Source organism: Actinomadura madurae, from assembly GCF_900115095.1.
Taxonomy (GTDB): Bacteria; Actinomycetota; Actinomycetes; order Streptosporangiales; family Streptosporangiaceae; genus Spirillospora; species Spirillospora madurae.
Window position 1 is genome coordinate 276,549 of sequence record NZ_FOVH01000009.1, and the last position, 115,343, is coordinate 391,891.

At 73.3% G+C, this 115,343-nt stretch carries 105 protein-coding genes (2 of these 105 cut by a window edge); 38 read left to right on the plus strand and 67 right to left on the minus strand.

The features are described from left to right. From BM339_RS25405 to BM339_RS25420, 4 genes are all read right to left on the minus strand, one after another. Positions 1-286, minus strand: partial view of a carbohydrate ABC transporter permease gene (locus BM339_RS25405; RefSeq protein WP_024935921.1) — the 5' end (the start) only. 1,103 nt of this gene lie to the left of the window's left edge; the window shows 286 of its 1,389 coding nt (coding positions 1-286); its start codon is at positions 284-286; its stop codon lies off the left edge, out of view. A gap of 24 nt (positions 287-310) precedes the next feature. Then, complete coding sequence (locus BM339_RS25410) at positions 311-1,627, minus strand: ABC transporter substrate-binding protein (RefSeq protein WP_024935920.1); 1,317 nt, start codon at positions 1,625-1,627, stop codon at positions 311-313. Beyond that, positions 1,624-2,853 (minus strand): ABC transporter ATP-binding protein, encoded by a 1,230-nt coding sequence (locus tag BM339_RS25415; protein WP_021599193.1) that lies wholly within the window; start codon positions 2,851-2,853, stop codon positions 1,624-1,626. The genes BM339_RS25410 and BM339_RS25415 overlap by 4 nt, the downstream gene beginning before the upstream one ends. A gap of 242 nt (positions 2,854-3,095) precedes the next feature. After that, positions 3,096-4,205, minus strand: a complete 1,110-nt coding sequence (locus tag BM339_RS25420; protein WP_244938566.1) for a M24 family metallopeptidase — start codon at positions 4,203-4,205, stop codon at positions 3,096-3,098. Between the two features lie 117 nt (positions 4,206-4,322). Here BM339_RS25420 and BM339_RS25425 point away from each other — a divergent pair, with 117 nt between their 5' ends. The 3 genes from BM339_RS25425 (at position 4,323) to BM339_RS25435 (ending at position 7,696) form a co-directional block, all read left to right on the plus strand. Continuing rightward, positions 4,323-5,243, plus strand: a complete 921-nt coding sequence (locus tag BM339_RS25425) for a 5'-3' exonuclease (protein ID WP_081842771.1) — start codon at positions 4,323-4,325, stop codon at positions 5,241-5,243. A 208-nt stretch (positions 5,244-5,451) separates the two neighbouring features. After that, on the plus strand, positions 5,452-6,177 hold the full coding sequence (locus tag BM339_RS25430; protein WP_256255449.1) for a Crp/Fnr family transcriptional regulator: 726 nt from the start codon (positions 5,452-5,454) through the stop codon (positions 6,175-6,177). Between the two features lie 100 nt (positions 6,178-6,277). After that, complete coding sequence (locus BM339_RS25435) at positions 6,278-7,696, plus strand: RNB domain-containing ribonuclease (protein ID WP_024935918.1); 1,419 nt, start codon at positions 6,278-6,280, stop codon at positions 7,694-7,696. Between the two features lie 12 nt (positions 7,697-7,708). Here BM339_RS25435 and BM339_RS25440 read toward each other — a convergent pair whose 3' ends face one another. The 7 genes from BM339_RS25440 to nirB form a co-directional block, all read right to left on the minus strand. Next, complete coding sequence (locus BM339_RS25440; RefSeq protein ID WP_075022437.1) at positions 7,709-7,894, minus strand: hypothetical protein; 186 nt, start codon at positions 7,892-7,894, stop codon at positions 7,709-7,711. A 131-nt stretch (positions 7,895-8,025) separates the two neighbouring features. Beyond that, positions 8,026-8,682: a biliverdin-producing heme oxygenase gene (locus BM339_RS25445; protein WP_021598774.1), complete on the minus strand. Its 657-nt coding sequence runs from the start codon at positions 8,680-8,682 to the stop codon at positions 8,026-8,028. 14 nt (positions 8,683-8,696) lie between these two features. Next, a complete protein-coding gene (locus BM339_RS25450; protein WP_075022438.1) occupies positions 8,697-9,014 on the minus strand; it encodes a DUF2470 domain-containing protein in 318 nt (105 codons plus the stop codon). A 28-nt stretch (positions 9,015-9,042) separates the two neighbouring features. Beyond that, positions 9,043-9,900: an amidohydrolase family protein gene (locus BM339_RS25455; RefSeq protein WP_021598771.1), complete on the minus strand. Its 858-nt coding sequence runs from the start codon at positions 9,898-9,900 to the stop codon at positions 9,043-9,045. A 13-nt stretch (positions 9,901-9,913) separates the two neighbouring features. Further along, positions 9,914-10,435: a gamma carbonic anhydrase family protein gene (locus BM339_RS25460; RefSeq protein ID WP_021598770.1), complete on the minus strand. Its 522-nt coding sequence runs from the start codon at positions 10,433-10,435 to the stop codon at positions 9,914-9,916. A 24-nt stretch (positions 10,436-10,459) separates the two neighbouring features. Beyond that, complete coding sequence (locus BM339_RS25465) at positions 10,460-11,980, minus strand: FAD-dependent oxidoreductase (RefSeq protein WP_021598769.1); 1,521 nt, start codon at positions 11,978-11,980, stop codon at positions 10,460-10,462. Further along, the gene (gene nirB, locus BM339_RS25470; RefSeq protein WP_075022439.1) at positions 11,977-14,478 is read right to left on the minus strand and encodes a nitrite reductase large subunit NirB; all 2,502 of its coding nucleotides are present in this window, start codon (positions 14,476-14,478) and stop codon (positions 11,977-11,979) included. The genes BM339_RS25465 and nirB overlap by 4 nt, the downstream gene beginning before the upstream one ends. Positions 14,479-14,687: 209 nt before the next feature. Here nirB and pgfA point away from each other — a divergent pair, with 209 nt between their 5' ends. Continuing rightward, complete coding sequence (pgfA, locus tag BM339_RS25475) at positions 14,688-15,674, plus strand: cell envelope lipid trafficking protein PgfA (RefSeq protein WP_024935916.1); 987 nt, start codon at positions 14,688-14,690, stop codon at positions 15,672-15,674. A gap of 42 nt (positions 15,675-15,716) precedes the next feature. Further along, positions 15,717-16,580, plus strand: coding sequence for an NAD-dependent protein deacetylase (locus tag BM339_RS25480; protein WP_244938565.1), 864 nt, complete (start codon positions 15,717-15,719; stop codon positions 16,578-16,580). On the opposite strand, the gene BM339_RS25485 is transcribed toward BM339_RS25480, so the two are convergent. From BM339_RS25485 to BM339_RS25530, 10 genes are all read right to left on the minus strand, one after another. After that, positions 16,577-17,284: a DUF4142 domain-containing protein gene (locus tag BM339_RS25485; protein WP_075022440.1), complete on the minus strand. Its 708-nt coding sequence runs from the start codon at positions 17,282-17,284 to the stop codon at positions 16,577-16,579. The two genes, BM339_RS25480 and BM339_RS25485, sit on opposite strands and share 4 nt — an antisense overlap. An 85-nt stretch (positions 17,285-17,369) precedes the next feature. Then, on the minus strand, positions 17,370-17,849 hold the full coding sequence (locus BM339_RS25490) for a MarR family winged helix-turn-helix transcriptional regulator (protein ID WP_021599273.1): 480 nt from the start codon (positions 17,847-17,849) through the stop codon (positions 17,370-17,372). A gap of 69 nt (positions 17,850-17,918) precedes the next feature. Continuing rightward, a complete protein-coding gene (locus tag BM339_RS48890; protein WP_021599272.1) occupies positions 17,919-18,998 on the minus strand; it encodes an enolase C-terminal domain-like protein in 1,080 nt (359 codons plus the stop codon). Continuing rightward, a complete protein-coding gene (locus tag BM339_RS25500; protein WP_083597887.1) occupies positions 18,995-22,051 on the minus strand; it encodes an FAD-binding and (Fe-S)-binding domain-containing protein in 3,057 nt (1,018 codons plus the stop codon). The genes BM339_RS48890 and BM339_RS25500 overlap by 4 nt, the downstream gene beginning before the upstream one ends. A 66-nt stretch (positions 22,052-22,117) precedes the next feature. Then, positions 22,118-24,487: an ABC transporter permease gene (locus BM339_RS25505; RefSeq protein ID WP_143118588.1), complete on the minus strand. Its 2,370-nt coding sequence runs from the start codon at positions 24,485-24,487 to the stop codon at positions 22,118-22,120. Then, the gene (locus tag BM339_RS25510) at positions 24,484-25,251 is read right to left on the minus strand and encodes an ABC transporter ATP-binding protein (RefSeq protein ID WP_021599575.1); all 768 of its coding nucleotides are present in this window, start codon (positions 25,249-25,251) and stop codon (positions 24,484-24,486) included. Before BM339_RS25510 ends, BM339_RS25505 begins: the two co-directional genes overlap by 4 nt. Then, complete coding sequence (locus BM339_RS25515; protein ID WP_075022442.1) at positions 25,232-25,933, minus strand: TetR/AcrR family transcriptional regulator; 702 nt, start codon at positions 25,931-25,933, stop codon at positions 25,232-25,234. The genes BM339_RS25510 and BM339_RS25515 overlap by 20 nt, the downstream gene beginning before the upstream one ends. Positions 25,934-26,117: 184 nt before the next feature. Beyond that, positions 26,118-26,951: an ABC transporter permease gene (locus tag BM339_RS25520; RefSeq protein ID WP_075022443.1), complete on the minus strand. Its 834-nt coding sequence runs from the start codon at positions 26,949-26,951 to the stop codon at positions 26,118-26,120. Then, positions 26,948-27,952 (minus strand): ABC transporter ATP-binding protein, encoded by a 1,005-nt coding sequence (locus BM339_RS25525; RefSeq protein ID WP_075022444.1) that lies wholly within the window; start codon positions 27,950-27,952, stop codon positions 26,948-26,950. The genes BM339_RS25520 and BM339_RS25525 overlap by 4 nt, the downstream gene beginning before the upstream one ends. Positions 27,953-28,130: 178 nt before the next feature. After that, positions 28,131-28,493, minus strand: a complete 363-nt coding sequence (locus tag BM339_RS25530) for a hypothetical protein (RefSeq protein WP_021599579.1) — start codon at positions 28,491-28,493, stop codon at positions 28,131-28,133. 216 nt (positions 28,494-28,709) lie between these two features. Here BM339_RS25530 and BM339_RS25535 point away from each other — a divergent pair, with 216 nt between their 5' ends. Continuing rightward, a complete protein-coding gene (locus tag BM339_RS25535) occupies positions 28,710-29,609 on the plus strand; it encodes an oxygenase MpaB family protein (protein WP_024935912.1) in 900 nt (299 codons plus the stop codon). Between the two features lie 51 nt (positions 29,610-29,660). Here BM339_RS25535 and BM339_RS25540 read toward each other — a convergent pair whose 3' ends face one another. The 6 genes from BM339_RS25540 to BM339_RS25565 all read right to left on the minus strand — a co-directional run bounded on the left by BM339_RS25540 (position 29,661) and on the right by BM339_RS25565 (position 36,262). Next, a complete protein-coding gene (locus BM339_RS25540; RefSeq protein ID WP_075022445.1) occupies positions 29,661-32,429 on the minus strand; it encodes a DEAD/DEAH box helicase in 2,769 nt (922 codons plus the stop codon). Between the two features lie 95 nt (positions 32,430-32,524). After that, complete coding sequence (gene tatC, locus BM339_RS25545; RefSeq protein ID WP_021593632.1) at positions 32,525-33,385, minus strand: twin-arginine translocase subunit TatC; 861 nt, start codon at positions 33,383-33,385, stop codon at positions 32,525-32,527. 54 nt (positions 33,386-33,439) lie between these two features. Beyond that, a complete protein-coding gene (gene tatA / locus BM339_RS25550; protein WP_075022446.1) occupies positions 33,440-33,802 on the minus strand; it encodes a Sec-independent protein translocase subunit TatA in 363 nt (120 codons plus the stop codon). 44 nt (positions 33,803-33,846) lie between these two features. Beyond that, positions 33,847-34,050 (minus strand): hypothetical protein, encoded by a 204-nt coding sequence (locus tag BM339_RS25555; RefSeq protein ID WP_021593630.1) that lies wholly within the window; start codon positions 34,048-34,050, stop codon positions 33,847-33,849. Between the two features lie 182 nt (positions 34,051-34,232). Further along, complete coding sequence (locus BM339_RS25560; protein WP_021593629.1) at positions 34,233-35,237, minus strand: helix-turn-helix transcriptional regulator; 1,005 nt, start codon at positions 35,235-35,237, stop codon at positions 34,233-34,235. Continuing rightward, positions 35,234-36,262, minus strand: a complete 1,029-nt coding sequence (locus BM339_RS25565) for a helix-turn-helix transcriptional regulator (RefSeq protein ID WP_075022447.1) — start codon at positions 36,260-36,262, stop codon at positions 35,234-35,236. The genes BM339_RS25560 and BM339_RS25565 overlap by 4 nt, the downstream gene beginning before the upstream one ends. Before the next feature lie 92 nt (positions 36,263-36,354). Between BM339_RS25565 and BM339_RS25570 the strand changes: the two genes are divergently transcribed. Next, positions 36,355-37,437, plus strand: coding sequence for a DUF3866 family protein (locus BM339_RS25570; protein WP_083597888.1), 1,083 nt, complete (start codon positions 36,355-36,357; stop codon positions 37,435-37,437). A 4-nt stretch (positions 37,438-37,441) separates the two neighbouring features. Here BM339_RS25570 and BM339_RS25575 read toward each other — a convergent pair whose 3' ends face one another. From BM339_RS25575 to BM339_RS25630, 12 genes are all read right to left on the minus strand, one after another. Then, positions 37,442-37,936, minus strand: coding sequence for a DUF3291 domain-containing protein (locus tag BM339_RS25575; RefSeq protein ID WP_075022448.1), 495 nt, complete (start codon positions 37,934-37,936; stop codon positions 37,442-37,444). Between the two features lie 31 nt (positions 37,937-37,967). Further along, positions 37,968-38,624 (minus strand): helix-turn-helix transcriptional regulator, encoded by a 657-nt coding sequence (locus tag BM339_RS25580; RefSeq protein WP_024935910.1) that lies wholly within the window; start codon positions 38,622-38,624, stop codon positions 37,968-37,970. Positions 38,625-38,731: 107 nt separating this feature from the next. Beyond that, entirely contained in the window at positions 38,732-39,634 is a 903-nt protein-coding gene (locus tag BM339_RS25585) for an FKBP-type peptidyl-prolyl cis-trans isomerase (protein WP_177287780.1), read from the minus strand. 149 nt (positions 39,635-39,783) lie between these two features. Continuing rightward, positions 39,784-41,142 (minus strand): Pup--protein ligase, encoded by a 1,359-nt coding sequence (pafA, locus tag BM339_RS25590; protein WP_021593623.1) that lies wholly within the window; start codon positions 41,140-41,142, stop codon positions 39,784-39,786. A 176-nt stretch (positions 41,143-41,318) separates the two neighbouring features. Then, on the minus strand, positions 41,319-42,110 hold the full coding sequence (gene prcA / locus BM339_RS25595; RefSeq protein ID WP_033332840.1) for a proteasome subunit alpha: 792 nt from the start codon (positions 42,108-42,110) through the stop codon (positions 41,319-41,321). Positions 42,111-42,131: 21 nt separating this feature from the next. After that, a complete protein-coding gene (gene prcB, locus BM339_RS25600) occupies positions 42,132-42,977 on the minus strand; it encodes a proteasome subunit beta (RefSeq protein ID WP_021593621.1) in 846 nt (281 codons plus the stop codon). A 209-nt stretch (positions 42,978-43,186) separates the two neighbouring features. After that, positions 43,187-44,332, minus strand: coding sequence for an endonuclease VII domain-containing protein (locus tag BM339_RS25605; protein WP_083597889.1), 1,146 nt, complete (start codon positions 44,330-44,332; stop codon positions 43,187-43,189). A 94-nt stretch (positions 44,333-44,426) separates the two neighbouring features. Beyond that, positions 44,427-44,636 (minus strand): ubiquitin-like protein Pup, encoded by a 210-nt coding sequence (locus BM339_RS25610; RefSeq protein WP_021593619.1) that lies wholly within the window; start codon positions 44,634-44,636, stop codon positions 44,427-44,429. A gap of 281 nt (positions 44,637-44,917) precedes the next feature. Beyond that, on the minus strand, positions 44,918-46,435 hold the full coding sequence (dop, locus tag BM339_RS25615) for a depupylase/deamidase Dop (RefSeq protein ID WP_024935909.1): 1,518 nt from the start codon (positions 46,433-46,435) through the stop codon (positions 44,918-44,920). Between the two features lie 132 nt (positions 46,436-46,567). After that, entirely contained in the window at positions 46,568-48,331 is a 1,764-nt protein-coding gene (gene arc / locus BM339_RS25620) for a proteasome ATPase (RefSeq protein ID WP_021593617.1), read from the minus strand. Between the two features lie 235 nt (positions 48,332-48,566). Next, positions 48,567-49,490 carry a tRNA (adenine-N1)-methyltransferase gene (locus BM339_RS25625; protein WP_021593616.1) on the minus strand — a complete coding sequence of 308 codons (924 nt, stop codon included), beginning with the start codon at positions 49,488-49,490 and terminating at the stop codon, positions 48,567-48,569. Positions 49,491-49,553: 63 nt separating this feature from the next. Further along, entirely contained in the window at positions 49,554-50,735 is a 1,182-nt protein-coding gene (locus tag BM339_RS25630; protein ID WP_075022451.1) for a site-2 protease family protein, read from the minus strand. A gap of 105 nt (positions 50,736-50,840) precedes the next feature. Here BM339_RS25630 and BM339_RS25635 point away from each other — a divergent pair, with 105 nt between their 5' ends. The 5 genes from BM339_RS25635 (at position 50,841) to BM339_RS25655 (ending at position 57,512) form a co-directional block, all read left to right on the plus strand. After that, on the plus strand, positions 50,841-51,764 hold the full coding sequence (locus BM339_RS25635) for a RecB family exonuclease (RefSeq protein WP_024935908.1): 924 nt from the start codon (positions 50,841-50,843) through the stop codon (positions 51,762-51,764). A 96-nt stretch (positions 51,765-51,860) separates the two neighbouring features. After that, positions 51,861-53,084 carry a sensor histidine kinase gene (locus tag BM339_RS25640; RefSeq protein ID WP_024935907.1) on the plus strand — a complete coding sequence of 408 codons (1,224 nt, stop codon included), beginning with the start codon at positions 51,861-51,863 and terminating at the stop codon, positions 53,082-53,084. 130 nt (positions 53,085-53,214) lie between these two features. Next, complete coding sequence (locus BM339_RS25645) at positions 53,215-53,895, plus strand: response regulator (protein WP_075022452.1); 681 nt, start codon at positions 53,215-53,217, stop codon at positions 53,893-53,895. 288 nt (positions 53,896-54,183) lie between these two features. Continuing rightward, complete coding sequence (locus BM339_RS25650) at positions 54,184-55,014, plus strand: ABC transporter ATP-binding protein (protein WP_021593611.1); 831 nt, start codon at positions 54,184-54,186, stop codon at positions 55,012-55,014. Beyond that, positions 55,011-57,512, plus strand: coding sequence for an ABC transporter permease (locus tag BM339_RS25655; protein WP_256255452.1), 2,502 nt, complete (start codon positions 55,011-55,013; stop codon positions 57,510-57,512). The genes BM339_RS25650 and BM339_RS25655 overlap by 4 nt, the downstream gene beginning before the upstream one ends. A gap of 120 nt (positions 57,513-57,632) precedes the next feature. On the opposite strand, the gene BM339_RS25660 is transcribed toward BM339_RS25655, so the two are convergent. From BM339_RS25660 to BM339_RS25690, 7 genes are all read right to left on the minus strand, one after another. Next, on the minus strand, positions 57,633-58,766 hold the full coding sequence (locus BM339_RS25660) for an ABC transporter ATP-binding protein (RefSeq protein WP_021593609.1): 1,134 nt from the start codon (positions 58,764-58,766) through the stop codon (positions 57,633-57,635). Between the two features lie 23 nt (positions 58,767-58,789). Next, positions 58,790-59,857 (minus strand): ABC transporter ATP-binding protein, encoded by a 1,068-nt coding sequence (locus BM339_RS25665; RefSeq protein WP_021593608.1) that lies wholly within the window; start codon positions 59,855-59,857, stop codon positions 58,790-58,792. Continuing rightward, the gene (locus BM339_RS25670; RefSeq protein WP_021593607.1) at positions 59,857-60,870 is read right to left on the minus strand and encodes an ABC transporter permease; all 1,014 of its coding nucleotides are present in this window, start codon (positions 60,868-60,870) and stop codon (positions 59,857-59,859) included. The genes BM339_RS25665 and BM339_RS25670 overlap by 1 nt, the downstream gene beginning before the upstream one ends. Before the next feature lie 104 nt (positions 60,871-60,974). Beyond that, positions 60,975-62,729: an ABC transporter substrate-binding protein gene (locus tag BM339_RS25675; protein WP_143118589.1), complete on the minus strand. Its 1,755-nt coding sequence runs from the start codon at positions 62,727-62,729 to the stop codon at positions 60,975-60,977. A 53-nt stretch (positions 62,730-62,782) separates the two neighbouring features. Then, positions 62,783-63,775, minus strand: coding sequence for an ABC transporter permease (locus BM339_RS25680; protein WP_075022454.1), 993 nt, complete (start codon positions 63,773-63,775; stop codon positions 62,783-62,785). Positions 63,776-64,215: 440 nt separating this feature from the next. Further along, positions 64,216-64,647: a hypothetical protein gene (locus BM339_RS25685; protein ID WP_021593604.1), complete on the minus strand. Its 432-nt coding sequence runs from the start codon at positions 64,645-64,647 to the stop codon at positions 64,216-64,218. Between the two features lie 167 nt (positions 64,648-64,814). Then, entirely contained in the window at positions 64,815-65,471 is a 657-nt protein-coding gene (locus BM339_RS25690) for an HAD family hydrolase (RefSeq protein WP_021593603.1), read from the minus strand. Between the two features lie 160 nt (positions 65,472-65,631). Here BM339_RS25690 and BM339_RS25695 point away from each other — a divergent pair, with 160 nt between their 5' ends. The 4 genes from BM339_RS25695 (at position 65,632) to BM339_RS51690 (ending at position 69,397) form a co-directional block, all read left to right on the plus strand. Continuing rightward, entirely contained in the window at positions 65,632-66,093 is a 462-nt protein-coding gene (locus BM339_RS25695; protein ID WP_021593602.1) for a universal stress protein, read from the plus strand. A gap of 178 nt (positions 66,094-66,271) precedes the next feature. Beyond that, on the plus strand, positions 66,272-67,114 hold the full coding sequence (locus tag BM339_RS25700; protein WP_021593601.1) for a PAC2 family protein: 843 nt from the start codon (positions 66,272-66,274) through the stop codon (positions 67,112-67,114). 155 nt (positions 67,115-67,269) lie between these two features. Then, positions 67,270-67,803 (plus strand): TrmH family RNA methyltransferase, encoded by a 534-nt coding sequence (locus BM339_RS25705; RefSeq protein ID WP_021593600.1) that lies wholly within the window; start codon positions 67,270-67,272, stop codon positions 67,801-67,803. Positions 67,804-67,843: 40 nt separating this feature from the next. Then, positions 67,844-69,397 carry a serine/threonine-protein kinase gene (locus tag BM339_RS51690; RefSeq protein ID WP_075022455.1) on the plus strand — a complete coding sequence of 518 codons (1,554 nt, stop codon included), beginning with the start codon at positions 67,844-67,846 and terminating at the stop codon, positions 69,395-69,397. Between the two features lie 57 nt (positions 69,398-69,454). Here the strand turns inward: BM339_RS51690 and mshC are convergent, their stop codons facing one another. The 7 genes from mshC to BM339_RS25745 form a co-directional block, all read right to left on the minus strand. Next, complete coding sequence (mshC, locus tag BM339_RS25715; protein ID WP_075022456.1) at positions 69,455-70,684, minus strand: cysteine--1-D-myo-inosityl 2-amino-2-deoxy-alpha-D-glucopyranoside ligase; 1,230 nt, start codon at positions 70,682-70,684, stop codon at positions 69,455-69,457. 84 nt (positions 70,685-70,768) lie between these two features. Then, positions 70,769-71,713, minus strand: coding sequence for an ABC transporter permease (locus BM339_RS25720; RefSeq protein WP_021600190.1), 945 nt, complete (start codon positions 71,711-71,713; stop codon positions 70,769-70,771). 6 nt (positions 71,714-71,719) lie between these two features. Continuing rightward, positions 71,720-72,709 carry an ABC transporter permease gene (locus BM339_RS25725; RefSeq protein WP_083597890.1) on the minus strand — a complete coding sequence of 330 codons (990 nt, stop codon included), beginning with the start codon at positions 72,707-72,709 and terminating at the stop codon, positions 71,720-71,722. Between the two features lie 133 nt (positions 72,710-72,842). Next, positions 72,843-73,607 carry an NRDE family protein gene (locus tag BM339_RS25730; protein ID WP_024936477.1) on the minus strand — a complete coding sequence of 255 codons (765 nt, stop codon included), beginning with the start codon at positions 73,605-73,607 and terminating at the stop codon, positions 72,843-72,845. Between the two features lie 84 nt (positions 73,608-73,691). Continuing rightward, entirely contained in the window at positions 73,692-74,483 is a 792-nt protein-coding gene (locus tag BM339_RS25735) for an SCO1664 family protein (RefSeq protein ID WP_024936476.1), read from the minus strand. 42 nt (positions 74,484-74,525) lie between these two features. Beyond that, positions 74,526-75,074: a DUF3090 domain-containing protein gene (locus BM339_RS25740; protein ID WP_021599880.1), complete on the minus strand. Its 549-nt coding sequence runs from the start codon at positions 75,072-75,074 to the stop codon at positions 74,526-74,528. Between the two features lie 10 nt (positions 75,075-75,084). Beyond that, positions 75,085-75,798, minus strand: coding sequence for an MSMEG_4193 family putative phosphomutase (locus BM339_RS25745; protein ID WP_075022504.1), 714 nt, complete (start codon positions 75,796-75,798; stop codon positions 75,085-75,087). Between the two features lie 62 nt (positions 75,799-75,860). Here BM339_RS25745 and corA point away from each other — a divergent pair, with 62 nt between their 5' ends. Further along, positions 75,861-76,832 (plus strand): magnesium/cobalt transporter CorA, encoded by a 972-nt coding sequence (gene corA, locus BM339_RS25750; protein ID WP_021599882.1) that lies wholly within the window; start codon positions 75,861-75,863, stop codon positions 76,830-76,832. Positions 76,833-76,842: 10 nt separating this feature from the next. Here the strand turns inward: corA and BM339_RS25755 are convergent, their stop codons facing one another. Further along, on the minus strand, positions 76,843-77,496 hold the full coding sequence (locus BM339_RS25755; protein ID WP_033333894.1) for a hypothetical protein: 654 nt from the start codon (positions 77,494-77,496) through the stop codon (positions 76,843-76,845). A gap of 131 nt (positions 77,497-77,627) precedes the next feature. On the opposite strand from BM339_RS25755, the gene BM339_RS25760 reads away from it, so the two are divergent. The 3 genes from BM339_RS25760 to BM339_RS25770 all read left to right on the plus strand — a co-directional run bounded on the left by BM339_RS25760 (position 77,628) and on the right by BM339_RS25770 (position 81,338). Continuing rightward, positions 77,628-78,587 (plus strand): aldo/keto reductase, encoded by a 960-nt coding sequence (locus tag BM339_RS25760; protein ID WP_075022458.1) that lies wholly within the window; start codon positions 77,628-77,630, stop codon positions 78,585-78,587. 97 nt (positions 78,588-78,684) lie between these two features. Beyond that, positions 78,685-80,589 (plus strand): helix-hairpin-helix domain-containing protein, encoded by a 1,905-nt coding sequence (locus BM339_RS25765; RefSeq protein WP_276526554.1) that lies wholly within the window; start codon positions 78,685-78,687, stop codon positions 80,587-80,589. Between the two features lie 110 nt (positions 80,590-80,699). Next, the gene (locus BM339_RS25770; RefSeq protein WP_021599217.1) at positions 80,700-81,338 is read left to right on the plus strand and encodes a hypothetical protein; all 639 of its coding nucleotides are present in this window, start codon (positions 80,700-80,702) and stop codon (positions 81,336-81,338) included. 60 nt (positions 81,339-81,398) lie between these two features. Here the strand turns inward: BM339_RS25770 and fabI are convergent, their stop codons facing one another. Beyond that, a complete protein-coding gene (gene fabI / locus BM339_RS25775) occupies positions 81,399-82,184 on the minus strand; it encodes an enoyl-ACP reductase FabI (protein ID WP_021599218.1) in 786 nt (261 codons plus the stop codon). Between the two features lie 5 nt (positions 82,185-82,189). After that, positions 82,190-82,894 carry a beta-ketoacyl-ACP reductase gene (locus BM339_RS25780; protein ID WP_024936472.1) on the minus strand — a complete coding sequence of 235 codons (705 nt, stop codon included), beginning with the start codon at positions 82,892-82,894 and terminating at the stop codon, positions 82,190-82,192. Positions 82,895-83,038: 144 nt separating this feature from the next. Here BM339_RS25780 and BM339_RS25785 point away from each other — a divergent pair, with 144 nt between their 5' ends. Continuing rightward, positions 83,039-84,538, plus strand: coding sequence for a TldD/PmbA family protein (locus BM339_RS25785; RefSeq protein WP_075022459.1), 1,500 nt, complete (start codon positions 83,039-83,041; stop codon positions 84,536-84,538). A 5-nt stretch (positions 84,539-84,543) separates the two neighbouring features. Further along, on the plus strand, positions 84,544-85,920 hold the full coding sequence (locus BM339_RS25790; RefSeq protein WP_083597911.1) for a metallopeptidase TldD-related protein: 1,377 nt from the start codon (positions 84,544-84,546) through the stop codon (positions 85,918-85,920). A gap of 98 nt (positions 85,921-86,018) precedes the next feature. On the opposite strand, the gene BM339_RS25795 is transcribed toward BM339_RS25790, so the two are convergent. Then, entirely contained in the window at positions 86,019-86,231 is a 213-nt protein-coding gene (locus BM339_RS25795) for a dodecin (protein ID WP_021599222.1), read from the minus strand. A gap of 102 nt (positions 86,232-86,333) precedes the next feature. Here BM339_RS25795 and BM339_RS25800 point away from each other — a divergent pair, with 102 nt between their 5' ends. The 6 genes from BM339_RS25800 to BM339_RS50835 all read left to right on the plus strand — a co-directional run bounded on the left by BM339_RS25800 (position 86,334) and on the right by BM339_RS50835 (position 93,341). Then, positions 86,334-86,672, plus strand: a complete 339-nt coding sequence (locus tag BM339_RS25800; protein WP_083597891.1) for a DUF3099 domain-containing protein — start codon at positions 86,334-86,336, stop codon at positions 86,670-86,672. A 462-nt stretch (positions 86,673-87,134) separates the two neighbouring features. Further along, complete coding sequence (locus BM339_RS25805; RefSeq protein ID WP_075022462.1) at positions 87,135-88,466, plus strand: protein kinase domain-containing protein; 1,332 nt, start codon at positions 87,135-87,137, stop codon at positions 88,464-88,466. 181 nt (positions 88,467-88,647) lie between these two features. Further along, complete coding sequence (locus tag BM339_RS25810; protein ID WP_024936469.1) at positions 88,648-90,660, plus strand: substrate-binding domain-containing protein; 2,013 nt, start codon at positions 88,648-88,650, stop codon at positions 90,658-90,660. Positions 90,661-90,750: 90 nt separating this feature from the next. Beyond that, on the plus strand, positions 90,751-91,902 hold the full coding sequence (locus BM339_RS25815) for an acyl-CoA dehydrogenase family protein (protein WP_075022463.1): 1,152 nt from the start codon (positions 90,751-90,753) through the stop codon (positions 91,900-91,902). 31 nt (positions 91,903-91,933) lie between these two features. After that, on the plus strand, positions 91,934-92,674 hold the full coding sequence (gene fabG / locus BM339_RS25820) for a 3-oxoacyl-ACP reductase FabG (protein ID WP_425475850.1): 741 nt from the start codon (positions 91,934-91,936) through the stop codon (positions 92,672-92,674). Between the two features lie 43 nt (positions 92,675-92,717). Next, positions 92,718-93,341: a TetR/AcrR family transcriptional regulator gene (locus BM339_RS50835; RefSeq protein ID WP_021596777.1), complete on the plus strand. Its 624-nt coding sequence runs from the start codon at positions 92,718-92,720 to the stop codon at positions 93,339-93,341. A gap of 9 nt (positions 93,342-93,350) precedes the next feature. Here the strand turns inward: BM339_RS50835 and BM339_RS25830 are convergent, their stop codons facing one another. Continuing rightward, positions 93,351-94,121, minus strand: coding sequence for a helical backbone metal receptor (locus BM339_RS25830; protein ID WP_075022464.1), 771 nt, complete (start codon positions 94,119-94,121; stop codon positions 93,351-93,353). Between the two features lie 11 nt (positions 94,122-94,132). After that, a complete protein-coding gene (icmF, locus tag BM339_RS25835) occupies positions 94,133-97,360 on the minus strand; it encodes a fused isobutyryl-CoA mutase/GTPase IcmF (protein WP_256255453.1) in 3,228 nt (1,075 codons plus the stop codon). A gap of 80 nt (positions 97,361-97,440) precedes the next feature. Here icmF and BM339_RS25840 point away from each other — a divergent pair, with 80 nt between their 5' ends. Beyond that, entirely contained in the window at positions 97,441-97,935 is a 495-nt protein-coding gene (locus tag BM339_RS25840) for a MarR family transcriptional regulator (RefSeq protein WP_021596774.1), read from the plus strand. On the opposite strand, the gene BM339_RS25845 is transcribed toward BM339_RS25840, so the two are convergent. Beyond that, a complete protein-coding gene (locus BM339_RS25845; protein ID WP_256255454.1) occupies positions 97,932-99,578 on the minus strand; it encodes a class I adenylate-forming enzyme family protein in 1,647 nt (548 codons plus the stop codon). The two genes, BM339_RS25840 and BM339_RS25845, sit on opposite strands and share 4 nt — an antisense overlap. A gap of 109 nt (positions 99,579-99,687) precedes the next feature. On the opposite strand from BM339_RS25845, the gene BM339_RS25850 reads away from it, so the two are divergent. Genes BM339_RS25850 through BM339_RS25860 form a run of 3 tightly spaced genes read left to right on the plus strand, consistent with a single transcriptional unit; the run spans position 99,688 to position 102,159 of the window. Next, entirely contained in the window at positions 99,688-100,497 is an 810-nt protein-coding gene (locus BM339_RS25850) for an N-acyl homoserine lactonase family protein (protein ID WP_021596772.1), read from the plus strand. A gap of 8 nt (positions 100,498-100,505) precedes the next feature. Next, entirely contained in the window at positions 100,506-101,777 is a 1,272-nt protein-coding gene (locus BM339_RS25855) for a hydroxyacid-oxoacid transhydrogenase (RefSeq protein WP_075022466.1), read from the plus strand. 7 nt (positions 101,778-101,784) lie between these two features. Then, positions 101,785-102,159, plus strand: coding sequence for an FmdB family zinc ribbon protein (locus BM339_RS25860; RefSeq protein ID WP_075022467.1), 375 nt, complete (start codon positions 101,785-101,787; stop codon positions 102,157-102,159). Here BM339_RS25860 and BM339_RS25865 read toward each other — a convergent pair. Then, a complete protein-coding gene (locus BM339_RS25865; protein ID WP_143118590.1) occupies positions 102,156-103,259 on the minus strand; it encodes an alpha/beta hydrolase in 1,104 nt (367 codons plus the stop codon). The genes BM339_RS25860 and BM339_RS25865 overlap by 4 nt on opposite strands. A 145-nt stretch (positions 103,260-103,404) precedes the next feature. Here BM339_RS25865 and BM339_RS25870 point away from each other — a divergent pair, with 145 nt between their 5' ends. Beyond that, positions 103,405-104,205: a tryptophan 2,3-dioxygenase gene (locus tag BM339_RS25870; protein WP_075022468.1), complete on the plus strand. Its 801-nt coding sequence runs from the start codon at positions 103,405-103,407 to the stop codon at positions 104,203-104,205. Further along, positions 104,195-105,502, plus strand: a complete 1,308-nt coding sequence (locus BM339_RS25875) for an FAD-dependent oxidoreductase (protein ID WP_075022469.1) — start codon at positions 104,195-104,197, stop codon at positions 105,500-105,502. Before BM339_RS25870 ends, BM339_RS25875 begins: the two co-directional genes overlap by 11 nt. On the opposite strand, the gene BM339_RS25880 is transcribed toward BM339_RS25875, so the two are convergent. After that, positions 105,431-106,927, minus strand: coding sequence for a DHA2 family efflux MFS transporter permease subunit (locus BM339_RS25880; RefSeq protein WP_075022470.1), 1,497 nt, complete (start codon positions 106,925-106,927; stop codon positions 105,431-105,433). The genes BM339_RS25875 and BM339_RS25880 overlap by 72 nt on opposite strands. Before the next feature lie 82 nt (positions 106,928-107,009). On the opposite strand from BM339_RS25880, the gene BM339_RS25885 reads away from it, so the two are divergent. Further along, positions 107,010-107,252, plus strand: coding sequence for a hypothetical protein (locus BM339_RS25885; protein WP_024936464.1), 243 nt, complete (start codon positions 107,010-107,012; stop codon positions 107,250-107,252). Here BM339_RS25885 and BM339_RS25890 read toward each other — a convergent pair. From BM339_RS25890 to moaA, 3 genes are read right to left on the minus strand one after another with little or no spacing between them, the layout of a single operon-like run. Continuing rightward, entirely contained in the window at positions 107,249-107,521 is a 273-nt protein-coding gene (locus tag BM339_RS25890; RefSeq protein ID WP_024936463.1) for a DUF6457 domain-containing protein, read from the minus strand. The genes BM339_RS25885 and BM339_RS25890 overlap by 4 nt on opposite strands. Before the next feature lie 50 nt (positions 107,522-107,571). Then, the gene (gene mobA, locus BM339_RS25895) at positions 107,572-108,138 is read right to left on the minus strand and encodes a molybdenum cofactor guanylyltransferase (RefSeq protein WP_024936462.1); all 567 of its coding nucleotides are present in this window, start codon (positions 108,136-108,138) and stop codon (positions 107,572-107,574) included. 5 nt (positions 108,139-108,143) lie between these two features. Continuing rightward, positions 108,144-109,133: a GTP 3',8-cyclase MoaA gene (moaA, locus tag BM339_RS25900; RefSeq protein WP_024936461.1), complete on the minus strand. Its 990-nt coding sequence runs from the start codon at positions 109,131-109,133 to the stop codon at positions 108,144-108,146. A 143-nt stretch (positions 109,134-109,276) separates the two neighbouring features. Here moaA and BM339_RS25905 point away from each other — a divergent pair, with 143 nt between their 5' ends. Continuing rightward, the gene (locus BM339_RS25905) at positions 109,277-110,083 is read left to right on the plus strand and encodes an alpha/beta hydrolase (RefSeq protein ID WP_075022471.1); all 807 of its coding nucleotides are present in this window, start codon (positions 109,277-109,279) and stop codon (positions 110,081-110,083) included. A gap of 15 nt (positions 110,084-110,098) precedes the next feature. On the opposite strand, the gene BM339_RS25910 is transcribed toward BM339_RS25905, so the two are convergent. After that, a complete protein-coding gene (locus BM339_RS25910) occupies positions 110,099-111,292 on the minus strand; it encodes an RtcB family protein (protein ID WP_021600021.1) in 1,194 nt (397 codons plus the stop codon). A 143-nt stretch (positions 111,293-111,435) separates the two neighbouring features. After that, the gene (locus BM339_RS25915; protein ID WP_075022472.1) at positions 111,436-113,193 is read right to left on the minus strand and encodes a selenocysteine-specific translation elongation factor; all 1,758 of its coding nucleotides are present in this window, start codon (positions 113,191-113,193) and stop codon (positions 111,436-111,438) included. Positions 113,194-113,482: 289 nt separating this feature from the next. Here BM339_RS25915 and BM339_RS25920 point away from each other — a divergent pair, with 289 nt between their 5' ends. Further along, positions 113,483-114,913, plus strand: a complete 1,431-nt coding sequence (locus BM339_RS25920) for an MFS transporter (protein ID WP_021597803.1) — start codon at positions 113,483-113,485, stop codon at positions 114,911-114,913. A 116-nt stretch (positions 114,914-115,029) separates the two neighbouring features. Further along, a protein-coding gene (locus tag BM339_RS25925; RefSeq protein WP_075022473.1) for a propionyl-CoA synthetase crosses the window boundary here: on the plus strand, positions 115,030-115,343 show its 5' end (the start). It continues 1,567 nt past the right edge of the window; 314 of the gene's 1,881 nt are visible here — the first part of the coding sequence; its start codon is at positions 115,030-115,032; its stop codon lies off the right edge, out of view.

Genomic DNA, 115,343 nt, shown 5'->3' on the forward strand with positions numbered 1-115,343 from the left:
CGACGAGGTTGTCGTGTCCCTTGAAGACCCCGGTGTAGTTGTCGACGCCGACGAACGAGTCGCCCGAGGCGTCGAACAGGCTGCGGATCACCGAGTACACGATCGGGTAGACCACGAGGAAGCCGAGCAGCACGAGCGCCGGCAGCAGGAACATCATGGCCAGCCACGACGGCGGGGTCAGCCGCTCGCGTCCGGGGCGGGCCGGGGACGCCGCGGCCGGCGGGCCGACGGCGGCGGCGCCGCCGGCCGTCGCGGCCGGCGGCACCTCCTCATTCGGAGCCTTCATCCAGGGATTCCCTACTCGTCGGCCCTACTTGTAGGCCTTGGCGGCCTCGGCCTCCAGCTTGGCCTGCGTGCCCTTGACGTCCGTGGGGTTCTGCACGAACTGGCGCAGCGCCTCCCACTCGCCCTTGCCGGGCGTCGCGCCGAACGCGGCGGGCGCCAGGTCGGACATGTCGTAGCGGGCCGCGTCGCCGGACTTCTGCAGCTGCTCGATCAGCTGCTTGGCGATCGGGTCGGAGTAGGCGCTGGAGGGCACGTTCTTGTTCGGCGTCAGGTAGCCGCCGAGCCCGGCCCACACCTTGCCCGCCTCGGGGGAGGCGAGGAACTTCATCAGCTCCTGGGCGCCCTTGCCGTCCTTCAGCGCGACCGCGACGTCGCCGCCGAGGATCGCCGGGGCGGTGTCGCCGGCCTGCGGGAACGCGAACACCTTGGCGTCGGTGCCGACCTTGGCCTTGGTGGTGGCGATGTTGGCGGCGGCGAAGTCGCCGCCGTAGACCATGGCGGCCTTCTCCTGCCCGAAGACCTGGGTGACCGACTCGTCGAACTTGGTCTTGGTCGCGGTGGCGACGCCGCCGTTCAGGAAGTCGGGCTTGCCCCAGATCTCGGCGAGCGTCTGCAGCGCCTTGCCGACCGTCGGGTCGGTCCACTTGATCTCGTGCTTGGCGAGCTTGTCGTAGTTCTCCGGCCCGGCCTGCGACAGGTAGACGTTCTCGAACCAGTCGGTCAGCGTCCAGGAGTCCTGCGGGCCGGCGGCCAGGGTGACCGGGGTGGTGCCGGCGTCCTGCAGGGTGCCCGCGGCCTTGGTCAGGTCGGCCCACGTGGCGGGCGGCTGGACGCCGGCGTCCTCGAACACCTGCGGCCGGTACCACAGGATCGACTTGTAGGCGGCCTTGACCATCACGCCGTAGGTCTTGCCGTCGGAGGAGCCGAGCTCCTTCCAGTACGGCGCGAAGTTCTTGCCGACCTCGGCCACCACGTCGTCGCCGAGGGGCTTGAGCGACCCCTTCTCGGCGTACTGCTGCATCAGGCCGGGCTGCGGCAGGATCGCCACGTCCGGCGGGTTCTTGGCCTCGATGCGCGGGCCGAGGTAGGCGTCGGTGTTCTCACCGGTGGAGGCGTAGTTGACCTTCGCGCCGGTCTTCTTCTCGAACGCCTGCAGGACCTTGCGGAAGTTGGTCTCCTCCGGGCCGGTCCACTTGGCCGCGACCTCGATGGTGGTGCCCTTGAGCGCTCCCCCGCCCGCGGGCTCGGATCCCTCGTCGCCGTCGTCGCCGCCGCACGCGGCGGCCGCGGACAGGAGCATCGCCGCGGTTACGGCGATGCCTGTCAGCCTGCTGACCCTCATTCCTCATCCTCCCTGAGCGGACCGGCGTCGTCGGATCCCCAGATCGACGCGCCGGACTCGATATCGAAGAAGTGCAGGCGGCCGGTGTCGACGTGGATCGTCACCGGGTCGCCCACCTTCACGCGGGTGCGCGGGCTGAACCGCGCGACCAGGTCCGTGCGGGGGCTCTCCAGGTGCCCCAGCACGTCGGTGCCCGCGTCGCGCGCGAGTTCCTTGGTGTCCTCGGTGACGACCTGGGACGCCTCGACCGCGAAGTGGACCAGCACGTCCGAGCCCATCGCCTCCACGAGGTCGGCGGTGGAGGTCAGCCCGGACCCCTCGGGCGTGTCCACCAGCTCGGAGTCCTCCATGTCCTCGGGGCGGATGCCGACGACGACGTCGCTCCCGAGGCGGGACGCGAGGGCGGGGCGCTCGGTCAGCACCGCGGCCGGCAGCGTCAGGGTCTGGCCGCCGATCTCCAGGCGCGGGTTCTCCGCGTCGCCGGACAGCGTGCCCTGGATCAGGTTCATGGCCGGGGAGCCGATGAAGCCGGCGACGAACAGGTTCGCCGGCCGGTCGTAGAGCTCCTGCGGCGGGGCGACCTGCTGCAGCTCGCCCTTCTTCATCACCGCGACGCGGTCGCCGAGCGTCATCGCCTCGGTCTGGTCGTGGGTGACGTAGATCGTGGTGACGCCGAGGTCGCGCTGGATGCGGGCGATCTCGGCGCGCATCTGCACCCGCAGCTTGGCGTCGAGGTTGGACAGCGGCTCGTCCATCAGGAACGCCTGCGGCTCGCGGACGATCGCGCGGCCCATCGCGACGCGCTGCCGCTGCCCGCCCGACAGGTTGCGGGGCTTGCGCGACAGGTGCTCGGTGAGGCCGAGGATGTCGGCGGCGCGGTCCACCTTCTCCCTGATCTCGGCCTTGGGCAGCTTGCGCAGCGACAGCCCGAACCCGATGTTGTCGCGGACCGACAGGTGCGGGTAGAGCGCGTAGCTCTGGAAGACCATCGCGACGTCGCGGTCGCGGGCGGGCACCCGGTTGACGACCCGGCCGCCGATCGTGACCTCGCCCTCGGAGATCTCCTCCAGCCCGGCGACCATCCGCAGCGCGGTGGTCTTGCCGCAGCCCGACGGGCCGACCAGGACGAGGAACTCCCCGTCGTCGATGTGCAGGTTCAGGTCGGTCACGGCCCGCGTGCCGTCGGGATAGACCTTCCCGACGCCGATCAGGTCGACCTCTGCCACGGCGTCTCCTCTTCGTCACGGCACGTCGATGCGGAGGAACACGATTTACCCCCGCGTAACAATGCAACAAGGAGGTACAGGGCAGACCGCCCGGACCGCAATACGCAGGGTGCGGGCTGACGCATTTGGTACGTAGATCGTTACCGACCCGTTTCCGGGTCAATTTGCGCCGTCCGAAAACGAGGCGAGGGCGCGGAACGAAACCCGTCCGCGCCCTCGTCCGGCGTCCGCTCCCGCGGTGGTCAGTCCACGATGACCAGGCCGCGCCCGGTGACGTTCAGCGGCTCGTGGCCGTCCTCGGTGCACACGACGATGTCCTCGATGCGGGCGCCGTGCGGGCCGGGGTAGATGCCCGGCTCGATCGAGAACGCCATGCCGGGCTCCAGCGGCTCGCGGTTGCCGGCGACGATGTAGGGGTCCTCGTGCGACTCCAGCCCGATGCCGTGCCCGGTGCGGTGGAAGAAGTGCTCGCCGTACCCGGCGGCGGCGATGATGTCGCGGCCCGCCGCGTCCACCGCCTCGGGCGTGGCCCCCGGCCGGACGGCCTCCGAGGAGGCGCGCTGCGCCTCCTCCAGCACCCCGTAGTAGGCGAGGTACTCGGCGGGCGGCTCGCCGACGCAGTAGTTGCGGGTCGAGTCCGAGCAGTATCCGCTCGGCATCGTCCCGCCGATGTCGACCACGACGGGCTCGCCGTGCCGGATGGCGCGGTCGGAGAGCTCGGCGTGCGGGTTCGCGCCGTTCGGGCCGGACCCGACGATCACGAAGTCGACCTGGGCGTGCCCCTCCGCGATGATCGCGTCGGCGATGTCGCGGCCGATCTCCCGCTCGGTGCGCCCGGCCTCCAGCAGGTCCGGCACGCGGCTGTGCACCCGGTCGATCGCCGCGCCGGCCTCGCGCAGCGCGGCCACCTCGGCGGCGGACTTGCGGATCCGCAGGCCGCGCAGCACCGGGCCCGCGGCGACCTGCTCGGCGTCCGGCAGCGCGGCGCGGAACCGCAGCGCCATCACCGCCCACATCCGGTCCGCGACGGCCACCTTCGCCCGCCCGCGCGGCAGCCGGGCGGCCGTCAGGGCGTAGGGGTCCTCGGTCTCGTCCCACGGCACCAGCTCGATCCCGAGCGCCCCGGCCGGCGACGCCTGCGCCGCGGGGACCTCCAGCCGCGGGACGACCAGGAACGGCTCGCCCTCCGCGGGCACCGCCAGGCAGGTCAGCCGCTCCAGCTGCTTCGCGTCGTAGCCGGTGACGTAGCGCAGGTCCGGCCCCGGCGTCAGCAGCACGGCCCCGAGGCCCGCCTTCGCCACCGCCTCCCGCACCAGCCCGACGCGCTCCCGCGGATACAACTCCGTCGTCACACCCGTCTCCATTCCTCTGTCCCGTCCGATGACCCGGTCCTGTCCGATGACCCGGTTCCAGGATCGCAGGAGCGGCGGAGCGGCGCGGCGTCGGACCCGCGTGGCAGCATGTGCGTCATGGGTGGGCTGATGCTGCTGGACACGCCGTCGCTGTACTTCCGCGCCTTCTTCGGGGTGCCCGAGTCGGTGAAGGCGCCCGACGGCACGCCGGTGAACGCGGTGCGCGGCCTCATCGACATGATCGCGCGGCTCGTCCAGGACCGGCGACCCGACCGCCTTGTGTGCTGCATGGACGCCGACTGGCGGCCCGCGTTCCGGGTGGCCGCGCTGCCGTCCTACAAGGCGCACCGCGTCGCCGGCGACGGCGGCGACCAGACGCCGGACGCGCTGGAGGCGCAGCTTCCGATCATCGACCAGGTGCTGGACGCGTTCGGGCTGGCGCGCGCGGGCGTCCCCGGCTACGAGGCCGACGACGTGATCGGGACGCTGGCCGTCCGGGGCGGCGCGCAGGGGCCGGTCGACATCGTGACCGGCGACCGCGACCTGTTCCAGCTCGTCGACGACGCCGGTCCGGTCGCCGTCCTGTACACGGCGCGGGGCATCCGGAACCTGCAGGTGATGGGCGAGAAGGAGGTCGCGGCCAAGTACGGCATCCCGGGCCGCGGCTACGGCGACTACGCGACGCTGCGGGGCGACCCGAGCGACGGGCTGCCCGGCGTGCCGGGCGTCGGCGACAAGACCGCGGCGGCGCTGGTCACCCGGTTCGGGTCGGTCGGCGGCATCCTCGCGGCCCTCGACGCGGGCACCGACGAGGGGTTCCCGGCGGGCGCCCGCCGCCGGATGGAGGCGGCCCGCGAGTACCTCGCCGCGGCCGAGACGGTGGTCCGGGTCGTCACCGACATCGACGCGCCCGAGCTGGCGGGGCTGGACGACCGGCTGCCCGCCGAGCCGCGCGACGCCGCGGCCCTCGTGGAGCTCGCGGACCGCTGGAACCTCTCCAGCCCCGTCAACCGCCTGCTGAACGCCCTCTCCCGCTGACCGTCCGAGATTTCACTGCAATTTACGCCAAAAGTGTCAGAAGACGCAGACAGCGCGTTCCCCGGCGTGCAGCATGCGGAACAGTGAGGGGTTCTCATAGGCACATGCAGGCGACCGGTACCCGCGGCACTGGGCCTCACCGCCCCACTCCCCCCATCTGCCGCGGGTGCCGGTTCACCCCGAACCCCGGACCGGAGACGGACGTGCCGTGAGTGAGCGGACCATTCCCCGCGGCGGTCCCGCCGCGAGCCCCGGCGGCGGATTCTGGGACGCGCTGGACGTGCCGGAGCGCGCGGCGCTGCGCACCTCCGGCCGGTCGCGGACCTACGCCCCGCGGGTGCCCCTGTGCTATCAGGGCGACGATTCCGACCACATCATCATCATCGAGTCGGGCTGGGCGAAGGTCACCTCCGCCGGCGAGGACGGCCGCGTGGTGGTGCTCGCCGTGCGCGGGCCCGGCGACCTGGTCTGCGAGAGCGCGGTGCTCGGCCGCCGGGAGCGGTCGGCGACCGTCCAGGCGCTCGACCACGTCCGGGCGCTGGTGGTGCCCGCGGCCCGGTTCACCGCGTTCCTGGACGCCCATCCCCGCGTGTGGCTGCTGGTCAGCGGCACGTTCGTGCGGCGGCTCGACGACGCCGACCGCAGGCTGCAGGCGCACGTGTCGGCGCAGGGCGCCCGGCGGCTGGCCCTGCTGCTGGACGGGCTCGCCGAGCTGTCGGCGCGGCACGTCCCGCCGGGGCCGGACGGCGCGATCGCCATCGGTCCCCCGCTGTCGCAGGAGGAGCTCGGGAGCTGGATGGACGCCTCCCGGGAGACGGTGGCGCGGGCGCTGGCCACGCTCCGGCGCGAGGGGCTGGTCAGCACCGGCTGGCGCAAGATCACCGTGGAGGACCCGGCGCGGCTGCGGGCGTTCGCGCAGAGCCCCGAGGACTGAACCCGCTCGCGCGGCGCCGGGGGTGGGTGCGCACCGGACGCGCGCCTTTACATTGTAGATTCGGATTAGGACGGCGCGTCCGTCCCGTACGCTCGGTTCTGTGCCGCGCCGACCGCTGCGACTGCGTACCGCCGAGGCCGACGCCGAGGTCCGCGCGGGGCTCGACCGGATCCGCGCCGAGTACTCGGTGCCCGGCGCGTTCCCGCCCGCCGTCCTCGCCGAGGCCGCGGGGGCCGGCGTGCCGGCCGACGGCCGCGCCGACCTGCGCGACGTGCCGTTCTTCACGCTGGACCCGCCCGGCTCGATGGACCTGGACCAGGCGATGCACCTGGAGCGGCGCGGGTCCGGGCACCGGGTGCGGTACGCGATCGCGGACGTGGCCGGGTTCGTCACGCCGGGCGGCGCCCTGGACGCCGAGGCCCGCGCCCGGGGCGTCACGCTCTACCTGCCGGACGCGAACTCGCCGCTGCATCCGCGCCCCCTGTCGGAGGGCAGCGCGAGCCTGCTGCCGGGCCGGGACCGCCCGGCCGTGGCGTGGACGATCGACATCGACGACGCGGGCCGGATCACCGGCGTGGACGTGCGGCGCGCGATCGTCCGCAGCCGCGACCGGCTCGACTACGCCACCGCCCGGCACGACGACGGCGACCCGCGGATCGCGCTGCTCGGCGAGATCGGCGAGCGGCTGATCGCGGCGGAGGCGGCGCGCGGCGGGGTGAGCCTGCCGCTGCCCGAGCAGGAGGTCGTGCACGCCGGCGGCGGGTGGGCGCTGAAGCTGCGCGGCGACCTCGCGACCGAGGCGTGGAACGCGCAGATCTCGCTGCTGACCGGGCGGGCCGCGGCCCGGCTGATGCTGGCCGGCGGCGTCGGGCTGCTGCGCACGATGCCGCCCGCGCCCGCCGAGGCGGTCGGGCGGCTGCGGCTGGCGGCCCGCGCGCTCGGCGTCGCCTGGCCGGGGGACGCCTCCTACGGTGACATCGTCCGCGCGCTCGACCCGTCCCTGCCCCGGCACGCGGCGTTCCTGCACGACGCGGCGGCGCTGATGCGCGGCGCCGGCTACACCGCGTTCGACGGGGCGCCGCCCGAGCAGGCCGTGCACGCCGCGGTGGCGGCGCCGTACGCGCACGTCACGGCGCCGATCCGGCGGCTGGCGGACCGGTACGCCTCCGAGGTCTGCCTGGCGCTGGCGGCGGGGCGCCCCGTGCCGGGCTGGGCGCGGGAGGCGCTGCCGGGCCTGCCCGAGGTGATGCAGCGGGCGCTGCGGCGGGGCGCCGACGTCGACCACGCGTGCGTCGACCTGGTGGAGGCGCTGCTGCTGCGCGACCATGTCGGCGAGGTGTTCGACGCGGTGGTGGTGGACGTCAGCGCCGACGGCTCCGGCGGGCGCGTCCAGCTCGTGGCGCCGCCGGTGTTCGGCCGCTGCGAGGGGGCGGGGCTGCCGCTCGGCGAGCAGGTCAAGGTGCGGCTGGAGGAGGCGGACCCGGCGCGGCGCCGGGTCCTGTTCTCCCCCGTGGCGTGACCGCGGGGCGGGTCACCGGCGGCGGCCGGAGCGGCGCGGGCGCCAGTTCGTGCTCGTCCCGACGCCGGCGAAGTGCAGCGCGATGAGCAGCAGGCCGAGGACGGTCAGCGTCCCGTTGTTGATGGCGTCGGACGCGTAGTCGGCCAGGTCGAAGAGCAGGGCAAGGGCGAAGACGATCGCGGCGACGATCGCGAGCATGTCGGCCTCCGTGGGTCGGGGGCCCTGGCGCGGGCCCCTCGGCTGCCTACCGGATCTCCCCGGGCCGGTCGGGCAAACCGCCGGCGCTTTTCGGTCACCCGATACCGGGCACGACAGCCCGTCCCCGGCCGCTACGCGGCGTCGAGGCGCAGGTGCTCTCCGAGTTCGGCGGTGACGGCGGCGTTGAGCCGGTAGGCGGCCTTGACCTCGGCGATGACGCGGTCCTGCTCGGCGGCGTCCCAGGGGGCGGCGTCCAGCAGCGCGCGGTAGCGGTCCTTGTAGGCCTTGGGCTTGCCGGGGAAGCGGTAGAAGCGCACGCCGTCGTCGCCGGCCGACAGCTCCAGGGTCTTGCGCACCTGGACCCCGATGTACTGCCCGCCGGACAGGTCGCCCAGGTAGCGGGTGTAGTGGTGCGCGACGAACCCGCCCGGCCAGTCGAAGCACACCTCGCGGAGGCGGTCGCAGTAGCGGGCCGTCGCCTCGTTCGGCCGGACGCGGGTGCGCCAGCGCGGCCCGTGGAAGTGGGCCAGGTCGGCCTCCAGCGCGTCGCGGCGGCGCAGGCCGGCGAGGTCGAACGGGCCGGCGACCGGGTCGCGGGCCATCCGGTCGGCGGCCCGCTCCAGCAGGTCGTAGACGGGGTACAGCTGGGCCACCAGGGCGGCGTACTCCTCGCCGCCGAGCCGGCCCTCGACCAGCGCGCTCATGTAGGCCGAGGTCTCGTTGTCCCCGTGGTCGCTCCAGGTGGCGGCTCGCAGCCGCGCGGAGAACGACGCGTTTTCCGACGCCATGTCGGCTACGTTACCTACGCACCGTCGGGAACGTCCAGTGGGGCGCCGAGCGCCGCGCGCGCCTCGTGGGTCATGCGGACGACCTCGTGGCGCACCTGCGGCCGTGCGGTGAGCCGCTCGCTGAAGGGGATCCGGACCGGGTGCTCGGCGCCGCCGTCGGTGACGGCGAACTCGATGCCGGTGGCGTCCATTCCGGTCATCCTGGCCGCGGTCGCGCCGGGCCGGTCGCCGAGCGCGCGGCAGATCGTGAGGCAGTCGGCGGCGTGGTCGTCGTTCATGTGCCGCTTGATCTGCTCCACGACGTCGTCGCCGAAGGGGTCCGCGTCGGTCATGGGTGGGGTCCTTTCCGGTGGGCGGCGGCTAAACGGACAGGCCTTTGTAGACCCGCAGGGCGTTGCCGCCGAGGACGAGGGCCAGGGTCTCCTCGCCGAGGCCGAGGGCGGCGACGGCGCGGGCGTTGCGGGCGACGCCGGGGACGCCGGGCCAGTCGGTGCCGTAGACGAACTTGCGGGCCAGGCGCTCCAGGTCGTACCGGGCGTAGTACTCGGGGAGCCGGCGGGGCGGCAGCCCGGACAGCTCGATCCACACGTTCTCGCGGGACAGCGCGAGGAACGCGGCGGCGTCGTACCACCAGCCGCGCCCGCCGTGCGCGAGGACGAACGTCAGGCCGGGGAACAGCCGCAGCACGTCGTCGACCGGCGCGGGGTCGGCGTACCGGTTGGCGGAGCCGGGGAAGGAGCTGGTGCCGCAGTGCACGACGACGGGCAGGCCCGCGTCGCGGCACACCTCGTAGGCGGGGTAGAGCTCCGGGTCGGCGACGCTGAACCCGCCGTGGACGGGGTGCAGCTTGAGCGCGGCGGCGCCGAACCGCAGCTGCCGCTCGACCTCGTCGCCGATCGGGTAGTGCAGGTGCGGGTTGACGTTGGCGATGGGCCTGAAGCGCCGCGGGTTGTGCTTGAGGAGCGGCACCAGGTCCTCGATGGGCTGCGTGCCGGTGGTCTTCGGGCTGTACTCGCACAGCAGCAGGGCGATGTCGACGCCCTCGCCCTCGAAGTAGGCGTCGACCCGCTCGGGCACGAGGGTGCCGTCGGCGTCGTAGAGGTCCTGCCAGGGGTGGGAGGAGCCGAACTCCTCGGCCCACTGCCGCCAGGCCGGCGGCAGCGTCGGCAGCCGGGCGGTGTGCACGTGCGCGTCGACCAGCGGGCGTCCGTCGAGCATCAACGCCTCCGGGTCAGGGCTGGATCCGGGTGAGTTCGGCGGCGTAGCGGCGGCCGTTCCCGACGTACATGGCGACGGCCTCGGCGTGCCATTTCTCGTCGATCCCGCCGGGGCGGGCGCGGGCCGGGACGCCGAGGGCGGTGTGCTCGGGCGGGACGGCGCCGCCCTCGGTGAGGACGGCGCCGGCGCCGACCACGCCGCGGGTGCCGACGCGGGCGCGGTTGAGGACGACGGACCCGGATCCGACGAGGCAGCGGTCCTCGACGACGCAGCCCTCCAGGTGGGCGTTGTGGCCGATCACGCAGTCGGCGCCGATGACGGTCGGCCACCGCGCGGTGGTGTGCACGACGGTGCCGTCCTGGACGGACGTGCGGGCGCCGACGGTGATCGTCCCGTAGTCGCCGCGCAGCACGGCGCCGGGCCACACGGTGGCGTCCTCCCCGAGGGTCACCGACCCGATGACGGTCGCGTCCGGGTGGACGTACGCGGACGGATGGATGTCGGGTACCTGGTCTCCCAGCGCGTAGACGGCCATGCGGCGGAGCCTACCCGCGCCGTGTCAGGCGGCGTCCATCGAGTCCCGGGTGCCCGCCGGGTCCTGGGCGTCCACCGAGTCCTGCTCGTCGAGCCAGGCGACGATGCCCTCCACGGCGCCGCGGCAGCTCCCGCAGCCGGTGCTCGCCCGGGTCTCGCGCGCGATGTCGGCGGCGGTGCGGGCGCCGGCCTGCCAGCAGGCGCGGATCTGTCCCTTGCTGACGTTGTTGCACTGGCAGACGGTCGCGGCGTCGGGCATCCGCAGCGGCGATTCGGCCTCGGCGGCGGCGCCGACGCCGGGGAACAGCAGGCCGAGGCGCTCGGCGGGCAGCGGCGCGGCCCGGTCGTACAGCTGGGTGAGGGTGCCGGCGGTGGAGGTCTCGCCGAGCAGGATCGCGCCGATCAGCCGGCCGTCGCGGATGACGGCCTTCTTGTAGGTGCCGCGGGCGGAGTCGGTGAACCGGACGACCTCCACGTCGTCGTCATCGTCGCCGAAGTGGGTCTCCCCCATCGACGCCAGCTCGATGCCGGCGGCCTTGAGGCGGGTGATCTGGCGGGCGCCGGTGAACCGGGCGCCGGGGTCGGTGCCGGCGAGGAGACCGGCGAGCACGCCCGCCTGCTCCCAGGCGGGCGCGACCAGCCCGTAGACCTCGTCGCGGTGCTCGGAGCACTCGCCGATGGCGCGGACGGCGGGGTCGGTGACCGAGCGCAGCTCGTCGTCGACGATCACGGCGCGGCCGATCGCCAGTCCCGTGTCGCGGGCCAGGGACACCTCGGGCCGGACGCCGCACGACAGGATCACCAGGTCGGTGTCGATGACCTCCGTGCCGCCGCCGGGCAGGGCCAGCTCGACGCCGGTGACCGCGCCGCCGGCGGTGCGCAGCGCGGCGACGTTGGACTGCAGGCGGGTGCCGATGCCGAGGGCGGCGAGGGTGCGGGCGAGGACCTTCCCGGCGGCGGGGTCGAGCTGGCGTTCCATGAGGTGCCCGGCCAGGTGCAGGACGGTCACCTCCAGCCCGCGGCCCATCAGCCCGCGGGCGGCCTCGATGCCGAGCAGGCCGCCGCCGACGACGACCGCGCGCCGCGCGGAGTCGGCCAGTTCGGAGATGCGGCGGCAGTCGTCGAGCGTGCGGAACACCAGCGCGCCCTGCGGCAGGCCGTCCTCGAGGCCGGGCATCGGCGGGATGAACGCGGTGCTGCCGGTCGCGAGGACGAGGGTGGCGTAGGGGGTGGCGGTGCCGTCGGAGGCGTGGACGGTGCGGGCCTCGCGGTCGATGCGGGTGACCTCGACGCCGAGCCGGGCGTCCACGCCGTGCGAGGCGTACCAGGCGGTGTCGACGAGGCTGATGTGGTCGGGGCGGGTCATCCCGGCGAGGACGTTGGACAGCAGTACCCGGTTGTAGGGGCGCTGCCGCTCGGCGCCGAACACCGTGACCGGGGTCGCGGTGTCCCGGGCGCGCAGTTCGCCGACGAACCGCGAGCCGGCCATGCCGTTGCCGACGACGACGATGCCGGCGTCGCGGCCCGCCGCGGCTGCGGTGCTCACCGCTTCACCTCCAGGGGAAGGGGTTTGATCTGGTCGCGCTCGACCGCGAAGGCGATGCTCGGGTCGGGGGTGTGGGGGGCGTTGACGAACGAGACGAACCGGCCGAGCCGCTCGGGGTCGTCCAGGGTGTCGCGCCATTCGTCGGAGTAGGCGGCGACGTGGCGCTCCATGGCGGCGTCGAGGTCGGCGCAGATGCCGAGCCGGTCGTCGACGATGACCTCGCGGAGGTAGTCCAGTCCGCCGTCGAGGGCCTCCAGCCAGCCGGCGGTGCGCTGCAGCCGGTCGGCGGTGCGGATGTAGAACATCAGGAACCGGTCGATGTAGGTGATCAGCTCGTCGTCGGTGAGGTCGGTGGCGAACAGGTCGGCGTGCCGGGGCCGCATGCCGCCGTTCCCGGCGAGGTAGAGGTTCCAGCCGTTCTCGGTGGCGATGACGCCGAAGTCCTTGCTCTGCGCCTCGGCGCACTCGCGGGCGCATCCGGACACGGCGGACTTCAGCTTGTGCGGGGCGCGCAGTCCCCGGTACCGCAGTTCCAGGCGGATCGCCATCGCGGCGGAGTCCTGGACGCCGTAGCGGCACCAGGTCGACCCGACGCACGACTTCACGGTCCGCAGCGCCTTCCCGTAGGCGTGCCCGGACTCGAACCCGGCGTCGACGAGCCGCCGCCAGATGTCGGGGAGCTGCTCGACGCGGGCGCCGAACAGGTCGATCCGCTGCCCACCGGTGATCTTGGTGTAGAGGCCGAAGTCGCGGGCGACCTCGCCGATCACGATGAGCTTCTCGGGGGTGATCTCCCCGCCGGGGACGCGCGGGACGACCGAGTAGGTGCCGTTCTTCTGCAGGTTCGCCAGGAAGTGGTCGTTGGTGTCCTGCAGGGCGGCCTGCTCGCCCTCCAGGATGTGGCCGTTGCCGAGGCTGGCGAGGATGGAGGCGACGGCGGGCTTGCAGATGTCGCAGCCGCGGCCGGTCCCGTGCTCCTCGACCAGCTGGGTGAAGCTGGTGACCTGCCCGGCGCGGACGATGTCGAACAGCTCGGCGCGGCTGTAGTCGAAGTGCTCGCACAGGGCCTTGCTGACCTCGATCCCGGCGGCGGTGAGCTCGGCGTCCAGGATGCGCTTGACGAGGGGGACGCAGCTGCCGCAGCTCGTCCCGGCGCGGGTGCAGTCCTTCACGCCGGGGACGTCGGTGAGGGAGTGGTCGGCGATCGCGCAGCGGATGCCCTCGGCGGTGACGTTGTTGCAGGAGCAGATGACGGTGGCGCCGGGCAGGTCGCCGCCCGCGGTCTCGGTCCCGCCGAACAGCATCTGCTCGGGCGCGCCGGGCAGGCCGCCGCCGACGTAGGCGCGCAGGGTCCCGTACGACTCGGCGTCGCCGACGAGGACGCCGCCGAGCAGGGTCTGCGCGTCGTCGCTGACCAGGAGCTTCTTGTAGACGCCGGCGACGGGGTCGGTGTAGGTGACGCCGAGCGCGCCCTGCTCGGGTCCGGCGAACGGGTCGCCGAAGCTGGCGACGTCCACGCCCATCAGCTTGAGCTTGGTCGACATGTCGGCGCCCTCGAACACGGCGGTGCTGGTGTCGGACAGCAGCCGGTCGGCGACGACCTCGGCCATGGAGAAGCAGGGCCCGACGAGCCCGTGGACGGCGCCGCCGACGAGGGCGCACTCGCCGATCGCCCAGACGGCGGGGTCCTCGGTGCGGCAGGAGTCGTCCACCACGATCCCGCCGCGCTCCCCGACCGGCAGGCCGCAGCCGCGGGCCAGCTCGTCGCGGGGGCGGATGCCGGCGGAGAACACCACGACCTCGGCGTCGATCTCCGCGCCGCCGTCGAGCACGACGCGGCGGACCGCGCCGTCGTCGCCGGCCTCCAGGGCGCGCATCGGGGTGCCGGCGTGCACGGCCATGCCGAGGGCCTCGATGTGGCGGCGCAGCATCGCGCCGCCGCCCTCGTCGACCTGGCGGGGCATCAGCCAGGGCGCGACCTCGACGACGCCGCTGCGCAGCCCGAGGCCCTGCAGGGCGCGGGCGGCCTCCAGGCCGAGCAGCCCGCCGCCGACGACGGCGCCGGTGGTCCGGCCCCGCGCGTACTCGCGGATGGCGTCCAGGTCGTCGATGGTGCGGTAGACGAACACGCCGGGCAGGTCGCGGCCCTCGACGGGCGGCACGAACGGCGCCGACCCGGTGGCGAGGACGAGCGCGTCGTAGGGCTCCTCGCGTCCCGCCGAGGTGGTGACGGTGCGGGCGGCGCGGTCGATGGCGGTGACCCGTTCGCCGGTGCGCACGGTGACCCCGCCGCCGTGCGCCGGGTAGGCCAGGTCGGCGCCCTCCAGGTGGGTCGTCAGCGCGACCCGGTCGTAGGCGGGGCGGGGCTCCTCGCCGATCACGGTGATCGTCCACGTCCCGGCGGCGTCGCGTTCGCGCAGGGCCTCCACCAGGCGGTGCGCGGCCGGTCCGTGGCCCGCCACGACCAGCCGTTTGTCCGGTTTGCTGTCGGCTCCCATGAGCCCCGATCTTCGGCGGCCCGTATTTCCCGTATGGATCCCGGATGTCACCCACACGTTAACTGGCCCTCACTCCGGCCCCGCCCGCCAGGCGGGGCGGGGACGGTGGCGGCCGGCCGGGCGGGCGCGCGGACCCGGCGAAGTCGTGCGCCGAATCCGTTTCCTTCGGGGGATCTGTACGAGAAGGTCGGATGATGAAGGGCAGGACAGTGCGACGGATCATCGGTGCGTCCCTCATCGGCCTCGGCGTGTTCCTCCTCGCCGCCGCCGTCCTCACCCGGTTCTACGTGGCCCCGACGCTGATCGGCGCGCCGCCGGACGTGTACCAGGTCACGCGGCTGAGGGCCGAGAACGCCTCCTATCTGGACGCCGCGTCGGCCACGCCGCGCTCGGGCGCCACGGTGGTGGCGACCAACACGATCCGGGGCGATCCCGGCTCCACCCATGACGGGGTCGCCGTCTGGGACACCACGACGATCGTCCAGGACGTCGGCCGCGGCACCACGATCGAGATCCAGAAGCAGCGGTACGCCTTCGACCGGCGCACCGGGCAGCTGCGGAACTGCTGCGGCGCGGCGGTGCAGGGCGACACCGGGGTGCGCATGTCGGGGATCGGCCTGTTCTGGCCGGTGGACGCCCGCAGGCGGGGCCTGGAGCTGTTCGACCCGGCGACGCGGCGCACGTGGCCGGTCTCCTTCGACGGGGAGGAGCGCGTCGCCGGCGTGTCCGCCTACCGCTTCGTGGCGCGCATTCCGGAGACGAAGGTGACCGGTGAGCTGCCCCCGGTGCCGGGCGAGCTGCTCGGGCGTCGCGGAGTCGGCGCGGCGGTGCCGGTGGACCGCTACTACCAGGCCGAGGCCACGTACTGGGTCGATCCGCGGACGGGCGCGCCGATCGACCAGCGGCAGCGGGTGCTGTCGACGCTGCGTCCGAAGGAGGGGCCCGGCCGCCTGGTGGTCGCCGACCTGACCCTGCGGATGACGCCCGAGTCGCGCAAGGCGCTGATCGGCAGGTCGGATGACGGCGCGCGGAAGATCCGCCTGCTGGAGACCGTGGGGCCGCTCGCCGCCGGCGGGGGCGGCCTGCTGCTCGCCGTGGCGGGCCTGCCGCTCACCCTGCGGGGCGGGCGGCGGGAGCGGCGCCCGCGCGGGGCGGTCCACCACCGGCGGCCCGCGGGCCCCCGGGCGGGCCGGTAGGACGGCGCCCGGCCACCCGTCCCGGTCGTGCACCATGGAGTGGTGACTGAGGTTGCTGAGGACGGGACGGGGACCCGCCTGCGGGTGCTGGCCGACCTCGTCTCGGACGGCGACGTGGTGGTGCTGAGCGGCGCGGGCCTGTCGACCGAGTCGGGCATTCCCGATTACCGCGGGGAGACGGGGCGGCGCCGGCGCGCGGAGCCGATGACCTACCAGGCCTTCACCGGGAGCGAGGCGGCGCGCCGCCGCTACTGGGCGCGGAGCCATCTCGGGTGGCGGCACATCGCGCGGGCCCGCCCGAACGCCGGGCACCGGGCGGTCGCCGCGCTGCAGCGGCGGGGGCTGCTGTCGGGGATCATCACGCAGAACGTCGACGGGCTGCAGCAGGCCGCCGGGGCGGACGGCGTGATCGAGCTGCACGGCGCGCTGGACCGGGTCGTGTGCCTGTCCTGCGGCGAGCGGACCCCGCGGGTCCGGCTGGAGGAGCGCCTGCGCGCGGCCAATCCCGGCTGGGAGGAGCGGGCCGCGGCGGTCTCCCCCGAGGCGGTCAATCCCGACGGCGACGCCGTCCTCGCCGACGCGGCGGTCGAGGAGTTCCGCATCGTGGGCTGCGAACGGTGCGGCGGCCCGCTCAAACCGGACGTGATCTTCTTCGGGGAGAACGTGCCGCCGGCCCGCGTCCAGGACTGCTACGCCCTGACCGAGCGGGCGGGGGCGCTGCTGGTGCTCGGGTCGTCGCTGACGGTGCTGTCGGGGTACCGGTTCGTCCGGCACGCGGCGCGGCACGGCGTCCCGGTCGCGATCGTCAACCGGGGCGCGACCCGCGGCGACGGACACGCCCTGGTCACCGTCGACGCGCCGCTCGGCGCGACCCTCGGCGCCCTGCTCGGCGAGCTGGACGCCTAGCGCCCGCCGCCCAGGACGGTGGTCACGGGCGGCGCGGGGCTCGCGGCCCGGCCCTGGTTGGCGGGCGGCGGCGCGTCGGTGACCCGCGGCGGGTCGGGCAGGGTGTCGCCGGTGACGAAGCCGGTGCCCTCCAGGAGCTTGAGGTTGGCGCGGACGAACGGCTCGGCCTGCTCGGCGAAGGTCCGCATGAGGGTGTTGCGGGTGCTGCCGCGGACCGCGCCGATCATCGTGTAGGTCTGGCCCTGCGCGGTCCGCATCCGGGCGACGGCCGTCCGGTCGTACTCGTTGCCGGACTTGCCGCTGATCTCCGACATCCAGCTCTGCTGGTCGGGGGTGGGCTGGTTCGGCAGCGGGACGTTCAGCCGGGCGGCGACGTTGCGGTCCAGCGTGTCGAGCCGGACGTGCCGGCGGGCGATCTCGGCGAGGTTGCGGCGGGTGGCGGCCCGGGCGGCGCGGCGCTGGGCGTCCCGGGCGACGGGGATCTCCCACAGCGCGGCCTGCCGGATCGACACGATGAGGGCGCGGTCGGCGGGGCCGAGCGGGCCGAAGCGGGTGTTGACGGTGGACTGGGCCGCGTCGTCGTTGCCGGCCTGGGGCGCCACCGCACCGCCGTCGGTCGCCTGGCGGCCCACCGGCGTGCAGGCGCCGAGGAGCAGCGCCGCGACGAGGCCGCTCGCCGCGATGGCCGGTCGGGGGGTGCGCATCGGCGGCCGCCTTTCGGATCGGTCGAGAGTTCGGGCGTTACGCAGCGGTACGCGCGTCCGGGCCGGACGGTTCACCGCGGGGCGGTCAGGTCCAGCCGAGCTGGACCAGGGTGGGCACGCGGGGTTCGCCGCCGGCGTCGGTGAAGGCGCGCAGGGCGTCGACGAGGACGTGCCGCTGGCCGACCGGCATCCGGGACACCACCGCGGCGATGTCGGCACGGCGGCGGGCCGTCACGTCGTCGACGATGGCGCGCCCGGCGGCGGTGAGCTGGATGCGGATCTCCCGGCCGCTGTCGGGGCTGGCCTGCCGGTCGACGAGCCCGGCGGCGGCGAGCCGGTCCACCATCCGCATCGCGGTGGACGGGTTGACCTCCAGCAGCCCGGCGAGCGTGACGAGCTTGGCCGGCCCCTGGGAGGACAGGACGACCAGGAGCCGGAACTGCGGCAGCGTGACGGCGTCCTCCACGGCGGCCAGGGAGCGCACGGAGATGGCCACCAGCAGCCGGGACGCGGTCAGCAGCGCCGAGGTGACCTCGTCGACGCCGTCGTCCGCCCGCTCGCTCATGACGACTTTCTACAACGCGGGGCCGGGTGGGCGCCAACCCCTCCACGGAACGCTCCAGTCAATGGCGGGTCAGGCCACGCGGTAGGCACCGGCCTCCTCCGCGCGCAGCGTGAGGCCGTTGCCGGGTTCGTCGCGGGGGCGGACCGTCCCGCCGGCCGGGGACAGGCATCCGTCGAAGAGCGTCGCCTCGACGCGGACGTGGTCGTGGAACCACTCGATGTGCCGGGCGTTCGGGATCGCCGCCATGACGGCGGCGTGCAGGTGCGGGGCGCAGTGGGCGGACAGGTCGCGCTGGTGGGCGCGGGCGAGGGCGGCGACGCGCAGGAACCCGGTGAGGCCTCCGCAGCGGGTGGCGTCGGCCTGCGGGCAGTCGACGGCGTCCATCAGCGGGACGAAGTCCGGCAGGTCGTAGCCGTACTCCCCCGCCGCGACCTCGCAGGCCGCCGCGGCGGCGACGGCGCGCAGGCCGGGCAGGTCGTCGGAGGTGACCGGTTCCTCGAACCAGCGCAGCCCGGTGTCCTCGGCGAGGCGGGCGACCCGGATCGCCTGCTTGACGGTGTAGGCGCCGTTGGCGTCGGCGTACAGGTCCGCGCCGTCGCCGACGGCGGCGCGGGCGAGGCGGAGGCGGGCGAGGTCGCGGTCCTCGGCGCGGCCCCACGACTCCCCGATCTTGATCTTGACGCGGGGGATGCCGAGGTCGGCCGACCAGTGCCGCAGCTGCGCGCGGGTCCGCGCGTCGTCGTAGGTGGTGAACCCGCCCGACCCGTACACCGGCACGGTGTCGTGGACGGTGCCGAGCAGGCGGTGCAGCGGGAGGTCCAGGAGCCGGGCCTTGAGGTCCCACAGCGCGGTGTCGACGGCGGAGACCGCCATGGCGGCGGTGCCGGGGCGCCCGGCGTTGCGGACGGCGCGCCGCATGGCCTCGTGGGCGCGCGGCACGTCCATCGGGTCGGTGCCGCGGACCGCGGGCTCCAGCAGGCCGCCGATCAGGTCCGCGGCGGCGGCCGGGCCGTAGGTCCAGCCGAGGCCGGTGCGGCCGCCGTGCCGGGCCTCGGCGAGCACGAGCGTGGTGGAGTCCCACGCCAGCGTGCCGTCGGCCTCGGGCGCGTCGGTGGGGACGGTGTAGGCGGACGCGGCGAGCGCGGTCACCGGCCGTCCTCCGGCAGCAGGCCGGCGAGGAGCTCGGCGAGGTGGCGGGGGCGGGCGGCGGTGCCCGCCTCGATCTGGGTCCGGCAGGAGAACCCGTCGGCGAGGACGGCCGTCCCGGGGGCGGCGTCCCGCACGGCGGGCCACACGCCCTGCTCGGCGATGGCGGTGGACGTCTCGTAGTGGCCGGCCTCGAAGCCGAAGTTCCCGGCGAGTCCGCAGCACCCGGCGTCGAGGACCTCCGCCTCGACGCCGGCGCGGGACAGGACGCGGCGGTCGGCGCCGAAGCCCATGATCGCGTGCTGGTGGCAGTGCGGCTGGGCGATCGCGCGCACCCGGGGGGTGTCGAGCCCGGCGACGGCGCCGTGGGAGGCGAGGGGCGAGGCGCCGCCGGTCTCCTGCTGGTGCTCGTCGAGCAGTTCGGCGAGGGTCCTGGTCTGGTCCCGCAGCCGTCTCACGTCGTCTTCCAGGGGGTCGCCCTCCATCAGCTCGGGGGCGTCGGCGCGGAACACGGCGGTACAGCTGGGCTCGAGCCCGACGACGGGGACGCCCTCGCGCAGCCGCGGGGCGAGCGCGCGGACGGTGCGCCGCAGGACGCGGGCGGCGATGCCGAGCTGCCCGGTGGAGATCCAGGTCAGGCCGCAGCACACCGGGACGGGCGGCACCTCGACCCGGTATCCGGCGGCCTCCAGGACGCGGACGGCGGCCTCGGCGATGTTCGGGTGGAAGGCGTCGGTGAAGGTGTCGGGCCACAGGACGACGCGCCGGCCGCCGCCGCGCGGGGGGCGGTCCTTGAACCGGTCGGTGAACCGGCGGCGGGCGAAGCGGGGCAGGTCGCGGCGCGGGTCGATGCCGCCGGCCCGTTTGGCGATCGCGGCCAGGACGGGCAGGTGCAGCGCGGTGTTGGCGGCGCCGGGCGCGAGCGCGGCGATCCGGGCCCACAGCGGCAGCCAGCCCATGGTGTAGTGCGCGGGCGGCCGGATCCGGTGCCGGTAGTGGTGGGCGAGGAACTCGGCCTTGTAGGTGGCCATGTCCACGTTGACGGGGCAGTCGCTGCGGCATCCCTTGCAGGCCAGGCACAGGTCGAGGGCGTCGCGGACGTGCTCGGACCGCCACCCGGCGGTGATGACGGCGGCGCCGGCCGGTCCGGGCGCGGACGGGTCCGGCAGGCCGTCCCCGGTCAGGCCGTCCCCGGGCGGGGCGCCGGCGGGCATGCCGCGCATCATCTCCATGAGGATGCGGGCCCGGCCGCGGGTGGAATGCTCCTCCTCCCCCGTGACCCGGTAGCTGGGGCACATCACCCCGCCCGACGATGCACGGCACCTGCCGATGCCGACGCAGCGGGCGGCGGCGTGGGTGAACCGGTGGCGGTCGCCGGGGAAGGAGAAGTGCGTGTCCGGCTCGTCCGGGTGGTAGGAGAGGCGGTCGAGGTCCTCGTCGAGCCGGTACGGGTGGACGATCTTGCCGGGGTTCATCCGGTCGCCCGGGTCGAAGATCGCCTTGAGGCGCTCGAAGAGCCGGACCACCTCCGCGCCGAACATGACCGGCAGGAGTTCGCCGCGGGACTGGCCGTCGCCGTGCTCTCCGGACAGGGAGCCGCCGTAGGAGGCGACGAGACGGGCGGCGCGCCCGGCGAACTCCCGGTACCGCGCGGCGCCGGACTCGTCCGCCAGGTCGAACGGGATGCGGGTGTGCACGCAGCCCTGCCCGAAGTGCCCGTAGAGGGCGACGGGGTCATAGCGGAACTCGCGGATGAGGGCGCGGAAGTCGCGCAGGTAGTCGCCGAGCCGGTCGGGCGGGACGGCGGCGTCCTCCCAGCCCTCGTGGGTGTCGGGGTGCCCGGGCGGGTAGGCGGTGGCGCCGAGCCCGGCCTCGCGGACCTTCCAGAGCCGCTCCTCCTCGGTGGGGTCGTGCAGGAAGCCGCAGCGCGGCGGGTCCGGCCCGTCCTGCATGTGCCGGATCAGGGCGCGGGCCCGCTCGTCCGCCTCGTCCTGGGTGGCGCCGCCGAGGCGGACCATGAGCCAGCCGGCGCCTTCGGGCATCTCGGCCAGCACGTCGGGTCCGGCGAGGCGGTCCTGTTCGGCGAGGTCGAGGAGGGTGTGGTCCATGCCCTCCAGGGCGAGCGGCCGGGACGGCAGGACGCGGGGGACGGCGTCGCCGGCGGCGGCGATGTCGTCGTAGCCGAGGACGACGAGCGCCTCGTGCTCGGGGACCGGCATGAGGCGGATCTCGGCGCGCAGCACGGTGACCAGCGTGCCCTCCGAGCCGACGAGGGCGCGGGCGACGTCGAAGTGCTTCTCGGGCAGCAGCGCGTCGAGGTTGTAGCCGGACACGCGGCGGGGGATGTCGGGGTAGCGGGTGCGGACGAGCTCCATGCCGTCGTCGCGCAGGGCGCGCAGCGCCCGGTAGATCTCGGCGCGCCGCCCGCCCGCGGCCTGGATGGCCTCGTAGTCCTCGTCGGAGGTCTCCCCGACCCACATGCGCAGCCCGTCGTAGGTGAGCACCTCGAGCCGGGCGACGGAGTCGGCCGTCTTCCCGTACGCCTGCGCGGACGCGCCGCAGGAGTTGTTGCCGATCATCCCGCCGATCGTGCAGGTGTCGTGGGTGGACGGCTTGGGCCCGACCATGAGGCCGTGCGCGGACAGCTCGCCGTTGAGGTCGTCCAGGCAGGCGCCGGGCTCCACGACGGCGCGGCGCGCGTCCGGGTCCACCGAGAGCAGGCGGTGGCAGTACTTGGACCAGTCGATGACGACGGCCTCGTTGACGCACTGCCCGGCCAGGCTCGTCCCGCCGCCGCGCGACAGGACGGGCACGTCGTGCTCGGCGCAGACCCGGACGGTCTCGGCACCGGCCTCGACCGTTCTCGGCACCACCACCCCGATGGGGGGCCGCCGGTAGTTGGACGCGTCGTGGGAGTAGGCGGCGCGTGATCCGGGGTCGAACCGGATCTCGCCGTCGACCCGCTCGGCGAGCGCGCGCCGCAGGCCGTCCGCCCCGCGGGCGGTCGCGCCCGCGCGCCGCCGGTCCCTCCTGGTCTTCTTCACCGAAACCGCCATGGCGGTACGACTACCCGGGCTCCGCGGTTCAACCGTGGACCGGCCCCGTTTATTCGGCGGACGTGGTCAGCCGGTCCGCTCGCGGACGAGGGCGGCCAGGTCCATGCGGGCGAGGGCCCGCAGGCCGGGGCGCTGCGCCAGCCAGGCGACGGCGATCACGATGAGCGCGGACCAGGCGAAGGTGGCGGGCCGGATGTCGGTGCGGAACGCCATCAGGTCGCTGTTGAAGGCGCCGAGGAACGCGCCGGTGGCGAGCCGCCCGGCGATCAGGCCGGGGACGGCGCCGGCGGCCACGACGAGGAGGTTCTCCGCGGTGACGAGCCGGGCGAGCCGCCTGCGGCCGACGCCGGAGGCGCGCAGGGTCGCCAGTTCGGTGCCGCGTTCGGCGAGGTTGACCGACAGGGTGGCGAACAGGACGGTGAAGGCGAGCAGGCCGCCGAAGACGAGCATGACGGCGACGAACACGTAGAACAGGTCCATGTAGTCGTCCATGGTCTGCTCGAGCGCCCGGGCGTCGGTGTAGGCGAGGACACCGGGCCGCGCCGACAGGGCGCGTTCGACGGCGGCGCGGTCGGCGCCGGGGTCGAACCGGACGAGGACGGTGCCGGGTCCGGCTGCCGGCGCCCACGCGGCGACCTGGCCGAGGGTGGCGTAGGCGCGGGTGCCGAGCGGCTCGTCGACGAATCCGGCGACGGTGGTGGTGACGGTGCGGCCGTCGCCGAGGCGGAGGCCGACGCGGTCGCCGGTGTCCAGGCCGAGCCTGTCCTTCAGGGCCGCGCCGATGAGGGCGCCCTCGCCGGGCAGGGTCCGCTCGCCGCCGCCGGGGGTGAGGAACCGGTGCATGCGGGTGCGGGCGGGCAGCCCGACGACGGTGGTGGAGTACTCCCGGCCGCCCGCGGTGATCGTGACGGGGACGTGGGCGGACGGTTCGGCGGCGCGCACGCCCTTCGTCCCGGCCAGGGCCTTGAGCGTGGCGGCGTCGGCGGGGCGTGCGAGGGTGAGTTCGGCGTCCTGCCGCTGGACCTGGTCGAACTGCCGGGAGACGGTCGCCCGGGAGGAGTCGAGCATCCCCCAGGAGACCAGGATCAGGACGAGCGCGAGGACGACGCCGGCCATCGTGTAGAGGGTGCGGCGGAGCTGGCGGGTGGGTCCGCGCAGCACCAGCCACGCGCCGGCGGGCAGCCGTCCCGCGGCGGGGACGGATCGCTGGAGCCGGGCGAGGAGCCCGCCGCCGCGGGTGGAGGGGACGGTGCCGCGCATCGCCTCGGCGGGCGGGACGCGCGCGGCCGACGCCGCGGGGGCCAGGGCTGCGAGGGCGCCGGCGGCCACGCCGAACGCCAGGCCGGCCGCCACGGTGGACGCGCGGATCGACACCAGCGTCTCACGCAGGCCGATCGCGTCCGCGTACATGCGGGTGACGGTCCCGGCGAGCAGGAGCCCGGCGGCGACGCCGAGGACGGAGCCGGCGAGCCCGACGGCGACCCCGGTGGCCAGGTAGTGCGCGACGAGCGTCCGGCGGCGGAACCCGCTGGCGCGCAGCGTCCCGATGACGACGCGGTCGCGTGCGACGCGGCGGGTCAGCACGACGTAGACGGCGACGCCGGCGGCGGCGAGGAACATCATCGGGAACATGACGGCCAGTTCGGAGAACCCCTTGATGTCCTCGGTGAGGGTGGCGTTGCTGGGCTGCTCGGCACGGGTGAGTGCCGCCCCCGCGCCGTGGCCGCGGGCGGCGGCGGACAGGGCGGCGTCGAGCCGGGCGGCGTCGCGGCGCCCGGCGCCGGTGTAGAACACCGCGACCTGGTTGGGGGCCGCGGTGCCGGCGATCCGGCGGGCCAGCGGCTCGGGCACGAACAGGACGCCGAACGATCCGGGCGCGGGCAGCACGTTCTGGCGGTCGGCGGCGGGCCACAGGTACTCGGGTGAGGACGCGGTGCCGCGCACGCCGAGGTTCCGCCAGGCGCGCCCGTCCCACACGGCCACCTCGGAGCCGGGCTCGAGGCGGGCGTGGTCGGCGAGGTGCTTCTCGGCGAGGACGCCCGCGGGGGCGGCGGGGTCGAGGTAGCGGCCGTCGAGGACCTTCACCCGGTTGACGGCGGGCTGCGCGGTGGCGGGGAGCCCGACGACGCGCCCGACGAGGGTGGCGCCGTCCGGCATGCGCAGCGGGACGTCGGCGACGGTCCGGGCGGTGACGGCTTGGACGCCGGGGCGGGCCCCGGCCCGCGCGGCGATCGCGGCGGTGTCGCCGCCGGTGACGGTGAGGTCGGCGAACCGGTACTTCCCGAAGAGCGCCTCGTACCCGGTGTCCAGGTTCCGGTAGGCGTCGTAGGAGGCGCCGAACAGGGCGACGCCGAGCATCACCAGCACCGCCGCCGACACCAGCTGGGCGGGGCGGCGGCGCAGGTCGCGGCGGAGCTTGACGGTGAGGGTGCTCACCACGTCACCTCGTCGGCGGTGGCGGGGGAGGCCTGCGCGGTGACGTCGACGACGGCGCCGGAGCGCATCCGGATCGTGCGGTGCGCGAGGGCGGCTATCGCGGCGTTGTGGGTGACGACCAGGACCGTGCGGCCCCGCCGGTTGAGGTCCTGCAGGACGCGCAGGACGCCGCGTCCGGTCTCCAGGTCCAGCGCGCCGGTGGGCTCGTCGCACAGCAGCAGCGCGGGGTCCTTGGCGATGGCGCGGGCGATGGCGACGCGCTGCTGCTCGCCGCCCGACAGCTGCGCCGGGAAGTGGCCGGCGCGCTCGGCGAGCCCGACGGCCGCGAGCGCGGCCCGCGACCGCTCCCGGTCGCCGCGGCCGGTCAGCTCGGCGACCAGCCGGACGTTCTCCAGCGCGGTCAGCGACGGAACGAGGTTGAAGAACTGGAAGACGAACCCGACGGTGTCGCGCCGGTAGGCGGTGCGGGCGTCCTCGCCGAGGCCGGTGATGTCGCGGCCGCCGGCGATGACCTCGCCCGCGGTGGCGGGCTCGATCCCGCCGATGAGGTTGAGCAGGGTCGTCTTGCCCGATCCGGAGGGTCCGAGCAGGACGGCGAACTCGCCCCGCCGCACCTCCAGGTCCACGTCCCTGAGCGCGTGGACCTCGGCCGGGCCGGTGCCGTAGGTCTTGCGCGCCCCGCGCAGCAGCACCGCGGGCGGCGGCTCGCCGTGCCCGCCGCGGTCGTCCTGGACGGCCGCCCGCTCATGGCCGTGTCGCGTCATCGCCGCCTCCTTCGTCGTCGTCTTTGTTGTCGTCTTTGTTGTCGTCTTTGTTGTCGTCTTCGTGGTGGTCTTCGCCGTCGCCGGGCCCGGGCACGGTGGCCGGTGCGGCGGGCGGCCGGAGCAGCGCCGTCAGCCCGGCGATCGACGCGCCGGCGTCGGTGCGGGGGGCGATCAGCGCGTGCAGGAGCAGCCCGTCGATGAGCGCGGTGAGCACGACCGCGAGGGCGGCGGGGTCGGCGTCGGCGCGCAGCAGCCCGGCCGCCCTGTCCTCGGTGAGCCGGGAGGCCAGCAGGTCCCGGAACACGCGGATCTGCCGCTCGCTCTCGGCGCGCAGCTCGCCGTCGCGGAGGCCGTGCATGAGCGCTTCCATGACGACGCGCCGGCCGGGGGTGTCGGCGGTGCGGCCGGTGAGGTCCCGGACGGCCTCGGTGACGCCGTCCAGGACGTCGCGTGCCCTCAGGATCGCCTCGACGGGGCCTTCCAGCTCCTGCTCCACGGCGTGCATGACCGCGGCCCGGCGCAGCGCGCCGACCGACCCGAAGTAGTAGTGCACGAGGGCGTTGTTGGCCTGTGCCCGGTCCGCCACCACCCGCGAGGTGACGGCGGCCCAGCCGCTCTCGGCCATCACCGCGACGGCCGCCTCCAGCAGCCGCAGCCGCGTCGGCACCGCGTCGTCCGCCATGTCCGCTCCCCCCGGATCACCGTTTTGGTCACTCGCTTAAAGCGACTGCCCAAACGGTAGACCGGATCTTTGCAGTATGCAAACGTCAGGTCTGCGAAACGCCCCCGGGCTGGGCCTCGGGGGCGGAGATGAGGGTGCGGGGCCGTCCCCGCGGGCGGCTCACGCGGGGACGGTCCGGCCGGTGTCAGGCGTCGCGGCGTTTGAGGAGGAACGCGGCGAGGGCGAGCAGCGCGACGGTCCACAGGGTGAACACGCCGTAGCCCTGCCAGGGGGTGAGCAGGTCGTCGGGGCCCTGGTGGGCCTTGGCGATCAGGGTGCCGGCCTCGGAGGGCAGGTAGGCGTGGACGTGCTCGCCGATGCTGCCGGGGAGCAGCGCCGCGAGCGGCGCCAGCACGAGGACGAAGCCGATCACGCCGGTGATACCGCCGGCGGAGTGCCGCACGATCGCGCCGATCGCCAGCGCGAACAGCCCGAGCATGGCCAGGTAGAGGCCGCCGCCGATGACGGCGCGCAGCACGCCCTCGTCACCGAGGGACACCTCGACCTTGCTGCCGAGGAAGGCGGCGCCGATGAAGAACGACACGAACGACACGGCGATGCCGAGGACGAGGACGACCAGGGAGAACACCAGGGCCTTGGCCCACAGCATCGGCAGCCGCCGCGGCACGGCGAGCAGGCTGGCGCGGATCATGCCGGTGGAGTACTCGGAGGCGATCACCAGGACGCCGAGGACGCAGACGGTGAGCTGGCTGAGGAAGAACCCGCTGCCGAGGATCATGCTGACCGGGTCGGCGGTGACCTGGGCGCGGTCGCCGGGCTGCATGTCGTCCCACTGCGCGACGGTGAGCCCGACGAACAGCGCGGTGAACCCGAGGTCGAGGATGACGAGCAGGATCAGCGACCACAGCGTGGACCGGACCGTGCGGATCTTCGTCCATTCGGCGATGAGGAGCCGCCCGAAGCCGGGCCGGGGGTGGGCCTGGGCGCCCGCGGCGGGCTCGGTGGTGGCCGTGGTCATCGGGACTCCCCCTCCTCGGCGGGGACGGGCGGCGCTTCGGGGACGGCTCCGGGCGGGGCCGCGGGAACGGCCGCGGGGGCCGCCGCGGGAGCGGTGCCGCCGGCCGCGCCGTACTCGACGCTCTCGCGGGTCAGCTCCATGAACGCCGCCTCCAGGGAGCCGCGGCTCGGGGTGAGCTCGTGCAGGACGATGCCCTCGGCGGCGGCGAGTTCCCCGACGCGCGGCGCCTCCATGTGGGTGACGGTGATCAGGTCGCCCTCGCCCGGGGCGACCTTGCCGCCCTCGGCCGCGACGGCGTCGGCGAGCCGCCCGGCCTCGGGGCTGCGGACGGTCACGGTCTTCTCGGTCGAGCGCTCGATGAACTCCTCGGTGGAGCAGTCGGCGATCAGCCGGCCGCGGCCGATGACGATGAGGTGCTCGGCGGTGACGGCCATCTCGTTCATGAGGTGGCTGGAGACGAACACGGTGCGGCCCTCGGCGGCGAGGTGCTGCATGAGGGTGCGGATCCAGACGATCCCCTCGGGGTCGAGGCCGTTGACGGGCTCGTCCAGGACGAGCACGGACGGGTCGCCGAGCAGGGCGGCGGCGATGCCGAGCCGCTGCCCCATGCCGAGGGAGAAGCCGCCGGCGCGCTTGCGGGCGACACCGGTGAGCCCGACGAGCTCGACGACCTCGTCGACGCGCTTCTTGCCGATGCCCTGCGTCTGCGCCAGGCACAGCAGGTGGTTGTAGGCGCTGCGGCCGGTGTGCACGGCGCGGGCCTCCAGCAGCGCGCCGACGACGCGCAGCGGGGCGTTCAGGTCGCGGTAGTGGCGGCCCTGGATGCGGGCGTCGCCGCGGTCGGGGCGGTCCAGGCCGAGCAGCAGCCGCATGGTGGTCGACTTCCCGGCGCCGTTCGGGCCCAGGAACCCGGTGACCCGCCCGGGTATGACCGTGAACGACAGGTCGTCCACGGCGGTCTTGTCGCCGTAGCGCTTGGTGAGGTTCTCCGCCTCGATCATGCCCTCTTCCCAGGCTCGTCCGTCACGAATACAGGTGATCGCGATCACACTAGCGCGGGGCGGTGCGGGCGCGGATCCTCCTGCAAGCCGATCCGTCTCCGCCTCCGGCATGAGGCCGGAAAGGCGAGACGCCCTCCACGCGGCGGGGAGGGCGTCTCGTCCGGCTTTCCGGGCGGGGTCAGGACGCGGTGACGCCGTCGGCGGCGTTGACGTCCTTGTGGAACCGCTTGTGGACGTACAGGCGCTCGCCGAGCGTCTCGCACCGCCACCACAGGCCGCTCGGGGGGCCGATGCGGGTGTTGCGCGGCAGTTCGCGCAGGACCTCGTTGACGGGGGTCATGCGCATCCGCCCGGACCGGCACACCAGGATGCGGCGGTCGGTGACCACGACGACCCGGTAGGCGTTGCTGAAGATGATGATCCAGTACGAGATCAGGGCGAAGTACTGGCTCGTCGTCTGGGCGCCGAACACCGCCTGGATGTTCTCGCCCGGCTGCAGGACGTGGGCCGCGTTGGCGCGCATCTTGTCGCGGATGGCCACGGTCGGGACCTTTCTCGGGGTAAACATGGGGGTGCCCGGCTCCCACGGTCTCATGGCGGCCGGGCGTCCCCGATTGTCGCATCGGATCGTGGCGGCCCGTGCCGGTTTCGCATCATCGGCGAACTTCGGGGCTGGACAGACGGATCCCCCGTTATTGACCGTCTGTCAATAGGTGCGGGAGGATGGCGGGGCAGGCTCCGACCCCCGGGAGGTTCCGTGCCCGCCACACCCCGCATCCCGACCGAGCGCCCCGCCGCCCGTCCCGGCGCGGGGTCCCCCGGCGAGGCCGGGGACCGGCTCGCCGGCCTGCTCGCCGACCGGGACGTGCTGCGGGCGCTGGCGTCCGAGCCGCTCGTCGGCCTCGCCGCCGGGCGGGCCCTGCTGATGCAGCTGGCGCATCCGGCCGTGGCGCGCGGCGTCGCCGAGCACAGCGACTTCGCCGACCGCCCCCTCGCCCGCCTGTTCGGCACGCTCGACTTCCTGCTGATCACCACCTACGGGACGCCGGAGCAGGTGGCGCGGGTCGCGGCGAAGGTCCGCGGCATCCACACCACCGTCCGCGGCGACGGCTACACCGGCGACGACCCCGGCCTGCAGCTGTGGGTCAACGCGACCCTCATCGACTCGGCCCTGCACGTCCACGAGCGCCTCATGCGCGGCGGCGGCGACCCCGGCTTCGCCGAGGCCTACTACCGCCAGGCAAGGATCGTCGCCGACGTCCTCGGCTGCCCGCTGGAGTCGCAGCCGCCGGACCTGGCCGCGTTCCGCGCCTACATGGCCGAGACGCTCGCGGCACTGGAGGTCACCGGCACCGCCAGGGAGGTCGCCGCCGCCGTCCTGTGGCCGCGGCGGCTGCGCCCCCTGTTCCCCGCGCTCGCCGTGTTCCGCCTGGTCACCGCCGCCCTCCTCCCGGAGGAGCTGCGCGAAGGGTTCGGGCTGCCGTGGACCCCGGCCCGCCGCCGCGCGGCCGGGGCGCTGCTGCGGACGGCCGCGCTCACCCACCGGCTGACGCCCCGCCCGCTGCGGCGCCCGCCCGAGCCGCTGCTGGTGCGCCTGGCGGCCTACCGCGTCGACCGCACCCTGTCGGCCCGCCGGGCCCGGCGCCGCGCGGGCTGACCGCCCCGGCGGCACCGGCCGCGGCGGCGCCGGCCGCACGCCGGACGCGTTCTAGGCGACCGAGGAGTACGCCACCACACCGCGCCGCATCGCGTCCATCGCGCGCCGCGCGGTCTTGCGGAGGTGGCTGTTCGGCGGCGCGGCGTCGGTGACCTGGCCGAGCAGGTCCAGCAGCTGCTTGACGGCGCGGACGAAGTCGCCGGCGGTCAGGTCGCTCTCCAGCAGCACCTCGTCGAGGTCGTCGCCCTTGGCCCACCGGTAGGCGGTCCACGCGAACCCCAGGTCGGGTTCGCGCAGGAACGACACGCGGTTGTCGCGCTCGACGGCGTCCAGCTCCCCCCACAGCCGCACCATCGAGGCCAGGGCGTCCTGCGCGGCCCCGCCGGGGGTGCGGGGCGGGGCGGCGTCGTCGGGCTGCCGCGACTCGTAGACCAGCGCGGACACGCACGCGGCCAGCTCGGCGTGGTCGAGCTTCTCCCACAGCCCCTCGCGCAGGCTCTCGGCCGTGAGCAGGTCCAGCTCGTTGTAGATGCGGCCGAGGCGGCGGCCCTCATCGGTGACGGAGTCGCCGTCGAGGTAGCCGAGCTGCTGCAGGACGGCGCACACCCGGTCGAACGTCCGGGCGATCACCTGGGAGCGGCCCTCGACGCGGCGGCGGAGCTGCTCGGTCTCCCGGTCGAGGCGGTGGTACCGCTCGGCCCAGCGGGCGTGGTCCTCGCGCTTGTCGCAGCCGTGCACGGGGTGCCGCCGCAGGTCGGCGCGCAGCCGGGTGATCTCGGCGTCGTCGGTCGCGGCGGAGTCGCCGCGCGACCGCCGCCGCTCCCGGACGTCGTCGGGGACCTTGTTGCGGAGCGTGGACGCCAGGTCGCGGCGGTCCTGCGGGTTGCGGGGGCTGAACGACTTCGGGATGCGGATCCGCTCGACGGGCTCCACGGCGCGCGGGAAGTCCTGGATCGACAGCCGCTGCACCGACCGGTTCACGGTCAGCACCAGCGGCGCCGGGCCGTCGGAGCGGCGCCCGACGCCCGGGTCGAGGACCACCGCGAGGCCGGACCGCCGCCCCGACGGCACGATGATCACATCGCCGGGCCGCAGGTGCTCCAGGGAGCGGGCGGCCCCGGCGCGGCGGGCGCCGGCGCGCTCGCGCGACAGCTCCGACTCGCGGTCCGACAGCCGCCGCCGCATCGCGGCGTACTCCATGAAGTCGCCGAGGTGGCACTGCGCCGCCTTCGCGTACCCCTCCAGCGCCTCCTCGTTCTTGTGGACCTGGCGGGCCAGGCCGACGACGGCGCGGTCGGCCTGGAACTGCGCGAACGACTCCTCCAGGAGGGTGCGCGCGCGTTCGATGCCGACGGCGCCGACGAGGTTGACGGCCATGTTGTAGGACGGCCGGAAGCTGGAGTTCAGCGGGTAGGTGCGGGTGCCGGCGAGCCCGGCGACCGACGCCGGCTCCACGTTCGGGCCCCACACCACCACGGCGTGCCCCTCGACGTCGATGCCGCGCCGCCCGGCCCGCCCGGTCAGCTGCGTGTACTCGCCGGGGGTGAGGTCGACGTGCGCCTCGCCGTTCCACTTGTCGAGCTTCTCGATCACGACGGTGCGGGCGGGCATGTTGATGCCGAGCGCGAGCGTCTCCGTCGCGAACACCGCCTTGATCATCCCGCGGGTGAACAGCTCCTCGACGATCTCCTTGAACGTCGGCAGCATCCCGGCGTGGTGGGCGGCGACACCGCGCTGCAGGGCGTCCAGGAAGTCGCCGTAGCCGAGGATCCGCAGGTCCTCGGGCGCGATGTCGGCGGTGCGCAGCTCGGCGTGCGCGCGGATCTCCTCCGCCTCCTCCTTGGAGGTCAGCCGGATCCCGGCGTGCAGGCACTGCAGGACGGCCGCGTCGCAGCCGGCGCGGCTGAAGATGAACGTGATCGCCGGGAGCAGCCCGGCACGTTCCAGCCGCTCGATCACGTCCGGCCGGGCCGGCGGACGGAACCGCTGCGGGCGGGGCGCGCGGCGGCGTCCCGTCCGGCGCCCCTGGTTGACCTTGGCGCGGCGGACCTCCTCCACCGCCATCCGGGTCAGCTGCGGGTTCAGGCGGGCCTGCCGGTCCTTGCCCTTGCCGGTGTCGACGAACAGGTCGTACAGGCGGGTCCCGACCATCATGTGCTGGAACAGCGGCACGGGACGGTGCTCGTCCACGATCACGGCGGTGTCGCCGCGCACCTCGTGCAGCCACTCGCCGAACTCCTCGGCGTTGCTGACGGTCGCCGACAGCGCCACGATCCGCACCGAGTCCGGAACGTGGATGATCACCTCTTCCCAGACGGCGCCGCGGAACCGGTCGGCCAGGTAGTGCACCTCGTCCATGACGACGAACGCGAGGCCGGCCAGGGTCTGCGACCCCGCGTACAGCATGTTCCGCAGGACCTCGGTCGTCATGACGACGATCGGGGCCTCCCCGTTGACGCTGTTGTCGCCGGTGAGCAGCCCGACCTTCTCCGGCCCGTACCGGCGGACGAGGTCGGCGTACTTCTGGTTCGACAGCGCCTTGATCGGCGTGGTGTAGAAGCACTTGGTGCCGCCGGTGAGGGCGAGGTGGACGGCGAACTCCCCCACCACCGTCTTCCCGGATCCGGTGGGCGCGGCGACCAGGACGCCGCTGCCGTCCTCCAGCGCCTGGCACGCCTCCAGCTGGAACTCGTCCAACTCGAAGTCGTACAGGGTGCGGAAGTCCAGCAGGGCCGGGCCCTGCCCCGCGGTGCGCCTGCGGTAGGCGGCGTACCGCTGGGCCGGGCTCTCCCCGGCCGACGTCGTGTCGGGGGTGGTCATGCCTTCGAGCCTACGGTTCCGACGGCCCCCACCACCAATCCGGCCCGCCCGGCGGGGGCAGGACGGCGCGGGCGGTGGTCGGACGGCGCGGTCGGTCAGACGGCGCGGTCGCCCCTCTCCAGCTCGGCGTCGATCCGCTCCAGGTCCAGCGGGGACGCCTCGTCGTCCGACAGGCTCTCGTAGGGGTCGGGGCGGCGGGCGATCCGCCGGTCGTGGAAGAACGCGAGGAGCTCGGCGACCTCGAACAGCACGATCGTCGGGAGCGCCAGCGCCAGCATGGTGAACGGGTCCTGGCTGGGGGTGGCAACCGCCGCGAAGACGAACACTCCGAAGATCAGCATCCGCCGGGACCTGCGGATCCGCTCGTGGGTGAGGACCCCGACGAGGTTCAGCATGACCACGAACAGCGGCAGCTCGAACGTCAGCCCGAAGATGAACAGCATCGCCTGGGCGTAGCCCAGGTAGTCCTGCACGCCGACCAGCACGGTCGTGTCGCCCGGCGCGAGCCCGATGAAGATCTTCAGGCCCTTGTCCATCGTCAGGTACGCCAGCCCGCCGCCGAGCACGAACAACGGCACCGCCGCCGCCAGGAACGTGTACGTCCAGCGGCGCTCCTTCTGGTACAGGCCCGGCGCGACGAACGCCCAGATCTGGTACAGCCAGACCGGAGACGACAGGACCGCCCCGACGATCAGCGCGACCTTCAGGTGGATGAAGAACCCGTCGAAGATCCCGTGCACGACCAGGTCGCACTTGCCGTTCAGGCAGTGCTCCGGCGGGATCCGCGTGTAGGGCTGCTTCAGGAAGTCCCAGATCGGGTCGAACAGGATCCACCCGACCAGCGCACCGGCCAGCAGACCCAGGATCGCCTTGATCAACCTGTTCCGCAGCTCACGGAGGTGCTCCATGAGGGGCATGCGGCCGTCGGGGGCGGCGTCGCGCCTGCTCAGCTTCATCGTGGGCAATCAGGCTCGGTGTTCGGCGACAGGAATCGGGGGGCGGGGCCGGGGTCAGCCCTTGTGGATCCGGCCGGGGTCCGACACCGGCACGCCCTGGATCGGCTCGCCCGAGCCGAGCGCGCCGCGCGGACGCTGCCCGCCGTCTCCGGCCGCCGCCTCGCGCTCCAGCCGCGCCGCCTCCTCGCGGAGCCGCGCCGCCTCCTTGCGCGCCTCGTCACCCTGCCCGGCCTGCGCCGTCTCACCGGACTTGTCGGACTTGTCGTCCTCGTCGTCGTGCAGGCCCTTGGTCTCGGCCTTCAGGATCCGCGCCGACTTGCCCAACGACCGCGCGAGCTGCGGAAGCTTCGTCGACCCGAACAGCAGCAGGACGACCGCAAGGATGATCAGAATCTCGGTCGTGCCAAGTCCAGCCATGTCAATCCTCTTCAGCAGGGGCCCGTTCAGGACGATCGTACGCCCTACCCGGGCGGTTGTGACGACCGAGCCTCATCGAGACGGGACAGTTCATCGCGCAGCGCCGACTGTTTCGGCTCCAGCCGGCGCCTGGTGCGTTCCAGTTCACGCCCGAAGCGCCGCACGCCCAGCCACACCTTGAACGCGCACCAGGCGAGCACGGCCATACCGGCGAAACCGAGCGAAACCGACACCGAGACCCACGACACGCCGCCACGCTATCCGATCCGCCCCACCCACGCCCACGCCCACGCCAGCGCCGCCACCACCCAGGCCCGCACCGCTTCGCTAGCGTTCACGCCCAAGCCCTGGCAGCGGATGACCCTTCACACCCCCGGTTCGCTGCCGCTCCGGCCCGTGCCCTGTGGGGGACGACCCCGGTTCGCTTCGCCTAAGCGAGGCCGTAGCGGGCCAGGGCCTGGAGTGCGTCCTCGCGGACGCCGTCCGCGAGGTGCGGGGGCGCCACGACACGGCCCTGGTCGCCGAGCCGCAGGGCCAGGCCCCGCACCCAGCGCGGGTCGGGAGTGCGCAGCACGACCCGCAGCCGCCCCTCCCCCAGCTCCTCCACGCTCTCGCACGGGTAGTAGTCGGCGACCCACCGGCCGCGCGGGGACAGCTCCAGCGTCACCGCCTCGTCCTGCGGCGACGGGCGGAAAAGGCCCGCGTCCACGTCGATCGGCTCCGCGTCGTCAGGCACCTGCGCGGGGACGTCCAGCACGGACAGGTCGGCGATCCGGTCCAGCTTGAACAGCCGCACCGCCTCCGCCCGGCGGCACCACCCCTCCAGGTAGGTGTTGCCCTCCACGACCAGCAGCCGCATCGGATCCACGTCGCGCTCGGTGTTCTCGTCCCGCGCCGGGACGTAGTAGGTCAGGTGGACGCGGCGGCCGGCCGCGATCGCGTCCCGCAGCACCCCGACCGCGGTGCGGGCCGGGTCCGCCGTGCCGCCGTAGGTGTCGACCTCCACCGCGACCTGGCTGGACACCGCCGCGGCGGCGCCCGCCGCGCTCTCCAGCTTCGCGATCACGCGGCTGAGCGCGTCCCGGTCGTCCAGGCCGGGGATCCCCGCCAGCATCCGCAGCGCCACCAGCAGCGCGCTCGCCTCGTCCACCTTCAGCCGCAGCGGCCGCGCGATCGACTCGGCCTCCGCCACCGTGATCTCCCCGCCCTCGTAGGACAGGTCGATCGGGCAGTACGGGTCCGGCGCCCGCAGCTCCACGCACCACAGCAGGTTCAGGTCGTCGATCAGCTGCTTCTCGGTCACCCCGAACGCGGCGGCGGCCTCGCCGAGCGCCACCGAGTCGCGGTTCACCACGTACGGGACGAGCGCCAGCAGCCGCCCGAGCCGGTCCGTGGACGTCGTCGCCGCCGTCTTCGCGGCCGCCTTCGCCGTCATCGGCCGTTCATCTCCCCCAGGTCCGCGTGACCGCCCGCCGGGTGCCCGCCGGCGGCGGCCAGCACCGACTTCAGGTGCTGGATCACCGCCTCCCGCAGGTCCGGCGGATCCAGCACCACCACATCACCGGCGAACCGCGCCAGGTACGGCGCGAACCGGTCCACGTCGCGGAACGTCAGGACCGCCTCGTCCCACTCCCCGTCCCACTCCGGGTCGTCGACCGGGCGCACGTCCCGGGCCCACCGCCGCGTGCCCTGCGCCGCGCCGCGCCGCAGCCGCACGGCCGCCGGCCGCGGCTCGCTCACCGGGTCGCCCCAGTCGAACGCGATCCGCCGCACGTCCACCCCGTCCGGGACGGTCACCGACCCGGCCGGGCCGTCCGCGGCGACCTCCCCGACGATGCGGCTCAGCCGGAACACCCGCTGCTCGTCGCGGTCCCGGTCGAACCCGACCACGTACCAGCGGCCCCGCCGGCTCACCACGCCCCACGGCTCCAGATGCCGCCGCGCCACCGACGTCCGGCCGATCCCCTGGTAGTCGAACGCGACCGGGCGCCCGTCGCGCACCGCCTCCCACAGCGCCGGGAACGACGGGTCCTGGGTGTTCACGCGCGGCTCGATGCCCACGGCCGTCGCCGCGTCGGTCTCCACCCCGGCCGCCCGCAGCTTCAGCAGCGCCCCCGACGCCGCCTCCGCCATGCTCGCCCGCTGCCACACCCGCGCCGCGAGGCCGAGTACCGCCGCCTCGTCCGGGGTCAGGTGGATGTCGGGCAGCTCGTAGGCCTGCGGCGGGATCCGGTACCCGATCTCCTCACCGCCGCCGCCCTGCTGGTCGCTGCCCACCTCCAGCGGGACGCCGAGCTCGCGCAGCTCCTCCTTGTCGCGCTCGAACATCCGCTTGAACGCCTCGTCGGAGTCCGGGTAGCCGGGCACCGCACGGCGGATCTGCTCCGCCGTCAGATAGCGCCGGGTGGCGAGCAGGCAGACCACCAGGTTCAGCAGCCGCTCGGTCTTGCGCCGCGACACTTCGCCACCACCTCGTTCCTCCGTGAGCCCGGCCCGGCCGACGTGCCGATCGTCCCCGCGTGCCGTCGTCCAGGACGCTACCGTTTCCCGGTGTGATCCGATGGCGCAAAGGCACAGTTGAGGACATCCGCCGTGAATGGCCCGGGGCGGTCGAACTGAACGTCTCGATCGGGGGCGACGGCACGCACCGCGCCCTCGCCTACCCCGCCCTGGTGGGGCGGCCCGAGCCGGGCGACACCGTCCTGCTCAACACTACGGCCTTGGCGATGGGCCTCGGCACCGGCGGCTACGCCATGGTCGTCGCGGTCCCCGACCGGCTCCCGCCCGACCCGGCCGGGCCCGGCCACCTCGTCAAGGCCCGCTACACCCCCCTGCAGGCCACCGTCCTCGGCGCCGACGAGCAGGACTCCCCCCACCACGACGCCCTGCGCGACGCCGACTCCCTCGACGGCATGCCCGTCATCATCGCCGACCTGCACTCGGCGCTCCCGCCGATCCTGGCCGCCCTGCTCGCCGCACGGCCGTCCACCCGCGTCGTGTACGTCATGCCGGACGGCGGCGCGCTGCCGTCCTGGTTCTCCATGTCGATCGCCCGCCTGAAGGACGCCGGCGCCCTCGCCGCCACCGTCACCGCCGGGCAGGCGTTCGGCGGCGACCTCGAGACCGTCACCGTCCACACCGGCCTGCTGGCGGCGCGGCTCGTCCTGGACGCCGACGTCGCCGTCCTCGCCCAAGGCCCCGGCAACCTCGGGACCGGCACCCGCTGGGGGTTCTCCGGCGTCTCGGCCGGCGAGGCCGTCAACGCCGCGTCAGTGCTCGGCGGCCGCCCCGTCGGCTCCCTGCGGGTCAGCGAGGGCGACAAGCGCGAACGCCACATCGGCGTCTCCCACCACTGCCTCACCGCCTACGGCCGCGTCGCTCTCGCCGCCGCCGACATCCCGGTCCCCGAGCTCGGCGGCCCCTTCGGCGCCCGCGTCGCCGCCGAGGCCGCACCGCTCGGCGACCGCCACCGCCTCGTCCCCGTCCCCGTCGACGGCCTCCACGACATCCTCCGCGCCGCGGAGAAGGACTGGGGCGTCCGGCTGTCCACGATGGGCCGCCGCCTGGACGAGGACCTCCCGTACTTCCTCACCGCCGCCGCCGCGGGCCGCCACGCCGCCGCCCTGCTGGACTGACCCCTCACACGGCCGCGGGCTCGGCCTCGCCGGCGCCCGCGGCCTCCTCCGCCGTGTAGGACGAGCTGAACGTGAACGCGCGCGGCGACGGCCCGTTCGCGCGCAGGTGCGCGAGGCGCTCCAGCGCCTCACCGACCGTCGGGACGTGCCCCGCCGGGATCCACCACAGGACCAGGTGCGCGTCCACATGCCGCCGGAACCACTCCCGGCGGCGCCGCATCGTCTCCAGGTGCGCGCTGCGGTAGACGAAGTCCCACAGCGCCTCCGACGACTCCCACACCGAGAAGTTGATGATCACGTCCTCGCCGGCGGGACGCATCCCGGTGGCGTCGGCCTCCCCCTCCTCCACCAGCCGCCACACGAACCCGGGCGTTCCGTCGGCGAGCGCGTTGACGGGCTCCAGCAGCGCGACGAAGTCCGCCATGCGCGGATCGTCCAGCGGGTGGTGGAGCGTGGCGACGTTGAACTGGGCGAGGTGGTACCGGGCGTCTTCGCTCATGGCCTCACCTCACCACGCCGGCCCCTCTATGTCAATCTTCGTTGTTTTTAGAAGGTTCGGCCGCGACACAGCACCACCCCGGCCGCGGATCCATCCGGACCCGCACCCGCGACCCCTCCACCAGCCCCTCGAGCAACGCCAGATTCATCCCGCACACCAGCGGAGGGAACTGCTCCGCCACCGCATGGAACGGGCAGTTCCGCATCCGCACCACCGCCCCGCCCTCGTCCCGCACAGGCTCATACCCGCGACCGGCCAGCACCTCCGCCACATCGTCCAGATCCCCGCACGGCCCGCCCCCGCCCCGCAGAGCCCTCCCCCTGCGCCGCGCCGCGTCCTGAAGCTCCATGTCCAGACCGGCCGCCTCCGCCGCCTCCGCCAGAAGCCCCGCCGCCGTCCGGTAATCCCGCGCCGGCACCGACACGTCCCGCTCCACCGCCGACCGCCGGTACACCTTCGCCGGACGCCCCGCCCCCGGCCCCGAACGCCCCGTCAACCGCCTGCTGCCCGCCTCCAGCAGCCCCGCGTCCACCAGCTTGTCCAGATGGAACGCCGCCAGCGTCCGCGCCACACCGGCGGCCTCCGCCGCCTCGTTCCGCCCCACCTCACGGCCCTGCGCCGCCACGAACTCGTACAACCGCCGCCGCAGCGGATCCTGCAGCAGCGCGATCGCGTCGATGTCCTCCACCCCGCCATTCTATGAACAACGAGGATCCCGTTTAGAAGCGCGCCGGCCACGGACAGCCTGGGCGTTCGGCGCGCGGTGCGGGTCAGCGCGTCAGTGCCGTCAGTGCGTCAGTGCGCGCCCAGCAGGTCCACGACGAACACCAGCGTGTCGTTCCCCTTGATCCCGAACTGCGCCAGGCCCTTCGACCCGTACCCCAGCGACGGCGGCACCACCAGCAGCACCCGGCTCCCCACACGCTGCCCCACCAGCCCCTGATCCCAGCCCTTCATCACCTGACCGGTCCCGATCATCGCCCCGAACGGATGCCCCTCCGACCACGACGAGTTGAACACCTTCCCGTCCCGCCAGAAGTACCCCGCATACTGCAACGCCAGCAACTGGCCCTTCCGCACCGCCGGGCCGTCCCCCTTCACCAGCACCCGCACCTGCAGCTTCCGCGGCGGCGCCGAACGCGGCATCGTCACCACCGGCGGCTGCCCCGCCGCCGCCTCCGCCACCCTCGGCAACCCCGGATCACCCAACGGCGCCTGCTTCACACCCCGCGCACCCGCCGTCCGCGGATACACCGCCCGGACGTCCAGCACATACACGAGCGTGTCGTCCGCACCCACCTGGTGCTTCGGATCCCCCTCATCCCCGAACCCGTCCTTCGGAGGAATCCGCGCCACCACCCGCGACCCCGGCCGCGCCCCATCGAACGCCTTCGTCAACCCCGGCACCAGCTGACCCGTCGGGAACGCCCCCGGCTGACCCTTCGCGTAACTGCTCGCCAGCAGCTTCCGCCCGCCCTTGTTCCACCGGTAGCCCACATAATCGGCCACCACCAGATCACCCTTGCGCGCCGCCGTCCCCTTGCCCTCCTTCACGGTCTTCACCGCGAACGAATCACCCGGCTCCCCCTTCGGGAACCGCACCTGCGGCAACCTCCCGAAATCCCCGCTCACATCGACGTCCACCCCACCGCCCGAACAGGCGGACAACGCCAACGGCGCGGCCAGCACGACGACCACGGACAACAACCGAACACGACGGCGCATACACGGTCCTTCGGGGGGTGACGAGCGTTACTGCGCGCTCACCCTACCGCCCAGGTGACCTGCCAGTAGCGTCCGGCGCGCACAACACCCCCGCGCCGGAACACCACGCACACCGACCCCCGCTACATACCGGCGATCAGCTTGTCCACACGCTCGTCCACCGACCGGAACGGGTCCTTGCACAACACCGTCCGCTGCGCCTGATCGTTCAACTTCAAATGCACCCAGTCCACCGTGAAATCACGCCGCTTCTCCTGCGCCTTCCGGATGAACTCCCCCCGCAACCGCGCCCGCGTCGTCTGCGGCGGCACCGACTTCGCCTCGAAGATGTCCAGATCCCGCGACACCCGATCGACCGACCCCCGCTTCTCCAGCAGGTAATACAACCCACGATCACGATGCACATCGTGATACGTCAGATCCAGCTGCGCCACACGCGGCGACGACAACGGCAGATCGTACTTCCGCCGATACCGCTCGATCAGCTTGTACTTCGTCACCCAGTCGATCTCACGCGACACCAGATCCAGATCGCCCGTCTCCACCGCACGCAGCGTCCGCTCCCACAGCTCCAGCACCCGCTTCGCCGTCGCGTCCCCGCCGCGCGCGTCCACGAAGTCGCGCGCCTTCCCGAAATACTCCTTCTGGATCTCCAGCGAACTCGCCTCCCGGCCGTTCGCCAACCGCACCTTCCGCCGCCCCGTCATGTCATGACTGACCTCCCGGATCGCCCGGATCGGGTTCTCCAGCGTCAGATCACGCATCACCACCCCGGCCTCGATCATCCGCAGCACCAGGTCCGTCGCCCCGACCTTCAGCAGCATCGTCGTCTCACTCATGTTCGAGTCACCGACGATCACATGCAGCCGCCGGAACCGCTCCGCATCCGCATGCGGCTCATCCCGCGTATTGATGATCGGACGCGACCGCGTCGTCGCCGACGACACACCCTCCCAGATGTGCTCCGCCCGCTGCGACACGCAGTACACCGCACCACGCGGCGTCTGCAGCACCTTCCCCGCCCCGCAGATGATCTGCCGCGTCACCAGATACGGAATCAGAACATCCGCCAGACGGCCGAACTCCCCGTGCCGCCCCACCAGATAATTCTCATGACACCCGTACGAGTTCCCCGCCGAGTCCGTGTTGTTCTTGAACAGGTAGATGTCGCCGGCGATGCCCTCCTCACGAAGCCGCCGCTCCGCGTCCACCAGCAGACCCTCCAGGATCCGCTCCCCCGCCTTGTCATGCGTCACCAGATCCACGACACTGTCGCACTCCGGCGTCGCGTACTCCGGGTGACTCCCCACATCCAGATAGAGCCGCGCCCCGTTCCGCAGGAACACGTTGCTGCTACGACCCCACGACACCACCCTGCGGAACAGATAACGCGCCACCTCATCCGGTGACAACCGCCGCTGCCCGCGGAACGTACAGGTGACGCCGTACTCGTTCTCAAGCCCGAAGATGCGCCTGTCCACACCATGACCCTATGCGGCGCAGCCCCCACTTGGCAGTCTCAACAGCCCACCGTTTCCCCGCCGCCACCCCACCCCGCAAACGCCGCAGGCCCGCCACGGCAAGGGCACCACACCGCCCCGGCCACGACGGGCCCGCCACCGGCACGCCACCCCACCGGGCGACGCGCCGGCCGACCTCACTCCTCGTCCGCCCCCGAACCGGCACCGGCCTCACCGGCACCCTCAGCCTCACCCTCGGCGTCACCGGCCTTCCCGCCACCCGACGTGATCCCCGACCCCCCGTCGTCCCCCGCCGACAGCAGATCACCGATCCGCGCCGCCGACAGCCGCCGGAACAACCGATGCTCACGATTGCGGTCCAGCACCGCCACCTCCAGCGACCGCGCCTCCAACCGCCGCTCCGAATCCTGCGCCTCCAGCGCCCGGACCGCCGTCCGCAACGCCTCCTCCAGCGACGAACCCTCCCGGTACCCGTCCTTCAGCGACTGCGCAACCGCCTCGGCCTGCCCGCCCATCGCGACATAGCCGTGCTCATCCGCCACCGAACCATCGAACGTCAACCGGTAGATCTGATCCGTCTCCGCGTCCTCCCCCACCTCCGCGACGACCAGCTCCACCTCATACGGCTTGTTCGTCTCCGTGAAGATCGTCCCCAGCGACTGCGCGTACACGTTCGCCAGACCCCGCGCCGTCACATCCCGCCGGTCGTACTGGTACCCGTTGATGTCCGCGTACCGCACACCGCCCAGCCGCAGATTCTCGAACTCGTTGTACTTCCCCACCGCCGCGAACGCGATCCGGTCATAGATCTCACTGATCTTGTGCAGCGCCCGCGACGGATTGTCCGCCACGAACAGGATGCCGTCGTCGTACTGCAGCACCACGACACTGCGGCCCCGCGCGATCCCCTTACGCGCATAGTCCGCCTTGTCCTTCATCTGCTGTTCGGGCGACACATAGAACGGCATGGACACCGGTCAGGATCCCTTCTATCGCAGCGGGGCGGTCGGACCGCCCGGCGAGTCGTAACGTCCATCGACGACGGCCTGCGCCAACGCGCCCACCTCGTCCTCGCCCAGCCGGCGGTACCCGTCCGACGTCACCGACGCCACCACGGGAAAGATCCGGCGCGTCAGATCGGGACCACCCGTCGCCGAATCGTCATCGGCCGCGTCGTACAGAGCCTGCACGCACACCAGCGCCGCATCCTCCCCCGACAGATCCGGCCGGTACAGCTTCTTCAGCGCACCACGCGCGAACACCGACCCCGAACCGATCGAATGGAAGTCCCGCTCCTCGTACCGGCCGCCCGCCGGATCGTAGGAGAAGATCCGCCCCTCGTCCCGATCCTCGTCGTAGCCCGCGAACAGCGGCACCACCGCCAGACCCTGCATCGCCATGCCCAGGTTCTGCCGCACCATCGTCGCCAGCCGGTTCGCCTTCCCCTCCACCGACAGCGTCCGGCCCTCACGCTTCTCGTAATGCTCCAGCTCCACCTGGAACAACCGCACCATCTCGATCCCGATCCCGGCCGTCCCAGCGATCGCGATCGCCGAGAACTCATCCGCCCGGAACACCTTCTCGATGTCGCGCTGCGCGATGACGTTGCCCGCCGTCGCACGCCGGTCCCCCGCCATCACCACCCCGCCCGGGAAACCCACCACGACGATCGTCGTCCCATGCGGGATCTCGTCACCCGCACGCGACGCGGGCGGCGTCCGCCCACCGGGCAGCAGCTGCGGGGAGTACGCCCCGAGGAACTCCGTGAACGACGACGTGTCCGGGCTCGCGAACAACCCCGGCAGACGTCCGGTGTACGAATCGTGGGACGCCACGCGACTCCCTTCCCCTCCACATGCGCCGGATTCTCGACCCCCCGGCGCGGACGTCTACGACCCTACTGTTCAAGGTCGCCCGCGCGCATGCCACGCGATCCCCGGCCCGATCAGCCCACGGCGAACCCGCCCCCAACGCCCGCGAGCCACGGCACGGCAGCGGGGCGGCACGGCCACGGCATCCCGCAGTCCGGCCGCCCCGCCCGCTCTCACACCGACCCCGGCACGCCGACCGGCTCCGAATCGTCCCACGGAGGGAAGTCCAGCTCCTCGTCGAACGGAAGCGTCTCCTTCCGGTACTGGCCGTCCTCCTCCCAGAGGGCCTTCCAGCCACCTCGCGGAACCGACGCCGGATCGACGTCCGGAACCGTCAACGAGAGCCGCGCACCGCCGTCCTCAGTGGCCACCGTCTTCACGAGCCGACCCGTGACGTAGTCCGCCGCCCGCCGAAGCGTGATCGGATCGTCCCGCAGTTGGCCCATCCCTGTGTTGCACTCTGCGCACGCCAGGCCGCGCACCATACCGGTCGTGTGGTCGTGGTCGACGTGCTCGGCCGGGAGGTCGGAGCACACCGCGCAGAGGCCGACCTGCAACTTCAGGAGCCACTGCGTGTCCTCGTCGTTGATCCCGTACTTCTGGCGCAGGTGGTAGTGCCGCGCCGACTGCGTCGTGTTCTTTGCCGTCCGCCAGAACGGATCCCACCGGACGCGGCCCGGCCCGCCGAAGACCCGGGCGCCGATCTCGATGTGCATCCGCCGTGCGTGGGAACCCCGCAGCTCCAGGTAGTCCGCCGCCAAGCGCATCCGAACGGGGTCGTCGTGGAACTGCCCCAGCCCGCCGTTGCACTTGAAGCAGAGGATGCGGCGGACGAGGCCGGTCAGATGGTCGTGGTCGACGTGCTTGGCATCGGCCCGGAGGCAGATGGCACAGACACCGCCCTGCTCGGCGATCATCCGCTCGACTTCGGCCTCGGTGACACCGTACCTGCGCACGAGCTGCCAGTTGCGCCCACTTCCGTAATTCCGGATTCTCCCTTCCGCCATGGCGGCCGCGTGACAGGGACGGCAGTACGTGGTAAGCCCGGACTTTTCTGCGCGATTCCTACCGAATTCACCCACTGACTTTACCTGGTCACAGCGAGCACAACATTTCATGCCCTCTGGAACGTGCTGGCGCCTCCGGTAGGCCCTGACCTCTTTGCCTGAACTCGCCTGCTTCTTCCTGTAGTAACGGCCGTTACGCAGCCCGAAGCAGACCTTGCAGTAATACGCGAGGCCGTCTTTGGACGCTTTGAGCTTCCAGAACTCTGACGTCGACTTTGTTTCCCCGCAGTCGGGGCACCTTTTCGTTGACATGGGCGAGACTTTACCGTCCCGCCCACGTCAACGCACCTTATTCGATTATCAGAAGAAGGCCTTTTCCCGCCTCACGGAATGTCCGTTTTGGGGGTTACTGTCCGCCTTTTTGAATGTATGCCCGGACAAAGTCTTCTGCGTTCTCTTCCAATACTTCGTCTATTTCGTCCAGAATTGAGTCCACGTCGTCCGTGAGCTTCTCCTGGCGCTCCTGCACGTCCTCGGTGGTCGTGGCCTCGGTCTCTTCGACCTCTTCCGTGCGCCGGGTGGTCTGCTTCTGACCGCCGGTGTCCTTCGTGGCCATTCGGTACCTCCGCTCTGCCGGTCCTTCGACCCTATCTCCGATCTTCGGCCGCCAGCGGATCTTGAAGACCCGTTTCGCCGCCTCCACCCCGGGGGCCGGGGACTTGCTCGGGTTATCGCCGGTCGGCGCACCAGCGAAACGGGCATAGCGGTCACGAAACCGAGACCTCGGCCGTCGGCGCAGGTCAGCGAGGTGTGTTCGAATTCGATAGCGGCGCTATCCGACGGGTGCGCGAACGGGCCGGGCGGCGTTGTCGCCGCCCGGCCCGGAGGAGGTCTGGTTCAGCTCTGGCCGGTGAGGGTGGCCACGAGGTCGGCCGCGGTACGGCAGCGGTCCAGGAGCGCGCCCACGTGCTGCTTGGTGCCGCGCAGCGGCTCCAGGGTGGGGACGCGCTGCAGCGACTCCCGGCCGGGGACGTCGAAGATGACGGAGTCCCAGGAGGCGGCGGCGACGGATTCGGCGTACTGGCGCAGGCAGCGGCCGCGGAAGTAGGCGCGGGTGTCCTCGGGCGGGTCCTCGACGGCGTCCTGGACCTCGGCCTCGGTGATGACGCGGTCGATGCGGCCGCGGTCGACGAGGCGGTTGTAGAGGCCCTTGTCGGGGCGGATGTCGGTGTACTGGAGGTCGACGAGCTGCAGGCGCGGGTGGGACCAGTCGAGGCCGTCGCGGCTGCGGTAGCCCTCCAGGAGGGAGAGCTTGGCGACCCAGTCGAGTTCGCGGGAGAGCTGCATGGGGTCGTCGCCGAGGCGGTGCAGGACGGACTCCCAGCGGTCGAGGACGTCCCGGGTCATCTCGTCGACGTCGGCGCCGAAGCGGTCCTCGACGTACTTGCGGGACTGCTCGAGGTACTCCATCTGGAGTTGGACGGCGGTCATCTTGCGGCCGTCGCGGAGGGTGAGCAGGTGCTTGCAGGACGGGTCGTGGGAGACGGCGCGGAGTGCGGCGACGGGCATGTCGACGGAGAGGTCGACGGTGAGGAAGCCGTCCTCGATCATGGCGAGGACGAGGGAGGTGGTGCCGAGCTTGAGGTAGGTGGAGAGCTCGGCCATGTTGGCGTCGCCGATGATGACGTGGAGGCGGCGGTACTTCTCGGGGTCGGCGTGGGGTTCGTCGCGGGTGTTGATGATGGGGCGTTTGAGGGTGGTCTCGAGGCCGACTTCGACTTCGAAGAAGTCGGCGCGCTGGCTGATCTGGAAGCCGTCGCCGCGGCCGTCGACGCCGATGCCGACGCGGCCGGCGCCGCAGACGACCTGGCGGGAGACGAAGAAGGGGGTGAGGTGGCGGACGATGTCGGCGAAGGGTGTCTCGCGGCGCATGAGGTAGTTCTCATGGCAGCCGTAGGAGGCGCCCTTGTTGTCGGTGTTGTTCTTGTAGAGCTGGATGGGGTGGGTGCCGGGGACGAGGGCGGCGCGCTGGGCGGCGTCGGCCATGACGCGTTCGCCGGCCTTGTCCCAGATGACGGCGTCGCGGGGGTTGGTGCATTCGGGTGCGGAGTATTCGGGGTGGGCGTGGTCGACGTAGAGGCGGGCGCCGTTGGTGAGGATGACGTTGGCGAGGCCGAGGTCTTCGTCGGTGAGCTGGGTGGGGTCGGCGACCTCGCGGGCGAGGTCGAAGCCGCGGGCGTCGCGGAGGGGGTTCTCCTCCTCGAAGTCCCAGCGGGCTCTGCGGGCCCGTGCGGCCGATGCCGCGAGGTAGGCGTTGACGACCTGGGAGGAGGTCACCATCGCGTTGGCCCCTGGCTGGCCGGGTACGGAGATGCCGTACTCGGTCTCGATGCCCATCACCCGCCGAACACTCATATCGTCGAGCCTATCGGGGCCTGGAGGGTGGAGCCATGGGGCCCGCTGTTCGCGGCGGGTGTGGCGTGGCAGGCGTAGGCGGCGGCCCCTGGTGCGGGGGCCGCCGCGTACGGTGTCACGGTCCGGGCCGGGTTACAGGTATTGGCCGGTGTTGGCGACGGTGTCGATGGAGCGTCCGGCTTCGGAGCCCTTGGTTCCGGAGACGAGGGTGCGGATGTAGACGATCCGCTCGCCCTTCTTGCCGGAGATGCGGGCCCAGTCGTCGGGGTTGGTGGTGTTGGGCAGGTCCTCGTTCTCGCTGAACTCGTCGACGCAGGCGGCGAGGAGGTGGTTGACGCGGAGGCCTTTCTGGCCGGTGTCGAGGAACTGCTTGATGGCCATCTTCTTGGCGCGGTCGACGATGTTCTGGATCATCGCGCCGGAGTTGAAGTCCTTGAAGTAGAGGACTTCCTTGTCGCCGTTGGCGTAGGTGACCTCCAGGAAGCGGTTCTCCTCGCTTTCGGTGTACATGCGCTCGACGGTGCGCTGGATCATGGCCTCGATGGTGGCGTCGGTGGAGTTGCCGTGTTCCTTGAGGTCGTCGGGGTGCAGGGGCAGTCCGTCGAGGATGTACTTGGAGAAGATGTCCTTGGCGGCTTCGGCGTCGGGTCGTTCGATCTTGATTTTGACGTCGAGGCGGCCGGGCCGCAGGATCGCGGGGTCGATCATGTCCTCGCGGTTGGAGGCGCCGATGACGATGACGTTCTCGAGGCCTTCGACACCGTCGATCTCGCTGAGGAGCTGCGGGACGATGGTGTTCTCGACGTCGGAGGAGACGCCGGATCCGCGGGTTCGGAAGATGGAGTCCATCTCGTCGAAGAAGACGATGACGGGGGTTCCGGCGGAGGCCTTCTCCCGGGCGCGCTGGAAGACGAGGCGGATGTGCCGCTCGGTCTCGCCGACGTACTTGTTGAGGAGTTCGGGGCCCTTGATGTTGAGGAAGAAGCTCTTGCCTTCCTGGCCGGTCTTCTCGGCGACCTGTTTGGCGAGGGAGTTGGCGACGGCCTTGGCGATGAGGGTCTTGCCGCATCCGGGGGGTCCGTAGAGCAGGACGCCCTTGGGTGGCCGGAGCTGGTGCTCGCGGAAGAGGTCGGCGTGCAGGTAGGGCAGTTCGACGGCGTCGCGGATCATTTCGATCTGCGATCCGAGGCCGCCGATCTCGTTGTAGGAGATGTCGGGGACCTCTTCGAGGACGAGTTCTTCGACCTCGGCCTTGTGGATCTTCTCGTAGGCGTATCCGGAGCGGGGTTCCAGCATGAGGGAGTCGCCGGCCCGGAGGGGGACGCCGCGGAGGGGTTCGGCGAGCTTGACCACGCGTTCCTCGTCGGCGTGCGCGATCACGAGGGCGCGTTCGCCGTCGTCGAAGAGTTCCTTGAGCATGACGACTTCGCCTTGCTCTTCGAACTCGAGTGCTTCGACGACGTTGAGGGCCTCGTTGAGCATGACCTCTTGGCCGCGCTGGAGTTCGTCGACGTCGACGGCGGGGCTGACGTTGACGCGGAGTTTGCGTCCGCCGGTGAAGATGTCGACGGTTCCGTCGTCGCGTGTCTCGAGGAAGACACCGAATCCGGAGGGTGGTTGTGCGAGCCTGTCGACCTCCTCCTTGAGCGCGACGATCTGTTCGCGAGCCTCTTTGAGGGTCGCTACGAGTCGCTCGTTCTGCCCGGTTACCGCGGCCAGGTTGGCCTGTGCCTCGTGGAGGCGTTCTTCCAGTACACGTACTTGGCGGGGGGATTCCGCGAGCTTGCGGCGCAGCACGGAGATCTCCTCCTCCAGGAAGGAGATCTGCGTTTGGAGGTCTCTGACCTCCTTTTCGTGCTGCGCCCTGCGCGCCCCAGCATCGTCACGAGCGGCCACGCCCCGTCACCTCCTCACGAAGAGAGCCGACGACCTACTGAGACCCTACCTATCTGGAGGGCTTCCGTAACCTGCCCATTCGGTGTTCGTGTCGTGCGGGGGTGTTCGGGGAGGGTTGCGGGGGGTGTCGTGGGGGTGGTGTGGGGTGGGGTGTTACGGCGCTTGGACCTGCGGTTTCGTGGTTGTGGGCGGGGTGTGGCGCGGGGGTGGGCGGCGGGGGTCGCGGGAATGTGATCTAGGACTCTGCGGTGGGGCCGGGCGTGGCGTGTCCGTTGGGGGCGGGGTGGGCGCCCTTGGCGGGGCGGCGGCGGCGTGCGGGCGGGGTGACGCCGTCGGCGAGGCGGCGGGCGGTGACGAGGAAGCCGGTGTGGCCGATCATGCGGTGGTCGGGGCGGACGGCGAGGCCGTCGACGTGCCAGGTGCGCAGGAGGGTTTCGACGGCGTGGGGTTCGGCGAAGGCGCCGTGGGCGCGGAGGTCTTCGACGATGCGGGACATCTGGGTGGTGGTGGCGATGTAGGCGCAGATGATGCCGCCGGGGTTGAGGGCTTTGGCGACGGGGTCGAGGGTTTCCCAGGGGGCGAGCATGTCGAGGACGACGCGGTCGGCGCCGGTGTCGGTGAGGGCGTCTTCGAGGGAGCCGACGGTGAGGGTCCAGGAGGGGTGGGGGGCGCCGAAGAACTTCTCGACGTTGGCGCGGGCGATGTCGGCGAAGTCGGGGCGGCGTTCGTAGGAGTGGACGTGGCCGTGTTCGCCGACGGCGCGGAGGAGGAAGCAGGTGAGGGCGCCGGATCCGGCGCCGGCTTCGATGACGCGGGCGCCGGGGAAGATGTCGGCCATGGCGATGATCTGGGCGGCGTCCTTGGGGTAGACGACGGCGGCGCCGCGGGGCATGCGGAGGGTGAAGTCGGTGAGGAGGGGGCGGAAGGCGAGGTATTCGGTGCCGCCGGTGGAGCGGTAGACGGTGCCTTCGGGGCTGCCGATGATGTCGTCGTGGGGGACGGAGCCTTTGTGGGAGTGGTAGTGCTTGCCGGGTTGGAGGGTGATGGTGTTGATGCGGCCTTTGGGGTCGGTGAGCTGAACCTGGTCGCCGGGGCGGAAGGGGCCGGTGGAGGCGCGGCCGGGTGTGGGGGTGGTGCGGTGCGGCGTGGGTTCGCTCATGGAGGTCAAGGCTAGCGGCGGGTGGGGGCGGGTTCGGCCGTGCCGCGGGTGGGGGCGGGGGGTTCAGATGCCGGTGAAGGCGCGGTCGACGTCGGTGGTGGCGAGGACTCCGTAGACGCGGCCGTCGGGTTCGGTGAGGAGGTATTCGGTGGCGGGTGCGCGGCGGAGGGCGTCGATGAGTTCTTCGCCGGTGAGGGTGGCGGGGAGGATGAGGTCGTCGTCGATGCCGCGGGAGAGTTCGCCGGCGGTGATCCAGGGGCGGCGGTGTTCGGGGGTGGCGGTGACGGCCTTCTCGTTGACGAGGCCGAGGGGTCTGCCGTCGTGGTCGGCGATGACGATGGCGCCGGCGTGGTCGTCGTGGGCGCGGCGGATGGCTTCGGCGAGGGGGGTGTCGGCGGTGACGAGGGTGGCGCGGCGGGCGAGGTGGCGTGCGGAGAGGAGGGGGATGCGGTCGCGCACGCGTTCGGCGCGGATGGCCTGGGTGGCGCCGACCCAGATGAAGGAGGCGACGAGGGCGGACCAGAGGAGGGCGAGCCAGCCGATGCCGCCGTCGTCGGCGGTGGTGTAGGTGGCGAGGTAGGCGCCGGCGATGAGGCAGGCGATGGCGACGGCGCGGCCGACCCAGCCGGCGAAGACGGCGCCGTTGCGGCTGTTTCCGGTGGCTTTCCAGACGGCGGCGCGGACGAGGCGGCCGCCGTCGAGGGGGAGGCCGGGCAGGAGGTTGAAGAGGCCGACGAGGAGGTTGGCGAAGGTGAGGGCTTCGAGGAGGAGGAGTGCGACGTCGGGGAGGGTGAGGGTGGCGTGGGCGAGGAGGCCGGCTCCGGCGAGGAGGAGGTTGGTGAGGGGGCCGGCGAAGGCGATGAGGAATTCGCGGCCGGGGGTGGGGGCTTCGCGTTCGATGGCGGTTTCGCCGCCGAGGATGTGGAGGGTGACGGAGCGGACGGGGAGGCCGAAGGCGCGGGCGGTGACGGCGTGGCTGAGTTCGTGGACGAACACCGAGCCGTAGAGGAGGGCGGCGTAGGTGAAGGCGACGAGGTAGCTGGCGGGGCGGGTGACGACGTCGTGGACCTGTCCTTCGAACATGATGGTGACGAGGGCGGCGACCAGGAACCAGCTGGGCGAGACGTAGACGGGGACGCCGAGGATGCGGCCCATGCGGAGGCCGGGGCGGTCGGGGCCGTCGCCGTCGGGGCCGGGGGCGCCGGCGGGTTTTCTGCCCTGGGTCGGGGGCGCGCTGTGTGTCACGTCTTCGATGCTACGGCCCCGGGTGGGGCGGGGTGGTGGCGGGCGTGCCGGGTTGTGGGGCGGGTGCGGGATTTTCGTCGGGGGTGTCGCCTACGCTGCTGTGCCATGACGACGACGGAGGCGGATGGCGGGGTTTCGGCTGTGGCGGTGGTGGGGTCGTTGTCGCCGTCCCGGGCGGGCGATTTCATGACGTGTCCGCTGTTGTACCGGTTTCGGGTAATTGATCGGATTCCGGAGCGTCCGAGCGCGGCGGCGGTGCGGGGGACGCTGGTGCACGCGGTGCTGGAGCGGCTGTACGACCTGCCGACGGGGGCGCGGACGCCGGAGGCGGCGCTGCGGATGCTGGGGCCGGAGTGGGAGCGGCTGCTGGAGGCGGAGCCGCAGCTGGCGGAGCTGTTCGAGGACGGCGAGGCCGGGGACGCCGACCGCGAGGAGTGGCTGGGCCAGGCGCGGCGGATGGTGGAGCGGTACTTCACGCTGGAGGATCCGCGGCGGCTGGAGCCGGCGGAGCGCGAGCTGTTCGTGGAGACGGTGCTGGATTCGGGGCTGAAGCTGCGGGGCTACATCGACCGGGTGGACGTGGCGCCGAGCGGCGACGTGCGGATCGTGGACTACAAGACGGGCACGGCGCCGCGGGCGGATTTCGAGGCGCGGGCGCTGTTCCAGATGAAGTTCTACGCGCTGGTGCTGTGGCGGTTGCGGGGGCGGGTCCCGCGGTTGCTGCAGCTGATGTATCTGGGCAACGGGGAGATCCTGCGGTACGAGCCGGACGAGGCGGATCTGCGGGCGACGCAGCGGAAGGTGGAGGCGCTGTGGGCGGCGATCCGGCGGGCGATGGATTCGGGCGAGTGGCGGGCGCGGACGGGGCGGCTGTGCGACTGGTGTGACCACAAGGAGCGGTGCCCGGAGTTCGGGGGCACTCCCCCGCCGCTGCCGTCGGCGCCGGTGGACCGCCCGTCGCCCGCGGACCTGGAGGGGGCGCCGGCGGGGGCGGGTACGGCGCTGGTGCGGGAGCACGACGATCTCTAGGGTGGGGCGGGCGGCGCCCGCGTCATCCTTGGGGAGGACGGCGGATCCGCGTCCAGGAGGGGGCTGGACCTGCCGCGGCCTCCTAGGGTGAGTGTCGTGTCACCCCGCATCCGTGGTCTTCATGCCGTCCGCGCCTGGTTGCAGGCGCGTCCGACGGCGGCTGACGCGTTGCTGGCGCTGGGGCTGCTGGTGGTGGGCCTGCCGCAGGTGTTCGTGGGCGAGTTCCCGCGGGGCGACGGCCTGGAGGACTTCCGCGACCCGGACGTGTGGGACGGGCTGCTGGTGGCCGTGGTGACGCTGGCGCTGGCGTGGCGGCGGCGGTATCCGATGCCGGTGCTGATCTTCATCATCGGCGGGGAGCTGGTGCTGTCGGCGGCGCAGTATCCGCCGTCGGTGCCGGACGTGGCGGCGTTCCTGATCGCGGTGTACAGCGTGGCGGCGCATCGGGGGCTGGCGCAGAGCGCGCTGGGCGGCCTGACGGCGTTCGTCTATTTCGTGGTGTATCTGGTGATGCTGCCGTTGGCGATCTCGCCGGTGGTGGTGATCACCGACTGCGCGCTGGTGATCGGCGTGTGGGTGCTGGGCCGGAACCTGCGGCTGCGGCGGGCGTACTTCGCGGAGTTGGAGGACCGGGCGGCGCGGCTGGAGCGGGCGCGGGGCACCGACGCGCGGGCGGCGCGGATCGAGGAGCGGTCGCGGATCGCGCGGGAGCTGCACGACGTGGTGGCGCATCATGTGAGCGTGATGACGGTGCAGGCGGGGGCGGCGCGGCGGATCATCGACCGGGACTCCGACAGCGCGCGGGAGGCGATGTCGACGATCGAGGAGGTCGGGCGGACGGCGCTGAGCGAGATGCGGCGGATCGTGGGGGTGCTGCGGACGGACCGGGACGCCGAGCAGGCGGGGCGGGAGCTGGCGCCGCAGCCGGGCCTGGGCGATCTCGGGGAGCTGCTGGACCATGTGCGGGAGACGGGGCTGTCGGTGCAGCTGTGGATCGAGGGTGAGGCGCGGTCGCCGTCGCCGGGGGTGGACGTGGCGGCGTTCCGGTTGATCCAGGAGGCGCTGACGAACACGCTGAAGCACGCGGGTCCGCAGGCGCGGGCGTGGGTGCGGCTGTACTACGGGGACGACGATCTGACGGTGGAGATCGAGGACGATGGGCGTGGCACGGCGACGTTCATGGCGGACAACGGGGACAATCCGGGTCATGGGCTGGTCGGCATGTACGAGCGGGTCGCGCTGTACGGTGGCGAGTTGAAGATCGGGCCGCGGGTGGGCGGCGGGTTCGGTGTTCGGGCCCGTTTCCCGCTGGAGGCGTGAGCGGGCCGGCCGCCGGGCGGCGGGTCCGGCGGGGCCGTAGGGTTGGCAGGGGCGCCGTGGAGCGGCGGTCCGGTGAGGCGAGGAGCTGGGCGATGATCGGTCCGGAACTGCGGCGGGCTGGGGCGGCGCGATGACCGCGGTGCGGGTGCTGCTCGTCGACGACCAGCCGCTGCTGCGGACGGGGTTCCGGCTCATCCTGGAGGCGGAGGCCGACATCGCGGTGGTCGGCGAGGCCGGGGACGGCGCGGCGGCGGTGGAGATGACGCGGTCGCTGCTGCCGGACGTGGTGCTGATGGACATCCGGATGCCCGGGGTGGACGGGATCGAGGCGACCCGCCGGATCATCCGGGAGGGCGCGGCGTCGCACGACCCGAAGGTGCTGATCCTGACGACGTTCGACCTGGACGAGTACGTGATCGAGGCGGTCCGGGCGGGTGCGAGCGGGTTCCTGCTGAAGGACTCCCCGCCGGAGGACCTGGTGCAGGCGATCCGGATCGTGGCGGAGGGCGACGCGATCGTGGCGCCGTCGGTGACGCGGCGGCTGCTGGACAAGTTCGCGAACCGGCTGCCGTCGGTGCGGGACGCGGCGCCGCCTCCGGGGCTGGACACGCTGACCCAGCGGGAGCGCGAGGTGCTGGCGCACGTGGCGCGCGGCCAGTCGAACGCGGAGATCGCGGCGGAGCTGGTGGTCAGCGAGACCACGGTGAAGACGCACGTGGGGAACGTCCTGGCGAAGCTGGGGCTGTGCGACCGGGTGCAGGCCGTGGTGTACGCGTACGAGACGGGGCTGAGCAGGCCGGGCCAGAGCTGACCGGGCCGGAGCCCGCCGTACGCCGCGGGCCGCGGGCCGAAGGCCGAGGTCCCGGTGTGGATCTCAGGGTGGACCCCTGAGACACCCCTGGCGTACGGGGGGTCGGGGTCTACTCCGGTAGGACGACTGGACGCCGGATCCTCCTGCCGTGGGTGGACGGCCAAGTCCGTTCCTTGGGTGCATCACACGGAAGGAACGGGCTTCTACTGTTTCAAGTGTCGGACCGCCGGGGGTCAACAACGCGGTCCGGGCCCCCTTTCCTGGCTCACTCACACACGGGAGTTTCACGTGACGAACACCGCCCCATCGACCGCCGGCGCGCAGACCGCGCCCGGGGCGGGCGACTTCGCCGCTCGTGCCCAGCAGATCGCGAAGGTGTACGGGCGCGGCGACGCCCAGGTCGTCGCGCTCGACGGGGTCACCGTCGGCATTCCCCGCGGCCGGTTCACCGCGATCATGGGCCCGTCCGGGTCCGGGAAGTCCACCCTCATGCACTGCATGGCGGGGCTGGACTCGGTGGACTCCGGGCAGGTGTTCATCGGTGACACCGACCTGACCCGGCTGAAGGACAAGCAGCTGACCCGGCTGCGCCGCGACAAGATCGGGTTCATCTTCCAGGCGTTCAACCTGGTGCCGACGCTGACCGCGCTGGAGAACATCACGCTGCCGATGGACATCGCCGGCCGCAGGCCGGACAAGGACTGGCTGGACGGCGTGATCGACACGGTGGGGCTGCGGCCGCGGCTCAAGCACCGGCCGAGCGAGCTGTCGGGCGGGCAGCAGCAGCGGGTGGCGTGCGCCCGCGCCCTCGCCTCCCGGCCCGAGATCATCTTCGCGGACGAGCCCACCGGGAACCTGGACTCGCGGTCCGGCGCCGAGGTCCTCGGCTTCCTGCGCGAGTCGGTGCGGCGGATGGGCCAGACCATCGTGATGGTCACCCACGACCCGTCCGCGGCGGCCTACGCCGACCAGGTGCTGTTCCTGTCCGACGGGCAGATCGTCGACACGATGACCGGGCCGACCGCCGAGCGGGTCCTGGAGCGCATGAAGGGCTTCGACTCCGCCGGCCACAACACCCGCCCCGCGGGCACGCCGGAATCCGGGGTGTCGGCGCGATGATGGGCAAGGTCACGCTCCGCAACCTCGCGGCGCACAAGATCAGGCTGGTGCTGACGGCCGTCGCGGTGATCCTCGGCGTCGCGTTCGTGGCCGGCACGCTGATCTTCACCGACAGCATGAACAAGCAGTTCGACGAGCTGTTCAGCCGGGTCGGCACGAACGTCGCCGTGGACGTGCGGGCCAAGAAGGTCGTCGACGGCGACGACGACGGCATGGCGGCGCAGCCGGTGCCGGCGACCGTCCTGAAGTCGCTGCAGGGCGTCGAGGGCGTCAAGGACCCGCAGGGCAACGTCAACGGGTACGCGGCCGTCGTCGGCAAGGACGGGAAGATCGTCGGGACGGCGCAGGACGGGCCGCCGCAGATCGGCGCGAACTGGACGGGCGGCGGGTCCTACGACCTGAAGTCGGGGCGCGCCCCGCAGGGCCCGGACGAGGTCGTGATCGACGCCAGGACGGCGGAGAAGGGCAAGCTCGCCGTCGGCGACACCACGCGGGTCGTCACCGCCGGGCCGCCCGCCGACATGCGGATCGTCGGGCTGGTCGACACCGGGAACCTGATGGGCGCGACCCTCACCGCGTTCGACACCCCGACGGCGCAGCGGCTGATGCTGAAGCCCGGCTACTTCAGCGACATCGAGATGGGCTCGGCGGGCGTGCCGGAGGCCGAGCTGCGCGACCGGGTCGCCCGGGTGCTGCCGGCCGGCATGGAGGCCGTCACCGGTGAGCAGCTCCGCGAGGAGTCCAAGAGCGACATCGCGCAGATGATGGGCTTCTTCCGCACGTTCCTGCTCGTGTTCGCGCTCATCTCGATCTTCGTCGGGTCGTTCATCATCTTCAACACGTTCTCGATGCTGGTCGCGCAGCGGACCCGCGAGCTGGCGCTGCTGCGCGCGATCGGCGCGGCCCGCGCGCAGGTGACGCGGGCGGTGATCGGCGAGGCCGTCGCGGTCGGCGTGGTCGGGTCCACCCTCGGCCTCGCGGCCGGCGCGGGCCTGGCGTCGCTGCTGCAGTCGCAGATGGGCGACGCCGGGCAGGGCGGGCTGACGTTCACCGCGACCCCGGTGATCTGGTCGTACGCGGTGGGGATCCTGGTGACGGTCGTGTCGGCGTACTTCCCGGCCCGCCGCGCCGCGAAGATCCCGCCGGTGGCGGCGATGCGCGACGACGTGGCGCTGCCGCAGCGGTCGCTGCGGATCCGTGTCGCGCTCGGGTCGCTGCTCACCCTCGCCGGTGCCGGGCTGATCGGCGTCGGGCTCGCCGGGAACGGCGGGAACCCGGCGATCCCGGTCGGCGCGGGCGCGTTCGCGGTGTTCATCGGCGTGACGATGCTCGCCCCGGTGATCAGCGTGCCGGTGATGAAGGTGCTGGGCGCGCCGTTCGCGCGGCTGCTGGGGTCGCCCGGCCGGCTCGCGCGGCAGAACGCGCTGCGCAACCCGCGCCGCACCGCGGCGACCGCCGCCGCGCTGATGATCGGTCTCGCGCTGATCACCACGGTGAACGTGCTCGGCGCGACGATGCGGGCGTCGGTCGACAAGCAGGTGGACGCGCAGTTCGGCGCCGACTACCTCGTCCAGGCCGAGGGCGCCGGCGGCGTCGGCGCGGAGGTCGCGCAGAAGATCGGGTCGACGCCCGGGGTGACGGCGGCGTCCGCCACCTACGAGGGCGACGCGAAGATCGCGGGGAAGAAGGCGTCGTACATGTCCGGCGACGTCCCGGCGATCGTCAAGGGCGCCAAGCTGGACATCACCTCCGGTGGGGCGTCGATCGGCGGCACCGGGATGATGGTGGACGAGAAGACCGCGGAGGACAACGGCTGGAAGGTCGGGACGGCGGTCCCCGTGCAGTTCACCGACGGGAAGACCGAGCGGCTGACGGTGACGGGCGTGTACGCCAAGAGCGACCTGATCGGCAGCCGCATCATCTCCCAGCAGGCGTACCTGCGGCACACGGTGAAGCCGTCGGTGGACGTGATCGTGGTGGACGCCGCGGCGCCGTCGGCGGCGACGAAGACGGCGATCGAGTCGACGCTGAAGGGCTACCCGAACCTGAAGGTGTCCGACCAGGCGTCGCTGAAGGAGGACGCCCGCAAGCAGATCGACGGGTTCGTGACGTTCCTGACGATCCTGCTGGTCATGTCCGTGATCATCGCGGCGGTCGGGGTCATCAACACCCTCGCGCTGTCGGTGATCGAGCGGACCCGCGAGATCGGGCTGCTGCGCGCGATCGGGATCTCCCGGCGGCAGCTGCGCCGCATGGTCCGGCTGGAGTCCATCATGATCGCCGTGTTCGGCGCGGCGCTCGGCATGGGGATCGGGGTGGCGTTCGGCGCGGCGCTGCAGAACGCGCTCGCCGACCAGGGCCTCGGCGTCCTCGCCGTCCCGTACGGGACGCTGCTGGTCTACCTGGTGGTGGCCGCGGTCATCGGCGTCCTCGCGGCGCTGTGGCCGGCGTGGCGGGCCGGGCGCATGGACGTCCTCAAGGCGATCTCCACCGAGTGACCGGCACGCGGCGGCCGTGAGCCGGCAGGCCGTGACGGAGCGGCCGCGACGGGAAAGACCCGGTCCCCCCGAAAGGGCGGGGCCGGGTCTTTCCTCGTGCGGGAGGCACGCCGGGAGAGGCTACTCCGCGGGCTCCGGGGCGTCGGCCGCGCCGTCGCCGGCGGGGGCGGGCGCCACCGCGGCCTTGGCGACCGCGTCGGTCGCGCTGACCGTGGTGTTCTCCGGGAAGTGGCAGGCGGCCTGGTGCCCCGGGGACAGCTCCACCAGGGGCGGCTCGACCTGCTTGCAGATGTCCTGCGCCTTCCAGCAGCGGGTGTGGAACCGGCAGGCGGGCGGCGGGTCCAGCGGGCTCGGCACGTCGCCCTGCAGCCGGATCCGCTTGCGCTCGCCGCGCTCGCTCGGGTCCGGGATCGGCACCGCCGACAGCAGCGCGTTGGTGTAGGGGTGCATGGGCCGCTCGTACAGGTCGGCCCGGTCCGCCAGCTCCACGATCTTGCCGAGGTACATGACGGCGACGCGGTCGGAGATGTGCCGGACCACCGACAGGTCGTGCGCGATCACCACGTAGGTGAGGTCGAGCTCGTCCTGCAGGTCCTCCAGCAGGTTGACGACCTGCGCCTGCACCGACACGTCCAGCGCCGACACCGGCTCGTCCGCGATGATCAGCTTGGGCTTCAGGGCCAGGGTGCGGGCGATCCCGATGCGCTGCCGCTGCCCGCCGGAGAACTCGTGCGGGTACCGGTTGTAGTGCTCGGGGTTCAGGCCGACCAGCTCCAGGATGTCCTGGACGGCCTTCTTCACGCCTTCCTTGGCCTCGATGTTCTGCAGCCGGAACGGGGCCCCGACGATCGCGCCGACCGTCTTGCGCGGGTTCAGCGACGAGTACGGGTCCTGGAAGATCATCTGGAGGTCGCGGCGGAGCGGCCGGAGCCGGCCCTGCGACATGTGGGTGATGTCCTCGCCCTCGAAGGTGATCTTCCCGAAGCTCGGGTCCAGCAGCCGCATGATCATCCGGCCGGTGGTGGACTTGCCGCAGCCCGACTCCCCCACCAGCCCGAGGGTCTCGCCCTTGCGGACCGAGAACGACACCCCGTCGACGGCCTTCACCGCCGCGACCTGGCGGCGCAGCAGCCCCGCCGTCACCGGGAAGTGCTTGCCGAGGTTGTCCACCTCCAGCAGCGGCTCCCCGTCCCGCGGGGCGCGGGTCCCCTCGTCCGCGGCGGCCTGCCCGGCCGGCGTCTTGGTCGTGTTCACAGTCTCGTTACCACCCGTGCTCGTCACAGCTTCGCCCGGATCTCGTCGTTCCAGATCTTCCGCCGCTTCTCCAGGGAGAGATGGCACGCCGCCTTGTGGCCCGGCTCGACCTCCAGCAGCTCGGGCCGCTCGGTCGTGCTCTTGCCGTCGTTGAGGTCGGCGTAGGGGCAGCGGGGATGGAACGCGCACCCGGACGGCACGTTGATCAGGCTCGGCGGCGACCCCTCGATCGGCAGCAGCCGCTCCGACCGCTCCCGGTCCAGCCGCGGCATCGAGCCGAGCAGCCCCCACGTGTAGGGGTGCAGCGGCCGGTGGAACGCGTCGTCGACCGAGGCGTACTCCGCGGCGCGGCCCGCGTACATCACCAGGATGTCGTCCGACAGCTCCGCGACCACCCCGAGATCGTGGGTGATCATGATGACGGCGGAGTTGAACTCCTCCTGCAGGTCGCGGATCAGATCCAGGATCTGCGCCTGGACGGTCACGTCCAGCGCCGTCGTCGGCTCGTCGGCGATCAGCAGCTCCGGGTCGCACGACAGCGCCATCGCGATCATCGCGCGCTGCCGCATGCCGCCGGAGAACTGGTGCGGGTAGTCGTCCACCCGCTTGTCCGGCCTGGGGATGCCGACCTTGCCGAGCATGTCGATGGCGTGCTTGCGGGCGACCGCCTTCGACACGTCGTTGTGCACCCGGTAGGCCTCGATGATCTGGTGGCCGACCGTGTAGAAGGGGTGCATCGACGACAGCGGGTCCTGGAAGATCATCGCCATGTTCCGGCCGCGGAGGCGGCGCACCTCGGCCTGCGAGGCGCCGACGATCTCCTTGCCGTCCAGCCAGATCTCGCCCGACACGTCGGCGTTGCGCCGGTTGTGCAGGCCGAGGATGCCGAGGCTGGTGACGCTCTTGCCGGAGCCGGACTCCCCCACGATCCCGAGGGTGCGGCCGCGCTCCAGCTGGAACGACAGCCCGTCGACGGACTTCACCAGGCCGTCGTCGGTCGGGAAGTGGATCTTCAGGTCGCGGACCTCGAGGAACGCCGTGGGGGCGTCGCCGGTGCCCGCGGTGTCCGCGGCGGGCGCGGTGCCGGTCATCAGCCCAGCCTCACTCTCGGGTCGACGATGGCGTACAGCATGTCGACGACCAGGTTGATCATGACGATGGAGGTCGCCGTGAGGAGCGTGACGCCGAGCACCATGGGCAGGTCACCGCCCCGGATCGAGCTGATCGCGAGCTGCCCGAGCCCCGGGATCCCGAAGGTGTTCTCGGTCAGCACCGCGCCGCCGAGCAGCAGGCCGAGGTCCAGACCGAAGATCGTGAGGATCGGGGTCAGCGACGCGCGCAGCGCGTGCTTGGTGACGACGGTCCTCTCCGGCAGCCCCTTGGCGCGGGCGGTGCGGATGTAGTCCTCGTTCATCGTCTCCAGCATGCCCGCTCTGGTGAGCCGCGCGTACATCGCCGCGTAAAGGAACGCGAGCGTCACCCAGGGCAGCACCAGCGCCTGGAACCACCGCACCGGATTGTCGGTGAACGGGGTGTAGCTGCCGCCGCCCGGGAAGATCTTGAGTGTGTAGGAGAACAGCGCGAGGGACACCAGGCCGGTGAAGTAGATCGGGAGCGACACACCGCTCAACGCGATGATCATTGTCGTTCTGTCCCAGATCGTTCCTCTTCGCAGCGCCGACACCACGCCGGTGGTGATGCCGCCGGCGAGCCAGACGATCGCGGCGCCGAGCGCCAGCGACGCCGTCGCCGGGGCGCGGTCGAGGAGGGTCTCCAGGACCGGCTGGCTGCTGCGGAAGGAGTACCCGAGGCACGGCGCGGGGCAGTGGTCGGTGACCGGGCCGGCCTTGTAGTCCTTGCCGACCGCGATGGCCTTCAGGTAGTTGCCGTACTGCACGATGACCGGCTTGTCGAGGCCGAGCCGTTCCTTGGTGTCCTGGATGGCCTCGGCGGTCGGGGCCTTGCCGACGTAGGACGCCGCGATCTGGTCGGTGGTCTGCCCCGCCAGCTTCGGAAGCCAGAAGAAGATGCCGAAGGTCACCAGGCTGACCAGCAGCAACATGATGACGGCACCGATGAGGCGCCGGATGATGTATGCGAACACATTGCTCGGCCCCACCCGCCGGCCGGCGGGACCTGTGGGTCCCGGCACGGCCGGCGGGCGTCGCCTTCACCTGCCTTCAGATGGACGCACGGACGAGCGGAGTGTCACTCCACGCCCATGTTCAGGTAGTCGTACATGCCGCCGTAGGCGTAGGTGATGCCCGCGTTGGTGACACGCTTCGGCCGGTACATCAGGGCCTTGGCGTAGATCAGCGGCACCTCCATGCCGGACTGCATGACCAGCTTGTCGATCTCACCGTAGGCCTTCATCCGGGCGGCCTTGTCCGGGTTGGCGATCGCGTCGTCGAGCGCCTTGTTGATCGCGGGGTCGTCCAGCTCGGCGAGGTTGTTGCCGCCGGACGGCTTGATCGCGTCACCGTGGACGATCTGCGCCAGGAAGCCGTAGCCGGTCGGCCAGTCCGCGGCCCACGCCATGATCATCATACCGATGCCGTGGTCGTGCACGTACTTCGGCACGCCGACGTACTTGTTGAAGTAGTCACCGGCCGGGAACTGCACGATGCTGACCTTGATGCCGACCTTGGCGAGGCTCTGCTGGATCGCCTCGGCCATCGCGACTTCCTTCGGCCGGTCGGACCGCGCCGAGATCTTGCTGCTGAAGCCGTCCGGCTTGCCGCAGGCCTGCAGCTCCTGCTTGGCCTTGTCGAGGGTGGCCTGGTCGAGACCGCCGCCCTCGGCCTGCTTCTGCGGGTACAGGTCGAACTTGGTGTAGCCCTCCACCGACGGCGGCAGCACCGTGGTGGCGACGTCGCCGCCGGCCAGCGGGCCTCCGTAGGCGGTCTGCGCGGCGACCTTGTCGGTCGCGTACTGCACGGCGAGCCGGCAGTGGATGTTGTCCAGCGGCTTGACGTGCTGGTTCAGCGACATGAACCGCAGGAAGCCCTGGACGGGGTTGTCGACGTACGGCTTCTGCTCGGGGGTCAGCACCTTCGGCTGGGTTCCCGACTGGACGCCGACACCGGTGATGTCCATGTCCAGCGCGCCGGACAGCAGCCGCTGGTCGATGTCGTCCGCGTTCTGCTTGAGCTGGATCTCGATCTTGTCGGGCAGCGCCTTGCGGATCGGGTCCGTGCTCTGGTTCCAGTGCGGGTTGCGCGACAGGGACATCGACTTGCCGCGCGTGTAGTTGTCGACCTTGTACGGACCGCTGGAGAGGATGGAGGTCTCGTACTTGGTGCCGGTGTCCTTGGCCTTCGGCACCGGCATGGTCTGCGACATCGCGACCAGGTAGTCGAACTCCTGGAACGGCGTGTTCAGGTGGAAGACGATCGTCTGGTCGTCGGGGGTCTCGATCGACTTCAGGCCGGCGTCGCTCTTGTCATCGTACGGGCCCTTGTAGGCGGGCTTGTTGTCGACGAGGTACTGCTTGAAGTACTTCGGCCCGAGCTGCAGCTCCTTGGTGTAGTTGCTGCGCTCGACCGCGTACTTGACGTCCTTGGAGGTGACCGTGGTGCCGTCGGCGTACTTGACGCCGGTGCGCAGCTTGTACGTCCAGGTCTTGCCGCCGTCGCTGGACTGGCCGAGGTCGGTGGCGAGGTCGGGGACGACCTCGTTGCTCTCCTGGCCCGCGGCGGGCTTGAACGTCGTCAGGGCGCGGCCGTACTGGCGGGCGATGTTCTGGGAGAACGCGTAGTACGTGTTGCCCGGGTCCGGCGAGTCGAAGTCGTCGGAGTCGCCGAGCTTGAGCGTCCCGCCCTTCTTGTCCGACTTGTTGACGACCTCGTTGACGCCGGCGTTGTAGCCGGGCCCGCTCCCGGATTCTCCGGAGTCTCCGCCGCCACAGGCGGCGAGCCCCGCGGCCGCGACCACCCCGGCCGCGAAGACCGCGATTGGTCTCATCTTGTTCATGTGCAGGCGCACCCCTTCAAATAGACGGGTCGGATGAACCCGAGTCACTTGCCCCGAGGGTCGAGAGCGTCCCGCAGCCCGTCACCGAAGAGGTTGAAGGCGAGGACGGTGATGAAGATGGCCATACCCGGGATGATCATGTACATCGGGTCCGAGGAGTAGATCGGCACCGCGAGGGTCAGCATGCCGCCCCAGGACGGGGTCGGCGGGATGACGCCGACGCCGAGGAACGACAGCGCCGCCTCGAACAGGATGTTCGTCGGGATCAGCAGGGTCGAGTAGACCAGGATCGGGGCGACCAGGTTCGGCAGGACCTCTTTGAACAGCACGTAGCCGTTCCGGGCTCCCATGCTGCGGGCCGCGTCGACGAACTCCCGCTCCCTGAGCGACAGCGTCTGGCCCCGGATGATGCGGCCGATGTAGGGCCAGTTGAAGAACCCGATGACGACGACCAGCACCGAGATCCGCAGGCCGTTGCCGTTCAGCCCGAACGCCCCGTCGGACACCACGCCGACCAGCGCGATCGCGAACAGCAGCAGCGGGAACGCCAGGAACGCGTCCATCGCGCGGCTGATGAGGTAGTCGACCCAGCCGCCGAAGTAGCCGGCGGTGATCCCCATGATCGTGCCGATGACCACCGACAGCAGGGTGGCCAGGAACGACACCAGCAGCGAGATCCGCGCGCCGTGCACGATCCGGGCGAGCATGTCGCGGCCGGTGCCGGGCTCGACGCCGAGCCAGTGCTCACCGCTGATGCCCGAGTGCCAGAACCCCGACTTCGGCCGGTTGTAGGTCGGGTCGATGAGGTTCTGGTGGTAGGTCAGCGGGTTCTGCACGAAGTACGGGCCGAAGATGGCGATCAGGATGAGCATGATGACGATCAGTGCGCCGGTCAGGGCGACCTTGTCGCGCTTCAGCCGCATCCAGGCGATCTGCCCGAGGGAACGCCCCTGGATCTTATTTCGGTCGACACCGGCGAGGACCGATTCCGGTTGCGCCTCGGTGTCGGATCCGCTCACCTCGATGGGTGCGGCCACGCTCCATACCTCCTACCGTCCGGCCACTGGTTCGGCCACGCCGCCGGCGCGTGACCGGCGGCCGCGGAGATCATCCGCTGCCTCCATGCCCGTTACGCCGCGTTTGCTGAAGGGAAACGTAGTCCTTCGGGCACGACTGTCCATCCGTGAAGCGACCTTCGCCAGTACCCGTATCTGACTTGTGATCTCGTCGTCATCTGGGCAACACGCGCTCGCACAACACGCCGGACAAATCGTGCGAATAGTACGTACGCGTCAAGCTGGACAGGCAAGCCGCGGGCGGTCTAGACCGGCAAAGTTTACCGTACTGAGTCCGTTCCGAGATCGAACGTCCGCAGGTCAGCGCCCCGGCGCACAGAAACGGCGGGCCGGGACGCGCCCCCGGAAAGGGGACGTCCCGGCCCGCCGCCGCCTCGTGCGCGGTGGGACCGCGGTCCGGATCAGGAGATGCCGCGGTCGCGCAGAATCTTCTCGATCTCCGCCATCTCCGGGTCGCCGCCGCCCTGCGCCGGGCCCTCAACGGCGCGCTTCTGCTTCTTCGCCGACCGCCCCGCGGCCTTGGACTCCGCGCCCCGCTCGGCGGCCTTCCCGCCGCCCTCGGAGCCGGCGCGGCGGCTCAGCATCGCCCCGGACGTCATGTAGAGCAGGACGGCCAGGCCCGCCACCACGACGCCCGCCCACTTCACCGGGCTGAACACCAGGTCGGCGAAGAACTCGGTCACCCCGGTCATCGCCGCCGCCAGCGGGACCAGCGACAGGGACGCACCCCGCAGCCCGGCGCCGGCGCCCCGGCGGCGGAAGGCGCCCCAGCTGATCACCAGCCCGACCAGGGTCACCCCGATACTGATCGCGTAAATGACTTCGTCGCTCATACCGGCCCCTCATTCCGTGCGGTGGTGCTCCCTCCATCGTCACACGCGAGGCGGCGGTCCTGCTCCTCCCGGCGGACGGTTTGCGTCCGCGGCCGTCTCCTCCCGCGGCGGTAGCCGTCCCCTAGGGTCCACCCCGCGGGTATCAGGCGGAACGGCCGGCGCGGGTATCAGGCGGCCAGCGAGCGCAGCATGGCCAGGTCCACCTCGCGCAGCGAGGAGACCACCGTGCGTCCCGGGGCGGGCGGGATCGGCAGGACGCCGGGGACCGCGACGGTGACGCAGCCCGCCGCCTCCGCCGCCGCGACGCCGTTCGGGGAGTCCTCCAGCACCACGCAGCGGGCCGGGTCGGCGCCGAGCCGGGCCGCGGCCGCCAGGTAGGGCTCCGGGTCGGGCTTGACGCGCTCCACCTCGTCGCCGGCGACGCTGAGCGCGAAGTACTCGCGTCCGACCGCGTCCAGCACCGGCTCGATCAGCCGCCGGTGGCTGGAGGACACCAGCGCCGCGGTCACCCCGGCCGCGCGGACCTCGGCGAGCAACTCCTTGGCGCCCGGCATCAGCGGCACGCAGGCGCTCAGCCGCTCGGCCATGCCGTCCAGCATCCGGCGGCCGACCTCCTCGCGGGAGGCCGGGGCGCCGGTCAGCTCCAGCATGTAGTCGGCGGCGACGTACAGGGAGCCGCCGACGAGATGCTCCTGGTGGGCGGTGCTCCACTCGCCGCCCAGCCACGCCATGACCTCCGTCTCGACCTCCAGCCACACGCGCTCGGAGTCGATGAGCAGGCCGTCCATGTCGAACAGCACGGCCTGCAGGCGCCCACGGGTCACGTTTCTCCTCACCTGGTCGATATCCGGTCGATATGCGGCCCTCCACCCTAGCCGCCGTGATCAGCGCCTCTTCTTGGACGGACCGTGCAAGAAGGCCGTGACGGATGGGTCGGGGGACCGATACCGTTCCCCCAGTGACTACCAACGGGTAAGGAACGGCATGAGCGCGTACCGCATCGTCCTCGTCGGCACCGACGGCTCCGATTCCTCGTTCCGCGCGGTCGACCGCGCCGCGCAGCTGGCCGCCGCCACCGGCGCCACGCTCCTGCTGGCCTCCGCCTACAGCCCGATGCCCGAGCGCGAGCGCGCCTCCGCCGCCGACCGGCTCGGCGACCTGGCCTACAAGGTGCAGGGGTCCACGCCCGCAGACGACGCGCTGCGCGCCGCGCGGGAGCGGGCGGTCGCGGCCGGCGCCACCGACATCCAGCAGGCCGCCGTCGAGGGCGACGCCGTCGACGTGCTGTCCAAGCTGGCCAAGGAGCGCGAGGTGGACCTGCTGGTGATCGGCAACCGGGGGCTCAACAGCCTCGCGGGCCGCATCCTCGGGTCCGTCCCGGCCAACCTGTCGCACCGCTCCCCCTGCGACGTGCTGATCGTCCACACCACCCCCAAGGGCAAGTGACCCGATCGTGACGTGGTTCCGCCGCGGGCGTACAGGGCGGGGTCTGCCCTGCGGAGGGGTGGGGTAGGTCACTGTCAGGACGTAGGCTGACAGCCACCGATCATGACCGGGGCCCCCGCCCCGGGAATGACGGCCCCCGTCGGTGACGCTGTACCAGGGCGTCGGAAGGAGGCAGCGCGTGGTCGAGCTCGAAAGCGTGCCGGAACTCGTCGATCCTGTGCTCGTGGCCGCCTTTGAGGGGTGGAACGACGCCGGCGAGGCCGCCAGCGGGGTGATCGCCCACCTGGAGTCGACCTGGGAGGCGGTGCCCATCGCCGAGCTCGATCCGGACGACTACTACGACTTCCAGGTCACCCGCCCGATCGTGGAGATGAGCGACGGCGAGACCCGCGGCATCACCTGGCCCACCACCCGGGTGTCGTGGGCGCGGCTGCCGAACGGCAAGGACGTCGTGCTGGTGCACGGGATCGAGCCGAACATGCGGTGGCGGTCGTTCTGCCGCGAGCTGGTCGGGCTGATGCTGGAGCTGGAGGTCCGCAACGTCGTGCTGCTGGGCGCGCTGCTCGCCGACGCCCCCCACACCCGCCCGGTGCCCGTCACCGGTGCCGCGTCCGAGGCCGGGCTCGTCAACACCCTGCACCTGGAGCCGGCCCGCTACGAGGGCCCGACCGGAATCCTCGGCGTCCTCCAGGACGCCTGCGCCAAGGCCGACCTCGACACCGTGTCGCTGTGGGCCGCGGTCCCCCACTACGTCGCGCAGCCGCCGTCGCCCAAGGCCACTCTGGCGCTGCTGCGCCGCGTCGAGGACCTGCTGGACGTGACCGTCCCGCTCGGCGAGCTGCCGGAGGAGGCCCGCGCCTGGGAGCACGGCGTCAACGAGCTCGCCGAGGAGGACTCCGAGGTCGCCGAGTACGTCCGCACCCTGGAGGAGCAGAAGGACGCCACCGAGCTGCCGGAGGCGAGCGGCGACGCCATCGCCCGGGAGTTCGAGCGCTACCTCCGCCGCCGCGACCCCGGCTGATCCCCGGCGGACCCGCCGTCTCGCCCTGGGCGGCTCCCGGCCCGCGCGGCTACACTCGGCCGTGTCCGTGTCTCCCCCGGCGATGGCCCGCGCACGCCGCGAAGTGCGCCCCTCATGATCTCTTTTTTCTCGGAGGGCGGTAGCGCCCAGGGCTGGTGAGCCCCCGCCCGGCGGCCGCGTCGATCCGCGTCCGCACGCCGCGAGAGCTGCGCCGCCAGCGCCGCGGCCGCGGCCACACCTGCTGGGACCACCTCGTCGTGGCGCCCCTGTGGCCCCTGCACGGCGCCAACCTCGGGACCCTGCTGCGCACCTGCGACGCCGTCGGCGCCTGCATGGCCGTGCCCCGGCACCCGTGGGTGCCGGAGGCCCTCGCCCGCGGCAACACCCTCCGCCGGCCCGCGTGCGTCCACTGGGTGCGCGACCCGCTCGGCTGGCTGGAGCGGCAGCGGGAGGCGGGCTCCCAGGTCGCGGGCGTGGAGCTGGCCGACGAGGCGGTGCGGCTCGCCGACCTCCCGGCGGCGCGCGCCCGGACGGTCGTGGTGCTCGGCCACGAGCAGACCGGCATCCCGCCCGAAGCACTGGACCTGCTCGACCTCGCCGTCGAGATCCCTATGGTGGGTACCGGCAGCAGCCTCAACGTGGCGGTCGCCGGCTCGCTGGTCCTGTACAGGCTGGCGGGCCTGCTGTGACGCCCCGTGACCGCCGACCGACCGAAGGGAGCGCGAGACCTTGCCGGAGCCCCGGCCGCTGAACGAGCACGACCCGAGACGGCTCGGCGGCTACGCGCTGCTCGGGCGGCTCGGATCCGGCGCCCAGGGCACCGTCTACCTCGGGGAGGGCGCCGACGGGCAGCGTGTCGCGGTCAAGCTGCTGCGGGTCCAGTTCGAGGAGGACGACACCGCGCGGGCCCGGTTCGTCCGGGAGGCGGAGGTCGCCAAGCAGGTCGCCCGGTTCTGCACCGCCCAGTTCCTGGACGCCGAGGTCGCCGGGGACAGCCCGTACCTCGTCAGCGAGTACGTCCCCGGCGAGGCGCTGAACCGCCTCGTCGCGCGGGACGGGCCGATGCGCGGCGGCGCGCTGGACCGGCTCGCCGTCAGCACCGCCAGCGCCCTCACCGCCATCCACCGCGCCGGGATCGTGCACCGCGACCTCAAGCCCCACAACGTGCTGCTCGGCCCCGACGGGCCCCGCGTGATCGACTTCGGGCTGTCGCGGGTGCTGGACGCCGCGAGCGCGGTGAGCAGCCGCGCCGTCGGCACCCCCGCGTACATGGCGCCCGAGCAGGTGTCCGGCGGAGAGATCGGCGCCGTCGCGGACGTGTTCGCGTGGGGGGCGACGATGGTGTTCGCGGCGACCGGGCGGCCGCCGTTCGGGTCCGACTCCGTCCCGGCGGTCATGTACCGGGTGCTGCACCAGGTGCCCGACCTCGGCGGCCTGGACGGCGAGCTGCGCGAGCTGGTCGGGGCGGCGCTGGACAAGGACCCCGCGCGGCGGCCGACGGCGGCGCAGCTGCTGCTGCGCCTCGTCGGGCACGAGGAGGCCTTCGAGCCGCCGCCGGCCGGGCCCGGCCCCACCGGGCCCCCGCCCGCACCGCCGGAGCCCCCGGCGGACGGCCCGGCAGACGGCCCGGCAGACGGCCCGGCAGAGGGCGCCCCCGAGGGCGCGGGCGACGGCGACGCGACGCTGCCGCCCGCGGCCACCGCGCCGAACCCGGACGGCGGCCGTCCCGGCGGGCGGCGCCGGCTCGGCCGGGCGCTGGCCGCCGCCGTCGCCGCGGCCGTGGTCGCGGGGGCCGCGGGGACCGCCGGGTACGTGCTGCTGGACCGGCGGGGCGGCGAGCCGTCCGGGACGGCCGGGGCCGGCGGCGGGCGGGTCACCGAGCCCACGACGGCGGGCGGGCGGTCGTCCGCGCCGCCGTCCCCGCCGTCCCGGAGCCGGACGTCCCGGCCGCCGGGCACCACGGCACCGGGCCGCCCCGGGCAGGGTGAGGGGACGCGGCCCGGCGGCGGCGGGGGCGGCCGTCCGACGCGCACCGACGACCCTCCGCCGAGCCCCGTCGTGCTCGGCTCCCCCGACCCCGGCAAGTACTGCGGGGACCGCGGCCGCGACGCCGAGTTCCGGTCCGGCGACTGGTACTGCGTCCCGCGCGGCGGCGACATCGGCGTCGACACCCAGATCACGATGACGCAGGTCTGCGCGGCGCAGTACCGGCCGGACGCCGAGGCGCGCCTCGGCGGGGACGCGGGGAACCCGTCGGCCTGGGACTGCTACGTCATGGAATGAGGCGCCGCCGGACCGGCTCCGGGGCCGTGCTCAGGATCGTGCCCAGGGTGCGCCGGGTCAGAGCGCGACGCCGAGCAGGGCGTCGGCGATGGCCCGGGCCTGGGACGGGGCGGCGGTGTCGGTGCCGGCCGAGGCGGCCCAGGCGTCGACGGCCGCCAGCGCGGCGGGGGCGTCCAGGTCGTCGGCCAGGTGGCCGCGCACCGCCGCGGCCAGGCCTTCGGCGGGCGGGCCGGACGGGCGGGCCACGGCGTCGCGCCAGCGGCGCAGGCGCGCGGACGCCTCGTCCAGGGCCCCGGGCGTCCACTCCCAGTCGGCGCGGTAGTGGTGGGCCAGCAGCGCCAGCCGGATCGCCATCGGGTCGGTGCCGGCCTCCCGCAGCCTCGACACGAACACCAGGTTGCCGCGCGACTTCGACATCTTCTCGCCGTCCAGGCCGACCATGCCGGCGTGGACGTAGGCGCGGGCGTGGGGCCGCTCCCCCGTGGCGACCTGGGCGTGGGAGGCGCCCATCTCGTGGTGCGGGAACGCCAGGTCCGAGCCGCCGCCCTCGACGTCGAACGCCATCCCGAGGTACTCGACGGAGATCGCCGAGCACTCCACGTGCCAGCCGGGGCGGCCCTCGCCGAACGGCGACTCCCAGCCCGGCTCGCCGGGGCGGCGCGCCATCCACAGCAGCGCGTCGAGGGGGTCGCGCTTGCCGGCGCGGTCCGGGTCGCCGCCGCGCTCGGCGGACAGCGGCGCCATCTCCTCCCGGGTCAGGCCGCTGACCTGCCCGAACGACGGGTCGGACGCGACCGGGAAGTACACGTCGCCGGCCACCTCGTAGGCGGCGTCCCGGCCGCGCAGCTTCTCGATCATCTCGACGATCAGCGGGATCGCCTCGACCGCGCCGACGTACTGGTCGGGCGGCAGGATCCGCAGCGCCGTCATGTCGCCGCGGAACAGCTCGATCTCCCGGTCGGCGAGCTCCCGCCAGTCCTCGCCGGTCTCGCGGGCACGTTCCAGAAGCGGGTCGTCGACGTCGGTGGCGTTCTGGACGTAGTGGACCCGGTGGCCGAGGTCGCGCCACACGCGGTTGACGAGGTCGAACGCCAGGTAGGTGTTGGCGTGCCCGAGGTGGGTGGCGTCGTAGGGGGTGATGCCGCACACGTACATCCGGGCGGTGGCGCCCGGGGACGTGGGACGCGCGGTCCCCGTCGCGGTGTCGTGCAGGCTCAGCGGCCGGGTCGCGGCGGGCAGTCCCGCGTCGGACAGGCTCGGGACTTCGGAGGCGGGCCACGATCGCATACCGAAAGCTTATCCATGCGCACTTAGCGGCAGGAATCCGAGATCACCCCATCTGACCGGGGGGCACCGCCGCCGGGGTGGCCCTCAGCGCAGCCGCACGCGCGGGTCCAGGACCGAGTAGCCGATGTCGACGACCAGGTTCGCCGCCACCACGAACAGCGTCACAAGCAGCGTCACCCCGATGATCACCGGGGTGTCGCCGAGCGCGATGGACTGCTGGACGAGCTGCCCCACGCCCTGCAGCCCGAACACCTTCTCGGTGACGATCGTGGAGCCGATCAGCGCGCCGAGGTCGATGCCGAGCTGGGTGACGACCGGGGTCAGCGCCGCCCTCAGCCCGTGCCTCCACACGACGCGGCGCCGCGGCAGCCCCTTCGCCCACGCCGTCCGCACATAGTCCTCGCTCAGCGCCTCCAGCATCGCGCCGCGGGTGAGGCGCGTGTAGGCGGCGAGCATGAGGAACGCCAGCGCGATCCACGGCAGGACCATCCGCCGCAGGAAGTGCTCCTGCAGGGGCGGCCCCGCCTCGAAGAGGTGGACGCCGTGCTCGCCGGGCCTGGTCGCGCACAGGTGGAGCAGCGCGAGCGCCATCACGAACGGCGGGGTGGACAGGCCGATCAGCGTGACCACGGTCGAGGCGCGGTCCCACAGGCTCCGCGCCCGGGTGGCGCTGAGCACCCCGAGCGTGACGCCGCCGGCGAACCACAGGACCCCGGCGCCGGCCACCAGCAGCAGCGTCGTCGGGAGCCGGGCGCCGATCAGGGCGGTGACCGGCGTCCCGTTGACGTAGGAGTCGCCGAGGTCGCCGCTCAGCAGCCGCCCGGTGAACCGCCAGTACTGGACGAGGACGGGCCGGTCCAGGCCGAGGTTCGCGCGGATCTGCCGCAGCGTGTCGGCGGTGGCGCGGGGCCCGCCGATGACGCGCTCCACCGGCACCGGCGAGACGTGCAGGAACACGAACACCAGCGTGGACACCAGCCACAGCACCACGGCCGCGTACAGCAGCCGGCGGACGGCGAAGCGCGCCACGGGCGCTCACCCGCCCCCGGCTGACCGGTCGCCGCGCGGGTCCAGGGCGTCGCGGACGCCGTCGCCGAGCAGGTTGAACGACAGCGTGGTGAGCAGCAGCAGCACACCGGGGACGGCGAGCAGCCACCAGGCGGAGCGGTACACGTCGCCGCCCTCCCCGAGCATCGACCCCCAGCTCGGCATCGGCGGCCGCACCCCGGCGCCGAGGAACGACAGCGTCGCCTCGAACACGATCGACGCCGGGATCAGCAGCGAGGTCAGCACGGTGATCTGCGCCACCAGGTTCGGCAGCAGATCGCCGACGACGATCCGGGTGCGGGACGCGCCGAGCGCGCGGGCCGCCTCGACGAACTCGGCGCGGGTGAGGGCGAGCACCCGGCCGCGGATGATCCGGCCGAACGAGGCGAAGGAGAAGAACGCGATCACCGCGACGGTCATCGTCAGGCTCGCGGCGGCCGAGCCGATCTGGAACGTGGTGGACAGCGTGATCGCGACCAGCAGGTACGGCAGCGCGAGCGTCATGTCCATCAGCCGGGCGAGGACGGCGTCCACGGCGCCGCCGGCGAACCCGGCGAGGGTCCCTGCGGCGGTCCCGGCGACGGCCGCGAGCAGGGCCGCGAGCACGCCGACGGCCAGGGAGATCCGGGCGCCGTACGCGGCCCGGACGAGGACGTCGCGGCCGAGCTGGTCGGCGCCGAGCGGGAACGCGGCGCAGGGCCCGCGGGGCCGCCCGCCGGCGTCCAGGCCCGTCTCGGGGAACGTCGCGTGGTAGGGGTGGCCGGTCAGGTGCGCCCACAGCGGCGCCAGCGCGGCGAACGCCACGATCAGCGTGAGGACGCCGAGGGCCGCGACCGCGGCGCGGTCGCGGCGGAACCGGCCTAGCGCGAGCTGGAACGGGCTGCGGCCGGGCACCGGGGCGGCGGGGCCGGCCGGCGGCTCCGGGGCCGGGGCGGCGGGCCGGTCGCGCACCGGTGCCGGGCGTGCCGCTGCTGCCATCCGCCCTCCCGTGCGCCGGTGACCGGTCTCCGCGGGCGGCCGGCGCCCCGGCGAAGATCGCGTCGAGTAGCCAACCTAGCACCGAGAGTCATGCTCCGCAGCCACACTTGTCAGACCGGGCGTCACCCGTCCCTCACCGCACGCGCGTCCAGGCCTCCCCGTCGCCGGGCGCGGCGCTGAAGTCGTACCGGACGCCGTCGCGGCGGATCGCGACGAGGCTGACCGAGGTGGTGCCCCAGACGCGGCCGTCGCCCAGGTCGAGCAGGGGGAGCAGGGACCGGTGGTCGGCGCGGGGCAGCCCGTCGCCGTTCACCAGCGGCAGCCAGGCGCCCCACGCCCGCTCCGGCGGGTCGTCCGGGCCCGGCTCGGGGCGCGGCGCGGCGGCCAGGCGCGGCCGGAAGTGGGCGAGCCGCGCCTCCATGTAGGCGTCCTCGGTGTCGCCCTCCGGCTGGTCCAGGCCCTCCAGCCCGCTGTTGACGATCAGGTGCAGGCCGGGGCCTAGGTCGCGGGCGGTGAGGGCCTCCCCGTCCCAGCTCCACAGCCGCACCCGGTCGGGTTCGGCGACGGCGAGGTGGAAGGGGTCGAAGGCGGCGAGGTCGGGGCGGCCGAGCTTGCCGTCGGCGGCGACCCGCAGCGGCAGCTCCCCGCGCGACGCGCGGCCGGCCTCGGGCGCCATCCGGCCGCGGCCGTTCAGCACCACCGCGGCCCGCGGCGCGTCCGGGTCCACCGCGAGCCAGGTGCCGCCCGCGCGGCGGTCGCGACCGCCGACGAGGCCGGGCCGCTCGGGCCAGTGCCGGCCGGGCGGGTCCCAGTCGCGGGCGAGGAACTCGTCCCGCACGCCGACGAGGAGGACCGGGACCGGGGAGGACGGGTCGACACTGATGATCGCCGTGCACATGCCCCCAATTGGAGCATTCCGCTCTTTCCGCCCGCCCGGCGGGGCGCGCGTTACGGCCCCGGGGTCACAGCGGCGACCCCCGGGTCACAGCGGCGGCCACGGGATGGCGGGCCAGTCCTCCGGCGGGTAGGGGTGGATGCGGTGCTTGAGCATCAGCTCGACGCGCCTGCGGGTCGCGTCGACCTCGTCCGCGGTGAGCAACTCGGCCAGCCGCGCGCCGAGGGCGCCGCCCCGCAGCCCCGCGTCGACCCGGCCGAGCACCTCCAGGGCCTCGGGGGTGAGGGGCTTGCCGCGCCACTGCCACAGGACCGTGCGGAGCTTGTAGTCGGTGGAGAAGCAGACGCCGTGGTCGCAGCCGTACACGTGGCCGTCGCCGGGCGGCAGCAGGTGCCCGATCTTGCGGTCGGCGTTGTTGACGACGGCGTCGAAGACGGCCATCCGCCGGATCGCCTCGTCGTCGGAGCGCGACAGCGCGACGAGGTCGACGTCGGGGTCGGGCTCCACCCACAGCTGCACCATGCCGGGCCCGTAGGGGCCGTCGCGGTGCACGGTGGGCGGGACGGTGCCCCAGCCCATCGCCTTGGAGACCTCGTAGGCGGCGACCTCCCGCTCGGCGAGGGTGCCGTCGGGGAAGTCCCACAGCGGGCGCTCCCCCGCGACCGGCTTGTAGACGCAGTTGGCCGACAGCCCGTCGTGCTCGATCGAGCAGTAGAGGGTGGCGTTGGAGGCCTGGACGAGCCGGCCCTCCACGGCCAGGCGCCCGGCCGACAGCAGCCGCTCGGCCGCGGCGGCGTCGCGCGGCGAGACCGGGCGGCCGCCCCCGCCCCGCCCGGCGACGTCGCCGGCGGGGGCACGGTCCCGGGAGGACTGCGTCATGCGCTCATTCTCCCGGCCGCGACGTGCATGATCCAGTACATCTCAGCCGAGGTATCCGTTCTGCCGGGGGCACACGTGCCCCTCGGTGTCGAGGGGCAGGCCGCACAGCGGGCACGGGGGGCGTCCCGCCGCGACGACCTTCAGCGCGCGCTCGGCGAACGCGCGGGCCTGCGCCGGGCTGATCCGGACCCGCAGCACCGCGATGGCGGGGTCGTCCTCGCCGACGTCGGGCTCCGCCTCGGACTCGGTGACCTCCTGCGCCTCGATCACGACCTGCTCGTCCTCGGGGTCCCAGGCCAGCGCCATCGTGCCGACCTTGAACTCCTCCTCGACGGGCTGGTCGAGGGGGCCGTCGTCCTGGAGCTCGGACGGGGCGACGGCCGGGACCGCGCCCTCGCCGCCGCTGCGCCGCAGCACCTCGTCCAGCAGCTCCTCGAGCCGCTCGGCCAACAGCGTCACCTGGAACTTCTCCAGGCCGACGCTGGTGACGCGGCGGCCGGAGCGGGCCTGCAGGTAGAAGGCACGGTCGCCGGGCCGCCCGACGGCGCCCGCGACGAAACGCTCCGGCGGGTCGTAGGAGATGACGGGCATGACACCGACCCTACGCGCCGCCGCCGACGACCGCGTCCCCCGGACCGGGTCCGTCGCCGCCGGAGCCCTCGGCCGGCGGTTCGGGAACCAGCCCGGCGACATCGCCGCCGGTGTCGTTGACGCGGACCGCGAACGGGCGCGTCTCGGTGTAGCGGATGACGGTGAGGGACGCGGGGTCGGCCTGGATGCGCTGGAACTGGTCCAGGTGCAGGCCGAGGGCGTCGGCGACGACCGACTTGATGATGTCGCCGTGGCTGCACACGGCGTAGAGGGCGTCCGGGCCGTGCTCGGCGGCGATCCGCCCGTTCCAGTCGCGGACGGCGGCGACGGCGCGGTGCTGCGCGTCCGCCAGGGACTCCCCGGCCTCGCCGGGGAACCGCGCGGCGCTCGGGTGGGCCTGGACGACCCGCCACAGCGGCTCCTCCGCCAGCTCCTTGAGGGGGCGGCCCGTCCAGTCGCCGTAGCGGACCTCGCCGAACCGCTCGTCGGTCTCCACCTTCCCGGCCGGGCCCGCGCGCCCGGCCGCGATCGCCTCGGCCGTCTCGGCGCAGCGCTCGAGGGGGCTGGACACGACGGCGGCGAGCGGGAGGGACGCCAGGCGGGCGGCGAGCGCGGCGACCTGCGCCCGGCCGCGCTCGTCCAGGCGCACGCCGGGCGTCCAGCCGGCCAGCACCGGGCCGGTCATCGCGGTCAGGCCGTGCCGGACCAGGAGAAGCGTCGTCACACCGGCCACTCTAGGAGATCACCGCGGTCCGTTCGCGTCCCGGATGCGGGAGAATGCGTGGTGTGATCGTCGACAAGGCCATCTACGCGGGTGGCGTGCGCCACGACATCGACGGCGACATCAGCGACGCCTTCGACGCCGCCCGCGCGGACGGCGACTGCTTCCTGTGGATCGGCCTGTTCGAACCCGACGAGGACGAGTTCGAGCTGGTCAAGGACGAGCTGATGCTGCATCCCCTCGCCTCCGAGGACGCGGTCTCCGCGCACCAGCGGCCGAAGATGGAGCGCTACGACGACACCCTGTTCATCGTGCTGAAGACGCTCGCCTACATCGACGAGACGTCCGACATCGAGGTCGGCGAGATCATGGTGTTCCTCGGCCGCGACTTCGTGGTCACCGTCCGGCACGGCGCCGGGAACCCGCTCGGCCCCGTCCGCAAGCGGCTGGAGGAGTCGCCGGAGCTGCTCAAGCACGGCGCCACCGCCGTCCTGTACGCGGTGTGCGACGAGGTCGTCGACCGGTACGGGCTGGTCGCGCACGAGGTCGAGGTCGACATCATCGGGCTGGAGCGGGCCGTGTTCGACCCGGGCGCGCGGGACGTCACCGCCGACATCTACTCCCTCAAGCGGGAGGTGCTGGAGTTCCGGAGCGCCGAGGACCCGCTGGTCCCCGTGCTGCAGGAGATCGTGAAGGGCCGGGTCGCCGAGTGCGGCACCACCCGCGAGTACTTCCGCGACGTCCTGGACCACCTGCTGCGCGTCGACGGGCAGGTCGACGCGCACAACGAGCTGCTCAACAGCGTGCTGACCGCGCACCTGGCGCTGCTCGGCAAGCAGCAGAACGAGGACATGCGCAAGATCTCCGCGTGGGCGGCGATCATCGCGGTGCCGACCGCGATCGCCGGGATCTACGGGATGAACTTCGACCACATGCCCGAGCTGCACTGGACCTTCGGATATCCGCTGGTCATCGGGGTGATGGCCGTCATCTGCGTGCTGCTGTTCCGGCGGCTGCGCAAGAGCGGCTGGCTCTGAGCGGCCGGCCCTAGCCGTCCTCGCCGGGGGCCGCCTCCGGGGCGGGGGGCGCCTCCCGTCCGGCGGGCGCGGGCGCGGCCAGCAGCACCGCCCACAGGTGCGACTCGGCGCCCCGCTCCTCCAGCCGGCGCCGCATCCGCTCGACGCCGCCGCGCGTGGGCAGCACCAGCCACACCAGCAGCGGGTAGCCGAGGACGAACGCCGCCGCGAACACCAGCTCGCTGTGCCCGACCATCGCCAGCGGCAGGCCCAGCAGGATCACGCCCTCGGCCAGCGCGAACCGCACCAGCACCGCCTGGCGGAACGCCATCAGCACCGCCGGCGGCGCCGCCTCCGGGCCGCCGTCCGGCGGGATCGGGCGCGGCACCCGCGGTCCGGCCACCAGCACGAACAGCGCCGCCGCGACCGGCGGGAGGAACAGCCACGGCGCGGCGTCCTCGCGGCCGTCCTGCACGATCAGCGGCGTGAGCGCCAGGATCAGCACGGGCGCCGCCAGCAGGGCCAGCATCATCAGGCGCGTCCGGCCGAGCACGGTCTCGCCGCGCAGCGAGGCGATGTAGCCGGGGTCGTCGGAGGGCCCGGCGCCGAACACCGGCGCCATGTCGGGCCCGCCGTCGCCGTCCGGCGACTTCGGCGAGTACATCGAGAACGGGGGTGGCGCCATGGCTGCGCACTCTAGCCGGGCCGCGGCCCCGGCAATAGACCTCACCAGGATCTTCGCGGGGCGGCGGGGACCGGGACGCGGCCGGTCCTCGCTTTCCGCCGCGATCGCGCGGACCGCTACATTGACCGCCTATGAAGGAGCGTCACCTCGGGCGGAGCGGGCTGCTGGTGTCCCGGCTGGGTCTCGGCACCATGACCTGGGGCCAGGACACCGACCCGGACGAGGCGGCGGCGCAGCTCGTCGCGTTCGCCGACGCGGGGGGCACCCTGGTCGACACCGCCGACGTCTACAACGACGGCGCCGGCGAGCGGATCCTCGGCCGGCTGCTGCGCGACATCGTCGACCGGGACGCGCTGGTCATCGCGACCAAGGCGGCGATCAGGCCGAACGGCCGCTACGACGGCTCCCGCCGGCACCTGCTGCGCGCCCTGGACGCCTCCCTCGACCGGATGGACCTCGACCACGTCGACCTGTGGCAGCTGCACGTCTACGACCCGGCCACGCCGCTGGAGGAGACGCTGTCGGCGCTGGACGAGGCGGTCGCCTCCGGGCGCACCCGCTACGTCGGCGTGTCCAACTACGCGGGCTGGCAGGTCTCCAAGGCCGCCGCCTGGCAGCGCGCCTGGCCAGGCCGCGCGCCGGTGGTGTCGGCGCAGCTGGAGTACTCGCTGCTGCGCCGCGACATCGAGCGGGAGGTCGTGCCCGCTGTGCTGGACGCGGGGGCGGGCCTGCTGCCGTGGTCGCCGCTCGGCCGCGGCGTCCTCACCGGCAAGTACCGCACCGGCATCCCGGCCGGGTCGCGGGCCGCCGCCCCGCACTTCGCCGAGTTCGTCCAGCCCTACCTGGACGAGGAGTGCGCCCGCATCGTGGAGTCGGTGGTGACCGCCGCCGAGGGCCTCGGCCGCTCCCCGCTCGCGGTGGCGCTGGCGTGGGTCCGCGACCGGGAGGGCGTGGCCGCGCCGATCGTCGGCGCCCGCACCGCCGCGCAGCTCGGCGCGATCCTGGAGAGCGAGGACCTCACGCTGCCGAACGAGATCCGGCACGCGCTGGACGACGTCTCCGACGTCTCCGAGTCCGCCGCGCAGCCGTGATCCGCGACCGCCCCGTGGTGCGTCCGTGATTACCGGGACCGTCCGTGGCACGCTCGGGACGGTCCACCGCCAGCCGTGAAGCCGCGACGGGAAGCCCGTGACCGACACCCCTGACCAGACCCCCTCCCCCGCCGAGCGGGCGGCGCGCGCCGCCGAGGCCATGCGCGCCGCCGAGGCCGCCGCCGGCGCGCTCGACCGGCGCCCCGCCGGCGGCCCCGCCGCCGATCCCGCCGCCGCGCCGCCGCCCGGGGCGGGCCCCGCCCCGGGCGAGGGGCTGCGGGCGCTGACCGGGCTCTTCGCGGAGACGGGCGTGCCCGCCGCGCTCGCGGCCCCCGCCGTCACCCGCCTCGGGCCGGACGCGGCGCGGCGGCTGCGCGCCGACCCGTGGCGGCTGCTGGGCGTCCCCGGCGTCCAGCCGCGGCAGGCCGACCACTTCGCCCGCGCCCTCCTCGGCGAGGACGCCCGGCCGGACGACCCCCGCCGCGGCGCCGCCCTCGTCCTGCACCTGCTGACCGAGGCGGCCCGCGCCGGGCACACGGTCACGCCCGCCGCCGACGTGCTGTCCGGGCTGGAGCGGCTGGCGTTCCCCGACCCGCGCGCCGCCGTCGAGGCCGCCCTGGACGAGGCGGAGGTCCTGTCGCTCACCGAGGAGCCCGAGTTCGACGAGGAGGCCTTCGGCGAGGACGCCGAGCCGCCCGAGCCCGAGGAGACCCTCGGCCCGGCGCGGTGGGCGCTGGCCGAGGAGGCCGCCGCCGAGGGGCTGCGGCGGCTGACGCTCACGGCGGTGCCGCTGCTGGACGACGCGGCCGTCAAGACGCTGCGCGACGGGCTGCCCGAGGACCGCTCCCTCGCGCTCACCGCCGCGCTGAGGACCGGCGTGAGCATCCTGCGGGGCACGCCGGACGGCCTCGCCCGCACCGCCGCCGGGATCGCCGCCGCCGCGGCGTCGCAGGGGGTCCGCACCGCCATCGCGACGCCCACCGACCGCGCCGCCGCCGATCTGGCCGCCGCCGATCCCGCCCTGGACGCGGCCGCCGTCACGGTCACCAGCCTGCACCGGCTGCTGGAGCCGCGGGACGACCCGTCCGCCGCGCCGGGCGCCGTGGTGTACGGGCGCGGCGAGCAGCGCCCCTTCGACCTCGACCTGGTCATCGTGACCGACGGCGCGGCGCTGGACGTCGAGCTGTGCGCGGTGCTGGCCGAGGCGTGCCCGGACGGCGCCCACCTCGTGCTGTGCGCGGAGCAGGGCGCCCCGCCGCCGGCCGGCCCCGGGCGCCCGCTGGACGACCTGGAGGCGTCCGAGACGGTGCCCGTCGTCGCGCTCGACGCCGAGCCGCCGTCCGGCCCGCTCGGCACGCTGGCCGAGGCGGTGCGCGGCGGCGAGCTCATCGCCGTGGACGCCCCCGGGCGGGAGGTCGTCGTGGTGCCCGCGGAGGGCGCCGCCGAGGCGGTGCACCGGGCCGTCCAGCTCGTCGCCGACTCGATTCCCCGGGCGTTCGGGCTCGAGGCGGGCGACGTCCAGGTCGTCGCGCCGGCGGCGGGCGGCGAGGCGGGCGCCGCCGCCCTCAACGCCGCGCTCAAGGCCCGGCTGAACCCCGGCCCCGGCGCGTTCCGCGGCATGGACCCCGGCGACCGGGTGGTCGTGGCGGCGCCGCTCCCGCACGCCCCGCTCGGCGAGACGGGCGTGGTGACCGGCGGCGGACCGGACGGGCTGGAGGTCGCCTTCCCCGCCGGCGCCGCCGTCATCGCCCCCGCCGACGCGTCCCGGCTGCGGCACGGCTGGGCGGTGCCCGCCGCGCTGGCCCGGGGGACGCGACGGCCCGCCGTGGTCGCGGTCCTGTCCGGCGGCGGGCTGACCCGGCCGCTGGTGGCCACCGCGTTCGGGCTGGCGCTGCGGCACCTGTCGGTCGTCCAGGCGGCCGGACCCGCCCTGGCCAGGGCCGTCCGCGAGGGCGGGTCCCCCGCGCGGCGCACCAGGCTCGGGAGACTGGTGGTCCAGTGAGGTAGGACGGGGGGAAAGAAACCCGCGTGCCGTGGTTTACGCACCCGCCCGTATGGGACACGATGTCGGCAGGGTCAGGAAACAGAATACGGTTCGGGTGGAGGAGCGACATGCCCCAGCGGCTCAGGCGGCTCGGTACGGCGTCGGCGGCGGTCTCGGCGGGGGCGCTGGTGCTGCTCCTCGCCGCCCCGGCGGAGGCCGCCGCGGCGGAGACCTGCAAGAAGGGCGTCGACCCGGAGACCACGATCGAGAACTGGAAGTGCAACCTCGGCAACCTCCGCGAGGCGCTCACCCCGAAGAGCCCCGCGCCGACGCCGAAGCCCACCCCGTCCAAGACCGTCCGGCCCGCCCCGGAGAAGACCTCGGTGAAGAAGCCGGGCAGGGCGCCCGCCAAGGCCCCGCGCAAGCCGTCCTCGAAGCCGGGCGGCGCCGGAGGGGACGCTCCCGCTCCCATGACGGGCGCGGGCGGGCTCAAGCCGTACTCCGGGCAGGCCCCCTCGGCGGCGTCCGGGCAGCCCGGCGTGCTGCCGACCCCCGAGATCGCCGCGAACCCCAACGCCTACCGGTACGCCTCCACCGGGACGGCCGCGGTGCCGCAGACGCGGCTCATCTCCCCCGTCGCCGCCTCCGGGGCCGACGACGGCCGGATGCTCCTCGTCGCCGCCGCCGCGGGCGCCGCCGGGGCCGTCGGGGCCCTCAACGTCAGCGTCGCGGGCCGCGCGCTCCGCCGCCGCCGCGAGGCCCGCTGAGACGTCACCCCGAAGGGATCGCGCCGAAGGGATCAGGCGGACAGGATCAGGCGGACAGGATCACGACGGGCCGCCGACGGAGTGCAGGCCGCCGTCGACGTGGACGATCTCCCCCGTCGTGGCGGGGAACCAGTCCGACAGCAGCGCCGCGCACGCGCGGGCCGTGGGCTCGCTGTCCTTGACGTCCCAGCCGAGCGGGGCCACCTGCGGCCACATGTCCGTCATGCCCTCGAAGCCCGGGATGCTCTTGGCCGCCATCGTGGCCAGCGGCCCCGCGGCCACCAGGTTCACCCGGATGCCCTGCGGCCCCAGGTACTTGGCCAGGTAGCGGGCGCACGACTCCAGACCGGCCTTCGCCACGCCCATCCAGTCGTACACCGGCCAGGCCTTGCTGGCGTCGAAGTCCAGCCCGACGACCGAGCCGCCGTCCTTCATCAGCGGCAGGCACGCCATCGTCAGAGACTTCAGCGAGTACGCCGAGGTGTGCACGGCGGTCGCCACGTCCTCCCACGGCGTCTCCAGGAAGTTGCCGCCGAGCGCGGTCTGCGGCGCGAAGCCGATCGCGTGGACGACGCCGTCCAGGTGGTCGAAGCCGTGGTCGCGCAGGTTCCCGGCGAGCGCGTCCAGCTGGTCGGAGTCGGTCACGTCGAGCTCCAGCACCGGCGGCGGGGAGTCCGGGCCGGACGGCAGCCGCTTGGCGGTCCGCTGCGTGAGCGTGGGCCGCGGGTAGGCGGTCAGCGCCACCTCCGCGCCCTGCTCCTGCGCGATCCGCGCGACGTGGAAGCCGATCGAGGCGTCGGTCAGGACGCCGGTGACCAGGATGCGCTTGCCCTCGAGGATTCCCATGACTGTCAGTGCCCCATTCCCAGGCCGCCGTCGACCGGGATCACGGCCCCGGTGATGTAGGCGGCGTCCTCCCCGGCCACGAACCGGACGGCCTTGGCGATCTCTTCCGGCTTCGCGATCCGCCCCAGCGGGATCGCGGCGGTGATGGCCTTCTGCTGGTCCTCGCTCAGCACCGACGTCATGTCGGTGTCGACGAACCCGGGCGCCACCACGTTCACCGTGATGCCCCGCGACCCGAGCTCGCGGGCCAGCGAGCGCGCGAACCCGACCAGGCCGGCCTTGGACGCGGCGTAGTTGGACTGCCCCGGCGAGCCCATCAACCCCACGACCGAGGAGACCAGCACGATCCGCCCGGAGCGCTTGCGCATCATGCCCTTCACGGCGCGCTTGGCCACCCGGAACGAGCCGGTCAGGTTGGTGTCGAGGACGGAGGTGAACGAGTCCTCGCTCATGATCGCCAGGAGGGTGTCCTTGGTGATCCCGGCGTTGGCGACGACCACCTCCACCGGGCCCTGCTCGGCCTCCACCTTGGCGAAGGCCGCGTCGACGTCCTCGGCGCTCGTCACGTCGCAGCGGACGCCGAACAGGCCCTCGGGCGGCTCGCCCGACCGGTAGGTGACCGCGACCGCGTCGCCCGCCGCGGCCAGCTCGCGGGCGATGGCGAGGCCGATGCCCCGGTTACCGCCGGTCACGAGGACAGAGCGACTCATCACGACCCTCTCGTTGTGGTGGTGGGTGACTGCTGCACGACACTAGCGGCCCGGGGCGGGCCGTGAAGATGTGCCGAACCGACAAGATCCCCCACCCGGGTTTGTTCGGGCCCGCGCGGGAGCGCGGAGGGTAGGTTGCGGAGGGTGCATGACATCGATCCCGCCTTCACCGCGCTGCCGCTACGCGCGCTCGCCGACGCGGCCCTGTCCCGCGCCAGGGAGCTGGGCGCCGAGCACGCCGACTTCCGCCTGGAGCGCATCCGCAGCCAGACCCTCCGCCTGCACGACGCCGCGCTGGAGACCGCGCTGGACGAGGACGACGTCGGCCTGTCGGTCCGGGTCGTCAAGGACGGAACCTGGGGCTTCGCCGCCGGCATCGACCTGACGCCCGAGGGCGCGGCGCGCGCCGCCGCGCAGGCCGTCGAGGTCGCCGGCGTCGCCAGGGCCGTCAACCGCGAGCCCATCGAGCTGGCGCCCGAGCCCGTGCACGGCGAGCGCACCTGGATCTCCGCGTACGAGACCGACCCGTTCGACGTGCCGACCACCGAGAAGATCGCGCTGCTGGCCGGGTGGAGCCGCCGGCTGCTCGGCGACGACCGCGTCGACCACGTGGACGCGACGCTCCTGCAGGTGAAGGAGAACAAGTTCTTCGCCGACCTCGCCGGGACCGTCACCACCCAGCAGCGGGTCCGCCTGCACCCGGCCGTGAACGCCGTGGGCCTGGCCGGCGGCCTGTTCGACACGATGCGGACGCTCGCGCCGCCCGCCGGGTACGGGTGGGAGTGGATGTCCGGCGAGCACTGGGACTGGGACGGCGAGCTCGCCCGCATCCCGGAGCTGCTCGCCGAGAAGCTCGCGGCCCCGTCGGTCGACCCCGGGGTGTACGACGTCGTCGTCGACCCGTCCAACCTGTGGCTGACGATCCACGAGTCGATCGGGCACGCCACCGAGCTGGACCGGGCGCTCGGCTACGAGGCCGCCTACGCGGGCACCTCGTTCGCCACGCCCGACAAGCTCGGGGCGCTGCAGTACGGGTCGAAGGCCATGAACATCACCGGGGACCGGACGGTCGAGCACGGCCTGTCCACCATCGGCTACGACGACGAGGGCGTGCAGACGCAGTCGTTCGACATCGTCTCCGAGGGGCTGTTCACCGGGTACCAGACGGACCGGCGCATCGCCCGCCTCACCGGCGCCGAGCGCTCCAACGGCTGCGCGTTCGCGGACGCGCCGTCCAGCATGCCGATCCAGCGGATGGCGAACGTGTCGCTCAAGCCCGCCGAGGGCGGCCCGTCCACCGACGAGCTGATCTCCGGTGTCGAGCGCGGCATCTACATCGTCGGCGACAAGAGCTGGTCGATCGACATGCAGCGGTACAACTTCCAGTTCACCGGCCAGCGCTTCTACCGGATCGAGAACGGGCGCCTCGCCGGGCAGCTCCGCGACGTCGCCTACCAGGCCACCACCACCGACTTCTGGAACTCGATGGAGGCCGTCGGCGGCCCGCGGACGTACGTGCTCGGCGGCGCGTTCAACTGCGGCAAGGGCCAGCCGGGGCAGGTCGCGCCGGTCAGCCACGGCTGCCCGGCGGCGCTGTTCCGCGGCGTCAACATCCTCAACGCGCTGAAGGAGGCGGGCCAGTGAGCACGATCAGGCCGCAGGAGGCCGTCGAGCGGGCGCTGTCGCTGTCGCGCGCCGACGACTGCGTCGTCATCGCCGACGAGGCGAGCACCGCGAACCTGCGGTGGGCCGGCAACACCCTCACCACCAACGGCGTCACCCGCTCCAGCCGCCTCACCGTCATCGCGCTGCGCCGCACCGCCGACGGCGTCGCGGCGGGCGTGGTGTCGCGGTCGGCGGTCGGCGCCGACGGCATCGAGGACCTGGTCCGCGCCGCCGAGGCCGACGCCGCCGGCAACGAGCCCGCAGAGGACGCCCGCCCGCTGGTCACCGAGGGGCGGGGCGGCGCGGCGTGGGACGCCGACCCGGCCGAGACCGGCATCGGCGTGTTCGAGGGGTTCGCGCCCGCGCTCGGCGAGGCGTTCGCCGCCGCGCAGGCCGGCGACCGGCGCCTGTACGGGTTCGCCAACCACGTCCTCACCTCGACGTTCCTCGGCACCTCGGCGGGGCTGCGGCTGCGGCACGACCAGCCGTCCGGGCTGCTGGAGCTGAACGCCAAGGGCGCGGGCGGCTCGGCGTGGGCGGGCGTCGGCACCCGCGACTTCACCGACGTCGACGTCCCCGCCCTCACCGGCGACCTCGCCCGGCGGCTGCAGTGGGGGGAGCGGCGCGTGGACCTGCCCGCAGGGCGCTACGAGACGATCCTGCCGCCGTCCGCCGTCGCGGACCTGATGATCTACCTGTACTGGTCGGCGGGCGCGCAGGACGCGCACGACGGCCGGACGGTGTTCAGCGCCCCCGGCGGCGGCACCCGCGTCGGGGAGAAGATCGCGAACCTGCCCGTCACGCTGTCCAGCGACCCGGCCGCGCCCGGCATGGAGTGCGCCCCGTTCGTCATCGCGCCCTTCTCCGACCGCGACTCGTCGATGTTCGACAACGGGCTGCCGCTGCAGGCCACCGACTGGATCGGCGACGGGACGCTCAAGGCGCTCACCCAGACCCGGCACTCGGCCGAGCGCACCGGCCTGCCGGTGACCCCGGCCGTCGACAACCTGGCGATGAGGGGGCCGGACGGCGGCGCCTCCCTGGAGGAGATGGTCGCCCGGACCGAGCGCGGGCTGCTGCTGACCTGCCTCTGGTACATCCGCGAGGTCGACCCGCAGAGCCTGCTGCTGACCGGCCTCACCCGCGACGGCGTCTACCTCGTCGAGGACGGCGAGGTCGTCGGGGCGGTGAACAACTTCCGGTTCAACGAGAGCCCCGTCGACCTGCTGTCGCGGCTCGCCGAGATCGGCGCGACCGTGCCGACGCTGCCGCGCGAGTGGTCGGACTACTTCACCCGGGCCGCCATGCCGCCGGTCAGGGTGGGCGACTTCAACATGTCGACGGTGTCGCAGGCGTCCTGACGTCCCGGGCCCGCCCGTCCGAGGCCCGCCCCGCGGCAGGGGCGGGCCTCGGACGCGAGGGGACCCGCCCGCGCCCTCGCCGAGCAGCCGGGCCGCGGTCAGGCGTCCTCCAGGCGGAAGCCGACCTTCATCGTGACCTGGATGTGGGCGACCTCGCCGTCCTGGATGTTCCCGCGGACCTCGGTCACCTCGAACCAGTCCAGGTGCCGCAGCGTCTGCGAGGCGCGCCGGACGCCGTTGCGGATCGCGGCCTCGACGGACTCCGGCGACGTCCCGACGATCTCCGTTACCCGGTACGTGCGATCGGTCATCTGTTCCTCCCATTGTTTCGACCCTGCGGCGAAGTTCCGGCCCGTTTCCGAGGTTTGACCCGTACCGCCGTCGCAGGCCGGCCCCCTTGGGCTTACCGTGGAATGGTGAAGGTCAATCACCGTCACCACCGGGAGCCGGCGGTCTACACGGTCACCGACGCCCCCCGCCCCATGTCGGAGGACATCGGCAACCGCCAGCGGCGCTACCTGATCTCCATGGGAGTCCGCACGGCCTGCTTCCTGGGGGCGGTGGCGGCCGCCGTGGCCGGCGCTCCGTGGTGGCTGGCGCTGCTCATGGTGGTGGGGGCCGCCGTGCTGCCCTACGTGGCGGTCATCTTCGCCAACGGCGGGCGCGAGCCGACCGCGTCCGCGGCCTTCGACGACCCCGCGCGCCGGGCACAGAAGCCGGTTTCCGGACAGCGACCGGAAATCCGGTCGTGACATTCTCTTGACTAACCGCGGGGGGTTTCGGTGTACGATTTGTACCGGCGCTCTGGTCCCCCGTCGGAGCGCCCGTGCCGGTGTTCCGGGCCCCCGTCGGAACACCGATGATGCGGCGCCGGGTGGATTGCCCCCGTATCCACCCGGCGCCGCTTTTCAATGTCCGGGCACGTGGCAGAGGCTCCACGGAGCCGCGGACGCCCTCTCCGTGACCCGCGCCTGACCCTCCACCGGGAGGCAGGCACATCCTGGCGAGAAAGCAAGCCCTCGGCCGTGGCCTGGTCCGGCCACGGCCCGAAACCGGGTCACTCCGAACCTTTCGCCTCCGAATCCGTGCGGGGGCGCGGTGTTCCCGGCCGGACACCCTCCGTCAGAACCTCCCGGCCACGACCGATCCGATCCGGGACGCGCTGCGTACTGCTGTGCGGTGACAACCATCCCCCGCGCCAGAGGGGAGGTCCCGTGGAACCGGGATTCCGGCTGGAGGACCGCTACCGCATGGAGCACCGCGTCGGCCGGCGCGGTCCGGCCCAGGTGTGGCGCGCGCACGACGAGCTGCTCGCCCGCGGCGTCGCGGTGACGCTCGTCGGCGTCCCGCACGGCCGGCGGCGGACGCGGCGGCGCCTGCGCGACGCGGCCCGCGCCGCGGCGGCCCTCACCCATCCGGGCATCGTGACCACCTACGACTACGGGGAGGCCGAGGGCTCCGGCGGCGACGCGCTGACCTACGTCGTGACCGAGTACCTGAACGGCGAGTCGCTGACGGCCCGCCTCGCGCGCGGCCTGCCCGGCCCCCAGGAGGCGGCCGGCGTGTGCGCGCAGATCGCCGACGCCCTCGCCGCCGTCCACGCCTGCGGGGTCGTCCACGGCGATCTGAGGGCCGGGCAGGTGTTCCTCGCCGCGGGCGGCGTGAAGCTCCTCGGCCTCGGCGTCGCCGGCCCGGCCGCGGACGCCGCGGACGAGGGCGCCGCGGAGGCGTCGCAGGGCCGGGAGGGGCCGGACGCGGAGGCGGGGCAGGCCGCGGACGTGCTGGCGCTGGGCGCGATCCTGGCGGCGTGCCTGCCCGAGACGGCGGACGGGGAGCCGGACGGCGCGGTGGCGGAACTGGCCGAGCTCGCGGCCCGGTGCCGCTCCGCCGATCCCGCCGCGCGGCCGCCGGCCGCCGAGGTGGCGCGCACGCTGGCGGCGCATGCCGGTGAGACGGCCGTCCTCCCCCTCCCCGCCGGCGCCGCGGACGCGGCGGAAGCAGCGGGCGCCGGGCAGCGGGCGCCCGTCCGGCGCAGGCCGGGAGGCGCCCGGCGCGCGGGCGTGCTCGGCGCCGCCGCGGCGGCGCTGGCGCTCGCGCTCGTCCCGCTGGCCGTGACCATGTCCGCGCTGCCGGACCCGGCGGCGGGCGGCGTCACCCTGCCCGTGCCGCCGCGCCCGTCCGCCGAGGGCCCGTCCGGCTCGGCGCGGGACCCGGGCGCGCCGCCGGGACCGCCGACCCGGCGGGCGAGCCCGGCGGTCCCGGCGGCGGACGCGCGCACGGCGGCGGTGGGCGCCCTCACCCGGCTGCGCCGCGCGATCGACGTGGGGATCGCGCTCGGGGAGGTCGGGCCGCGGTTCGGCTCCGAGCTGGCCACCGAGGTCACCACGCTGCTCAACGAGGTGGACCAGGGCCGGCCGGTGGACCTCGGGCGGCGGGTGGCGCGGCTGCGCGCGGCCTTGGACGGGCGGACGGCGGACGAGGTGTCCCCGGCGCGCGCCGCCGGATTGGCCGCTCTGCTCGCCGAGGTGCCCGTCCCGCCCTCCTGACCGCTTCCGATCCAGTCCGGACCCGCCGAAACCCTTGACGGAAGACGCCGATGAGACGAACATCACACCTGGCCCCGCCGAGACAGATCATTGATGTGTCTCACCCGCGGGCCGTCGAGACATGGCGCGACGCGGCCCGGCGCCCCGCCCGTCCGGGCCGCCCGGGAAACGGAGAACGGCGATGAGCGGACACGACGACGTGCCCGACTGGGCACCCAGGAACCTGCCGGAGCCGGACGACCCGGAGACGCCCTACACCTTCCTCGGCGCCTCGCAGCCCGGTGGAGCGCCCGCGCCGCACGGTCCCGGCGCACGCCCCGCCGGTCCGGGGCCCGCAGGGCCCGAGGCGCCCTTCGACGCGTTCACCCGGCCCGCCCGCGCGTCCCGCCCGCCGGGGCCGGCGCACGCCGCCGCCAAGCCGCCCCGGGGCCGGTGGCTCCCCGGCCGGGGACGGCCGCCGAGGCGCGTCGGCGGCATCCTGCTCGGGCCGCTCGCGGGCGCGGTCGGCCTGGTGCTGCTGACCGGCCTCGGCGCCTACGCGGTCGCCGCGGCCGGCGACGGCTGCTCCGGCGACGGCGCCCTCACGCTCACCGTGGCGGCCGCGCCGGACATCGCCCCCGCGGTCATCCGGGCGGCGGGCCGCCTCAACGACGCCAAGGACGAGGTGGACGGGCGGTGCGTCCGCGCGCGGGTGCGGGCCACCGAGCCGGCGGCCGTCGCGACGCTGCTGTCCGGCAAGGGGGTGGCCGGCGTCACCGAGCGGCCGGACGTCTGGATCCCCGACTCCTCGCTGTGGACCAAGCTCGTCGGCAGCTCGGACCGGCCCGGGGCGGCCGGGTCCTTCACCGACCTCGGCGGCATGGCCTCCTCCCCCATCGTGCTGGCGATGCCCCGCGGGCTCGCGACGCAGCTGCGCAACCTCGGCGCGCCCGAGCAGCCGTCCTGGAAGGAGCTGCTCGCCGCGGCGGGCGCGTCCTCGGACGACGGGCAGGACCCGGACGCGGGCGGCGGCGTCATCCCGGCGCGGCTGTTCCGGCTCCAGGTCCCCGACCCCGACCGCAGCGCCACCGGGATGGGCTCGCTGATCCTGGCCGGCGCGCTGCTGGCCGACTCCCCGGGCGGCCAGGCGCGGTTCGCCGGCGTGGTCCGGACGATCCGCGAGGGCATCGCGGCGTCGGTCGCGGCGGAGTTCGCCGCGTTCGGCAAGGGCGACACCGACCGCTACCCCGTCGCGCTGGCTCCCGAGCAGGCGGTCTTCTCCTACAACGCGCGCCGTCCGGCCGAGCAGGCCGTCGCGGTGTACCCGGCGGAGGGGACGATCTTCCTCGACCATCCCGTCACCGTCCTGTCCGGGGACGCGGCCAAGGCCGGCGCGGCGCGCCTGCTCGGGCGGGCGCTGTCGGACCGGGCCACCCGCGACGACGTCCAGCGGCTCGGGTTCCGCACCCCCGGCGGCGCCGCGCCCGCGGCGTTCTCCGCCCGGACCGGCCTGAACCCGCGCGCGCCGAAGGCGCTGCCACCGGCGCCCGCCGCCGACGTGCGGCGCACCATGCAGTCGTGGGCGCAGCTGTCGCTGAGCATCCGGATGCTCAGCATCATCGACGTGTCCGGGTCCATGGACCAGAAGCTGGCGCCGGGCGTCACCCGGCTGCAGGCCACGGTCCGCACCGCGCAGAGCGGGCTGTCGCTGCTGCCGGACGACAGCGAGCTCGGCCAGTGGGTGTTCTCCACCAAGCTGGAGGGCGGTCAGGACTGGCGCGAGCTGGTCAGCGTCGGGCCGCTCGGCGAGCGGCTCGGCTCCGCCACCCGGCGGCAGCAGATGCTGAGCGCGTTCGCGCAGATCAGGGTGAAGAAGCGCGGCGACACGGGCCTGTACGAGACGGTCATGGCGGCGTTCGACTACATGAAGCGGACCTACAAGCCGGAGTACGTGAACTCGGTGCTGCTCTGGACGGACGGCCGGAACGAGGACCCGGGCGGCCCCTCGCTCGCCGAGACGCTCGACCACATCCGCCGCGAGTACGACCCGGAGCGCCCGGTCCTCATCAACATGTTCGGCAACGGCGACGATGTGGACGTCAACGAGCTGCGGCAAATCGCGCGGCTCACGCGCGGGGACGCCTACGTGGCCGAGACCCCCGAGGAGGTGCAGACACTCTTCCTCAAGGCGCTGTCCCAGCGGGTCAACCCCTGACCTCCGCGGCCTCCGCCTCGTATTTGATTCTAGAACGCTATTCGAGTTAGGTTAGCGTTCCGTTAGATACGCAGGCGAGAGGGGCACGGCGTGCGCCGCACCGTTTTCAACGAGGACCATGAGGCGTTCCGGGACATGATCCGGTCGTTCATCGAGGCCGAGGTCGCCCCGGTCTACGACGCGTGGGAGGAGGCCGGCCACCCGCCGCGCGAGTTCTACGGCAAGCTCGGCGAGCTGGGCGTGTTCGGCGTCCAGGTGCCCGAGGAGTACGGCGGCGCGGGCGAGACCAGCTTCAAGTACCAGGCGGTGATCTCCGAGGAGTGCGCCCGCGCCGCGGTGAGCTTCGGCGGCTACGGGGTGCACGTCAACCTCGTCCTGCCCTACCTGCTCAAGTACGGCTCGGACGAGCAGAAGAAGCGCTGGCTGCCGCCGTTCGTGTCCGGCGAGATGATGACCGCCATCGCGATGACCGAGCCCGGCACCGGCTCCGACCTCGCCGGCATCCAGACCACGGCGAAGCGCGACGGCGACCACTACATCCTCAACGGCGCCAAGACGTTCATCACCGGCGGCGTCCTCGCCGACCGCGTGCTGGTGGTGGCCCGCACGTCCCCCGCCACGCCCGAGAACCGCCGGGCCGGCCTGTCGATCCTCGCCGTCGACACCAAGAGCGAGGGCTACGCCGTCGGCCGCAAGCTGGAGAAGATCGGCCTGCGCAGCTCCGACACCGCCGAGCTGTCGTTCACCGACGTCCGGGTGCCCGTCGAGGACCTCCTCGGCGAGGAGGGCCGCGGCTTCGAGTACCTCACCCACAACCTCGCCGAGGAGCGCCTCGGCATCGCGACCAGCTCCTACGCGTCCGCCGCCGCCGCGGTCGAGTTCGCCCGCGCGTACGTGCAGGAGCGCACCGTCTTCGGCAAGACCGTCTCCTCGTTCCAGAACACCAAGTTCGTCCTCGCCGAGTGCGCCACCGAGGTCGAGGCGGCCCGCTCGCTGGTCGACCGCTGCATCGAGGCCCTGGACGCCGGGGAGCTGACCCCCGCCGACGCCGCCGTCTGCAAGCTGTTCTGCACCGAGGTCCAGGCCCGCGTCGTCGACAAGTGCCTGCAACTGCACGGCGGCTACGGCTACATCCTGGAGTACCCGATCGCCCGCCTGTACACCGACGCGCGGGTCACCCGCATCTACGGCGGCACCAGCGAGGTGCTCAAGACCATCATCGCCAAGGACATCCAGGTCTGACGGAAGGGCTGCTCACATGACCGAGAACCGGGTGGCCATCGTCACCGGCGCCGCGCGCGGCATCGGCGCCGCCACCGCCGTGCGCCTCGCGAAGGAGGGCTTCGCCGTCGCGGTCTGCGACCTCGACGAGGCCGCGTGCGCCGGCACCGTGGAGACGATCGCCAAGGACGGCGGCACGGCCCTCGCCGTCGGCGTGGACGTCGCCGACTCCGCGGCGGTCTCCGCCGCCGTCGCGCGCGTCGCCGCCGAGCTCGGCCCGCCCGTCGTGCTGGTGAACAACGCCGGCATCACCCGCGACAACCTGCTGTTCAAGATGTCCGACGACGACTGGGACGCCGTCATGTCGGTGCACCTGCGCGGCTCGTTCCTGATGAGCCGCGCCGCGCAGGAGCACATGACGAAGGCGGGCTGGGGCCGGATCGTGAACCTGTCGTCGGTGTCGGCGCTCGGCAACCGCGGCCAGGTCAACTACGCGGCCGCCAAGGCGGGCCTGCAGGGCTTCACCAAGACCCTCGCGATCGAGCTGGGCCGGTTCGGCGTGACCGCCAACGCGATCGCCCCCGGCTTCATCGCCACCGAGATGACGGCCGCGACCGCCGCCCGGATCGGCGTGGAGTTCGAGGACTTCAAGGCCGCCGCCGCCAAGGAGATCCCGGTGCGCCGCGTCGGCGTCCCCGAGGACATCGCCGGCACCGTCGCGTTCCTGGTCAGCGACGACGCCTCGTTCGTCTCCGGGCAGGTCATCTACGTGGCGGGCGGTCCGCGGGCATGAGCCGGGCGGTGCGCGTGGCCGCGCCCCCGCGGGGGCACGGCGGGTGACGCCGCCGCGGGCGGTCCGCAAGGACGGCCAGGCACGCGACCGGGAGGGGACGGAGGAGTCGCTGCGCGCGGCGGCCATCGCGCTGCTGCGGCGCGGCGGCGTCCTCGCCGGGCTCAACCTGCGGCAGGTCGCCGACGAGGCGGGCGTCAACCGCGGGCTGGTCTACCAGTACTTCGGGTCGCGGCGGGCGCTGCTGCGGTCGGCGCTGTTCCACCGGTCGCGGCTGAACGCGGAGGACGCGGTCGACGCGGCCGGGCTGCCGCTGCGCGAGCGGCTGGCGCGCCTGTTCTGGACGAGCCTGCGCAACCCCGAGCCGGTCCGCCTGGCGGCGCTGCTGGTGCTGGACGGCGACGAGCGGCCCCGGGCGCTGCTCAACCGGGGCGCCGACAGGGAGGACCTCGCGGCGGAGGCCGCGGCGGGCGGCCTGCCCGTCGAGGACGTCGAGGCAGTGCAGGCGGCGATCGCGTCCACGATCTGCGGGTACACGCTGCTGCGCGAGCATCTGGCCCGGGAGACCGGCGTGCCGGCGGCGGAGCTGGACGAACGCATGGCCCGCTGCGTGGAGGCCATGTTCACCGGCCGCGCGCCCTCACCGGAGGCGGCCGACGGGCACGGCTAGCGGGCACGGTTAGCGGGCGCGGGCCTCGTCGAGCCGCCGTGCGAGGGCGGCCGGGGCGCCGACGAGGGACGGGCCGTACCAGGTGAGGTCGCGCCCGCTGACGAGCGCCACGTCGATGCCGGGGAACGCCTCGGGACCGTCGTGCTCGGTGAACGCGTACGGCTCGTCCGGCAGGACGACCAGGTCCGCGCCCGACGCGTTCAGTTCGTCCAGCGGGATCTTCGGGTACCGGTCCGGGTGACCCGCGTACACGTTGGACACGCCGAGCCGGGACAGGACGTCGCCGGTGAAGGTGTCCCGGCCGACGACCATCCATGGCCGCCGCCAGATCGGGATGACCGCCGCGCGGGGCGCGCGCGGCGCGACGTCCGACCAGACGCGCGCCGCCTCGTCCAGCCAGGCCGGGACCGGTATCCGGCACGCCTCGGTGAGCATGCGGCGCAGCGACGTGAGGGCCTCGCCGACGGTGCGGATCTCGGTCATCCACACCGGGACGCCCGCGGCGCGCATCGCCTCGACGTCGGCGGGGCGGTTCTCCTCGGTGTTGCCGAGGACGACGTCCGGCCCCAGCTCCGCGATCTTCTCCACGTCGGGGTTCTTCGTGCCGCGCACGCGCGGCACGTCCAGGCCCTCGGGGTGGGTGCACCAGTCGGTGGCGCCGGCGAGCAGGCCCGGCGCCGACACCGCGACCGTCTCCGTCAGCGACGGGACGATGGACACGACCCGGCGCACCCGGTCCGGAACGGGAACCGGGGCGCCGGTGTCGTCACGCGCGGTCATGAGTCGGACGATCAGACGTTGCGGCGGTACTGCCCGCCCACCTCGAAGAACGCGTCGGTGATCTGCTGGAGGCTGCACACGCGCGCCGCGTCCATCAGCACCGCGAACACGTTCTCGCCCGCCCGCGCCGCCTCCTTGAGCGCGGCGAGGGCGGCCCGCGCCTCGTCGCGGTGCGCGGCCTGGTAGGTGTGGACGCGGTCGAGCTGGGAGCGCTTCTCCTCCTCGGTGGCGCGGGCCAGCTCGATCTTCTTCGGCGTGCCGTCGCCGGAGTCCGGGGTGCGGAACGTGTTGACCCCGATCAGCGGCAGGGAGCCGTCGTGCTTGCGCTGCTCGTACAGCATCGACTCGTCCTGGATGCGGCCGCGCTGGTAGCCGGTCTCCATCGCGCCGAGGACGCCGCCGCGCTCGCTGATCCGGTCGAACTCCGCCAGCACCGCCTCCTCGACCAGGCCGGTGAGCTCGTCGATGATGAACGACCCCTGCAGCGGGTTCTCGTTCATCGCGAGTCCCCACTCGCGGTTGATGATGAGCTGGATCGCCAGCGCCCGCCGCACCGACTCGGCCGTCGGCGTGGTGACGGCCTCGTCGTAGGCGTTGGTGTGCAGGCTGTTGCAGTTGTCGTAGATGGCGATGAGCGCCTGCAGCGTGGTCCGGATGTCGTTGAAGTGCATCTCCTGCGCGTGCAGGGAGCGCCCGGACGTCTGCACGTGGTACTTGAGCTTCTGGCTGCGCTCGTTGGCGCCGTACCTGTCGCGCATGGCCACGGCCCAGATGCGGCGGGCCACCCGTCCGAGGACGTTGTACTCGGGGTCCATGCCGTTGGAGAAGAAGAACGACAGGTTGGGCGCGAAGTCGTCGATGTCCATGCCGCGCGCCAGGTAGGACTCGACGTAGGTGAACCCGTTGGCGAGGGTGAACGCGAGCTGGCTGATGGGGTTCGCGCCCGCCTCGGCGATGTGGTAGCCGGAGATGGACACCGAGTAGAAGTTGCGGACCTTGTTGGCGATGAACCACTCCTGGATGTCGCCCATCATCCGCAGCGAGAACTCGGTGGAGAAGATGCAGGTGTTCTGGCCCTGGTCCTCCTTGAGGATGTCGGCCTGCACGGTGCCGCGCACGGTCGACAGGACGCGCGCGCGGATCCGCGCGGCCTCCTCGGCGGACGGCTCGCGCCCGTTCTCCTCGTAGAAGGCGTCCAGCCCCTGGTCGATGGCGGTGTTGAGGAAGAACGCCAGGATCGTGGGCGCGGGGCCGTTGATGGTCATCGACACCGACGTGGTCGGCGACGACAGGTCGAACCCGTCGTATAGGGCCTTCATGTCGTCCAGCGTCGCGATCGACACCCCGGACGTGCCGACCTTGCCGTACACGTCGGGACGCTCGTCGGGGTCGCGCCCGTACAGGGTGACCGAGTCGAACGCGGTGGACAGCCGCGTGGCGGGCTGGCCCTCCGACAGGAGCTTGAAGCGCCGGTTGGTGCGGAACGGGTCGCCCTCCCCCGCGAACATGCGCGCGGGGTCCTCGTTGTCGCGCTTGAACGGGAACACCCCGGCGGTGAACGGGAACCGTCCCGGGAGGTTCTCCGACCGGAGGAACCGCAGCAGCTCGCCGTGGTCGGTGTAGCGCGGCAGCGCGACGCGCGGGATGCGGCTGCCCGACAGGGACTCGCGGGTCAGCTCGGTGCGCAGCTCCTTGTCGCGGATCTTCACGACCTGCTCGTCGCCGGAGTACGACTCCACGACGGCCGGCCACTCCTCGATCAGCCGGGCGCTGTCCGGCGCCACGTCGCGGCGCGCCCCGTCCAGCAGCACCTCGACCTCGGAGGCGTCGGTCAGCTCCGCGCGGACCTCGGCCAGCCGCTGGACGCGCCGCACCGCCTCCATCTGCCTTGCCGTGTCCGCGTGGTAGCCGCGCACGGTCTCGGCGATGTCGGACAGGTACCGGACGCGGCCCGGCGGGATGACGGTCGCGGCGCCGGTCGACACCTTGGTCGCGGCCTCGGGCAGGGTCCCGTCCTCCAGCCGCAGCCCGTGCTCGCCCAGGAGGCCCCCGAGGTGCTGGTAGAGCGCGGTGACGCCGTCGTCGTTGAAGGTGGCCGCGCTGGTGCCGAACACGGGCATGTCATCGGGACGCTGCCCGAACGCCTCCCGGTTCCGGACGAGCTGGCGGCCCACGTCCCGCAGTGCGTCGGCCGCGCCGCGCCGCTCGAACTTGTTGATCGCCACCACGTCCGCGAAGTCGAGCATGTCGATCTTCTCCAGCTGGGACGCGGCGCCGAACTCCGGCGTCATCACGTACAGCGACACGTCCACCAGCGGGACGATCGCGGCGTCGCCCTGCCCGATGCCGGGCGTCTCCAGGACGACCAGGTCGTATCCGGCGGCCTTGCAGGCGGTGACGATGTCCTCGATGTTCTCGGGCAGCTCCCGCGCGCCCCGGGTGGCCAGCGAGCGGAAGAACACGCGGTCGCCGTCCAGGGAGTTCATCCGGATCCGGTCGCCGAGCAGCGCGCCGCCGCCGCGCCGCCGGGTCGGGTCGACCGCCAGCACCGCGACGCGCAGCCGGTCGCCCTGGTCGACGCGCAGCCGCCGCACCAGCTCGTCGGTGAGCGACGACTTCCCGGACCCGCCCGTCCCGGTGATGCCGAGCACGGGCACCCGGCGCGCGGCGGCCGCCTCGGCGAGCCGCGCCCGGTCACTCTCCGGCAGCTTCCCGGCCTGAAGGCAGGTGAGGGTCCGCGCGAGGGCGCGCCGCCCGCCCGCCAGGACCTCCTCCACCGGGGCGGGTTCGGCGGCGAGGTCGACGTCGCAGTCGCGCACCAGCTCGTTGATCATGCCGGGGAGGCCGAGCCGCTGCCCGTCCTCCGGCGAGAAGATCCGCACCCCCGCGCCGGAGAGCCGGTCGATCTCCTCGTGCACGATGACGCCGCCGCCCCCGCCGAACACGCGCACGTGCTCGGCGCCCGCCTCCTTGAGGCTGCGCGACAGGAACTCGAAGTACTCGACGTGCCCGCCCTGGTAAGAGCTGATCGCCACGCCCTGCGCGTCCTCCTCCAGGACGGCGTCGACGACCTCTCGGACCGAGCGGTCGTGCCCCAGGTGCACGACCTCGGCGCCCTGGGACTGCAGGATGCGCCGCATGATGTTGATCGCGGCGTCGTGGCCGTCGAACAGCGCGGCCGCCGTCACGAACCGCACCGGGTGCACCGGCGCGTGCAGCTCCCCCGTCACCGTCCCCACCCCAAACCTTGGACTTCCAATATTTGGAAGTTAAAATAGTTTCCGTGCGCGACGCGGTCAAGACCACATACGGTGGCCCGGTGCCCGACATACCCGATCCGATCGCCGAGGCCCACCGCCAGTGGAGCGCCCGCTGGCCCGAGCACGCCGACCACATGGCGGCCGTCACCTCGGTGATGCGGGCCCAGCAGCTCCTGCTCAGCCGGATCGAGGCCGTCCTCAAGCCGTTCGGGCTGACGTTCGCCGCCTACGAGGCCCTGCGCCTCCTGGCCTTCGCCCGCACCGGGACGCTCCCCATGGGCAAGATGGGCGCGCGCCTCATGGTGCACCCCGCGTCGGTCACCAACGTGATCGGGCGCCTGGAGCAGCGCGGCCTCGTCGGCCGCCGCCCCTCCCCCGACGACCGCCGCGTCGTCCTCGCCACCATCACCCCGGCCGGCCGCGACCTCGCCGAGGAGGCCACGCTCGCCCTCAACGAGTCGGCCTTCGGCATCGCCGGCCTCCCCGCCGCCGAGGCCGCCGAGCTCACCGCCGCCCTGCGCCAGGTCCGCCTGACCACCGGCGACCTCGGCTAGCCCCGCCCGCCCGGTCCCGGCGGCCGGTCGCGGAGGGCCCGGCGGAGCAGCTTCCCGGTGACGGTCTTCGGGATCTCGTCCAGGATCTCGACGACGCGCGGGTACTTGTAGGCCGCCATGCGGTCGCGGCAGAACCCGATCAGCTCCTCCGGCTCGGCGTCCGCTCCGGGCCGGAGGCTGACGAACGCCTTGACGGTCTCGCCGCGGTACTCGTCCGGGACGCCGACGACCGCGGCCTCGCGGACGGCCGGGTGCTCGTACAGGACGTCCTCGACCTCGCGCGGCCAGATCTTGTAGCCGCCCGCGTTGATCTGGTCCTTCTTGCGGTCCACCAGGTAGAACCAGCCGCCGGCGTCCATGTAGCCGACGTCGCCGGTGCGCAGCGCGCCGCCCGGCAGGGCCGCCGCGGTCTCCTCCGGCTTGTTCCAGTAGCCGGGGACCACCTGCGGGCCGGAGGTGACCAGCTCGCCGATCTCGCCGGGCGGCAGCTCCCGGCCGTCGTCGCCGACCACTCGGACGACCGTGTCGAACACCGGGACCCCGACGGACAGCGCCCCGGTCACCGGGTCCACCGGCGCCTCGGCGCCGAGCGGGACGGCGTGGGACGGCGAGGTCGTCTCGGTGAGGCCGTAGATGTTGTGGATGTACTGGCCGAAGACGTCCCGGAACGCCGCGACCGTGCTCGGCGGGATGGGCGCGCCCCCGGAGTAGATCCTGGTGAGGGTGGCCAGCGCGTCGCGCGCCGCGTTCGGGGCGTTGAGCAGCGCGATGAAGACCGTGATCGAGCCGACCGTGAAGGTGGCGCGCTCGGCCCGGATCGTGTCGATCGCGCGCGCCGGGTCGAAGCGGTTCATCAGCACGAGCCGCGCGCCGGTCAGCAGCGACAGCGCGACGTGCCCGACCATGCCGGTGATGTGGAACAGCGGCGCGACCCCGAGGATCACGTCGCCCGGGCCGATGCCGATCCAGTCGCGGTAGGTCTGGGCGTTGAAGACCAGGTTGCCGTGGGTGTTCATCGCCCCCTTGGGCGGCCCGGTCGTCCCCGAGGTGTAGGTGAGCAGGGCGACGTCGTCCGGGGAGGGGCGGGCGGGCTCGGCCGGGGACCGGTCCGCGAACCGGTCGACGAGGTCCGCGAGGTCGCGCGTGCCGGCGGCGGGACGGTCCGGCTCGGCCACCGTGACGACGGTGCCGACCCCGGTGCCGGCGATCACCTCGCGCGCCACGTCCTCGTAGAGCCCGCTGAGGGCCACCAGGGCGCTCGCGCCGGAGTCGCGCAGGACGAGGTCGAGCTCGCGGGCCTTGTTCATCGGGTTCACCGGGACGGCGATGCCGCCGGCCTTCCAGACGCCGAGCAGCGCGATCACGAACTCCGGGACGTTCTGCAGGTACAGCGCGGCCCGGTCGCCGGGCCCGAACCCCTCGGCCGCGAGGGCGGCGGCGAAGGCGTCCGAGCGGCGGCCGAGGTCGCGCCAGGTGATCCGCTCGCCGCGGCAGCGCAGGGCGTCGGCGTCCGGATGCGCGGCCGCGGTGACGGCGGCCATGTCCAGGGCGCTCGCGTACTCGGGCTCGATGCCGGCCGGTATCCCCTCGCCGTAGCGCGCGAGCCACGGGCGGGCGTCGACGCTCATGTCTCCAGGGCTCATGCCTCCAGGCATATCCCAGATGTTTGTGCAGGTCGAGAAGGGTCGTTTGTTGACTTATCGGACGGCGATGTCACGGTGGAGGTGGTACCGGACTCGCGGAGGTGGCGTGATGGCGGCGACGAGGCTGCATGTGCTCGACTGCGGGGCGATGAGCTGCGACCTGACGTGGCTCCTGCTGAAGGCGGGCCGGACGATCCGGCCGCGCGGCGAGAAGGGCGAGCCGAGCGAGTGGGTGCGCTGCACCACCCACACCGTCCTCGTGGAGACCCCGGAGGGCACGCTGCTGTGGGACACCAGCTGCCCGCGCGACTGGGAGACCCGCTGGGAGCCGAGCGGCCTGCAGGAGTTCTTCCCTTATGACCAGGTCGAGGAGGAGCAGTACCTCGACCGGCGGCTCGGCCAGGTGGGCGTGAGCCCCGAGAACCTCGACTTCGTCGTGCTGTCGCACCTGCACTTCGACCACGCGGGCAACGTCCGGCAGTTCGCGGGGACCGGCGCGCGGCTGGTGTGCAACCAGAAGGAGAAGGACTTCGCGTTCGGGTTCGAGGGCGAGTTCGAGGGCGCGCACCTCAAGGCCGACTACGAGGGCCTGGACTTCGAGACCGTCTCCGGCGACACCGAGTTCCTGCCCGGCGTCACCCTCATCGAGGCACCGGGCCACACCCCCGGCACGATGGCGATGAAGGTCGACCTCCCCGACACCGGCACCATGATCTTCACGTCGGACGCGGTCTACCTCGGCGAGTCCTACGGCCCGCCCGCGACGCCCGCCGCGATCGTCAGCGATCTCGGCGATTGGTACGCATCGGTGGAGAAGATCCGGGGAATCGCGGAGAAGAGCGACGCGACGGTGGTGTTCGGGCACGACGCGGAACAGCTGGACTCGCTGCGGCGGGCGCCCGACGCCTTCTACACCTGAGGACGGTCATGACGAACGAAACGGTCTTCACCTACGGTGCGCCCCAGCTGAAGTTCGGCACGGGAGCGGCCGACGAGCTCGGCTTCGACCTCACGCAGCTGGGGGCGCGCCGGGTGCTCGTGGTGACCGACCCCGGGGTCTCCGCGACGGGCGGCCCGCAGCGGATCGCCGACGCGATGAAGGCGTACGGCGTCGAGGCGGCGGTCTTCGACGGCGTCCGCGTGGAGCCGACGGACGCGAGCCTGCGGCACGCCGTCGAGCACGCGCGGGAGACCGGCCCCTACGACGCCTACGTGGCCGTCGGCGGCGGATCGAGCATCGACACCGCCAAGGCGATCAACCTGCTCACGACGAACGACGGCGACCTCGCCGAGTACCTGAACCCGCCGATCGGGGACGGGCGGGCGCCGGAGCGGCCCCTGCTGCCGCTGGTCGCCGTCCCCACCACGACCGGGACCGGCGCGGAGAGCACGACCGTGTGCGTCCTGGACGTCTTGGACCTGCGGGTCAAGACGGGCATCAGCCACCCGCGGATGCGCCCGACGCTCGCGGTGGTCGACCCCGAGCTGACGATGTCGCAGCCGTCCGGCGTGACCGCGTCCGCCGGGATGGACATCCTCTGCCACGCCCTGGAGAGCTACACCGCCCGCCCCTTCGACGACTTCGAGCGCAAGAAGGCCGAGCAGCGGGTGCCCTACTGCGGCGCCAACCCGGTGTCGGACATGTGGGCGGAGAAGTCGCTGAGCCTGCTGTCCCGGTCGTTCCGCAAGGCCGTCCAGGACGGCGACGACCGGCGGGCCCGCGCCGACATGGCGCTCGCGGCGACGTTCGCGGGGCTCGGCTTCGGCAACGCCGGGGTCCACATCCCGCACGCCAACGCCTACCCGATCGCCGGGATGGTGAAGGACTTCCACCCCGCCGGCTACCCGGACGGGGAGGCGCTCGTCCCGCACGGGATGTCGGTGTCGCTGACCGCGCCGGAGGCGTTCCGGTTCACCTACCAGGCGCGCCCGGAGCAGCACGTGCGGGCGGCCGAGCTGCTCGACCCGCGCCTGGACCGGCCGAACGACCCGGCCGAGCACCTGCCGCGGGCGGTGCTGAACCTGATGCGCGACATCGGCATCCCGGACGGGATCGGGGGCGTCGGCTACACCGAGGGCGACATCCCCGGCCTGGTGGAGGGCACGATGAAGCAGCAGCGGCTGCTGGCGACCTCGCCGCGCCCGGTGGACGAGGACGCCGTGGCGGAGATCTTCAAGCGCTCGCTGCGGCTGTGGTGAGGCGGCCGTGCCGATCTACGAGCTGCGGTGCGAGGCCGGCCACCGGTTCGAGGTGATCCAGTCGTTCACCGCGCCGCTGCCGGCCTGCGCGTGCGGGGCGGCGACGGTGAAGGTCCCGGCGCGGTGCGGGCTGCTCGGGACGGCGTCCGTCCCCCCGCCGCCGGAGATGATGCCGCAGACGTGGCGCGGCACCCGCGAGGGCGACCGCGAGTACGTCACCGAGCTGCGGCGGACGACGCAGGAGCGGCGGGCGCTGGAGGAGCGGCATCCCGAGCTGGCCGGCGACCGGCGGCCGGTCCTCGCCCACGAGGGCCGCTACGAGCACGCGCCGCTCCGGGCCGGCGACCCGCGTCCGGGGCCGGGCCCGGAGAAGCCCGCCTAGTGGTCGCGGACCCAGGCGTCGATGAGGTCGGCGGCCCAGGGCCGCGAGCGCGGCAGGTAGTGGGTGTCCTTGATGAAGTCGAGCGTCTTGTCGGACGCGGCGAGGGCGTCGAAGATCGCGCGCGCGTCGCTGTCGTGGACGCCCTCGTCGGCGGTGGCGTGGACGACCAGGGACGGGACGGTGATCCGCGCGAGGTGCGGCGCGGCGGAGCACTGCGACGTGCGCAGGCTCCACATCGACAGCCACGACCGGAGCGTGCAGAGGGAGCCGATGCCGAAGACGCCGTAGTTGGCCTTGACCGGCTCGCCCAGGTAGCAGCGGTTGGGTTCCCGGTCGGACGGCTCGATGGACGGGTCCATCATCCGCAGGTCGGCCCACGTGCGGTGCACGGTGAACAGCTCGTCGCGGGCGCGGGTGCCCTTCAGGGCGTGCAGGCGGGCGAGGACCCGGTCGGTGATGCGCTCGTTGCGGGCGCGCTGGGCGGCGCGGTAGCGGGCCTGGAACCCAGCGCGGTAGGGCGGCCCGTTCGCGGGGTCGAACGGGTCGAGGGACGGGTCGGCCGACAGGGGATCGGTCTCGTCGGTCACCGACGGGTCCATCCACGCGGTGAGGACCTCGGGGCGGCCGGCGTGGGCGGCCAGGGCGATGAACAGGTCGCCGGCCGGCAGGTCCTCGATGGCCGGGACCGGGCGCATCCCGGCGACGGGCGTGACGCTGGGCCGGACCGCCTGGGACTGGTAGGCGGCCATGAGCGACCCGCCGCCGGAGTTGCCCAGCAGGACGATCCGCTCGGCGCCGGCCCGCTCGCGGAGCCAGCGGACGCCGGTGCCGATCTCGGCGAGGGCGTGGTCGAGGAGGAAGTGGGCCCCGTCGCCGCGGAAGCGGGTGTTCCAGCCGAGGAAGCCGTACCCGCGGGCGGCGAGGTGCTCGGCGAGGTAGTGCTCGGAGAAGTCGACGCTGTAGTGGGTCGCGATGAACGCGGTCTTCGGCGGGGCGCCCGCCGGGCGGTGGTAGACGCCCTGGCACGGGTGGCCGCCCGCGCCCGCCCGTCCGGCCAGGGGCGACGGCAGCCCCACGAACTCCCTGACGATCCCGCCCATCCCGTACCTCCCGGAGCCCGATACCGAATAGCGTTCTGATCGTAGGGGGTGCCGGGAATGTGCGGCCGAGGGCCACCCATCCCCTGGATGGGCGGAACGATCCCATATGCTGCGGACCACATCCGTTGTGTCGCAAGGAGGCGTGATGGCGGATTCGCCGACGATGACGTACGGCGGCTACCTGAAGCTCGACGAGCTCCTGGCCTGCCAGGAGCCGAAGACCCGGGCCCACGACGAGCTGCTCTTCGTGATCATCCATCAGGTCTACGAGCTGTGGTTCAAGCAGATCCTGCACGAGGCGGCGCTGCTGCAGCGCCGGCTGGAGGAGGGCAACAGCGCGGGCTCGCTGCACACCGCGCGCCGCATCGCCAAGATCCTCAAGACCGTGGTCGGCCAGCTCGACGTCCTGGAGACCATGACGCCCCGGCAGTTCGCCGCCTTCCGCGACGCGCTCGGCAACTCCAGCGGCTTCCAGAGCGAGCAGTTCCGCGAGATCGAGGCCGTGCTCGGCCGGCGCGGGTTCCCCGCCTCGGACCTGCGCGGGGACGAGCGCCTCCAGGCGGCCGTCACCCGCCCGTCGATCTTCGACTCGCTGCTGCGCTACCTCGCCGGTCGCGGGCTGCCCGTCCCCGCGGAGGCGCTGGAGCGCGACGTCTCCCGGCAGTGGGAGCCGCACCCCGGCGTCCAGAGGGTGCTCCTCACCGTCTACGCCGACGAGTCCGGGCCGGCCGCCGAGGTGTGCGAGGCGCTGGTCGACGTCGACGAGGGCATCCAGGAATGGCGGTACCGGCACCTGAAGATGGTGGAGCGGACGATCGGCGCGAAGATCGGCACGGGCGGGTCGGCCGGCGCCGACTACCTGCGCCGCACCCTGTTCGCCCCCGCCTTCCCCGACCTGTGGGAGGTCCGCTCGCAGACCGAGGAGGTCCCCGTCCATGGCGGGTGACCGGGACCGGGTCGCGATCGTCGGCGCTGGCCTCGCTGGCTGCCTGCTCGCGGTGCTCCTCGGCCGCCGCGGCATCCCGGTGACGGTGTACGAGCGGCGCCCCGACCCGCGCGTCGCGGGCGCCGAGCGCGGCCGCTCGATCAACCTGGCGATCTCGGCCCGCGGGCTGGCCGCGCTGGAGCAGGTCGGGCTGCGCGACCGGTCGCTCAAGCGGGCGCTGCCCATGCACGGGCGGATGGTCCACCCCCTGCGCGGGGCGCCGAACTTCCAGCCCTACAGCGCGGACGGCGAACGCGCGATCAACTCCATCAGCCGCGCCGAGCTCAACCGGTCGCTGCTGGACACCGCCGAGGCGACGCCCGGGGTCACGCTGCGCTTCTCCCGGCGCGTCACCGGCGTCGACACCGCGGCCGGGGCCGTCCTGCTGGAGGACGGCGACCCCGAGCCCGCCGGCGTCGTCCTCGCCGGGGACGGCGCCTACAGCGCGGTCCGCCGGTCCCTCGGGCCGGGCGAGGACGCCGACTTCCTGGAGCACGGCTACAAGGAGCTGACCGTCCCGCCGAAGGACGGCGGGTTCGCCCTCGACCCCGACGCGCTGCACATCTGGCCCCGCGGCACCTCGATGATGATCGCGCTGCCGAACCTCGACCGGTCGTTCACCTGCACGCTGTTCTGGCCGAAGGACGACCTCGCCGCCCTCGACTCGCCGGAGAAGATCACCGCCTACTTCGAGCGGCACTATCCCGACGTGGCCGGCCTGATGCCCGGCCTGGTCGACGACTACGCGAACAACCCGGTCGGCTCGCTGGTCACCGTCCGCTGCTGGCCGTGGACGGTCCGCGGGGACGGCGCGACCGTGGCGCTGCTCGGCGACGCCGCGCACGCGATCGTCCCGTTCTTCGGGCAGGGCGCCAACTGCGCCTTCGAGGACTGCATCGAGATCGACCGGTGCCTGACCGAGACGGGCGGCGACTGGGCCCGCGCGCTGGCCCTCTACCAGGAGCGGCGCAAGGCCAACACCGACGCGATCGCCGAGATGGCGCTGGACAACTTCGTGGAGATGCGCGACCGCGTGTCGTCCCCGGTGTACCGGGCGAAGCAGGCCGCGACGCACGCCCTGGAGCGGCGCCTGGCCGGACGCTACGTCTCCCGCTACGAGCTGGTGTCGTTCTCGACGATGCCGTACGCGGAGATCCCGGCCCGGATCAGGCGGCAGAACCTGGTGCTAGCCGCGGCCGTCGCCGGTGCCGCGGCGGCTCTCGGTCTCGGCGCGCGCGCCCTCCGCCGCCGGCGCTAGCGCGGCGCCGCGGCGCCGCTCGCGGCGGCCGGCGGCGAGGTCCGCGCCGGCCGCCGCCAGCGCCGCCAGCACGAACACCAGGATGACGATGAGCCCGTGCCGGAACGCCGCCGCCCAGTCCCCGCCCGTCCCGGCGACCGTCGCGAAGAACACCGACCCGGCGGCGGCGATGCCCATCGCGGTGCCGACGCGCTGGCCCGTCTGCAGGACGCCCGCCGCGCTGCCGCCCTCGGTCGAGTCCACCTGCGACAGCGTCAGCGTCTGGTTCGGCGAGATGACGAGGCCCGTGCCGACGCCGGCCACCGCCAGCGGGGCCGCGGTCGCCCAGGCGACCCCGGAGCCCGGCACCAGCTCGACCGCGACCCAGGCGGCGCCGAGCCCGGCCAGCACCAGGCACAGGCCGACGGCGACGAGCGACCGCCCGTAGCGCGTCACGACCCGGCCGCCGGCCGCGGACGCCGCGCCGGACCCGACCGCGAACGGGGTGATCGCCAGGCCCGCCCCGAGCGCGCTGTAGCCGAGGCCGTTCTGCAGGTAGAGGGTGAAGATGAAGAAGACCGCGGTGAACCCGGCAAAGAACAGCAGCGCGATCGCCGCGCCCAGCGTGTAGGAGCGGAGCCGGAACAGCGCCAGGTCGACCATCGGCGCCGCGGCCCGGCGCTCCCACAGGGCGAACAGCGCGATCAGGACGGCGCCCCCGAGGACCAGCAGCCACTTCAGGTCCGTCCTCCACTGCTGCTCCTGGGCGAGCGGCAGCAGAACGCAGAAGACGCCCGCGCCGAGCAGCAGCACCCCGAGCGGGTCCAGGCCCTGCCGCTCCCCGTAGACCGGGGCGGGCAGCAGCCGCCACGCCAGGAACAGCGCCGCGACCCCGACCGGGATGTTGACGTAGAACACCCACCGCCAGCCCTCCTCGGGCCCGGACAGCGCGATCAGCGCGCCGCCGAGCAGCGGTCCCACGGCCGTGGCGATCCCGATCACCGCGCCGAGGGCGCCGAACGCGCGCCCGCGCTCGGCGCCCTGGAACAGCTGCTGGATGAGCCCCGCGACCTGCGGGTTGAGGATCCCGCTCGCGACGCCCTGCACGAGCCGCGCCAGCAGGAGGAACAGGACCGTCGGAGCCATGCCCGCCGCCGCGCTCGCCACCGTGAACAGCGCGAGCCCGGTCATGAACACCGCGCGGCGGCTGCGGGCGTCGCCGAGCCGCCCGGCCGGGACGAGGACGAGCCCGAACGTCAGCGCGTACCCCGACACGATCCACTGCAGCTCCGCCGGGGACGCGTCCAGGCCCGCCCGGATCGAAGGGAGCGCGACGTTGACGATGCTGACGTCCAGCAAGGTCATGAACGCCGACACCAGGCAGACCGAGAGCGCCCGCCAGCGCCGCCGCCCCTCCTCGCCGTGCTCCGCGGCCGCTGTCCGCACGGGACCCTCCTATCCGGGGCCCGGCCCGGCGAAACGCGGGGCCGGGCCGTTCCGCACCGGCGCCCTGTGCCACAGTGGCCGGATGACCGACTCCGCTCCGGGGACCGGCCCCGAGGAACTGCTGTGCTCCGCCAAGGGATGCCGCGCCGACGCCGTGTGGGCGCTGCGCTGGAACAACCCGAAGATCCACACGCCGGACCGGCGGAAGATCTGGCTGGCCTGCGACGAGCACCGCGAGAGCCTGTCGGCCTTCCTGTCCCGCCGCGACTTCCTGAAGGACGTCGTGCCGGTCGCCGAGCGGAACGCCCCCGCGGACCGGGGCTAGGCGTCGTCCAGGGCGGGCTCGCCCGCCGGCGCGGGCACCTCGGCCTGCCAGCCCTCGGCCATCTCGGTCAGCCGGGCGGCGGCGTCGCGGGCCGGCGCGCCGCGCCCGACCGCGAGGCCGAGCAGGTACGCCGTCAGCGGCGCGCCGGGCCGCGCGACCCCGTGCGCGACGTCGCGGGCCAGGTCCAGGACGAGGCCCTGGTCGATGTCGCCGCGCTCCAGGCCGAGTTCGCGGCAGGCGGCGTTGATCCAGTCGTCGAGCACCGGCATTGGGTTCCCCCTTCGCGCATGGTCCTGGTGACCTGCCCACTCTCGCACCATCAAAGCAGCCGGCCGGCGGCGGCCAGCTCCTCGGGGGTGTCGCAGTCGTACCAGGGGGGACGGGCACCGGCCGGCAGCGCCACCGCCGCCGGCTCCAGCGGGCCGAGCAGGCCGCGCAGCGCGGCGCCGTCGTGGCCGTCCAGCGCGGCGCGCAGGGCGCCGGTGCGCCAGCAGCCGGCGAGCCACTGCTCGCGGCCCGCCTCGTCCACGAGCACCGCCCCGGGCCGCTCCCCCATCGCGTCGAGGAGCCGGGCGATGTGGACGGGACGCAGGAACGGCAGGTCGGCGGCCAGCAGCGCCAGCCTCGGCGCCCGCACCCGCGCGAGCCCGGCGCGCAGCGCGGGCACCGGCCCGGCGCCGGGCGGGTCCTCGCGGACGACGACCGCGTCCGGCAGCACGTCCCGCGGCGGCCCCACCACGACCAGCCGGGCCGCCCCGGCGACGGCGGCGGCCGTCCATTCGATCAGCGCGCGCCCGCCCACGGCCGCGGCGGGCTTGTCGGCCCCGAACCGCCGCGCCCGCCCGCCGGCCAGCAGCACGGCGTCGAACTCCGCGCCGCCGCGCACCGCGGTCAGCCGCCGATCGCGGACATCGGCCGCGCGGGCTGCAGGAACGACGGGTCGTCGATGCCGTGCCCGGCGCGCTTCGCCCAGACCGCCTTGCGCCAGCGCTCGGCCAACTCGGCGTCGGTGGCGCCGTCGCGCATCGCGTCCCGCAGGTTGGACTCCTCGGTGGCGAACAGGCAGTTGCGGATCTGCCCGTCGGCGGTGAGCCGCACCCGGTCGCAGGCGCCGCAGAACGGCCGGGTCACCGAGCCGATCACGCCGACGGTCTCCGGGCCGCCGCCGATCAGGAACGACTCGGCGGGGGCGCTGCCGCGGTCGTGCGCGGTGTCGGGGGCCAGGTCGAACTCGGCGGACAGCCGGTCCAGGATCTCGTCCGCGGTGATCATGTTCTTGCGGGTCCAGCCGTGCTGGGCGTCCAGCGGCATCTGCTCGATGAACCGCAGCCGGTAGCCGTGCTCCAGGCAGTACCGCAGCAGCGGGACGGCCTCGCCGTCGTTGATCCCGCGCATCAGCACCGTGTTGATCTTGACGGGTTCCAGTCCGGCGGCCCTGGCCGCCTCGAGCCCGCGCAGCACGTCCTCCAGCCGGTCGCGGTGGGCGAGCCGCTGGAAGGTCTCGCGGTCGAGGGTGTCGAGGGAGACGTTGACGCGGTCGAGCCCGGCCCCGGCCAGCGGCGCCGCCAGCCGGTCGAGCCCGATCCCGTTGGTGGTCAGCGAGATCTGCGGGCGCGGCGACAGCTCCGCCGTGCGCCGCACGATCTCGGCGAGGCCGCGGCGCAGCAGCGGCTCGCCGCCGGTGTAGCGGACCTCGGTGACGCCGAGGTCGCGCACCGCGAGGCCGACCAGCCGGACGACCTCGTCGTCGGTGAGCTGCTCCGGCTTCGGCAGCCAGTCCAGCCCTTCCGGCGGCATGCAGTACGCACACCGCAGGTTGCACCGGTCGGTGAGGGAGACCCGCAGGTCCGTCGCGGTACGGCCGAAGGTGTCGACCAGCACGGGCGCCCCTTCCTGATGCCCGGCGGGCCCGGCTCGCGGGCCGCCGGTGGGTTGCGGTCTGTCACTCCACCCTATTGCGGTGGTTGACGATCCGTCCCATCGCGAGAGACCGTTACGTTCCGTCGAGCGAGAGGGAGGCCGGAGTGACGACGTCGCGGGAGTGGGAGTTCGCCGGGACGCGGGGCGCGATCACCGTCCGCAGCTGGGCGGACGGCGAGCCGCGCTACATCGCGGTCCTCGCGCACGGCTACGGCGAGCACCTCGGCCGGTACGAACACGTCGCGGACGTCCTCGTGCGGCACGGGGCCGTGGTGTGCGGGCCCGACCACATGGGGCACGGCCGCTCGGCCGGCGAGCGCGTGCTGATCGAGGACTTCGAGGACGTCGTCGCCGACCTGCACACCACCGTCGAGGCGGCCCTCGCCGACCATCCCGGCCTGCCCGTCGTCCTGATCGGCCACTCGATGGGCGGGCTGATCGCCACCCGCCACGCCCAGCTGCACGGCGACGTCCTCGCCGCGCTCGTGCTGTCCGGGCCCGTCCTCGGCCGCTGGCACGTCGCGGAGCAGCTGCTGCCGCTGGAGGAGATGCCCGACGAGCCGATCGACACGTCCACGCTGTCGCGCGACCCCGCCGTCGGCAAGGCCTACACCGAGGACCCGCTCATCTGGCACGGCCCGTTCAAGAAGACGACGGTCCAGGCGCTCGACACCGCCCTCCGGCGCATCGACGAGCACGGCTCCCTCGGCGCGCTGCCGACCTTCTACGTGCACGGCGACGCCGACGAGCTCGTCCGTCCGCAGGACACCCGGATCGGCATCGAGACCGTCCGCGGGGACGACCTCACCGAGCGCCTCTACCCGGACGCCCGCCACGAGGTCTTCAACGAGACCAACCGCGACGAGGTCCTCGCCGACGTCACCGCGTTCATCGACCGCGCCCTCTCCTGACCTCTCGCCCCGTCTCTAGCCCTTGACGCAGATGAGCTGGCGCAGGTGCGCGACGACCTCCACGAGGTCGGACTGCGCCTCGATCACCGTCTCCAGGTCCTTGTAGGCGCCCGGGATCTCGTCGATGACGCCGCTGTCCTTGCGGCACTCGACGCCCCGGGTCTGCTCGACGAGGTCCTCGACGGTGAAGCTCTTGCGGGCCTTGTTGCGGCTCATCCGGCGGCCCGCGCCGTGCGAGGCGGAGTTGTACGCGCTGTCGTTGCCGAGCCCGCGCACGATGTAGGTGCCGGTCGCCATGGACCCCGGGATGATCCCGAGGTCGCCGCGGCCGGCGCGGATCGCGCCCTTGCGGGTGACCAGGAGCTCGACGCCGCCGTACTCCTCCTCGGCCACGTAGTTGTGGTGGCAGGAGATGACCTGGTTCCACTTGCAGCGCTTCTCGCCGAACCGCCGCGTCACGACGTTCTGCGCCAGCGCCATCATGACGGCGCGGTTGCGGCGCGCGTACTCCTGCGCCCAGAACAGGTCGTGCCGGTAGGCGTCCATCTTGGCCGTCCCGGTCAGGAACACCGCCAGGTCGTTGTCCGGGAGGTCCTGGTTGTGCGGGAGCCTCCGGGCGGCCTCGATGTGCTGCTCGGCCAGCTCGTTGCCGATGTTGCGCGAGCCGGAGTGCAGGACCAGCCAGATCGCGCCCTTGTCGTCCGCGCACAGCTCCAGGAAGTGGTTCCCGCCGCCGAGGGTGCCCATCTGGGACCGCGCGCGGCCGAGCCGGGACCGCACCGCCGGGTGCAGCTCGTCGAAGGCCTTCCAGAAGTCGTACCAGCCGCGCTCCTTCAGGTTCGGGAGCCCGGACGGGTCCACGGCCTGCTTGTGGGAGCCGCGCCCGACCGGGATCGCCTTCTCCAGGCGGCTGCGCAGCCCCGCCAGGTCGTCCGGCATGTCCTCGACGGTGAGCGACGACTTGGCGGCGGTCATCCCGCAGCCGATGTCGACGCCGACGGCGGCCGGCGACACCGCGTCCTTCATCGCGATCACCGAGCCGACGGTGGCGCCCTTGCCGTAGTGGACGTCGGGCATCACCGCGAGGCCCTCCACCCACGGAAGGGCGGAGACGTTGCGGAGCTGGTCGAGGGCGAGGTCCTCGACGGTGCCGGGGTCGGTCCACATCCGGATGGGGACACGGCCGCCCTTCAGCGTCTGGTACGGCATGCCACTCCTTCGTCGACGGGATCCGAACCGTGATCTATGACGCCAGAACCACCGATCGCGGTTCAACCGGTTTTCCCGCCGCCGCGCGGTTCATGACCGCCGCTTCATTACCGCCGCTTCATGACCGCCTATGACCGCCCGCTTCATGACCTCTCGGCGCGGCGCCGTTCGGTGAGGCCGAGCCGGTCCAGGTGGCGCAGCAGCGCCACGGCGACCCGGCGGCTGGTTCCCAGGGCCTCCCCGGCCTGCGCGGGCTTGAACGGCTGGGGCAGGCCGGTCAGGACGCGCAGCGCCTCCCGGTCGGCGCCGGGGAGCAGCACGATGTCGCCGTCCTCGTCCTCGATGCGCACGACCGCGCCGGCGCGCTCCGCCGCGGCGAGCACCTCGCCGGTGAGGCCGAGCTCGCCGAGGCGCTCCGGGGACGGCGGGTCGAACGGGGAGTCCGCGAGGTCGGCGCGCAGGCGCTGCACGCCCGCCGCCCAGGGCGGGGGCGGCGTCGCGGCGATCGCGGTGGCCGGCGGCTCCGGTGCCGGGGCGGGCGCCGGCGGGGGCACGGGGCCGTAGACGCGCCCGGCGTCCACCCGCAGCGGCGGGCGGACCAGGGCGGTGACGAGCTGCCGGGCCGGGAGCCCGAGGCGGAGCCGGACGGTCTCCAGCGGGATGCCCGGGGCGCGCGGGCTCGCGGCGGCGTGCCGGGAGGTCTCCTCGGCGAGCCGCTCGAACAGCGACTCCCAGTGCGCGGGGTCGGCGACCCACTCGCCGTTCAGCGCGACCGCGTCCTCCGGCGGCGCGCAGCCCATCAGCGACAGCTCCGACCGGCGGAGCACGCCGTGCCGCCGCAGCACGATCGTGCCGTCCGGGCGGTCGGGCCAGGACGCCAGCTCCCGCGCGCGGGCCGCCCCGGCGCCGCGCCGCACGAGCGTCGGCGGCCGGACGTCGAGGACGCTCACCCCGGCGATGGAGCGGCGCTCGGGGTCGCGCAGGACGCCGGTGTCGCCGAGGTGCAGGGCGACCCGGGTGTTCAGGGTCAGGCGGGCGGTGTCGGGGCCGAGGGGGCGCAGCCCGACCGGGACGGCGGCGGACCCGAGGTGCAGGGTCATCCGGCGGGCCAGCCGGCCGGACGCCTCACCGAACCTGGTGCGCACGTCGACGCAGGTGGTGTGGGTCCACGCGCCGGGGGTGACCAGGGCCATGCCGGCCTCCACGCGGCCCGCGTCGCGCAGGGTCAGCACGACGCGCGAGACGCCGCCGACCGACGTGCGGGGCTCCCCCGCGCAGCCGATCGTCCGCACCCGGACGCGCTCGCCGGCGGGCATGAGGAGCAGCTCGTCCCCCACGCCGACCGTGCCGGCGGTGAGGGTGCCGGTGACGACGGTCTGCCGCCCGGCGGTGAACGCGCGGTCGGCCCACAGCCGCACCGGGGCGGCCGGGTCGGGGACGGGCAGCCGGCCGGCGAGGCGGTCGAGCGCGGCGGTCAGCTCGTCGATCCCCGCCCCGGTGACGGTGCTGACGGGGACGGCCTCCATGCCGCGCAGCGCGGTGCCGGCGAGCTTGTCGCGGACCAGGCGCAGCGCGAGCTTGGGGTCCGCGGCGTCGGCCTTGGTGACCGCCAGGACGCCGGACCGGACCCCGAGCGCGCCGAGCGCCTCCAGGTGCTCGGCGGTCTGCGGCATCCAGCCCTCGTCGGCGGCGACGGCGAGCAGGACGGCGGGCGCCGGGGCGGCCCCGGCGAGCATGGCCGGGACGGACCGCTCGTCTCCGGGGACGTCCACGAAGGCCACGCGCCGCCCGGACGGCAGCTCGGTCCAGGCACCCGGTTCGCCGGGCTCCGTGCCGGTGAGGGCGCGCACGAGCGCCGACTTCCCGTGCCCACCGTGACCGGCGGTGGAGACGACCTGCATCAGCGTCCTTTCCGGACCTGACCGCGGCAGGCGTCACGAAGACGAGCCGTGCCGGGGGGACGAACGACGGGGGCCGCGCAGACGAAGGTCCACGGAAGGCAAGCTTATGGAGGCCGGGGCCCCGCACCAAAACCGGACACGCGAGCGGCCCGCATTCCACCTGCGATTCCTCCCCGTCACCCATGGGGTGACATGGCGGGGAATAACCACCCCCGCCGTACACTTACGTTCGCTAAGTAAATGGAGCGCCGCGCCGGCCCCCGGCGACCGGCCGACGCGGGAGGTTCGCATGACCGGCGCCCCGGCCAAGGCGCGCGAGGAGACCGGGCGCCCGCCCGCGGACGCCCGGCACACCGGGATCACGCTCCTCGCGCTGGCCGCCGCGGGGATGGTCGTGTCGGTGCAGCAGACCCTCGTGCTGCCGCTGCTGCCGCGGCTCATGGAGATCTTCGACGTCTCGATCACCGCGGTGACGTGGGTGTTCACCGCGTCGCTGCTGGCCGGCGCGGTCGCGACCCCGCTGCTGACGCGGTTCGGCGACATGTACGGCAAGAAGCGGATGGTCCTGCTGACCCTCGCCCTGCTGCTGGCCGGCTCGGTGCTGTGCGCGGTGTCGGGCTCGCTGCCGGTGCTGATCGGCGGCCGGGCGCTGCAGGGCGTGTCCGCCGCGCTGATCCCGCTCTCGATCGGCATGATCAGGGACACGTTCCCGGCGGAGCGCGTCACCACCGCGATCGGCATCGTCAGCGCCACCATGGGCGTCGGCGGCAGCGCCGGCATGATCGTGACGGGGCTGATCGCGACGCGCACCTCCAGCCACCATCCGGTGTTCTGGGTCGCCGCCGCGCTCGCCGCCGCGGTGCTCGTGCTGGTCGCGGTGACGGCCCGGGACGTCGGCGTCCGCGCGGGCGGGCGGCCCGACGTCGTCGGCGCGGCGGTCCTCGCGGTCTGGCTGGCCGCCCTGCTGCTCGGCATCAGCCAGGGCAACGCGTGGGGCTGGACGTCCGGCCGGGTCCTCGGCCTGTTCGGCGGCGCCGCCGTGCTGTGCGCGGCGTGGGTGGTGATCGAGCTGCGCGTCCGCGCGCCGCTGGTCCGGCTGAACCTGCTGGTCGGCCCGCGGTCGCTGTCGGCGAACGTCATCTCGGCGCTGCTCGGCTTCTCGATGTTCGCCGCGTTCACGCTGATCGCCGGGTTCGTGCAGGCGCCGTCCGCGGAGCTCGGGTACGGACTGGACGGCTCGGTCCTGGACGTCGGCCTCTACATGCTGCCGAGCACCGCGACCATGCTCGTCTTCTCGGCGATGGCCGGCCGGATCGCGGCGCGGATCGGCACCGCCTACACGCTCGCCACCGGGTCCGCCTTCGCCGGGCTGTGCTACGCGTGGCTCGCGGTGTCGAACTCCCACCCGTACGACATGCTCGCCTTCAGCTCCATCCAGGGCATCGGGTTCGGGATCGCCTACGCGGCGCTCGGCACGCTCGCCGTCCGGCACGTCCCGATGGACCAGAGCGGCATCGCCAGCGGGATCAACTCGCTCGTGCGCACCACCGGCGGCAGCATCGCCGGCGCCGCCACCGCGTCGATCCTGGCCGGGCGGGTCGTCGCCGGCTCCGGCGCGCCGACGCTCGGCGCGTACGAGACGTGCTTCTGGATCGTGGCCGCGGGGGCCGCCCTGGCCGCCCTCATCGCCGTCGCGCACGCCGTGCGTCACCCGGTGTGACGGCGCGGGCCCTTGACGAACCGGGCCCGCGCCATGCCCTATAGGTGTGCGGCCCGAATCACCGATTGGGGCCTCAAGGGCACACTCGGGCGAGGACCCGGCACCGGGAGGACGACATGGGCGCCTACGCGGCCGCGTACGAACGCAGCATCGCCGATCCGACCCGTTTCTGGGGGCTGGCCGCGCGGGACGTCCGCTGGCTCGTCCCGCCCGACCGGGTCCTGGACGACGGGGCGCCGCCGTTCTACCGGTGGTTCACCGGCGGCGAGCTCAACACCTGCGACAACGCCCTCGACCGGCATGTCGAGGAGGGCCGCGGCGAGCAGGCCGCGCTGGTCTACGACAGCCCGGTCACCGGGACCGTGCGGACCTACACCTACCGGGAGCTGACCGGGCTCGTCGCCCGGTTCGCCGGGGCGCTGCGCGCGCA

What these genes read in the sequence shown, in the direction of transcription:
- BM339_RS25410 (WP_024935920.1), bottom strand. Translation starts at nt 1,627, where the DNA reads ATGAGGGTCAGCAGGCTGACAGGCATCGCCGTAACCGCGGCGATGCTC.
- BM339_RS25425 (WP_081842771.1), top strand. Translation starts at nt 4,323, where the DNA reads ATGGGTGGGCTGATGCTGCTGGACACGCCGTCGCTGTACTTCCGCGCC.
- BM339_RS25440 (WP_075022437.1), bottom strand. Translation starts at nt 7,894, where the DNA reads ATGCTCGCGATCGTCGCCGCGATCGTCTTCGCCCTTGCCCTGCTCTTC.
- BM339_RS25445 (WP_021598774.1), bottom strand. Translation starts at nt 8,682, where the DNA reads ATGGCGTCGGAAAACGCGTCGTTCTCCGCGCGGCTGCGAGCCGCCACC.
- BM339_RS25450 (WP_075022438.1), bottom strand. Translation starts at nt 9,014, where the DNA reads ATGACCGACGCGGACCCCTTCGGCGACGACGTCGTGGAGCAGATCAAG.
- BM339_RS25455 (WP_021598771.1), bottom strand. Translation starts at nt 9,900, where the DNA reads ATGCTCGACGGACGCCCGCTGGTCGACGCGCACGTGCACACCGCCCGG.
- BM339_RS25460 (WP_021598770.1), bottom strand. Translation starts at nt 10,435, where the DNA reads ATGGCCGTCTACGCGCTGGGAGACCAGGTACCCGACATCCATCCGTCC.
- nirB (WP_075022439.1), bottom strand. Translation starts at nt 14,478, where the DNA reads ATGGGAGCCGACAGCAAACCGGACAAACGGCTGGTCGTGGCGGGCCAC.
- BM339_RS25485 (WP_075022440.1), bottom strand. Translation starts at nt 17,284, where the DNA reads ATGCGCACCCCCCGACCGGCCATCGCGGCGAGCGGCCTCGTCGCGGCG.
- BM339_RS25490 (WP_021599273.1), bottom strand. Translation starts at nt 17,849, where the DNA reads ATGAGCGAGCGGGCGGACGACGGCGTCGACGAGGTCACCTCGGCGCTG.
- BM339_RS25500 (WP_083597887.1), bottom strand. Translation starts at nt 22,051, where the DNA reads ATGGCGGTTTCGGTGAAGAAGACCAGGAGGGACCGGCGGCGCGCGGGC.
- BM339_RS25510 (WP_021599575.1), bottom strand. Translation starts at nt 25,251, where the DNA reads ATGACGCGACACGGCCATGAGCGGGCGGCCGTCCAGGACGACCGCGGC.
- BM339_RS25515 (WP_075022442.1), bottom strand. Translation starts at nt 25,933, where the DNA reads ATGGCGGACGACGCGGTGCCGACGCGGCTGCGGCTGCTGGAGGCGGCC.
- BM339_RS25520 (WP_075022443.1), bottom strand. Translation starts at nt 26,951, where the DNA reads ATGACCACGGCCACCACCGAGCCCGCCGCGGGCGCCCAGGCCCACCCC.
- BM339_RS25525 (WP_075022444.1), bottom strand. Translation starts at nt 27,952, where the DNA reads ATGATCGAGGCGGAGAACCTCACCAAGCGCTACGGCGACAAGACCGCC.
- BM339_RS25540 (WP_075022445.1), bottom strand. Translation starts at nt 32,429, where the DNA reads ATGACCACCCCCGACACGACGTCGGCCGGGGAGAGCCCGGCCCAGCGG.
- tatC (WP_021593632.1), bottom strand. Translation starts at nt 33,385, where the DNA reads ATGAAGCTGAGCAGGCGCGACGCCGCCCCCGACGGCCGCATGCCCCTC.
- tatA (WP_075022446.1), bottom strand. Translation starts at nt 33,802, where the DNA reads ATGGCTGGACTTGGCACGACCGAGATTCTGATCATCCTTGCGGTCGTC.
- BM339_RS25560 (WP_021593629.1), bottom strand. Translation starts at nt 35,237, where the DNA reads ATGACGGCGAAGGCGGCCGCGAAGACGGCGGCGACGACGTCCACGGAC.
- BM339_RS25575 (WP_075022448.1), bottom strand. Translation starts at nt 37,936, where the DNA reads ATGAGCGAAGACGCCCGGTACCACCTCGCCCAGTTCAACGTCGCCACG.
- prcA (WP_033332840.1), bottom strand. Translation starts at nt 42,110, where the DNA reads ATGCCGTTCTATGTGTCGCCCGAACAGCAGATGAAGGACAAGGCGGAC.
- BM339_RS25605 (WP_083597889.1), bottom strand. Translation starts at nt 44,332, where the DNA reads ATGTCAACGAAAAGGTGCCCCGACTGCGGGGAAACAAAGTCGACGTCA.
- BM339_RS25610 (WP_021593619.1), bottom strand. Translation starts at nt 44,636, where the DNA reads ATGGCCACGAAGGACACCGGCGGTCAGAAGCAGACCACCCGGCGCACG.
- dop (WP_024935909.1), bottom strand. Translation starts at nt 46,435, where the DNA reads ATGAGTGTTCGGCGGGTGATGGGCATCGAGACCGAGTACGGCATCTCC.
- BM339_RS25625 (WP_021593616.1), bottom strand. Translation starts at nt 49,490, where the DNA reads ATGAGCGAACCCACGCCGCACCGCACCACCCCCACACCCGGCCGCGCC.
- BM339_RS25635 (WP_024935908.1), top strand. Translation starts at nt 50,841, where the DNA reads ATGACGACGACGGAGGCGGATGGCGGGGTTTCGGCTGTGGCGGTGGTG.
- BM339_RS25645 (WP_075022452.1), top strand. Translation starts at nt 53,215, where the DNA reads ATGACCGCGGTGCGGGTGCTGCTCGTCGACGACCAGCCGCTGCTGCGG.
- BM339_RS25655 (WP_256255452.1), top strand. Translation starts at nt 55,011, where the DNA reads ATGATGGGCAAGGTCACGCTCCGCAACCTCGCGGCGCACAAGATCAGG.
- BM339_RS25665 (WP_021593608.1), bottom strand. Translation starts at nt 59,857, where the DNA reads ATGACCGGCACCGCGCCCGCCGCGGACACCGCGGGCACCGGCGACGCC.
- BM339_RS25675 (WP_143118589.1), bottom strand. Translation starts at nt 62,729, where the DNA reads ATGAGACCAATCGCGGTCTTCGCGGCCGGGGTGGTCGCGGCCGCGGGG.
- BM339_RS25685 (WP_021593604.1), bottom strand. Translation starts at nt 64,647, where the DNA reads ATGAGCGACGAAGTCATTTACGCGATCAGTATCGGGGTGACCCTGGTC.
- BM339_RS25695 (WP_021593602.1), top strand. Translation starts at nt 65,632, where the DNA reads ATGAGCGCGTACCGCATCGTCCTCGTCGGCACCGACGGCTCCGATTCC.
- mshC (WP_075022456.1), bottom strand. Translation starts at nt 70,684, where the DNA reads ATGCGATCGTGGCCCGCCTCCGAAGTCCCGAGCCTGTCCGACGCGGGA.
- BM339_RS25725 (WP_083597890.1), bottom strand. Translation starts at nt 72,709, where the DNA reads ATGGCAGCAGCGGCACGCCCGGCACCGGTGCGCGACCGGCCCGCCGCC.
- BM339_RS25730 (WP_024936477.1), bottom strand. Translation starts at nt 73,607, where the DNA reads ATGTGCACGGCGATCATCAGTGTCGACCCGTCCTCCCCGGTCCCGGTC.
- BM339_RS25735 (WP_024936476.1), bottom strand. Translation starts at nt 74,483, where the DNA reads ATGACGCAGTCCTCCCGGGACCGTGCCCCCGCCGGCGACGTCGCCGGG.
- BM339_RS25740 (WP_021599880.1), bottom strand. Translation starts at nt 75,074, where the DNA reads ATGCCCGTCATCTCCTACGACCCGCCGGAGCGTTTCGTCGCGGGCGCC.
- BM339_RS25755 (WP_033333894.1), bottom strand. Translation starts at nt 77,496, where the DNA reads ATGGCGCCACCCCCGTTCTCGATGTACTCGCCGAAGTCGCCGGACGGC.
- BM339_RS25760 (WP_075022458.1), top strand. Translation starts at nt 77,628, where the DNA reads ATGAAGGAGCGTCACCTCGGGCGGAGCGGGCTGCTGGTGTCCCGGCTG.
- BM339_RS25770 (WP_021599217.1), top strand. Translation starts at nt 80,700, where the DNA reads ATGCCCCAGCGGCTCAGGCGGCTCGGTACGGCGTCGGCGGCGGTCTCG.
- fabI (WP_021599218.1), bottom strand. Translation starts at nt 82,184, where the DNA reads ATGGGAATCCTCGAGGGCAAGCGCATCCTGGTCACCGGCGTCCTGACC.
- BM339_RS25780 (WP_024936472.1), bottom strand. Translation starts at nt 82,894, where the DNA reads ATGAGTCGCTCTGTCCTCGTGACCGGCGGTAACCGGGGCATCGGCCTC.
- BM339_RS25795 (WP_021599222.1), bottom strand. Translation starts at nt 86,231, where the DNA reads ATGACCGATCGCACGTACCGGGTAACGGAGATCGTCGGGACGTCGCCG.
- BM339_RS25800 (WP_083597891.1), top strand. Translation starts at nt 86,334, where the DNA reads ATGGTGAAGGTCAATCACCGTCACCACCGGGAGCCGGCGGTCTACACG.
- BM339_RS25810 (WP_024936469.1), top strand. Translation starts at nt 88,648, where the DNA reads ATGAGCGGACACGACGACGTGCCCGACTGGGCACCCAGGAACCTGCCG.
- BM339_RS25830 (WP_075022464.1), bottom strand. Translation starts at nt 94,121, where the DNA reads ATGACCGCGCGTGACGACACCGGCGCCCCGGTTCCCGTTCCGGACCGG.
- BM339_RS25845 (WP_256255454.1), bottom strand. Translation starts at nt 99,578, where the DNA reads ATGAGCCCTGGAGACATGAGCGTCGACGCCCGCCCGTGGCTCGCGCGC.
- BM339_RS25850 (WP_021596772.1), top strand. Translation starts at nt 99,688, where the DNA reads ATGGCGGCGACGAGGCTGCATGTGCTCGACTGCGGGGCGATGAGCTGC.
- BM339_RS25855 (WP_075022466.1), top strand. Translation starts at nt 100,506, where the DNA reads ATGACGAACGAAACGGTCTTCACCTACGGTGCGCCCCAGCTGAAGTTC.
- BM339_RS25865 (WP_143118590.1), bottom strand. Translation starts at nt 103,259, where the DNA reads ATGGGCGGGATCGTCAGGGAGTTCGTGGGGCTGCCGTCGCCCCTGGCC.
- BM339_RS25870 (WP_075022468.1), top strand. Translation starts at nt 103,405, where the DNA reads ATGGCGGATTCGCCGACGATGACGTACGGCGGCTACCTGAAGCTCGAC.
- BM339_RS25875 (WP_075022469.1), top strand. Translation starts at nt 104,195, where the DNA reads ATGGCGGGTGACCGGGACCGGGTCGCGATCGTCGGCGCTGGCCTCGCT.
- BM339_RS25885 (WP_024936464.1), top strand. Translation starts at nt 107,010, where the DNA reads ATGACCGACTCCGCTCCGGGGACCGGCCCCGAGGAACTGCTGTGCTCC.
- BM339_RS25890 (WP_024936463.1), bottom strand. Translation starts at nt 107,521, where the DNA reads ATGCCGGTGCTCGACGACTGGATCAACGCCGCCTGCCGCGAACTCGGC.
- BM339_RS25910 (WP_021600021.1), bottom strand. Translation starts at nt 111,292, where the DNA reads ATGCCGTACCAGACGCTGAAGGGCGGCCGTGTCCCCATCCGGATGTGG.
- BM339_RS25915 (WP_075022472.1), bottom strand. Translation starts at nt 113,193, where the DNA reads ATGCAGGTCGTCTCCACCGCCGGTCACGGTGGGCACGGGAAGTCGGCG.
- BM339_RS25920 (WP_021597803.1), top strand. Translation starts at nt 113,483, where the DNA reads ATGACCGGCGCCCCGGCCAAGGCGCGCGAGGAGACCGGGCGCCCGCCC.